Here is an 81,009-nt window from a genome sequence, read left to right as displayed (position 1 = left end):
GCGGGGGGGGGGAGAGGAGGGTGAGGGAGGGGGCAGCCGGGGAAAGGAGCCCCCGGGGGCCCCGTGGTTTGGGGGGGGGCCGGGGGTGTTTCGGGGGGGGGGCGGGGGGCGGGGCGGCGCCCCCCCCCCCGCCCCGGACGCGCTCGGACCGGTGTTCCGGCAGCTTTGTCGTGTGGTTCATCAAGGGCCCTGGTGGTCGGGTCACTTGGCGGCGGACTGGGCCGCGGACAGCGCGTCCTTGGGCGACTTGGACCCGCTGAGGGCGGACTGGACGGCCTTCCACATCTGCTCGGAGATCTTGGGGTACTTGGTGCCGAGGTCGTCACTGGTGCGGCCCTTGGCCACCTTGACCGCGTCCACCCACGGCTTCAGGTCGGCGTTCGTGGCGATCTGCTTGTCCTGGACCTCGCTGGTGGGGGCCACGTAGGACAGCGTGGTGTCGGTGGTGTAGAGGTTGTCCGTGCTGCTCAGGCAGGTCACCAGCTTCTGGGAGGTGGCATACCGGGCGGTGTCCTTCTGGACCGGGACGGTCACGAACTCGCCACCGGTCGGGGCGGCGGCGTTGCCGCCCGCGACGGCCGGAATGGGCAACACCCCATAGTCGAAGCCGGCCTTCTTGGCGCCTGCGAGCTGCCAGGTGCCGTTCTCGGCGAACGCGTAGTCGCCGCTGGCGAACTCCTGCCAGCTGGTGGTCTGGGTGTGGTTGAGGACCGAGTTGGGGGCGTATCCGTTCTTCAGCCAGTCCTTCCACAGGGTCAGCGCGGATACGGCCTGGGCTGAGTCGAGTTCGGTCAGCTTGGCGCCCGAGCCCCAGAACCAGGGCAGGAACTGGAAGCTGCCTTCCTCGGTGCCGATCGCGGAGAAGGTGATGCCCTTCCTGCCGGCCTTCTTGACCTTCTCCAGCGCCGCCGTCAGCGAGTTCCAGTCCTTGATGGAGGCGATGTCGACGCCGGCCTTCTTCAGCACCTGCTTGTTGTAGTAGAGGGCGAGGGTGTTGGCGCCGATGGGCGTGCCGTAGGTCTTGCCGCCGGTTTGGCCGGCCGCGAGCAGGTTGGGGTCCACCTTCGAGGTGTCCAGCCTGGTGTCGTCGGTCGTGGTGAGCACGCCCGCCTCGGCGAGGGTCGACACCACCGGGTTGTCGACGATGAGGACGTCCGGGGAGTTGCCCTGCTGCGCTGCCAGCAGGGTCTTGTTGCCCAGGTCGCTGGTGTCGAAGGCGGTCCGCTTGATCTTCACGCCGGCTTTGGTGCCGCACTGGTCGAGCAGCTTCGCCCAGTCCGACGTCTTGTCGAACTGCGGGTACGGGTCCCAGATGGTGTACGTGCCGCTGCCGGCGCTCTGGGTGCCGCTGCTGCCCGAGCCGGAGGAGCAGGCGGTGGCACCGGCGACCACGGCCAGGGCGGTGACGGCTGCGGCGGTCAGACGGTGCTGTCTGGAGGAGCTGTTCATTGCGAGGGTTCCTTTGTTCTGGGCATGCGGGTGCCTAGGGCGCGGGGTGAGGAGGAACGGGCACGCCGAACAGCACCGATGAGCTGTCGGACGATCGGCGGTGGGGTAGGTGCGCGGGGATCACCCCTGGGACGGGGTCAGGACGCCGCACTGGGCCCGGTGCTGGCCCGCAGGGAGATCGGCGGAACGAGGAGGTGGTGTCGGGGCGGCGCTTCGGGATGGTCGAGCCGCTCCACCAACAGGTCGACGGCGCGCCGGCCCATCTCCTCCGCCGGTACGTCGGCCGCGGTGAGCTGCGGGGTCACCGTCTCCGCCCACCGGCTGGCGACGACCCCGGTGACGGAGAAGTCGCGCGGCACATGGCGGCCCGCCTGGGCGAGCCCCCGGTACAGGCCGCCCAGCGCGGCCTCGTTCAGCGTGACCAGGGCTGTGGTGGCCGGGTCGTCGTGCAGGATCTGCTCCAGGCATGCCTGGCCTGATGCGGCGTCGTCCCCGCAGCAGTACGTCCGCACCGTCAGCCCGCGCTCGGCCGCAGCCTTGGTGAAGCCGTCCAGACCGCGGTGCGCGGACTCGTATCCGGCCCGCAGCAGCTGCTCGGGACGGTTGACGAAGGCGACCCTGCGGTGGCCGAGATCCGCCAGGTGGTGCACACAGGCCGCGGCCAGCACGGTGTGGTCCAGGCCGACCCACCAGCCTCCCTCCGGGTGGGCGGTGCGGCCGATGGCGACCGAGGGAAAGTCCAGTTCCGCCAGGTGGTCGACCCGGTCGTCCTCGAGTCTGATCTCCATCAGGATCGCGCCGTCGACGCGGCGCTCCCCCAGCAGTCGCTGGAACGAGCGGTCGCTGTCCACACCGCTCGGTGACAGCAGGACGTCGTAGTCGTAGGCCGCGGCGGCCTCCACCACACTGCCGATGAAGTCCAGTTGCATCCCCGTGTAGTGGTTGCCGGCCGGTGGGAATACCAGACCGATCGTGTTGGTCCGGCCGTTGGCAAGGGCGCGTGCGCTGGCGTTCGGGCGGTAGCCCAACTCGTCGATGACCCGCTGGATCTTCCGGCGCGTGTCGTCCGAGACCGGGCGCTTGCCGCTCAGCGCGTAGGAGACGGTGCTCCGGGAGACACCGGCCCGCCGGGCGATCTCACCGATGTTCACGGTGACTCCTTGCTCGAACCGGCTCGACACCTCCGAAGAGGGAGCGGCCGCCGGTCGTGAGGGCGTGGATGGGATGAGGGGCGAGAGCCGGTTGTCGAACCGGTTCGCGTGAAGCGAAGGTAGGAACTCCTCGAACTCCTTGTCAACACTTGAGGATTGACCTTTCCGACCCCGTATCGCGAGGCGGAGAACCTTGTGTCGGAGGGATTGCCGGTCGGCCTCCCCGGTGCTAGCTTCCCGAACCGGTTCGATGAAGCAATCCTCCGGCAGTCATGCCCATACGCCGCGCCTCCCCCGGAGCGCGGGGGAACCGACCCCGCCGTCCAGAAGACCTTCATGGCGCTGTCGCCGTGCAATCGAATCGGTTCGACGAGCGCCGCCATCGGGATCCACGTACTTGAGGAATCGGAGGACGCCATCCATGCCGTCCGCTGACAGACCCGCCCGGCGACGCCGGGCGCCGGCCGCCGTGGCCGTCGCTCTGGGCACGGGCCTGCCGGCCGCGCCGGCCGCCCCCGCCCAGGCGGCGGACCCGCCCCAGCCAGCCGCCCACTACACCTTCGACCAGGACGACCTCGCCTCCGGAAAGATCGCTGAGGGTTCCGGCAACGGGCTCACTGCGAGCCTGGTGAACGGCTCCACCGCCCAGTCCGTCGCGGGCGCGGATGGCGGCAAGGCTCTGGCCCTGCCCGGCGGGGGCCCGACTCCGATGGTGCGTACGTCCGTCTGCCTCGCGAAATTCTCGGGGACGCGCGTTCGGCACCGGCGAGCGGAGCTCGACAAGGTCAGCCGGCTGAACGACCCCAAGGACTACTTCGCCGCCTGCCGTCCAGGCTCAGGGCGCGCTGCCCAACCTGTACCGGCAGCCCCCCAGTCCGCCCGGCTCGGCGTCCCATCTCCTGAGGTACGACCGGGATCACCCGTGACGCGGCAGGCGCTCCACGAACTCCCGGAAAGCGGGGATGTCGGCTTCGCCCAGCGGGGTGCCATGGGCGAAGCCGACGGTTGTGACGAGGTCATGCGGAAGGAGCCGCAGACTTGCCGGACGCAGGTCCGGGTCCGCGGCCAAGGCATCGGGGCCCAGGGCCAGCTTTCCTCGGTTGAAGAGGGCGTCCCCGACCAGGAGGGTCCCGGTGGGTTCATGAAGCAGCACGATGTGTCCGGGCGAGTGGCCCGGGGTGTGGATGACCCGCAGCCCGTCAGAGTTCTGCACGAGGTCGCCGTCGGCCAGGTCGGCGTCCGCTTCGACCGGCTGCCAGTGGAGGGCCGGCAGCCGGTCGATGAACCGGCCCAACGCTCCGCAACGCCCCTCGGCGGGGACGCGTCCGGCCTCCAGCCAGGGCCGGTCGGCTGCGTGGATGAGGATGTGGGCGCCGGTGTGGCGGCGCAGTTCGGCGGCGCCCTGGACGTGATCGGGGTGGGCGTGGGTGAGCACGATGCGGCGGATGTCGGACGGCTTGCGGCCGAGTGCCGCAACGGTGTCGAGGAGGGCGCGGGGCGCCTTGGACCAGCCGACGTCGACCAGGGTGAATCCGTCGTCGCCGTCGACGAGGAAGGCGTTGTCGCGCTTGCTCGTGGCGATACGCACAATGCCGGGGGCGATGCGTTGGTGCATGAGTGGTGTCCTGACAGGTGGCTGGTCATGGGGTGGCGGGTCGGCGATCGGCGCGGTGGTCGGGAACGGAGCGACGGTCACCCACGCCGTGTTGCGCTCGGTGCAGGGCCTGGTCAGCCCGGTGTCGGAAGGTAGCCTTCGCGGGCGAGCCTGGGCAGGATGCCGCCGGCGGCGAGGATGTCGAGAACCATCGGCGGCAGCGCCCCGCCCTGCAGACGCAGGCCTGTTGCGGTGTTCTCGACCCAGCCCTCGGCGAAGTCGAGGCACATCGTGGCACCGTCGGTGAAGGCGGACGTGACGCCGGGCACGGTGAGGGCGGGCAGGCCGTGGTTGATGCAGTTGCGCAGGAACAGAGAGTTGAACTCTTCGGCCACCAGCGCGGCCACGCCCAGTTCCCGGAAGAGGGCGGCGACGGGCCGGGAGGATCCGAGGCCGAAGTTGCGTCCGGCGACGACGATGTCGCCAGGGGCGACCTGGTCGGTCCAGCCGGGGCGCAGCTCGTAGAAGATGTGCTTCGCGGCTTCGGGGACGGGCAGTTTCATGGCGAACGCCGGGTACATGGCGTCGGTGCTGACGCCGTCGCCGACGGCCCAGACCGCGCCGGTGAGTTGGGTGTCCATCAGTTCAGCTCCCCTCGCGGGTCGGTGATGTGGCCGGTGAGGGCGGAGGCGGCGACGGTGGCGGGGGACGCCATGTAGATCTCCGCGTCGGGGCTGCCCATGCGGCCGGTGAAGTTGCGGGTCGAGGACGTCAGACAGACCTCCCCGGGGGCGAGCAGGCCCATGTGGTACCCGAAGCAGGCGCCGCAGGTGGAGTTGGTGACCACGGCTCCGGCGTCGGCGAGGTCCTGCAGGTAGCCGGCCCGCATGGCATCGCGGTAGACCTGCTGGGAGGCAGGAGTGACCAACAGCCGTATGCCGGGGGCGACCTGGCGTCCGCGTACGATCTCGGCGGCGATGCGCAGGTCTTCGAGCTGGCCGTTGGCGCACGAGCCGATGAAGCACTGGTTGATCGGCCGTTTTTCCATCGCCGATATCGGCAGGGCGTTGTTGCTGACGGTGCCGGGGCGGGCGACGTGGGGTTCCAGGGAGGACAGGTCGATGGTGCGGACCGCGGCATAGGTGGCGTCGGGGTCGGGGTCGGCCGCCTCGTAGGTGCCGGGGGGTGCGCCGTGGTCGGCGAGGAAGTCGCGGGCGAGGTCGTCGATGGGGAAGGTGCAGAAGTCGGCGGAGATCTCGGCGCCCTGGGTGGCGATGGTGCGCCGGTCGTTCATCGGGAGGGAGGCGAGGCCGGATCCGCCGTATTCGAGGTTGTGGTTGGTGGCGTCTCCGTACGTGCCCGCGATGTGCAGGAAGATGTCCTTGCCCGAGACCGCTGCCGGTCTGGTGCCGGTGAGTTCGTAGCGGATGGTGGGCGCGGCCTGGAACCAGGTCCTGCCGGTGCACATGACGGAGTACACCTCGGCCGGGCCGAGGCCGCGAGCGGCGGTGTTGTACGCGCCCGCCGCGCAGGTGTGGGAGTCGGTGCAGGCGAGGATCTCGCCGGGGCGGGCGAGGCCGTTCTCGGCGATCACCTGGTGGCAGATGCCGTGCCGCCCGACGTCGTGGAACTTCTCGATCCCGAAGGCGCGGGCGAAGGCTCGCGCATGGGTGCCCCCTATGGCGTCATGGACGTTGGGGGCGGGCACCGCGTGGTCCATGACGACCGCGACCTTGTGCGGGTCGTTGATCTTCAGGGGCTGGACCCAGCCGGTGGCGAACTGTAGGTCGATCATGACGGTCATGTCGACGTCGCACACCACGGTCTGGCCCGGGCGGACCTCCGGGACGCCGGCTTTGCGGGCGAGGATCTTCTCGATCATGGTCATGCCCATCAGCAGACCTTCTCCTTGTGGTCGCGGTGGCGCTCGCCGATCGCGGACCAGGCGCGCAGGCCGACGAGTTCGAACAGGCCCTGCGGTCCGGGGGTGACCTCGGGCAGGGTGCCGCCGAGGCGGGTCAGGGCCTCCAGGCCGTGCAACACGTACGGCGCGAGCAGGGCGCCGGGGTGGATGGCGATGCGGTAGCCGAGGGCAGCGAGCCGCTCCGGCGCGGTGTCGGGGGTCAGCCCGCCCTGCACCATGTTGATGAGCAGGGGCGCGTCGATCGAAGCGGCGATCTTCTCGATCTCCTCGACTGATTCCGGAGCCTCGACGAAGACGACGTCCGCGCCGGCCGCGGCATACCGGCCGGCGCGCTCGATGGCGGCGTCGACGCCGAGGGGGCCGCGGGCGTCGGTGCGGGCGATGATCAGTGCGTCGGTGCGTGCCTCCAGTGCCGCGCCCAGCTTGGCGATGAAGGCGTCGGCCGGGATGAGTTCCTTGTCGGGCAGGTGGCCGCACTTCTTGGGGAATGCCTGGTCCTCGAGCTGGATGGCGGCGGCACCGGCGCGTTCGTAGGCGTGCACGGTGCGTACGACGTTCATCGGGGCGCCGTAGCCGGTGTCGGCGTCGGCTATCAACGGCACGTCGCCGAGCGCTTCGGCGGCGATGCGGGCGCGGTCGGTCATCTCGGTCTGGGTCAGCAGCCCGATGTCGGGCAGTCCGAACCCGGCGACCGCGACACCGGCGCCGGTGAAATAGGCGGCGGCGAATCCGGTGCGGGCGACGAGTGAGGCGCTCAGGCCGTCGAACACACCGGGGGCGACGGTGAGTCGGCCCTCTTCGATCAGCGTGCGCAAGCGGGCGCCCGGGGAGGATGGCATGGCGTTGTCTTCCCTTCGTGTCCTACGTGTACGGATCGAGGGCGCCGCGGACGGGGGCGGCGAGCAGGTCGATCAGGCCGTCGACGCGGTCCTGGTTCTCGAGGTCGAGTACGAGCCGCTCGATCTCGGCCGCGCGGGAGGCGTCGGTGACTTGGGTGGTCAGGGCCCGGTACTTGGCGCGGATCTCCGCGTTGGTCAGCGGGTCGTCCGGGCCGCCGTGCGGCTGGTTGAGCGCGCGGGTCAGCTCCCGGCCGTCGCGCAGGGTGAGAGTGACGCGGGTGTTGTAGCCCGGTTCGGTCCAGGCAGGGTCCTGGGGGGCGTTGTCGAGGTGGACCTCGGTGCGCTCGATCAGCTGCCACACGTCGGCGGCGTTGATGCGCTCGTCGTGGAACTGTGCGGGACCGACCTGGCCGTCCAGCAGGGCGACCGCGACGGCGTAGCCGATGTTCATCTGGGCGCCGATGGTGGTGAGGGGGCGCTCGGGCCGCCACCAGCCATGGTGGTGGATCGCCTCGGGGACATCGATGCGGATCGACTCGATGTCGTCCGTGGTGAGCGCCCGGTCGGTCGACAGGGCCAGAACGGCATCGATGGCAGGATGCAGGCCGCCCATCGCGGCGTGGATCTTCACGGTGATGCCTTCGGTGTGCCACACCTCGCCCAGGTCGCTGGCGATCTGGGAGGCATCCGGATCGTGGCCCTCGCCGAAGGTGGACAGGAATCCGCCGTACGGCCGCTCGAAGACCCTTTTGATGCCGGTGTAACCGGACTGCGCGAGCCCGGCGGCGTAGAACCCGTTGCGGGCGGCGAAGCCGTGGTGCATGCGCTTGGACATGGCCTCGTACTGGGCGGCCATCAGGCCGGCGGACTGAGTGGCCGCCAGGCCCAGTGCGTCCTCGAAGGCGGCCGGATCCAGTCCGCGCAGTGCTCCGCAGGAGGCCGCCGCGGCATGGGTGCCGAACACGGATCCCGAATGCCAGCCGCGCGAGAGCATCTGTGAACCGTGCAGCGCGAGCCCCACACGCGGGCCGGTCTCGAACCCGAGGACGGTGGCGCGCAGGAAGTCCGCCCCGGAGACATTGCCCTGCGACGCCGCGGTGGAGAGCAGGGCGGGCAGCACGAGGGACGCGCTGTGCAGCGGAGCGCGGGGGAAGTAGTCGTCGAGTTCGAAGCCCTGGATGAAGGTGCCGTTCAGTACCGCGGCCGCCGGGCCGCCGACGGAACACCCCCAGCCGATGAGCGGTGTGCTCCCGGCGCCCTCCATGGCCAGGACGGCATCAACAGCCCTGCGAGACCAAGGGAGTTGCGCGCCTATGAGGGCACAGCCCAGGCCGTCGAGGACGAGGTGGGCGGCGCGTTCCCGTACCCGGGCCGGGATGTCGTCCAGTGTCGTACTGCTCAGCCAGCGGGCCAGGCGGCCCGTGGGGCCGTCGGGGTCGGTGGGCCCTTGTGGAAAGGCGGCCTTTCCAGCAGCCGTCGGTGTCGGTGCGGACACCCCGCTCACCTCCATTGATGCACAGCAGCGGCAAGGAGTGGCCGCGCTCGACGGCCACATGCACATTAGAATTTATAACATCTAGTTTTGGCGATTGCTCGCTAGCATGTCGGTGTGGCACTGAAGCGAACCTCTCTCCCCCGCACCGCCGAGGCCGCGGCCCTGGCCGAGCTGCGCGACGCGATCGTGCGCGGCGACCTCGAACCGGGCGCCCCTATCCGGCAGAGCGCGGCCGCCGAGCAGCTGGGGCTGAGCGTCATCCCGGTCCGCGAGGCCCTCAAGACGCTCGCGAGCGAGGGCATCGTCACCTACGCGCCACAGCGCGGCTACACGGTCACCGAACTGAGACCCGACAGTGTGGACGGAATCTTCCGGGTCCGGGAGCTGCTGGAGGCCGAGGCAGAGCAGTGTGCCGCCGCCCGCCTGCGCCACGAGGACATCGCCGCGATGCGCTCCGCTCTCAGGGAGCAGCGGGCCGCCGTCGACGCGGCCGACGCGCTGGGCGTGATCAGGGCCAACCGGCGGTTCCACTTCGCCCTGCTCGACCGCTGTGACAACGAGTGGCTGCTGCGCTTCATCACCCAGTTGTGGGAAGCCCTCGAACCGCACCGCGCCCTGTCCTACCGGCGCGCGGCCGCCGACGGTGACCGCGCGCGGGCGCAGGCCATCCTCGACGAGCACGAGGGCATCGTCGACGCCTTCGACCACGGCGACGTACCGCTCGCGCTGCGCCGCCTGGCGCAGCACCGCAGCGGCGGGCAGGGCGACTTCCACCGCCTGCTCGCACCTGCCGAGCAGGGCTGACCGCCGCACCACTCCACATACCTTCCAGCGGTGCTGTATTGGTCCTCGGACCCGCCTCGGCCACAGCGGTGCTACAGGCGCATGGGAGCCACGCGCGGGCCGTTCGTGAGCCTTGCGGAAGGGTCCGCCTGGGGCGGTGCAAGGCCGGTCGGCGTGCCGATTCGGGCAGCTGACGACGCAGCGGCCACATCCCAGCCGCGCCGGCCCGGGCCGGCGGCATCAGCCACCGCCGGCGGGAGATCCCGGCGATCGAGTGGGGCAGCCCGGCTGCCGGAGCACACGCCGCCGAAAGGCGGCCAGCATCCCGAAGACATAGGCGTGGGCGAGCATACGGCCGTGTCGGGCCGCGGGCATCAGCTCGATCAAGTGCGTGTCCGCCAAGGCGGGTTCGCCCCCCGACCGAATACCGAGCAGGACCCGCAGCGCGATGAGGGATGTCGCGTCCTGAGCGGAGGCCGACACCACCGATACGACGGCGTGTCCGACGAGATCGGTCTGGAACACGCACCGTCGTCCGTAGCGGTCGGCGAGCCCCGACAAGAGCGGGGCCTGGCGAGTGCTCCCACGAAAGTGGCGCCGATCAGCAGGGCTTGAGGGGCTGGGCCGTCCGTCATGACCGCAGGCGCTCCAAGGCTCCCGGGGTGACTGGCAGGTCGGTGGTCGATCAGGGCAGGCCGGTGGCGTCCAGCCCGGAGCGCAGCAGGGCGAGCAGGTCGGCCAGCGCTGCCGGCGGATCCGGTTCGAGTATGGCGAGCGTCACTGCGTCGATGATGAATCGGGCCACTGCGCGGATCCGCAGGTCGGGAGTCTCCAGGCCACGGTCGTCCGCGAGCGCGCCCGCCAGGGTGTCCGCGTGCCGTAGCCACATCTGCTGCCAGTGGACGCGCAGTGCCGGGGTGCCGTGCACGAGGGCGAGGAACGCCTCGAACTGTTCCCGCTCGCGCGGATCCGCTGTAGGCAGTGACAGCAGGAACTCCTGCACCGCGTCGAGCACGTCACGGCCTGGAGAGCGCTGACTGACCGCGGCAACGAGGCCGGCGTCGATCTCCGGCTCCAGGTCGAAGAGCAGCGCTTCCTTGCTGCGGAAGTAGGAGAACAGGGTCGGCACCGAGACCTCGGCGGCATCGGCGATCTCCGCCACGGTGACGGCGTCGTAGCCGCGTTCGAGGAACAGCCGCAAGGCCGCGTCGGCCAGTGCCCTGCGGCAGCGGGCCTTCTTGCGCTCCCGCAGGCCGGGCGCTGAACGATTCCTTTCGGTCACACATCGAACCTAGCAGGTTCCATAGCGACGCAAAATCTTAAGTGGCTTAAAAACTTCAGTGGTTGAAGAACCGTCAGCTGCTGTGCTTCACTCGTGCCGCCGGCCGCCGAGGTCGGCCCACGGACCGGATGGGTTCCGAAGGGTGTGATCAGCCATACCCATGCGCTCACCCCCGACAGGCGGCAGTGAACAGGCCCCCGAAAGTCCCATTGGCGATGTCGTCCTCAGAATCAATGCGGTCAATAGGATGTGGGACAGAAAGGAATCGCCTGTTCAGCGTCGGTGAGTCCGAGTGACAACCGACCGCTGCACGTAAACGCCGCCTGGACACACCACCGCCCACTTTTTCGTGAGGATGTGTCATCCGGCGTCGCCGCAACGACTTTCCGGCCGGCGCCAACGCCTTGCCCTATCACCCGACTCGCGAAAGGAGTATCAGGTGCAGCGCGACGGGGATTCTCATGGGATTCGGCTTGAAACACCCACGTTCTCTTGCGATATGTGCGGCAGACCTATTCGCCGAGGCTCCGCAGATGACATCAGGGCCAGGAAAACGCGTCAGCGATACTGCTCGAACGCCTGCCGTCAGCGCGCCTACCGCCAGCGGCTCAAGGACGACGGAATCAGTGCTTCGACTGCGACCGGAACAGCCCGATTGAGCAGTTTGATCGGCCGCACCGATGAGCTGGTGGAGCTCAAGCGGCTGGTGCGTGATACGCGACTGCTGACCCTGACAGGGCCTGGGGGCGTGGGCAAGACACGCCTGGCGGTGGAGTTGGCTGCCCTTGAACAGCGCGGCGGACGCTGTGAAGTCAGCGTTGTCGAACTGGCGTCGGCGGCGACGGGGGAGCAGGCGCGGCAGCGGATCACCGAGGCGCTCGCGCGGGCCGGGGAAGCGCCTTCCCCGATGGTGGGGGCACGGAGGGGGACGGGCCCCGACCGTGATCGGCTTCTGGTGCTCGACAATTGTGAGCATGTGCTCGACGACTGCGGGCCGGCTCTCAGCGCGTTACTCCCTCGGCATCCGGGCCTGCGCGTCGTGGCCACCAGTCGCGAACCATTACGGTTGCCGGGCGAGACGGTGTACTCGGTGGGCGGTCTCTCCCTGCCGGATCCCGATGGCGGCGGCTCGCTCGCCGGCTTGCTGCGCTCCGACGCCGTCCGGCTGTTCGTCCACCGGGCGCAGGCTGTCTCCCGCGGATTCCAGCTCACCGAGGACAACGCCGTACACGTCGTCGCGTTATGCGCCGGGCTCGACGGGCTGCCGCTGGCGCTCGAGCTGGCGGCCGGTCTCATGCGGGCCTTTCCGCCGAGCGAGATTCACCATCGGCTGGACGACCGCCTTTCTCTCCTGACATGCGGATGGCGTACGGCGGATCGACGTCACCAGAGTCTTCGCTCGGCCATCGAATGGAGCTATGACCTGCTGACGCCTCAGGAGCGGTCGCTGTTCCGGTCACTGTCGCTGTTGCCGGGCGGGTTCGGGACGGATGCCGCCACGGCCGTCGCCGCGGACCATGACATACCCCCGTCGGCCGTGCCGCAACTGCTGGCCGGCCTTGAAGCCAAGTCCCTCATCGTCCCCGGTGCCGACCGGGCGGGTTCCGCCCGGTTCCGGATGTTGGAGTCGATCCGGTGTTACGGGCACGAACGGCTCCGTGCCGAGGGCGAGGAGATACGGGCCTACAACCGTCTCGTGGACTGGCTGGCGGAGCTCGCACGCCCGTTACGGGAGGCAGCGCTCACGCCTGCCAGGACCTGCCGGCGGCTGGACGAGGAACGCGACAACCTCACGTCTCTGCTGCAGTGGTTGAGCGAGGGAAGCGACCCACGCCAGCTCCTCCTCGCCGGGGCACTGGCCCTCGTGGACATCAACCGGGGGTACGCGGCGGAGTCCCTGACGATGCTGGCCGGGGCGTTGGACCGTACGGATCCGGGGGCGGGCGACCGCAGCATCGCTCTGTGCATGCAGGCGCTGCTCATCGCGTGGGAGGGGAACGCCGGCGAAGCGGTACAGCTTGCGCAGCGGGCAGTGACGCTCGAGCGCCGGCGCCCGCGGCGCCGCGATCATCTGATCTGCCGCATGCTGCTGGTGCTGAGCCTGGCCCGGACGCAACACGGCGACCAGAGCGCGAAGGCCGATCTCGAGGAGTGTTTGGAGATCAGCCACCGGGTCGGCGATCGCGTCATGACCGCGTTCTGCCTGATCCTTCTCGCCTGGCAGCTGCTTGGCGGCGGCGATACGGTCCAGGCGGTGCGGCTGGTTGACGAAGCCCTCCCGATCCTGCGGGGCGAAGCCAATCCGGTCCTGCTACGAGTGATCCTGCACACGGCCGGCGCCCTTGCCCTGGAACGGGACGACTGCGCTGCGGCGGAGGCCTACTTCGCCGAGGCGCTGGGAGACACGGACCAGGTGAGCGACGCGGCTCACCTGGGCGCAGCCGGTCCCGCGCTCTGGGGCCTGGCTGTCAGCGCGGCGCGGGGCGGTCGGTTCGAGCGGGCGCTGCGGCTGCTCGCGGCCGTCGAAAGGTACGACGTGTCCGCGGCCCTCGTACTGCCTCCCTGGTTCCGGGCGCAGGTGGAGGAGGCGGCGGCCACAGCACTGAGGGCGCTGCCCAAGGCCCGGGCCGAAGGTGCGCTTGCGGCAGGGCGTCGGCTGGGTCCACGACAGATCGTGGACTACGCACGGGACGGACGGCCGGCAACCGCGACCGGTGGGGACGACCCGCTCAGCCCGCGCGAACGGGAAGTGAGCGACCTGGTGGCTGCCGGACTCACCAATCGACAGATAGCGGCCCGGTTGTATCTGTCGGTTCGCACCGTCGAGACCCACGTCCGCAACATCCGCACCACACTCGGACTGCGTTCCCGTACCCATGTCGCCGCATGGTCCGCACGGCGGGCGCAGGCCATGCCCACACACGCCGATGGAGGGGCCGGAGCCGGGTCCGTGGTGTAACGGTGTTCGTCACGGGGGACCACGTCCGCTGATTCGCGGTTGACGAACCGGAGCCGCATCCGAGCCGCCGGGCTGAGAAGGCACGGCGGCCAGCGCCGCCAGGGGAGATGAATGACCCCTGGCGGCGCCTTTTTGTGCGCTCGTACGTCGTGCTGTTGCCGCTTTAGCTGACGCCGAGACTGCGAGGCCGCCCGATCCGCCGACGCGTGATGTCTTCCTCTACGGCCGCGAGCCGCCGTCCTGCGTCACAGGCGCCGGGGCCCGCTCGGAGGCCGCATGCCCCGTGTCCCATGCGACGGGGCGGCGAAGACGGGAGCGGAGTCCGCGTCACGTCGGCGTAACGGGGGGCATTGCCGATGCGGCGGCCCTCCAGGACGAGGAATCTTGGAGGCGCAGTTCGATCCCGTGGCGGTGACCGAAAGGAAGAGGCCCGCCTGCTGATTCGACGCCGCCCTCGTCCGTGCGATTGCGGTCGTGCAGCGGTGGTCGCGCCGGAAGCGGATCGTCCTCCCCATCCAGGCACCCTTCGAGGAGTTCTCCGTGCGTATTGTCATGTCCGTCTCACGTATGGCCGTAGCCGCCGCAGCCGTGGCGGCCGCCGCATCGACGATCGCCCTTCCCGCCGTTTCTGCCACAGCCGTGACCGCACAGCCCGTGGCGGCCTCGGCCGACTTCGTCGTGAGCCAAGCCCAGTTCCAGCACATGTTCCCGAACAAGAACCCGTTCTACACCTATGCCGGGCTGCGCAACGCGATGAACTCCTTCCCGGCTTTCGCCCACACGGGCAGCGACACGGTCAAGAAGCAGGAGGCGGCCGCCTTCCTGGCCAACGTCAGCCATGAGACCGGCGGCCTGCGGTACACAAAGGAGCAGAACCCCGCCAACTACCCGCACTACTGCGACGCGAGCCAGCCGTACGGCTGCCCGGCCGGCCAGGCGGCCTACTACGGCCGCGGACCGATGCAGCTGAGCTGGAACTTCAACTACAAGGCAGCGGGTGACGCGTTGGGCATCGACCTGCTGCACAACCCGAACCTCGTGGAGACCGACGCCACGATCTCGTGGAAGACCGCCCTGTGGTACTGGACCACTCAGTCGGGTCCCGGCTCCATGACGCCGCACAAGGCGATGGTCAGCGGTGCCGGATTCGGTGAGACGATCCGCAGCATCAACGGTGCGCTGGAGTGCAACGGCCAGAACCCCGCCGAGATGCAGGACCGGGTCAACCTCTACCGCCAGTTCACGCAGACCCTGAATGTCACCCCCGGGGACAAGCTGACCTGCTGATCGCGCTGGTGGCGGCGGATCATCACCCCCACGCCGCATCGCTCGCTGTCGCACCCACCGTGGTGCCCCGGCCGGCGGGCGACCCTCTTGGCCCCAGGAGGCCGGCACACAACCGGCCTCCCCCCGGCCTTGCTGCGGTCGCCTTCTCGCGCCCTTCAGAACCCGATCGTTGACGTCATCCGGCGAGGAATCATGCGCAGAACACCTCTGAGAATCCCCCTGCGACTTTCCCTGTCAACCCTCGTGACCGCCCTGGTCGCCGCGATCGCAGCGGCGCTGTTGGTGGCCACACCGAGTACGGGTGCGGGTGCGGTTGCTCCACGCTCCGCCGCACCGGCTGCCGCTGCGGCGATCGACCACACGGTCACGTTCGTCAACAGCACCGGCAGGAAGATCTGGATCGGCAGCGCTGTCAACGCCGACGGGTCGAAGAACTTCGACAAGCTGCCGATCCTGGAGCCCGGCCAGTCGGCGAAGGTGACCATTCCCGAGACGACGGCGCCCGGCTACTGGCGCGGAAAGTTCTTCGCGCGCATGGGATGTACCGGGACACCGGGGAGCAACTTCCACTGTGCGGTCGGGGACTGCGGCAAGTTCGCCGACCATTGCGCCAAGGACACCGGAGAACAGCCCGCCAGCCTCGCGGAGTTCAACTTCGACTCCAAGGACGCTGTCGCTCCCTGGTACGACGTGAGCTACGTGAACGCGTTCTCGGTGCCGATCACGATCGCCCCCCAGAACGTGAGCCCCGGCGGTGGCGGGTGCGACACGGTGGGCTGCGCGAACAACCTGCTGCCGAACTGCCCCGCGGGCAATCTGACGCGCTGGGCGGACGGCAAGCCGATGCTGTGCACCAATCCCAACCGGGACGCCAAGACCGCCTACAGCGACATGATCGCCTCCCATTGCCCGAAGGCCTATGGGTGGTCCCGGCAGGACCAGGAGCCGGGCAACAAGGTGATGCGGCAGTGCAGCAAGTGCAGCGGCTTCGTCGTGACCTTCCACCGCGCCTCGTGACCGCAGACCAAACGGTCCCCCTGGCCGTGCACGCGGGTTGACGAGCGGCCGGACGAAAAGGAAGAAGCCATGCGAAAAGCGCCCAACTTACGTGGTCTCGCCGTGATTCTGGCGGCTCTGACCCTGCTCGCGTTCGGCAATCATGCCGGCACGCCCACCGACGCGGTGAACGCGTCCTCCGCCACAGTGAAGAAGAAGGGCGTCAGCGCCTGGAACTTCACCGGCGTCACCAACGCGCTGGCCGACTCGAAAGCCGGTTGGTTCTACACCTGGTCCTCCGGCAAGCAGCAGATCACACCCCCGCCCGGCGTCGAATTCGTGCCCATGATCTGGGGCAAGGGCTCGGTGACCGATGCGGAACTCGGCCAGGCCGAACAGCAGGGCAAGACCCTGCTCGGGTTCAACGAACCCGATATGCCGGGGCAGGCCAACATGACTGTGCCGCAGGCGCTCGATCTGTGGCCCCGGTTGCAGTCGACCGGCATGCGGCTCGGAGCGCCCGCCGTCGCCACCGGCGCCGACGTCGCAGACGGCTGGCTCGACCGCTTCATGAAGGGCGCCGCCAGCCGTCACTACAAGGTCGACTTCATTCCCCTGCACTGGTACGGCGGGGACTTCGACGCCACGCATGCGACAGCCCAGCTGCGGAACTACCTCCAGGCCGCCTACAACCGCTACAAGAAGCCGATCTGGCTCACCGAGTACGCACTGATCGACTTCTCCACCGGCACCCCGAGGTACCCGACACAGGCGCAGCAGGCCGCGTTCGTGAAGCAGTCGACCGCCATGCTGCAAGGGCTGCCGTTCGTCGAACGGTATGCATGGTTCACCCTCTCCACCAGCCGCGGAGACGGCACCGGACTCTACAACGGTGCGACGGCGAACGAGGTGGGCGCCGCCTATCGCGCGGCCGGCTGAGAAGCAGCTCCCGACCTCCATCCGGCAACAGCCGTGCCGGTTCTCGCATGCCGCCACGGACAAGGAGCACGTCACTCCTTCCACCGATCCACCACGACCTGAAACGACTCCACATGAAACGAGGAACGAGCATGAGCAAGCGAACGCTCTACGTCCCACTGGCCACAGGAGCCGTGGCGCTGACCGCCATACTGGCGCTCTCTCCGGCGAGTTCGGCCGCACCCAGCGCCCCGCAGGCCGCAACCTGCTGGGCGACGCACTACGGTCCCATGCCCCCCGGAGCCCTCACGGCCAGCGGCGAGGTCTTCGACAACAGCAAGAACACCGCGGCGACCTCGCTGACACGCAATCCGCAACTGCCGTTCGGGACCCGCGTGAAGGTGACCAACGTCGCCAACGGCAAGTCCCTCGTCGTGCGCATCAACGACCGCGGCACCTTCCAGCAGACGCCGCAGGAACCGAAGTGCCTCGACCTGACCGACGGTGCCTTCAGCCGGCTCGGCGGCAGCCTCGACCCCGACGCCGGCCACATCGTGGTGCAGCAGAAGGTCCTGAACTGATCCCGGGCTCTCGATCCACTGCCACCAGAAGGAGAGCCTCATGACCACCATCAGGCACAAGACGGTGGTCGGACTGGCCGCACTCGCGGCCGGCCTCGGCCTCGTCTCTCTCGCCGCCCCCGCGGGGGCGGCCGCCCCCGCGGGCCCCGTCATCCACCGCTGCGACGTCAACCACATCACTCCCGCGAGCCATCTCTTCGTCCGGCTCCAGACCGGTGACGAAGGACTCTGCTTCACCGGCCAGGGCACCACGACGGACGTCCAGAACCTGACCCCGTTCGAAGCGATCAACCTCAAGCCCGCCGACGGCAAGCTCATGCAGGTGACTCTCACCTACGTCACCGCGATGGGCGAGCAGAAGGACAAGGACCTCACCCGTGAGGGCCAAGTCTTCAGGTTCCCGGGTTATGCGTTCCTCAAGAAGGTTGTCATCAAGCCCCTTTGACGGCCGACGCGGGGCTGCGTCGCCTTGCCCTTCACAGGAGAGGCGGTCGCCGGGCGCCAGCAAGCTGGTCACCTCGGCGATCGCCTCCGGCGACGCCTTGAAGGAGTGGCGGACGTTCTCCGACTTCTTGACGGTACTCGTGCAGGTCCCAGCCCGTGCCCGGCCGCCGCGTGACGAACACCGGCCCGCGCATCGGCCCCGGATCAGCCTCGGCAGCGGGCGGTCCCGGCACAGCCCTGAGGGACCCTGCTCCGCCGTGCCACGGCCGCGCGTCCGGCGACACCGTCGCGGCTGCGCGGCACACGGGGCTGACCCCTGACCGACCGGTGGCCGGGCCCCACACGGCCCGGCCACCGGTGATGCGTACGGCGCGTCTACGGGGCCATCTCGTACGCGCCGGACAGCGCCTCGACCCGCTGCCAGACCCGCTCCGTGCGTGCCTCGTCGACGACCGGCCGCCGGACCGAACCCAGCGCCCAGTCCTGCTGCGCTTCGGTCGCCGAGTCCTTGCCGTGCAGTTCGACGGCGTGCGCGGAGAAGTCCCGCACGAGGACGGCGAAGAGTTCGTCGAGCACGTCCTCGTCGAGTCCGGTCAAGGCGGCCTGCTCCAGGACGAGCTGCCCGTGCACGACGAGGGCGAAGAGCTGACCGACCGCTAGGAGGAGGTCGAGGTCGCGGCTCTGCTCCGCGTCGGGGGCGGCCGTGGCGACGAACACGCTGAGTGCGTCGGCCTGTTCGCGGAAGCGGGTCACGTTGGGCAGGTGCGCGTACGCGTCGAAGGCGGGCCGCCAGTCGTGGAAGCGCACCGCGCCGAGGCCGCGGGCCGGTCCCTGCCGGAACAGGAAGTCGTCGTCGGCCGCGTCGAGGCGGGTCGGCACGCCGGGGTACTCGACCGGGTCGAGGAGGTGGCTGCGCATGAACTTCAGGATCAGCGCCAGGTTGACGTGGACCGTGCCCTCGAGCTTCGGCAGACCGCGGATCTCCACCGCCGCCTGGCCGAAGTAGTTGTCCTTCTCGAAGCCCTTGGCCGCGATGACGTCCCACATCAGGTCGATGACCTTCTCACCCTCCGTGGTCACCTTCATCTTCGTCATCGGGTTGAAGAGCAGGTAACGGCGGTCGTCCGGGCCGGCGGAGCGGAAGTAGTCGACAGCGCGGTCGCTGAAGGCCTTCATGCCGACGAGCCTGACGTACGCGTCGGTCAACTCGCGCCGCACATGCGGGAAGCTGGTGACGGGGCGGCCGTAGAGGACGCGGTTGTGGGCGTGGGTGACAGCCTCGTACATCGCGTGCTCACAGATGCCGACCGAGGCGGTGCACAGGTTGAACTTGCCTACGTTGACGGTGTTGAGGGCGGCGTCGAAGGCGGCGCGGCCGGTGTGCAGGACGTCCTCGGCCGCTACGGGATAGTCCTCCAGGCGGAACTCGCTGACGAACTTCGAGGAGTCGACGACGTTCTTGACCAGGTGGTAGGCCGGGTGACGGCTGTCGGCGGCGAAGAAGACGTAGCCGTCGGGCCCGTCGACGTCGGTCCGGCGGCCGAAGACGGAGACGAGTCCGGCGGCGTTGCCGTTGCCGATGTAGTACTTGGAACCGGTGGCCCGGAAGCCGCCGTTGCCGTCGGGCTCGAGCAGCATGTCGGTGGAGTAGATGTCGGCGCCGTGGGCCTTCTCGGACAGGCCGAACGCGAACACCTCTCCCTGGGCGAGGAGTTCCGCGGCGCGGGAGCGGGCGGCGGCGTTGTCGCTCTGCCAGACCGGGCCGAGTCCGAGGATCGTGACCTGCCAGGCGTACCAGTAGTCCAGGCCGTAGAAGCCCAGGATCTCGTTGAGCGCGGCGATGCGGGCGGTGTCCCACCGCTTGTCCGGTTCACCCTCCCCCGCGGCGGACGACGGCGTCAGGAAGGTGGCGAACAGCTTCTCCTTCGCTGCGAAGGCGAGGAAGTCGCCGAGCCACGCACGGGTCAGGTAGTCCTCGATCAGCCGCCCCTTTCCGCGCTCCTCGAACCAGTCGACGGTGGCACGCAGCAAGCGGCGCGTCTCGGGGTCGAAGTGCGCGGGGTCGTAGGTGCGCGGGTTGAACAGCAGCTGGTCAGCCATGGTGAGGACGCCTTTCGGCTGGTGGACGGGGGGAATCGGAACTCTGTACGGCTGGACTGGCAGGATCGGGACCCGCGGAGGGTGCGGCGGCGATCAGCGGCACGGACCGAACCGGGCCAGCGTGGCAAGGACGTCGTCCAGCCAGTCGATCATCATCCGCTCGTACGCGATGCCGCCGCGCAGTACGACGTGCTGGAGCTCCCGCTCCGCGTCGAGCGGTGCCTGCGGACCGGCCGTGTCTGCCTCGGTCCCCGTGAAGTCCCGCGCCTCTCCTGCCAGATAGTGCGCCAGCCGGTCCCGGTGCGCCTGCCGGTGCCGCTCCACCTCGCGGATCAGGGCGGCAGGGTCGTCGAAGGCGGCGCCCCGGATCTTCACGGCCAGGTCGTGGCGGACACTCTCCGGCTCGATCGGATCATGCAACCAGGACGACAGCGCGGCCCGGCCGAGGTCGGCGACGCTGTATTCCTTCTTGTCCGGCCGGCCCTGCTGCGGGACGTCCCTGACGTCGACCCAACCGTCGATCTCCATGCGCTTGAGCACGCGATAGATCTGTTGGTGGGTCGCGGTCCAGAAGTAGCCGATGGACCGCTCGAAACGCCGTGCCAGCTCGTAGCCGGATCCCGGCTTCTCCAAAAGCGACACCAAAATCGCGTGTTCGAGCGCCATACCGCCGATCCTGCTATGCAACTCGTTGCATAGCAAGCCTCGCCCGCTCCGATGCGACGCGGCTCACTCGGCAACCCGGTGGTGGCTGTCAAGGACAGACGTAGGTGAAGCTCGCCTTCGCCTCCATCGGGGCCGACTGGTGCGAGATCCTCAGGCGGGCGGTCCCCCGGAAGCGACCCGAACCGCGGACCGTCCAGCGCAGGTTCACCCTGACCCGGCGCTCACCGCGGTGGGCGGTGCGGACCAGCTCGCCCGAGTCCTGGCCGCTCGCGCGCAGCCACCGGTATGTGACAGGGCCGCCGTGCCCGTCGGTGGTGACGACACCGATCAGGTCGGCCGTCTGATCGCAGTGCAACGGCCCGGCGGGGGCCTGGACCCGCACGGCGACGACCGCGGGAGCGGGGGCCGGGCGCAGCAGCAGCCAGAGCAGGACGGCGGCGATCGCGACGACGGCGGTGGTGACGATCCAGCCCCGGCGTCTGCGGCGCGAGCGTGGGGAGGTGGCTGCCGCTGCCTCGGTCCGCCATCGTGCACGCAGGGCGTCCTGATCCTCCAGGGGAACCCCGGGCCCGAACCGGAGCAGGATCTCGTCGCAGTCCTCCCCTGCCGCCACCGGAGGCGAGGTGGCACGGTTGCGCTTGCCGAGGACGGTCGCCTGGGTGTCCGGGGCGGTGGGACGGCGAGCGCGGCCGACCGTGGTGAGCTGGTCGGCGACGGCCGGTGGGTGAGGTCCGGGTGCGGGCAGGGGAACTCGCGGGTCCGGGCCCGCGGCGCTGTGGGCGCGGGCCGCCGCGGCGAGTTGGTCGGCGGTGGCTGAAGGGTGGGACGCGCGGTCGGGCGCGGTAGCAGGGTGTTCGGGGGCGGTGGGGCGGGGAGCGGGGTCAGCTGTAGTCGGCGCCGGGTGACGGTTCGTCGCTGGAGTCGGGCGGTCGGGAGCCACTGCAACGGAAGGTGCCGGTCCCTTCGGCGGCGCGAACTCCGGGGTCGACGCGGCAGTCGCCGCGCGCAGCGCCGTGCGGCGCAGGAAGTCCGCCGGAAGCGCCGCGCGCCCGCCCACCAGGACGGCCCGGGCCGCCGCCAGCCCCTCCGACTCGGCGGTGGCAGAGCAGCGGGCGACCAGGTCCGCCGCGGGGGTTCCGGGCTGCGTCCAGGCGGCGCCGAGGGTGCGGGCCAAGGCAGCCCAGGCAGCGGTGCCGACTGCCTGGCGGTCGGCGTGCGGCATGTCGCCCGACACCCGTACCGCCGCCGCGTCGCCCAGCACGGTGCCCAACTCCGCCTCGGCCAGCAGGGCGACCCCGTCCGGGGCCATCACGACGGTGTCGGGGCCGAGTGAGCCGTGGGTCAAGCCTGCTGTGTGCAGGGCGAGGAGGGTCTGGGCGGTCTCGTTGAGGATGCTGGCCACGCTGCCCGCGTCCGGGCGAGGGCCGTTGGCCGACGACAGGACGTCGGCCAGCGTGGGGGCCGGTGGCCGGGCCGTCAGCAGCCACACCTCACCGGCCTCCGCCACGAGGTCGACCGTAGCGAGCAGGCCGGGCAGCCTGAGCGTCGCCGTGGTGAGCACCGCCGCCGCCAGGCGCTCGCGCGTGCCTTCGGGCGCCAGCAGAGCGCGATCGATGCGCAGCGCGCCGAGGGTGGGCTCGCCGGACCGGGCGGGGAGCAGGGCATGCCAGGTGCCGTGCCGCGTGGTCCGTGACCAGCCGGACAGGGGGCGGCCGGCCACTGTGGTGGCTGTCGTCATGTCGATCCGTTCTCGTCGCGGCAGGGGGTGGCTCTCGGGCCCCTCGGGAGCATGGTCAGCACGGCGGTGCGTCCAGGGAGGCCGTCTGGGGACCGTTCGCTGCCGCCGGGTCGCTGATGAGCGTGACGTCCCAGGTGCCCCGGCACGGGTGGTTGGAGAAATCGGCCTCGAAGGTCAGGTCGTACCGCGTACTCCCGGACAAGGGCTGGGATTGGGAGCCGTACGGGTCGGCGGGCGTGTCGACGTAGTAGTTCGCGGTGACGGTCAGCGGACCGGTGCCCGTCGTCTCGACCGACACCGCCGCGATGAGCGTGCCCGGTTTCTGCCCGCGCTGCCAGGAGCCGATCGTGAGGGTGACCGTGCCGGGGGTGGCCACGCTCGGGGACGCGGTGGCCGGCGGCTCGGCCGCGGTCGTCTCCGTGGACGGGGTCGGCGAGGACGACGGGCTGTCCGAGGGCGTGACGGAGGGCGGTGCGTCGGCCGTGGGCGGGGCGACGGTCGGCGAGGTGGATGCGGAAGGTGAAGCGCCCGGCTTGGTGGGCGAGTCGACCGGTGACGGGTATGACGGGGTCGAACTCGCCACCGTCGTCGACGTGTCGTGCGGGCGGCCCGTCGCGTACGTCGCTCCGCCCGTGACGACCACCAGCGCGGCCACCCCACCGGTCGCCGCCTTCCATCCCCCTCGTTTCAGTCGGCCCAGCAGGGTCAGCGCACTGGCCGAGCCGTCGAGCGCGGCGGTCGTGGTGAACGGGAACAACAGGGCGAGCAGCGCGGCGAGTTCGGCAAGTCTGCGACGGCCGCGCTCCTCCCAGCCGGCGCCATAGCCTTCGGTGGCGGACCGTTCCAGGTCGGCGAGGAACGTCTCGACGTCGGGCCGGTCCGCCGGGTCCTTCGCCAGACCCGCGCGCAGCAGCACACGCACCGGCGCGGGTACGTCGTCCAGCGGGACCGGTGCGCGCAGGTGCTGCAGGCGCAGCGCGGTCACGTCGTCGCCGGGGAACGGCCGCCGGCCGGTCAGGCACTCGAAGAACACCACGGACGCCGCGTAGACGTCGGCCCCCGGACCGGCGGGCTCGCCGTTCCACTGCTCCGGCGCCATATATGCGGGCGTACCCGCGGCCTCGGTCTCCCGGCCGCTGCGCACCGCGATGCCGAAGTCGGCGAGCGCGCTGGTGCCGTCGCCGCGGACCAGGACGTTCTCCGGCTTGTAGTCGCGGTGCACCACCCCGGCCGTGTGGGCCGCGCCCAGTCCGAGCAGGGAGCCCTTGAGCAGGACGAGCGCGGCCTCGGGGCCGGTCGCCCCGTGCCGACGCAGCAGGTGGCGCAGGCTGACGCCGTCCACCGCCTCCATCACGATCGCGGCAGCCGCGCGTGCCTCGACGTACTCGTACAGCCGCACCACGCACGGGTGCCGCAGCTCGCCGAGCAGCCGGGCCTCGGCCCGGAAACGGGCCAGGAACTCCCGGTCCGCGCACAGGCGCTCGCTCAGGTACTTGATGGCGACGGGCACGCCGGTCGCGGTGTGCCGGGCGAGGACGACCCGGCCGCCTGCTCCCTCGCCGAGCGTGCGGACGGCCTCGTAGCCGGGTACGGCCCAGCCGCCGTCGGCGTGCGTGTCCTGGGTCATGCCGTCCCCTCCACCGGCGCGGGGAGCCCGGCGCCCTGCGGCACGTCCTTCGCGCCCCGCCGGCGCCGTACCCGGCGCAGCAGCCAGCGCACGGGCGCGGCCCACACCGGGAAGGCGACCAGGGCGACCACGGCCGCCTCGATCACCGTGGTCCACGGCTCGGCCAGCCGGCCTTCGAGCAGGTCGCCGATCCGGGAGCGCCAGGCCAGCAGGGCGAGGGCGAGAAAGCCGTAGGTGCCCACGACGACCGCGAGGCCGTAGGCGGCAAGCCCGGCCTGACGCAGGCCGGGCCGGTTGCCCGCGCGCAGGTCTCGCCACAGGCCCGTGCGGAAGTAGGCGCTCGCCTCCTCGCGCAGCCGTGGCACCCGCAGGGCGTCGGTCAGCGCCTGGTAACCGTCCAGCGGCATCAGCGGGTTGAAGTTGTAGAGGGTGTTCAGGTAGAGGCCGAAGGCGAGGTGGTAGAGGACGGCCGAGGCCGGTCCGGCAGGCAGCAGGACCGCGCCGCCGGCGCACCAACCGGCCAGCGCCGCCGTGGACAGCGGCCCGGACAGGGCCACCACGACCCGTGACCAGCGGGAGCCGAACCACATGTCGCTGGTGTCCACGAACGCGAACGGCATGCCCATCATCAGCAGGAACCCGCCGCGCCGGACCTTGCGGCCGTACGACTTCACGGCCAGCGCGTGCGTCAGCTCGTGGACGAGCAGCGCGGTCACGTATCCGGTGGCCAGCAGGACCGGGCCCCACACGCCCGCTCCGCCGAAGTCCAGCAGGTGGTGCCGGCCCTGCGCGGCGAAGAACGCGACGAGGCCGCCGGCGACCGACAGCCAGGCGAGCAGCACGCCGGTCCGGGTGAACAGCCGCCAGCCGATGGCCCGATAGAGCCGGGTCACCAATCGGTCGAGGCCTGGGACGGACACCTCCAGCTTGAGCAGCGCCCGGTACACGGCACTCGCCGCGCGCCGCCAGCCCTTCGGCCGCTCCTCCTCCGGCCGGCCGGGCAGGCCGCGCAGCAACCCGGCTTCCGCGAACGCGGCCAGCGCGGACTCGATGCGGGGCAGGGCGAGTTCGCCGTAGCGGTCGGCGTAGGCGAACAGCAGGTCCCGTACGGTGTTGTCACCGTCGACGGCGTGCCAGAGGAAGACCTGGCGCTCGTCCAGTTCCAGATAGCGGCCGGTGCGGGTGCTGCTGAGCACCCAGCGGGGAGCGCCGCGTTCGGTGGGGACCTGCTTGAGGGCCCAGCCGGAACGCCGTCGGGGGCGCGCGGTGAGCGGGCCGTTCGCCTCCGGGGCCTCCTCCTGTCCGGCGATGGGCAGATGGGTCAGCTGGGTGCCGACGACCATCGTGCGGGAGCCGATCCGGGCGTCGCGGGGCTGCTCGAACACCAGGCGTACGTCACCGACGGACAGCTCGGTGCCGTCGGCGAGGCCGGCCGCGCCGCCGTGCAGCTCGACACCGCCGACCGCGATGCCGTTGAAGGAGTCCAGGTCCTCGATCCGGAAACCCTCGGCGGTGCGGACGATACGGGCGTGGCGGCGCGAGACACTGCCGTCGGACAGGACGACGTCGTTGTCCTCGCCCCGGCCCAGCATGGTGACAGGTCCGGTCAACGCGACGAGCAGGGTGGGGTCGTCGAGGCCGCGCAACTGGGGCGCGGCGTACGACGTCGGTGCGGCACCCCGACGCGGGGTGCCGCAGTGCAGGCAGTACGGGAAGTCGCGCCGCACGTGGACGCGGCAGACGTGGCAGAGCATGCGGTGGCTCAGCCCGCGCCGGAACCGCTGGCGAACGTGCCTCCGTCGAAGCCTGCGTCGGCTTCCGCGGCGGGGCCGGAGTCCGGCAGGTGCGTGGCGGCGTTTCCGAGGCCGGAGGCGGGCAGGCCGCCCTGGACGATGATGTGATCACCGCTGCCACCCTCGCCCGAGGCGGGCAGGCCGCCCTGGACGATGATGCGATTACCACCGCCGGGCTCACCGATACCGCCGGGACGCCGACCGACGTTCTCCTGGCTGCCTCCGCCGTTTCCGTCGCCCCCACTGTCACCGCCGCCATGGCCACCGCCACCGCTGGGACGGTTGGTGTTCTCCGGGTCACCACCACCCTCACCACCACCGCCACCGCCACTGTCACCGCCGCCATGGCCACCGCCACCGCTGGGACGGTTGGTGTTCTCCGGGTCACCACCACCCTCACCACCGCCACCCCCACTGTCACCGCCGCCATGGCCACCGCCGCCACTGGGACGGTTGGTGTTCTCCGGGTCACCACCACCCTCACCACCACCACCCCCACTGTCACCGCCGCCATGGCCACCGCCACCGCTGGGACGATCGGTGTTCTCCGGGTCACCACCACCCTCACCACCACCGCCACCGCCACTGCCGCCGCTGTCGCCGCCACCATCGCCGCCGTCACGGTCGTAGATGCCCCCGTGACCGAAGTGACCGGCGTCACTGCCGCCTTCACCGCCTACACCGCCGAAGCCGCCGTCCCCACCGGCACCGCCGAAGCCGCCATGGCCACCGAGATCACCGACCCCACCGTCACCGAGACCGCCGTCACCGAGACCGCCGTCACCGAACCCACCATCGCCGAAGCCACCGGCGCCCAGCCCCCCGTCACCGAAGCCACCGTCGGCACCGCCGCCGAACCCGCCGAAGCCTCCCTCGGCTCCGCCGAACCCGCCGTCGCCCCCGGCGCCGAAGTCACCGAAGCCCCCTTCGGCACCCCCGCCGACCTGCCCACCGAGCCCGCCGAGGTCCGCGCCCGTACCCGCGTTCCCGTGCTCGTCAAAACCGCCGACGCCGCCGAAGCCGCCGAAATCTCCGAACTGTCCCTGATCACCGGCCGATTCGACGGGCGACCGGTCCAGCAGCGGGCCGCCGAGCAGGCTGTGGGAGCCGGTCGACGCCACGTCGACACCGCCGACGCCCTCCTGACCCGCGGCGGGATCAGGCAGCTCCGACGAGTGGCCGGCGGAGGCCGGGCCCCCAGCGTCGTGGTCGCCGGAGACCTGGTCCGCCGGAACGGCGTGGGTCGTGTGGTCGGCCGGGACGTCGTGGTGCGCCAGCGCATGCGCCGCGCTTCCGAAGAACAGGGACGACTTGGACAGCCGTGGGTCGAGAGCGGCCGGTCCCCCGTCGGTGCCGGATTCGACGCGGAGGGAGCGGAGTTCGGCGACCTGCGTGGGCGACAATCCGAGTCTTCGCGCCACCTCGTCAGTGTCGCCGTCGAGTTCGGCACGGAAGGCCGGGTCGACGGCCAGGCGGGTCAGGGCAGCACGATATGCGTCGTCGGTCATGGTTCGGTCTCCGTCGGTCTGCGGGCATTGATGCCGATCGCGGCGGAACCGAGGATCCCCCCTGGTCGGCGGCAACTGCCATTTCCGGCCATCCCCGCCGATACCTGCAGGACACGTTATAGAGGCTTGGCATGGGCAACGCAAGAGCAGCGAGCAGGGCGGTTGACGGGTGCCGGGCGCCCAGCCGCGCCGCGTACTCACCGATCAGATATGGTCATCGATCCACCGGCATGTCGACGAAATACCGAACAGCCGGAGCCTGCCCCCTGTCAGCCCTTCCTCACCGGTGAACGTCCGCCCTCATTGCCTCAAGCTGCAGCTGATCCTGTCCCAGCAGTGACCGCGACAGTGAGCAGAAGACCGCGCCGAAGCCCAGGGCGGAGAAGCCCGGGCACCCCAAGGGCCGTCACTGATCCGCAGTCGTGCCGTTTGCGTCTGACGAGTTCCTCCGCTGCGTCGGAGGTGAAGGTCGACGTCGTATCCCAGGCGCTCAGCTGGGCGAGGAGACGTCAGCGGGCCCGGGCGGCTCTCTGCGCGTCGTTACGGCAACGGAGTTGATTTCCCTCGCCGGGTCGACCGACGCCGAGCCACCCAGAGGCGGTTCAAGATCAGCACCGCTGTCCCCGCGATGGGCCAGCCTACGGAGCCGCCGTCGTGGTAGACCTTAACCCCTAGAGCCAGCAAGATTGCGCCGGCTGTCAGGCCCATCAGGTCGTGGAGGATATCCATCCGTCTCGCGATCTTCGAAAGGTTGACCACGGCTTGATCGTGACAGGGAGCATGCTCGCTGCCAAGGGCGAATTCCCTGGTACTCGCGCGCTTGGGCATCCAGTTGCAGTTGCTGAGCGAGCCAGGGAAGGGCCTGGGGCAGTTCGCGGTTCCAGGTGGCGAAGTTGTGGCCGGCGGACGGCAGGATGATCGACGCGGTCCGCAGCGGTGGCTGGGCGGCAGCAAGGAAGTCCTGGGTGGCCTGGTAGTTGTCCTCACCATGGCGACTGCTGGTGACCAGCACGGAGACCTGCGGCACCGGGAGATGCTTCAGCCGCCAGATGAGGTCGTTTTCAGGCTCCAGTTTCGCGTTGCCTCCGAAGAGGTCGCCGGTGGTGACGTCGACTTCGGGCTTGTAGTAGCCGGAGAGTGACACTGCGGACGAGTAGACACTGGGGTGGCGCAGGGCGAACTTCAGTGCGCAGTACCAACGCCGTGCTCAAGCTCCAGTCGAGCGCCACCACGCCCGGCCTGGACGTGCACGCCCTCAACGCGGTCTGGGCTACGACCGGCACGGGAAGCGAACTGGACGCCGTCACCGCTCCGGAAGCCAAGTGACGGCCACCGCGCCGTGGTCGGTCGATGTCACCGGCCTGGTCGCAGGCTGGGCAGACGGGGCGAACGCCAACAACGGCCTGGTCTCTTCTTCAACTGGGGCGGCAAGGGTGCCTGGGACCACGCGGGCGTCATCACCAAAATGGCCAACGGTAAGGCATACGTGAGCGCGCACACCGGCGCCCGTCTGAACAAGCCCCTCGACTACTACATCGCCACATCGAAGGGCACGTGGGCGGACATCTTCCACGTCGTTCCGGGGTGGTACTGATGACCAAGTCCTCCAGGAAGCGCCTGTGGGCGGCGGCGGTGGGAGTGGCCGTCCTGGGAGCGGCCGCCGTCACCTGGTGGCTGCTGCGCGACCCCACCCCCTACTCCCTGCGCAAGACACCGGCGGTGAAGGTCACCGTCCACGCCGTGAAATCGGAGTACCCCGACGCCAAGCAGGTCGCCGGCGACGTCGATCTGCTCGTCAAGGTGTACGTCCAGCGCCTCAAGGCCGGTGACGCCACCGACCTGGCTCGCATCGGCGCCCCCTGGTACACCGGCCGGGAACAGGCCGCGCAGAAGCTGATCACCCGGTACGGCGCACACGCCGACGAACCCGTCGAGGCAATCGTTCAGGACCCCGTGGTTCCCTACCTCGCCAAAGTCGAGCTCCGCTTCGGCGATGGGCAGCGACAGACGGTGGACCTCAGCCGCGACCACGATCACGTGTGGTGGCTGCAACTAGGGGAGGGCGATCCCGTGGCCCCGTAGGCACCGGATTCGCCTACGAGAGTGCGACCAGCCGCCTGCGACCTCCTCGCGGGCGGCTGCTCGTCGCAGGACAAGCTGTGCTCCTCGCAGCGATCGGCTTCGGACAGCACCTGCACGCGGACACACTGCACGCGACACTGACCGACTGCCTCATGGCCGACGAGGAGAGCCTGCCGCCCACGGACCCGTTCCCCACCTGGGACACCTACGGTATCGAAGACACCTGCGCGCATGAGCATCCCGAACTCGTGGCGGGCCCCTGAGGACCCCGGGCCGGGCGGCGAACACAGCCACGGCGTCGCCCGGCCCGGTATGGACACCAAGAGCTCCGGATAAATGCGTTGGGCTGACCGGCCCCCGCTGATAGCGTCTGGGCGGCCGTGAGAGAACGCGAGGAGGTGAGACCCATGAAGGCTGTGTCCATGTGGGTGCTCCCCCATGTCGTCACGGTGGGCGATTGACGTAGGTGTCGCCGGGAGCGCCTCGAACAAGGCACTTCTGAGAGGCAACACCTATGAACTTTGTGCATTCCACTCCGGGCACGGACAACCATCCGGTTGTGGTCACGCGGGTCTCGGACACGCAGTGGCACGCTGTGGAGGACGACCTGACGGTCGGCCGCGGCATCGCTTCGCGTCGGCCCGACGGGCGGCTCTTCGTCAGCATCGACGCGTGGCACGGCGCGGTCTTCGACCGCATCGCAGACGCGATGCTCGCGGACCTGCCGACACCGCTGTACACCGTCGTCGACGAGGCCGACCACGACTCGAGGTCCGCCTGGCAGCGGGCCGGCTTCGCCACCGCACGCCGCGAGTGGGGATATCTCGTGCCCACCGACCCGCAGATCACCGGGCTCGGCTCGGTACGACCCCCGTCCGGCGTGACGATCGTGCCCGCCGGTGAGGCGGAGGAGGGCCCTCTGCGCGCCCTGGACCGCCTCATCCGCGACGAGATCGAGGCCACCGTCGGATGGCAGACGATGCCGGCCGAGGTGCTGCCCCGCCCCGCGGGGACCACCGTACTCGACCCGTCGAAGTACGCGGTGGCAAGGCACGTGGACGAGTACGTGGGACTGGTCCGGGTGGGGCCGCTGACCCGGCAGCCTCGGATCGGGCTGATCGCCGTCCGGGCCGATCGGCACCGCCGCGGCATCGCCCGGGCGCTGCTGGCCCACGCGCTCGGTTCCTTGCACCGCTCCGGGACCGCTTCGGCATGGGCCGAGGTGAACGAGTCCAACGCGGCGGCGACCGCCCTGTTCGAGAGCATCGGTGCCCGGCGCGCGGCCAGCACCCTGGAGCTCGTCCGCCGCTGACGCTCCGACGCATCGCACCGAGCGGCCGCTTCCTACTGAATTCGCCGTCACAGAACGGGAGAAGTGAGAGACCATGACAAAGGCAGCAGGGGGCGTAGAAGCCGAAGGCACCGTCATCGAGTGCCTGCGCAACGCCACCTTCACAGTGGAACTCCAGAACGGGCACACGGTGCTCGCCCACATCAGCGGGAAGATCCGGAAGAACCGCATCAAGATCCTCCCGTACGACCGAGTGCTCGTGGAACTCAGCCCCTACGACCTCACCCGCGGCCGGATCCGCTACCGATACAGGGCGTAACGGAAGGTGCGGAGCGCCATCTCGCGTGCGTTCTTGATGGCCTGTGCTATCTGCCGCTGCTGCTGACGCGTCACGTGGGTCACCCGACGGCTGCGGATCTTTCCGCGGTCGGAGATGAACTTCCGCAGCAAGTGGGTGTCCTTGTAGTCGATGTAGGTGATGCCGGCGGCGTCCAGCGGGTTGGTGCGCTGACGCTTGGCAGTCTGACGCCGGATGCTTGTGCGTCGGGTCATGGTGAGGTCGGTCCTCTCTTTCAGGTCACGGGGGTCGAGCAAGTCATCGAACACATGCGGGAGTTGCTTCCAGCGGTCCCTGCCGGCCGCGTACTCGTCGTCGGTGAGCAGGCACGAGTCGAGCAGGGCCGACAGGCCGTCGCGGTCCAGGCCGGGTGAGGTGAAGGTGAGGTACTGGCAGCGGTCGCCGTGTTCGGGGTGCCAGTCCACGGAGGCGCGAGGCGGCGCTCGGCGGGCACCATCTCCCAGGCGGCGTCGGGCAGAGCTGCCAGCCAGGGCCCGGCCGACTCCACGCACAGCGCGCCGCCGGCGGCGTCCCAGGACAGCAGTGTGTCGGGGCGGTCCGCCAGCCAGAACCTCCCGCGGCTGCGCGCGGCGGCGCGGGTGAGGTCCTCAAGCGTCGCGTGCAGGCGCTGCGGATGGAAGGGCCGTTCGCGCCGCCGGACGAAGGTGCTCACGCCGTGCCCGTCGCGCGACTGCGGCAGCAGCGCGCACGCCGGATGCACACGGGCGGTGGCCGCTGTCACGTCGAAGCCCGCCGACAGCGCTGCCCCCAGGGCACCGTCGCTCTCCACCCGTACGCTTCGTGCGCCTGGTGTGAGCTGGGCGAGCAGCGCGTGGTCGGTGTCGTCGGCGACCTCGTCGCAAGAATCGTCGTCGCCGAGGGCGATCACCGTGGGGTACTCCAGCTGCTGGGCGAAGGGGTGGGTACGGCCCCGGGCCCCGCACGCGGACGGCTTCCGCGTGCGGGACCCCGGGACCGTACGGAAGATCAGCTGGTCGTCAGGGCGGTGTCGTCCACGACGAAGCTGGTCTGCAGCGAGGAGTCCTCCACGCCGTTGAACTTCAGGGTGACCGTCTGGCCCGCCAGCGAGGACAGGTCGAAGGTCTTCTGCGCGTACCCGGAGTTGTGGTTGAGGTTCGAGTACGTCGCCAGGGTGGTCGAACCGGCGGTCACCGTCAGCTTGTCGTACTGGGTGCTGGTGGTGGTCTCCGAGGTGTCGATGTGCAGGTAGAAGGTGAGCGTGGCCTTGCAGCCGGCCGGGATCGTCACCGACTGGGACAGCGTGTCGGTGTGCGACGAGCCGTAGCCGTCGAGCCAGGCGTAGTACGAGCCGCCGTGGGCCGCCTCACCGGTGTCGTTGACGATCACACCGCTGGTGGCACTCCAGCCGGTGTTGCCCGACTCGAAGCCCGGGTTGGCCAGCAACTGGGAGGACGTGCAACCGCCACCACCGGAACCGACGGTCCAGGTGAAGGACGTCGAGCCGGAGGCGCCGGTGGAGTCCTTCGCGGTGACCGTGACCTGGTAGGTGCCGGCGGTGGAGGCCGTACCGGAGATCAGGCCGGTGGAGCTGTTGATGGACAGGCCGGTCGGCAGGCCGCTCGCGCTGTAGGTGAGGGAGGCGCCGCCGCTGTCGGTGGCCTTGATCTGCAGGCTGACCGAGCTTCCGGTGGTGGTCGACTGGCTGCCGGGGTTGGTGACGGTCACTGTGTTGCCACCGGTGGAGCCGGAGGTGAAGGCGGCGGTGCCGTTCGGGGTGCCCCAGCCGGTCGGGCCGTCGTAGCCGGTGCCCGCGGTGCAGAAGTACGACGGGGAGCAGCTGCCGTTGTTGCCGCTGGTGACGTCGTACAGGTTGCCGGTGTGCTGGTAGGGGTACTTCGCCGGGTAGTCGCTCGCGCCCGGGGTGCCCGCGAGGGCGTAGACGGAGGCGACGATCGGCGAGCTGGCGCTGGTGCCGCCGTAGACCGCCCAGCCGGTGCCGCCGTAGGTGTCGTAGACCGCCACACCGGTGGCCGGGTCCGCGACCGCGGAGACGTCGGCCTCCATGCGCTTGGCGCAGCCGGAGTCGGTCTGCCAGCTCGGCTTCGGGTCGTACGCCGAGCAGCCGGAGCCGGTGCCCTCGGTGGAGTTGGTGTGCCACACCGACTCGCTCCAGCCGCGGGAGTTGGAGGCGGTGGTCAGCGCGGTGCCGCCGACGGCCGTCACGTACTGGGAGGTGGCCGGGTACTCGGCGCCGTAGGCGGAGTCACCCGAGGAGACGGTGATCGCGACACCCGGGTGCTTGAAGTACGAGGTGTCGTCGCCGGTCTGCGAGGAGGACTCGGAGCCGCCCCAGCTGTTGGAGACGAACTTGGCGCCGAGTGCCACGGCCTCGTTCTCGGCGGCGCCGAGGTCGGCCATGCTCGCGGAGTTGGCCTCGACCAGGATGATGCTGCAGTTCGGGCAGACGGCGCTGACCATGTCGATGTCGAGCATCTCTTCACCGGCCCAGCCGCTGTCGTTGGTCGGCAGCGAGGTGGTGGAGCCGGTCTGGCTGACCTGCTTGAAGCAGCCGTTGGCCTTGGTGCAGGACGACAGACCGTAGGTGGAGCGGTACGTGGCCAGGTCCGACTCGGCGTTGGGGTCGTTGTAGGCGTCCACGATGCCGACCGTCATGCCCGAACCGGCTGCGGTGGGCAGGTTGTAGGCGCTGTGCAGGTTGGCCGGGGAAAGGCCGGAGGGCGCGGCAGCGGCAACCGCCGAGGCGAGCCGCTGCTTGATGTCGGTACGGCGCTGGGCGAAACAGGACGCATGACCTGGCTCGGCGGTGGCGCACAGGTGCTGGGTCGGCACCTTCTGGCCGGCCTTGCCGGTCGAGTGGTAGGTCTGCCGCTCGGGGGCGGTCAGTGCCTTGTTGTTCTGCGTGACCTTGGAGGTCTGAGGGTGGGTCGCGGCAGGCTGGGCGCCGGCCGTCGGTGCGGCGGTGAATCCGGCGACGGTGAGGGCGAGGGCGGGGAAGGCGACGGCGACGAGTCTTCGCAGACTCCGTCCCCGCCCGCTCGGGTGTGACTCACGCATGGGGTACTGCCTCCGGTTGACGTGGGGATTCGCACTGGATGGGCAGGCCCGTGATTGCGCGTAGCGGCGGTGGAACCGCGCAGTCAGGAGCATGACACTCACAGCACCCTGCCGGGTGAGCGTGACATGACAGGGTGTGGGGGGAACGTAGACCGGAACAGGTCCTACCGGGCAGTACCGGGCCGAATTCTTTGCTTCTCCATAGAATGCGGTTGGCCCCCTCATGGGGGCCGGCGCGTGCTGATCAGCCTGGCCTCCCTTCCGGGACCGCACAGCAACCGCAAGCGCTCCCCACACCGTTGTCCAGCGTCTGCGGCACCCTCGACGAGCCCAATGACGTCAGCCGGCCGCGCACCGCCGCGCCGCCTCTGGCCACCTGCGTTGGGAACACACCGCAAGGGCTCTCCAGCCCCGAGACTGAACGGATCTACGGCCCGACCACGCCCCTTCGCGCCCTGCCGCACACCCGCAGAGGAGCCGTGCTCCTCCCATGGCGACGGGAGTTTCGCGGCACCCACTCCGGGGGCGGCGCGGAAAATGCGGCCGGTGAAGAGGTTCATGATCCAGGCATGGTGAGCAGAACGCTCGATCTTCTGGCGATGCTCGGGCTGAGTCCACGCCACAGCCATTCCCGTACTCTTCCTCAGAGCCGCCGCGCAGGACCGGCTCCGGAGGGGGCACGGACAACCGCGAGGGAGACGGCATGGGAACCGCTGACCGGCAGAGCGCCGGAGACTGGAACCGGGCCGGCGGCCCGCCCCGACCCAGAGGTGGTCGCACGAGCGAGTACGGCCACGACTACGGGTACGGGAATGTCCCTGAGTCGATACCTCACCCCGGCTACGGACCCGATGCCGACGCGGGCCACCTCCCCCTCTCTCAGGCGATAGGCCACGGGCACGCACCAGCGACCGCCGCCGAACATGGCTCCGGTCACAGCCCCGAAGCGGGAGCCGGCGGTCACGGACACAGCCACAGCCACGGGCCCGCGGCGCCGGTCTCCCGGCACCTGCGCAAGGTCATCGCGGCGATCCTGATCCCCTTCACCGCCGCGGTCGTGGTGGGGCTCGTCGTGCTGTGGCCGGGCGGAGCCCCGCCGCACAAACACACCGGTGTCGGCTTCGACCAGCAAACCCAGCAGGCGACGGTCACCAAGGTCCTCGAGGTGAGCTGCAAGTCGGTGAACGCCTCCAGCGAGACCCCGACCGGCGACACCTCCACCGCCGAGGGCAACTCGGCACAGCAGGAGGCGAACGGCACCTGCCACAAGGCCACGATCCGGGTCGACACCGGCAAGGACAAGGGACGCACCTTCACCGAGATCGTGCAGCCCGACCAGGCACGACAGCTCCACCAGGGCGAGAAGGTCGTCACTGCCTACGAACCCTCCGCGCCCAAGGACCTCCAGTACTCGGTCACCGACGTCAATCGCCGCTTCCCCATGGGCCTGCTGGCCGGCATCTTCGCACTCGCCGTCGTGGTCGTGGGCCGGCTGCGCGGCGTGATGGCGCTCGTCGCGCTGGCCATCAGCTTCCTGGTGCTGAACTTCTTCGTCCTGCCGGCCGTCCTGCAGGGCTCGAACCCGCTGCTCGTGGCGGTGGTCGGCTCGAGCGCCATCATGCTGATCGCCCTGTACATGTGCCACGGCCTGTCGGCCCGCACGTCGGTGGCGGTGCTCGGCACCTTGCTCTCGCTGGCGCTGATCGGCATCCTGGGCTCGGCGTTCATCGGCTGGGCCGCCCTCACCGGCAACACGGACGACAGCACCGGCCTGATCCACGGCCTGTATCCGAAGCTCGACATGAGCGGTCTGCTGCTCGCCGGCGTCATCATCGGCTCCCTCGGCGTTCTCGATGACGTCACCGTGACCCAGACATCGGCCGTCTGGGAACTGCACGACGCCAACCCCACGATGGGCTGGCGCGGACTGTACCGGGCAGGCATTCGAATCGGCCGCGACCACATCGCCTCCGTCGTCAACACCCTCGTCCTCGCCTACGCGGGAGCCGCGCTGCCGCTGCTGCTCCTCTTCTCCATCGCGGAGAGCGGCGTGGACACGGTCGCCAACAGCGAGCTGGTGGCCGAGGAGATCGTGCGCACGCTGGTGGGCTCGATCGGTCTGGTCGCCTCCGTGCCGGTCACCACGCTCCTGGCCGCCCTGGTCGTCTCGGCAGATCGGCCCGGTCCGCAGACGGGCACGACTACAGCAGGCGCGCCGGCTACCGGCCGAGCGCCTGCCAGCCGGGGCGGGCGTCGGCGGAAGCGTTAAGAGTGAACTCCCCAAGGGGCGCCTATCGACTGCGCTTCTCCGGTCTCTGCCCTCGAATCCACGACAGATTCACGCATCACGACGCACTCCAAGTGCGCGGTCATCGGAAAGATGTCGACTTGAGCAGGGTATACAAAAGCCCAGGTCAGGCCCGGTTCTTCGGCCTGCTGTCCCACTCGCGGGCGCCCGGAGCGTCAAACGAGCGTCACGGCCGGCGGTCATTTCTCCGGACGTCATAACGGAGTCATGCCTTCGACTCCCCGCAACCGTCACGGCACCGATGGACCTCTCCGGCTCGCCGGCGGCGTCTGCCGGAGTCGCTGAGCGAGTCGCACAGCCCGAGTGTGACGGCCACAGGGTGCGATCAGTGAGCGCATGCGATGGGCTGTTCGGACCAGATGGTCTTGTGGTTCTGGCCATGGCGGCAGCCCCAGCGCTCGGCGAGTTGGGCGACGAGGAACAGGCCGCGTCCGCCCTCGTCAGTGGTGCGAGCGCGGCGCAGGCGGGGTTGGGCGCTGTTGGAGTCGGTGACCTCACAGACCAGGACGTGGTGGCGGATCAGTCGCAGCTCGGCCGGCGGACGACCGTAGCGGATCGCGTTGGTGACCAGTTCGCTGACGATGAGTTCGGTGGCGAAGAGGAGGTCGTCCAAGCCCCACGCGGTGAGTTGGCGGGTCGCCCATGCCCGAGCGTCCGAGACGGCAGCCGGATCAGCCGGTATCTGCCAGCGAGCGGTGTCCTTGGCCGGTACGGCGCGGGTACGTGCCAGCAGCAGTGTCGCGTCGTCACGCGGTGCTTCGTCCACCAGCTGGTCGAGGAGGGCCCTGCCGGTCTCGTCCAGAGCGCGGTCCGGGCGGCAGGAGGTGGCGAGCGCACCGGTCAGCCGCTGGAGCCCGTCGCCGGCGTCGTGCGCGCCCCGGTGGACCAGGCCGTCGGTGTAGAGCGCGAGGACGCTGCCCGGTTCGAGGTCGATCGTGGTTGTCTCGTACGGCATGCCGCAGACGGCAAGGGGTGGCCCCGGCAGAATGTCGACGGCTTCGGCACGCCCGTCGGGCCGCAGAAGCACGGGCGGCGGGTGCCCGGCACTGGCCATGGCGCAGCGTCGTGTGACCGGGTCGTACACCGCGTACAGGCAGGTGGCGCCCATGACGTCGTGGTCGCCAGGCGGTGCTTCCGCCGCGAGGCGCTGGACCAGGTCGGCGATCCGCGTGAGCAACTCGTCCGGCTCCAGTTCGAGGTCGGCGAGGGTCTGGATGGCGGCGCGCAGACGGCCCATGGTGGCACTGGCGGGTATGCCGTGGCCGATCACGTCTCCGGCGACGAGGGCCAGGCGGAGAGCGGGCAGGGGTATGGCGTCGTACCAGTCGCCGCTGGTGCCGCCCCCACGGCCTGTGGGCAGGTAGGTGCCGGCGGTCTCGGCTGCCGGCGTGTCGGTCGTGGCCGGCGGAAGAAGTCTCTGCTGCAGGGCCATGGCCGCTCTGTGCTCGCGCGTGTAGCGGCGGGCGTTGTCGATGGCGAGTGCTCCGCGTGAGGCGATCTGCCTCATGAGATCGACCTCGTCCTCGGTGAACGGTTCGGATGGGCCGGTGCGCCAGACCACGATCGCGCCGAGGGTGAGGCCGCGGGCGTGCAGCGGTGCCACCATCACCGCGTGGGTGTCGTGCGGGAGGAGTTGCTCGGCCGGCTGTGGGCCGCCGATCAGGGTGATGAAGTCGTCCCGGCCGTAGACGACCGTCTCGCCGTGCTGGAAGCGGCGCAAAAGGGGGTGGTCGGACAGGGGTGGGACGAGGTTGCCGCGCTGGATGCCGGGCGGCCAGACCGCGGTGGCCGGCGCCAGGGCCGCGTTGCGCAGATGCGGATCTCCGCCACCCAGCCGCTCTGCGGGTTCGCCACCGTCGAAGACGGCGTCCGCAAGGTCGACTGCTGCGAGATCACCGAAGGTGGGTACAAGGGCGTCCGCGAGATCCTGGGCGGTCCGCACGGCATCCAGGGAGCTCCCCACCCGCTCGGCGACCGCGTGGGCAAGATCCAGCTGTCGGCGGGCACGCAGTTGGTCGGTGTCGTCTATGTACAGGGCTGCGACTCCTGCGGGGCGTCCTCGCGCGTCCTCCAGTCGGAAGGCGGACAGCGACAGCGCGTGTCGCCGCGCCGGATGGTGTCGCCAGCTCACTCGCTGGTGCCTGTGGATCACCGGGACGCCCGTCTCGAGCACCTGCCGCAGTACCCCTTCGATGGTCTCGGCGTCCTCGGCGCACAGCACGTCGCTCAGTCGGGCGCTGGGCTGTATGGGACGGCCGTCGGGAGTGTCCGGCACGGCGTTCGTCTGCACGGTGGTGAGATGCGTGTCGTGCAGGGCGATCGTGATCCGGTTCTGCGCGGTCAGTGCGCGCAGGAGGGCTGCGCCGTGCCGGTGGTCGGCGACGTGCGGAGTGGGGGCTGCGAGCACGAGGAAGTCCGCCGAGCCGCTCACCCGTGTGGTCCGGAATGTGACGTCGATCGTGTTGCCGCACTGGTGACGCAGTCGTACCCGGCCGGTCGTCGGCACTTGTGCGTCCCTGCGCGAGTCGTGCGGGAGGTCGGCCACGAGCTCCCGCACGGGGCGGCCGTGGACCTCGTCGGCGCAGAACCCGGTCAGGTCCTGTGCTGTGCCGGTCCACCCCACCACCGTGCCCCGATCGTCGAGCACTGCCGCGGCCAGACCGTCGAAGGCGGGCGGCCGACCGCCGGGGTCGGCACCGAAGACGCTCGTCGCACCTCGAAAGGCGCCTGCCGGGTCGGCGTTTTCAACATCCGATGGGTCCATGTCTCTGGCTTTCGTTACGAGGTTCCGCGACTACGGCAGATGGGGATCCTGTGGCGGCTGTCGGCGCTCAGCGGGCACCTGTTGGGGATGGCAGGTCCTGTTCGGCCCAGACGACCTTGCCGTCTGTTACGGAGCGGGAACCGCATCTGCGCGACAGCCGACCGACCAGGTGAAGGCCGCGGCCGTGCTCGTCGAGATTGCCGGGATGGCGGGGGCGTGGCCGACCGGTGTTGGTGTCGGAGACTTCGCAGGTAAGCACCCGGTGCTGGATGAGCCGTAGGCGGATCGGGCCGTCGCCGTGGCGGATCGCATTGGTGACCAGTTCACTGACGAGCGACTCCACGGCCGTCACCAGCGGCTCCAGACCCCATTCACGGAGTTGACGGGCGGCCAGACGCCGGGCCGTCGGGACGGTGACGAGTTCGTTCGGCAGATCCCAGGACGCGACTTGGGCGGGTGGCAGGGCGCGCGTCCGCGCAAGGAGCAGGGTGACGTCGTCGGCCGGTGCCTGCGCCGACAAGGTCTCCATCGCCCGTGAGCACAGGTCCTCCAGGGCGGCACCGGGCTGTGCCAGGGCGGCGCCCAGACGCCGCAGGCCGGCGTCGATGTCCTCGCCGCGGGACTCCACCAGGCCGTCGGAGTAGAGGGCGAGCACGCTTCCTTCGGGCAGTTCCAGTTCCGCGGACTCGAAAGGCACCAGGCCGAGACCGAGGCCGAGCGGTGCTTCGGCCGGCAGGTCGGGGATGGTGACCCCGCCCTGTGCGTCGACGACCAGGGGCGGCGGATGCCCGGCCCGTGCCAGCGTGCACCGTCGGGAGACCGGGTCGTAGACGGCGTACAGACAGGTGGCACCGACGACCGCTGGAACCCGGTCGGTGTCGTCGGCGTCCTCGTCGTTCAGTCGCCGGACCGTGTCGTCGAGGTGCGCCAGCAGTTCGTCCGGGGGCAGGTCGAGGTCCGCAAGCGTGCGCACGGCGGTGCGCAACCTGCCCATGGTCGCCGCGGCGTTGATGCCGTGTCCCACCACATCGCCGACGACCAGGGCCACCCGTGCGCCGGACAGCTCGACCACATCGAACCAGTCGCCCCCCACACCGTGGTCCATGTCGGCGGGCACATAGCGCGAGGCGACCTCGACGGCAGCACCGCCCTGCACCCGGTGAGGGAGCAGGTCGCGTTGCAGCGTGAGAGCGGCGGTGCGCTCGCGCGCGTACTGGAGCGCGTTTTCCAAACAGAGCGCGGCCCTGGTGACCAGCTCCTCGGCGAGGAGCAGGTCGTCCTCCTGGAACGGCGGCTGTTCCGTGGAACGGCCGAACAGCGCCAGTCCCAGCACGCAGCGCCGGGCGCGGATGGGTACGACCATCAAGGAGTGGACGCCGCTGTCGCGTACCTTCTGCGCACGCGTCGGATCGTGGTCGACCCAGGGGCCGGCATGAGTGTCCAGCACCGGTTCCAAGTGAGACCTGCCCCTGCGCAGGACGGCGGCGAACGACGAGGTCGGGGGGACGTGGATCACCTCTTCACGCACCGCTGGCATCTCCAGGACACCCTGGTCGACGGAGGCCACCCCGGCACGGCGCAACACAGGGCCGCGTCCGCTCGTCGTGCCGATCCGTGCGGCGGGCTCGAGTCCGAACGGAACCGACTCCACCAGGTCGACGACGGCGTGGTCGGCCAGCAGGGGCACGGTGAGCTCTGCCAGTTCCTGGGCGGTCTGCATCACGTCGAGGGTGCTGCCGATGTGCGTGCTGGCCTCGCTGAGGATGGCGAGGCGCTCGCGCGCCCGCTTGTTTCCGGTGACGTCCACGGTCATGGAGCACACGCCCAACGGGGTGCCGTCCGCGCCCTGGAGACAGAAGAAGGAGGCGGAGAACGCATGCTCACGGGGCCGGTCCGCAGGCGGCCACGCACGGTACTCGTGCACCGTCGTCGTGCCGCTCTCCAGCACCTGTCGCATCACGACCTTGAGCGCTTCGGCCTCGACGGCGGGCAGTGAGTCTTTCAGACCGCGCCCGAAGCGTCGGTGACGAGGCACGCCGTCGTGCCGCTCCATGGCGTCGTTCACCCAGACACAGCGCAGCTGCGCGTCATAAACGACGATGCCGATCGGGGCTCGGGCAAGGAGCGACTCCCGCACCGGTCCCCCGGTCGCCCCCGAGGACAGGGAACCTATGTCCGTCACGGACGCCAGCCACCGGGTGTCGTCGCCCTGTCCCCGTAGCAGCGAGACCCGCAGCGTCATCCTGAGCGTGTGGCCGTCGCGGTGGCCTATCGCGACGGTGCCGGACCAGCCGCCCCGCGCACGGCACTGCTCGGAGAACGCCGCAGCCTTCCGGGCGTCCTCGGGAGGCGGCAGCACGTGTGCGGCGGACCGGCCCACCACCTCCCCGGCCGCATAACCGACGAGCTGCTGAGCGGCGTGCGTCCACCCCACGACGATGCCTTCGGCGTCGATCATCGCTATCGCGGCATCGGGCACCTCGGGGAGGCTCACCGGCTCGGCGAGGAGGGTGTGGTCGGTGTTGGTCATCGCGGTCCGTCCCATCGGTGCGGAAGTAGGAGCATCGGCCTGTGGTACGGCGGCCCTGTGTGCAGCGGTGGTGAACGGCGATGTCCCGGTGAGCGGCACACGGTGCGGTATGTGTCATATCAGAGCAATTCGCACTTTCTGATGAAATCATCAGATGTAATGCCTTGGACGTCAAGACCCTCATAGGTGATCGAAAAGTCAGATGCTGGGGCTCCAGGTCACGGCTTCGCAGGTGAACGGACGGGTAGCGGGTTCCGCCGAGCATGCTCGGTGGGTGGGAGCGGCTCCCCAAGGTTCAGACCACCCGCCGGATGGCGGCCCACCCTGGCGATCGCTCGGCAGGCTGGGCGCCGGGACGATGCCGGGGAACCCATACCCGCAGCGCCCGAGGACTGATGCGGCACCGCACGGGAGTCGGCAGGCTGACGGCTTCGCCGTCCAGCCCGGCGGGGAGGACCGGGGCGTCGGCGTACACGACGACGTCGTCGGGCGTGGCGAGACGACTGAGGCCGTGCGGTTGCCCGCTGCGCAGCCTCGTGGCCGTCTCGGCGGGCGTCTCCGCCCTGGCGGCCAGTACTCCCAGGAGGCCGGAGTCGAGGTGCGCCCGCCTGCCGAGCCCGACCGGGTCGTCGAACTGGTAGGGATTGTTGCTCACCAGCACGGCATCCGGCCCGTCAACGGTGAGCAGCCCGGTGCGGACCACCAGCTCCGGGCCCTCGTGCCGGGCCAGGAATTCCGGAAGGATGCGCACTGCCGTGCCAAGCTTGTCGTCCCGATAAGCCGGGTCCTGCACCAGGGCGGCATAAGCACCGAACGAGACGTTGTTGACGAACGCCCGCTCGCCTGCGTATCCCAGATCCACGCGCAGCTCGACGCCGTCCCTGAGGGCCTCCAGCGCGGCCGAAGGGTCCTCACGGTCCAGGCCGAGATCCATGGCGAAGTGGTTGCGGGTACCCGCCGGAATGACCACGAAGGGCAGGCCGCTCTCCGCGGCCACCTCGGCGACAAGCGCCTGTGTACCGTCTCCGCCCGCCACGCCCAGCAGATCCGCACCGTCGTCCACCGCACGTCGGGCGACGGTCGCCAGGTCCCGGAGCAGGGAATGATCGATCAGGAACACCTGGGCTCCGAGCGTGCGGGCGCGTTCCGCGATCCGGAACCGGCTCGCTTTCCCTCCCCCCGAACGCGGATTCACGATCAGACAGGGCCGCCGCGCGCCGGTCGTCGGCCGCGGCGCGTTCTCGGTCACGGCGCGTACCCGAAAGCCGCATGCATCAGCCGGGCGCACCTCACTGGCGACAGCAGGTCTGCCGCGATCACGCCCGCAGCTGACGGCTCCGTCCCCCACCGGGCCGACAGTCCGACGATTGCGCCTGCGGCCACCGCCACCATGACACTCCTTCGACGGTTACGGCCTTATGGCATCAGCTTGCAGCTCGGCCTGGTGATCCGCACCTGGGATCGGCGGTGCCCCGAACGCCTTCACCACCGCCGAGCCGACGCCGTCTCCCCAACCTGCGTGCCCGGGGTCGGACTGGCGCACCAACAGCATCTCCTTACCCGTGGTGCGCTTTTCGTCCACGGCGTACGGATGAGAGTCCGGCCGGGGCCTTCTCCAGCGCCAGCCGAACAAGGCGGGAACGCCCAGGACGTGTCAGAGGGGATCAAGTGCGACAGAGCAGGGAAGTATCGCCCACCGGGCGAAGAGGTCTCCTCGTTTTCCCGTGACCGGGGCTGGGCACCCGATGCCCATGGCGAAGCGTCCGGTTCCGGTGCGAACCATCCTCGCCACCATCGGCCTGGTGCTCGCCACCTACGTCGTACTCGAGCTGGTGGTCCAGGCTAGCCGGGTCCTGATCTGGGCGGTCATCGCGTTGTTCCTGGCCGTCTCACTTCATCCGGCGGTCGAAGCCCTGCAGCGACGGGCGCCGCGGTGCCGACGGTCGGTGGCCACCTTGCTGGTCTTCCTGGCTGCGGCCGCGGCCGTCGGCGCGGTGATCGCCCTGTTCGTCATCCCCCTGGCCCAGGAGGGAAGCCGGTTCGCCGGTCGCCTACCCGCGATGATCAGGGACGCCCAGGCCGGCCGCGGGCCAGTCGGCAACCTGCTGGAACGGACGCACGCTCTGCAGTATGTCCAGCACCATCAGGCGCAGATCCATGCGTTCGCCACCGGACTGAGCACGCCCGTCGCGAAGTTCCTCCGCGGTGCAGCGAGCACCGCGGCAGGCGCTCTCACCATTTTCGTGCTGGCCTATCTGATGGTGCTGGAGGGCCCCAAGGCCATAGACCGGTCCCTGGCCCTCGTGGACGAGGCGCCCGCGGCCCGCATACGCCGCGTCGGAGCCGCGTGCGCCCGTACCGTCAACGGCTATCTGACCGGGAACTTGCTGATCAGCGTCATCTGCGGGCTTTTGACCTACGTCGTGCTGCTGGTTTCCGGAGTGCCGTTCGCCGGCCTGCTGGCCCTCTTCGTCGCCGTGACCGACCTCATTCCCCTGGTGGGAGCCACCATAGGAGCTGTCGTCGCCTCCGCAGTGGCGTTCGTCCACTCCCTGCCGGCCGGCATCGGGGCCATCATCTTCTTCATCGTCTATCAGCAGGCCGAAAACCACCTCCTGCAACCGGTCATCCTGTCTCGGACGGTGAAACTCAACCCCCTCACCGTGCTGCTGGCCACCCTGATCGCCGCCGAAGTCGCCGGGATCCTCGGTGCCCTGCTGGCAATTCCCGTCACCGGCATCATCCAGGTCGTCCTCGGTGACATCTGGGCTCACCGCGGCGGTCGGCCACTGGGGCTGCCGACACGGGCAGACAACAGCCCCGAGACGGCCGACCGGTCCGACGCCCCCGGCTGACGGCCCCGTGGAATCCGGCCGCCACAAGCGCAGCGAGGAGTTCGCCCGGGTCGACGGCTGCGCCTTTCCTCGTCAGGCGAAAGATCGTTGACCGGCCGGTCGGGGTTGCAGGGCACAGCTTGAACGGACGGACCTGGCAGACAGCGAGGACCCGGGGTGAGAGCGGGTTGTTGATCGCCCTCGCCCGGTCAGTGTTCGAGCGGGACCTGGACGTCGGACTGACCGAACACCTCGGCTGCCGCCTGCGTCGCCATCACAGCCGCGCCGAGATGCGCGTGAAGGACCGCCCGCCGGCCGACGGCCCGCGGAGGTGGCGCGATGTCGCCGCTCGCCGGCGTCCGGTCGATCCGACTCCGCCGGTCAGTGCTGGGCGCGCGGACGTGCGTGGAACAGGGGGCGCCGCTGGGGGGCCGTGCCGGCAGCCAGCTGCCCGATCTCGACGCGTGTCCTGATGGCGCGGACCACTTCGGTCAGGCCGACGACGATGGCCATGACGCCCACTACCAGCGTGAGTGTCGCGATGGAGGCGAACGGCATGACGATCATCACGATGCCGGCCATGGTACCGATGATCCCGAAGGCCACGTGCCAGCCGCGCGCCGGCATGGTCTGATCGGAGGCCGCCGCGACCGTCTCCAAGGTGCCCCGAAGCAGCCAGCTGAAGCCGATCCACAGGGCGAGCAGAAAGACCGACTCGAGGGGGCCCCGGAAGCAGACCAGTCCCAACAGGACGGAGGCCGCGCCGGTGATGAAGTGCAGGACGCGAAGGTGCCGGGGGACGTGGGTGCCGAAGGCGGCGGCGAGTTGGAAGGCACCGGTGGCCAGCAGGTAGACGCCGAAGAGCACGCCGACGACGCGCAGCGTCTCGCCCGGCCAGACCAGGGCGATGACGCCCAGGGCGATGGTGGCGAGGCCCATGGTGAGCAGGATCTGCCAGCCCACGTTCGCCAGGGCGGCCATGCCTTCGGCCGCAGGGCCCTCTCGTGGTTCGGTGCCACGTGGCGGAACGGAACCGGGGGAATCGGAAGGAGATGTCATGGCACCTACCTCCTTTTGTGAGCAGCGTGGTCACGTCACTACATGTCCATCGTCACCCGATCAGCCTCATGTCGCTCGGCGGCAAGGGCAGGGGACCGTGGCGCATGAGGTGTTCCGGGCAAGCTCCTCCGTCCTGCGGGAGCCGGGGGGTGTTTCCACCGGACCGCCCGATGCCGGCGGTCAGGCACAGTCGTGGTGTCCCGTTCGGGTTGACGACGGCATTCACACGTGAGGGGTGATGACGGCGCGTCCCTGGATCCTGCCGTCGTGGAGGAGCTGATAAGCCTCGTTGGCGCGTTGCAGGGGAAAGTGCTCGACCAGCATCTTGATCTTGTCCTGCTGGGCGAGCGTGATCACATCCATCAGTTCGGTGAGGGAGCCCCAGTAGGGCGAGGCGACCGAGCACTCGTGCGGCGGGCTGGAGAAGTCGACGGGCAGGGCTCCGCCGCCGAGTCCGACAATGGTCAGGTGCCCGAGCACCCTGGCCACCCGGGCAGCCATTCGCAGGGTCGCGTCCGTGCCCACCATGTCCAGCACGAGCTGAGCGCCCTGCTGCTCCGTCATGTCCCTGATGCGCGCGACCGCCTCGTCGCCCGAGAGCAGAGCCTCCTCGGCGCCCAGGCGCTGGGCGGTCTCCAGCTTGCCGGCGTCGGTGTCCACGGCGACGACGGTTGTCGCCGCGCTGAGCGCGCGCAGAATCTGGATGGTCATCTGGCCCAGACCACCGGCCCCGATCACGACCGCGGTCGAGCCCGGTCCCAGCAGGTGCAGTGACCGCTTCACAGCGTGATAGCTGGTCAGTCCGGCGTCGCTGAGCGGGGCGGCCTGGCGGGGATCGAGGGTGCCGAGCGGAATCAGGTAGCGCGCCGCCGGGACCAGCAGGTACTCGGCCATGCCGCCGTCGTGTCCACCGCGCAGGCCCGGTCCCTCACCCGCGCACTTCTGGCAGTAGTTTTCCCTGCCCTCACGGCAGTTGGCGCACCCTCCGCAGCCCCAGGCGCCGTAGACGATCACAGGGTCCCCGCGCGCGAACCCAGTGACGCCCGGTCCCAGCCGCTCCACCCACCCGGCGTTCTCGTGCCCGAGCGTGAAGGGCGGATTCGTGAAGCCGGGCAGCGGTCCGGGTGCCTGCATGATGTGCAGATCGGAGTGACAGGCACCGGCACCTGCGACCTTCACCAGGACCTGGCCCGCGCCGGGCTCGGGCACCGGCACCTCGCGCAGTTCGGGCGGCTGCCGCCAACCGACGAGTTGAAAAGCCCGCATAGCGATCCTTCACGCGCACACTGGTCAGTCGCGGATGCCGTCGATGTCGACCAGGACGTGTCGCGGGCCGCGGAATATCTGGTTGTGCCGGTACGGCGGCGGGTCTTCGACGAGCCGGGGGTTCTGCACCCGGCGGACGAACTCGCCGACCGCAATCTGGACCTCGAGTCGCGCGAGCGGGGCGCCGAAGCAGAAGTGGATGCCCTGGCTGAATCCGAGGTGCTGGTTGTCGGGGCGTTCGAGGTCGAGTTCGTCGGGGTCGGTGAACCGTTCCGGGTCGCGGTTGGCCGAGCCATACGCCAGGAAGATCGGCGCTCCCTTGGGGATGGTGGTGCCGGCGATGTCGATGTCCTCCACGGCGGAGCGGGTGTGCCAGAACTGCACCGACGACTCGAAGCGCAGCAGCTCCTCCACCGCGGGCACGATCAGCTCCGGACGGCGGCGCAGCTCCTCCAGCGCTTCGGGGTGCCTCAGCAGCGTGAGCACGCTGTGGGCGATCAGGTTGACGGTGGTTTCGTGTCCCGCGAAGATCAGGAGCAGGGCGTTGCTGGCGAGCACGCCCTTGGACATCCGTCCCTCCGTGCCGTCCTCGTTCACCATGGCCGAAAGCATGCCCGGGCCGGGCTGGTCGGCGTACCGGTCGAGCAGGTCGGCTGCGAACTGCCCGAAGTCCTGCACGGCCCGCCGTCCGCCGGCCAGCCGGCTCCGGATCTCTTCGGACGCGGCCTCGGGGCCGAAGTCCAGGGCGTCCAGGGCGGTCTCGATCCAGTGGTGGAAGCGTGGCTCGTCCTCCAGCGGCACGCCCAGGACCTTGCAGATCACCGTCACCGGCAGGGGGTAGGCGAAGTCGTCGACGGCGTCCATCCGGTTCTTGCCCTTCATGCCGTCCAGGAGCCCGGCCACGATGCGATGGATCTCGGGCTCCAGGTCGGAGATGGCGTGAGGTGAATGGGGCGGGCCGGCGAAGTGCGGCATCATCGTCCGGCGGTCCCTATCGTGCTCGGGGGGATCCTGGGTGATGATGTTCGGCTCCAAGGAGATGACCGCCTCCGTGATCGGCTCGGCCTCCGCCTCCGCCGCTCCCTCGGCCGGGGTGGCGGCCGGAACGGGGCACTTGCGTGGATCCGAGCTGACCCGGGGGTCGTGGAGCAGCGTGACGATCTCCCGGTAGGTGCTGACGACATAGGTTCCGTCCGGCTGCCGCGCCACCGGTGTCTTGCGCAGTTCCTCGTAGAAGGGGTACGGGTTGGCGCGGTTGGCGTAGCGCAGCGCCTGCTGCCAGGGGGTTTCCTCGGCCACGAGGCTCCCCTCCTTTTTCCTGTCGGTGCTGTCCGCTTGCACGCTCGGCCCGGCGGGCCGGGTCAGTGGCGCCGGGGCCGGAACTCGGCCGTCCGCTCGCTCGGGGCATGGCCGGTCAGGACGACGTCGGGGACCGCCGTCGGGACCCTGGGGTCCGGGAACTCGGCCGGCATCGGCTTCATGTCGGGCGGCTGGTCCCAGCCCGGCGGCGGAGGCGGGAATGGACCTGATTGCTCGATCAGCTTCCTGTAGTACTCGAGCCACTTGCCGTGATCGAAGGTGACGGCCGCGACGATGCGGCCTCGGTGGCCGTAGGCGGCGGCGAAACGGCGCTCCTCGACGGACCCCTGGGTGAAGACGATCTCGTCGGCGAAGGGCGGTACCCCGACGGACTTGATGTTCACGCCGAACTGGCCGGACCAGAAGCCGGGCAGCAGCAGATGCGGACGATAGTGGGGCTCCAGGTTCACCATGTTGTGAGCCGCGACCTCGGCGCCGAAAACGGCGTTGTCCCAGTGCTCCATCGCCAGGAACTGGTACTCGTACAGCACATGCGGCGCACGCGCCACGTCACCTGCCACGTAGATGCTGTCGGTGACCACACCGTTGATGTCGAAGGCGCGGCCACCGGCATCGCACCCGACACCCCAGAAACCGGCCGCCAGCCCCGAGCCCTCCAGCCATTCCACGTTCCGGACCGACCCCAGCGAGGCCACCACCACATCGGCGTCGATAGTGGTGCCGTCGGACAGGTGCGCCCGCCGCACATGCCCTTCGGAGTCGCCCTCCAGCGACGACACGCCCAGCCCGCAGCGCAGGTCCACCCCGTGATCACGCTGCATCTGCGCGGCGATCTCCCCGATCACCCCGCCCAGCGCGCCGACCAGCGGCGCCGAACCCCGCTCGACGACGGTCACCGGGATGTCGAGTTCCCGGCAGACAGAAGCCACTTCGGACCCGATGAACCCGGCGCCGATGACCAGGACCCGCGACGGCGGCTCGGCCAGCGCCTTCTGCAACTGCTCCGCATCGTCACGCGAACGAATCGTGTGGACACCGTGCAGTGCGGCCTCGGCCGGGTTGGGCCACTGCCGCGCGCGGGTGCCCGTGGCGATCAGCAACCGGTCGTACGGAACCTGCTCCCCGTCGGCCAGGGACACCTGCTTGGTCACGCGGTCCAGCCCGACGGCGGCCACCCCGAGCCTCCAGTCCGCATCCACTTCTCGCATGCGGGGCAGCTTCGTGTGGTCGGCCGGCACCCAGCCCTTGAGCACCTGCTTGGACAGCGGCGGACGGTCGTAGGGCTCGTACGCCTCGTCCCCGATGATGGTCAGGGAACCGGTGAAGCCTTCCTCGCGCAGGGTCTCCGCGGCCCGCAGCCCGGCCAGGGAAGCACCCACGATGACGATCCGGCCGCCGGCCCGGAACTCCCGCACCAGCTCCGCGACCGTTGCCCGCAGAGTCATGGCGTCTCGCCCCGCTTCGCGCCGTCCAAGCGGTCGATCACGATCGCCTGCACCGGGCACGCCGCAGCAGCTCGCTCGACCTGCAGGCGCCGCTCGTCGTCGGGGTTCGGCTCATAGGTGAGCGCCTCCTGGCCGTTCAGCCTGAAGACCTCGTGCGCCAGATACACGCATTGCGCGTATCCCTGGCACCGATTCAGGTCCACGACGATCCGCATGGGCAGACTCCTTCCGCTCTGCCTCCGCCCCACGGCGACCATCGACCCGGTCATGCAGCCTCGATCATGAAGCCCTGGGCCGGTTTCTCAAGCCTCCCGTCAGGGCGACGGGGCCGGATGCCCCATCCGTCGTCGCCGCTTCCTTCACGGTGACGCTTGTCGGCTGTGAGCGTGGGCGTAACCAGACGGGGGCGCTGCATCGACGGTGTCGGCATCAGAGGGTCCCCGGTCGTCACGCCCTAAAAAAAATACTCGTCCCGCCTTCCGGCGATCGCAAACCCGCCTCTGCGGCGTACTGGATGCATCCGTGACTTCGAGACCTCACTCCGCGGGCTACGGCGATCTCCGGGCCGGTGAAGCCACCGATCACCAGGACACACCGCCGCGGCCAAGGCGAGGAAGGCCGGCGTGCCGAGGGGTCGGCAACGGGCAGCTCGCCCTGAAGAGCGACATCTGTTGGCGCTGGTGCAAGCCGGTCAACGGTTACCTTCGTCACTTCGACATTTCCATACGACGTATGGTAACAATGAAAGCGCGCTTCCATACGACGTATGGAACTGCTCGCTCGGACCGCACCGGGCGTCATACATCGCCTGGCAGAACCGCCGTTGGCGCAGATCACCCCTCGGGAAGGAAAGATCATGAACAAGCTCGCCAAGCGCATCGCCCTCACTGTCTCCTCCGTCGCGGTCGCGGGTGCCGCCGTCCTCGGTGCCGGTGGCACTGCTTCGGCCGCGCCCCTTGCGTCCGCGCACGCCCAGCACCCGACCGACGGGGCCGTGACCGCTGACTACAGCTGGGACCACGGTGTCGGCTACCTGCTCGAGCGGGGCTACTCCTGCGACGAGACCCGCGGCTGGCACCAGGACCGCCACGGCAGCGATTCGACCCGGCACGACTGCGACGGGCGCTACTACCGCAATGGCCACTTCTACCGCTGGGAGGGCGAGGGACACGGCTGGACGTCCGACAGGCCCCACCGCCACGACGGAATCCGCTGCGAGCACGACGGCTGGGGCAGGCACGACCACGACCTGAGCCGCGACGACCGGTGAGACGGGTATCCGCCATGAACGCAAGCAGTTCCCCTCGGCCCTGTCCCTGCCCGCGGCGGGGACCCGTCCGGCGGCCGGGGGGCAGCGTCCCCGACCGCCGGCCGAGTGAGTGCAACGCACTCACCATGCGGTGCGCCGGTGCCGTCCGGCGCCCGCGCCCTGCTGTACCGCCTGCGCCCGCGCTGCCTCTTCGCCACCGGCCGGTGTGAGGCACCGCCGAGCCCTACCCAGGAGCGCAAGCCGATGAAGAAGTCCTTGAAGGCCGTAGAACGGCGGGTGGCCGTGCAGCTGGTCGTCTCGCACGCCTACTCATTGCCCCTCTGCGTACGTCTGCGCTACGAGCCCGCTGATCCCTATGTCGTCCGTGCCGCCTTCTTCGCCGACTGCGACGAGCCGGCCGAATGGATCCTGGGGCGGGATCTTCTGGCTGACGGTCTGAAGGGTTGCGCAGGCCACGCGGACGTCCGGATCTGGTCGGCCACAGGGCGGGGTGACGAGTCGATCTACATCGCCCTCGGGTCTGCCGCAGGCACCGCCTTGCTCGAGGTCCCCGTGCAGGACATCTCGTCCTTCCTTCAGGACACCCAAGCTCTGGTGCCACGGGGTACCGAGTCCGGACTCATCGACTGGGATGCCGAACTGGCACACCTCCTCCCCCAAGGCTGACCGCCTACCATCCATGCTCAGAAGTAAAGGAACCAGTGTCATGTCCCAGTACCAGCTTCGCGTCTACACCCTGCACAGCTCCGACGCGCTCGCCGCTTACGAGAAGATCTGGGCCCAGCACATTCCCGGTATGGCCAAGCACCGGATCACCACCCACGGCGTCTGGACGGTGCCCGCGGCCCCCGGAAGCGACACTCCCCGGCTGTACGCCCTCGTTTCCTACAAGGACGCCGATGACGTGCAGGAGCGGCTGGAGGCATACCTGTCGAGTCCTGAATTCCGCGCGGACATGGAGGGCTTCGACATCAGCCAGATCGTCGGCCTCGACGAGACCCTCCTGGCTCCCACCGTGGACTCACCCTTGCGCTGACGGTCCGCCTGCGACGAGTGACGCGGCCAGAAGGACCGGTATCCGGCGGCCCTGCGATGGTGGTTCCGGTGTCGTCGATGGCGCACCCAGCAGTGGTGGCCCTTGCCGGCATCGATACCGACCCACAAGCAGGGCACCTGTGTGGTCATGTGCGTCTCCTCGGACTCGGACAGCGTGCCGTTCCGGCCCAAGGACGGCTCTGCCCTGCGTGACCGGGCCCCGGCAACCACGACCCGCGTCGAGGTGGGGACCGTGACGAGTCGGTTCACCACAACCACGACCGGTACAGCGTCGATCGCTGAGACCAAGGGCACCCTCTGTCCGGCAACCACCGTTGGCCACATCTCCGTAATGGCCCCGGCCGGCAGTAGTGGCCTCGCCTGCTCCCGTCGGCCGGGTGCCCTTGCGACGGCGCGAAGAACTGCTCCTGCGGGTGTCCTCGTGCCGACCGCCACCGGTCCTCGCAGTAACCGCTTCTCTGTGCAGCCCCTTTGAATCCGACGACAGCCCTTCCGATGGCCCTCCCCGGATGACTCGAAACACCAGGAGTAAGACCCGATGAAGTCATTGAGAACTGTGATCCAGGGGCTACCTGTGAAGCTTGTCGGCGTGCATGCGACGTCCTTGCCCATGATCATGAATCTGCGGTACGAGCCGAGTGATCCCTATGTGGTCCATGCCGCATTCACCACCGATGTCGACAGCGACGAGCCGGTGGAATGGATCATAGGGCGCGATTTGCTGATCGACGGCCTGGAGGGCCCCGTCGGCGAGGGAGACGTTCGCATATGGCCCACCGGCGAGGAGGGCTGCCGCGACTTGTACATCCTTCTCAACCCGCCGTCCGGTACGGCCCTGCTCAAGGCCCCAGCGCAGGAATTCAAGGCGTTCCTGCAGGAAACGGAGGCAGTGGTGCCCCGGGGGGCCGAGTTCGGCCACAGCGACTTCGACCGCTTGCTGGCGCACTTCCTCGCCAAAGGGTGAGTCCTGGCATGGTGCGACCTGAGGCAGGCACACGGACGTCTCGATCCTCGCCCGCTGCCCAGCACTCGACCGCACCGCCGAATACGTCCGCGCCTTCGCTGAGTTGATGAACAACCGCCAAGGCCGGCACCTCGACCAGTGGATCGATGCCGTCCAAGCCGACGATCTACCCGTCCTGCACGGCTTCGCCACCGGCCTCGGCCAGGACCTCGACGCCGTGGTTGCCGGGCTGAGCCTGCGCTACAGCTCCGGCGCCGTCGAAGGCCACAACAACAAGATCAAGATGTTGAAGCGGCAGATGTTCGGCCGGGCCAACTTCGACCTGCTCCGCAAGCGGGTCCTCCTGGCGGCGCGAGGCCGTTCATGATCGCGGTTGTGGTGACCCTGCGTGGCCCTGGCACGGAAAGTGATCCAAGAACCCCTCGGAAGGGCCGGGCCGGGTCACGCTCAACCGAGGGGAGTACTTCAAGACCAACCGGTGCCAGAAGTGGAAGAGGGTCGGCTGACCGGCCACTGGTATCGCCTTCGACCCCGAGCGCCAGGAGGCCGTCCAGTCCCGGCGAGGACGACCGGGGGCGTGGCAGACGTCAGCAGAACCAGCCGTCCTGGGCCCAGCCGTGGCGGTTGATGTCGCCGTAGGCGAAGCCGTACGCCCAGCCGCTCTGCTTGCTCTCCACCAGGAAGGTCTGGCCCTTGTAGAGCGTGCCCATCCAGGCGCCGCCCGGGTCGGTGCGGACGTACAGGTCACTGGCGCACACGGTCTCCCGGACACCCACGGTGCCGTTCGAGTACGCGATGGCGGGCCCGGCGCCGATCAATACCGCGGCGCTCACCGCGGCGACGACGGCGGCCGCACGGCCGGCACGGAGTGCGGGCATCGGCTTTCCCTTCCCTGTCGTTGCGGGGGACACGGGGCTGTCACGGCTCACCAGGAGTCGTAGCCGCCGATGCACTCGATGCGCACGTAGCCCCAGTCGTTGGGACCGTAGTCGAAGGTGGCGGCCCAGCCGTTGTAGACAGGGTGCACGCCCTGGGTGTGGCCGACCTTGTTGCCGTAGGTGAGGGTGCGCAGATAGCCGGTGGGGCCCGAGGCGCTGTCGTAGTCGGCCTAGAAGCTGGCAGTCCGGCACACGATGACCGCGTGCTGCGGCGGGACGTCGGCCCTGGCAGCGGACTGCTGCAGGGCGACCGCGGTGACCACGGTGGCCGCCATGGTGAGGGCCTTGGCACGGAACTTCAAGATTCGTCAACTCCTCTGAAGAGCGGGGCGGGTCGACGCGTGTGGGCGGAGGGAGGTCACACGACGCCGCTCTCCCACCACCAGGAACCGGAGCCGTAGGAGGGGTACTGGACGCGGCTGTCCACGTGCTGCCAGGAGTGGGTGTAGGCCTCGAGCCCGGAGAATCCGCAGGTCTCAGCGATCCTGTATACCTGGAGGGTGGTGTGTCCGGAGACGACGATGTCCGCGGCGACGCCGTAGACGTGCATGCTGTTGGACGCGCCGCCCACCGAGGCGTTGTAGGAGACGCTGCGGAAACCGGAGTTGATCGTGATCGCGCTGTTGCCGGCCTTCTTGCGTACGGCCTCGAGCTTGTACATCAGCCGACGCACGTTCTCCTTGACCTCGGCGGCGCCCACCTGCCCGCCGCTGAAGCCGGACCCGTCATGGGAGTAGAACTCGCTCCAGTCGAAGTGCGCGGTGGAACCGTCGCTGCTTTCGAGACTGTTGAGCACGCTCTGGGTCTGCGGGCCGACGACGCCGTCCGCCGTGAGACCGTACGCGGACTGGAACCGCCTGACCGCGTTGTAGGTGGCCGCACCGAAGGCACCGTCCCAGGCGACGTAGGTCTGCTGCGCGCTGGATGCGGCCCAGCCGCCGACGCGGATCTGCAACTCCTTCACATCGGAGCCGCTGTCGCCCTGCTGAAGAGTGCGGGTCCATCCGTAGGCCGAGGCGCGGGAGGCCGACCCGAGGCTTACGGTCGCCGCCGTACCGAGCGCGACCGTCAGGCCCAGCGCGCCGCGGAGCACGGTACGCCGGTCCAGGCCTCGGCCGGAGTCTGCTGCAGTGTTCATGAGCCCTCTCTTCGGTGTGCCCGTCAGGACCGGTAGGCGTTGCGGGTGTAGGTGAGGCTGAGCGGAGCGGTGTTGGCGAAGTACTGCGAGATCAGGTACGCGGGGTCAGGCGCGATCGAGCCGTCCTGCAGATCGCTGCCGTCGTCCCCGTCGTCCCAGGCCCAGGGCGTGTGCGCGGCGTTGTCCTCACCGTTGTCGCCCGCGAACGTCCCCCAGGAGGCGTAGGGCGGGTTGGCGGAACGGCGCACCCACAGGCCGCGTGTGACCGCCGCCTTCCGGGCGGCGGTCACGTGCGTCGTCAACGCTCGGGAGAGGGAGGAGGACCTAGTACACGCTGACGCCGTACGCGCTCAGCGCCTCGGTCACCGGCTGGAAGAAGGTCGTACCGCCGGAGGTGCAGTCGCCGCTGCCGCCGGAAGTCAGACCGATCGCCTTGGTGCCGTCGAACAGCGAACCGCCGGAGTCGCCGGGCTCGGCGCAGACGTTGGTCTGGATGAGGCCGTAGACGACGTCGCCGCCGCCGTAGTTGACCGTGGCGTTGAGGGCTTGGACGGTCCCGCCGTGCACGCCAGTGGTGGAACCGCTGCGCTTGACCGACTCGCCGACGTAGGCGTTGGCGGCGGACGTGATGTCCTGGCTGGTGCCGTTGTAGAGGTTGACGGTGCCGGGGTGGCTGACGCCGGTGTTGTCGTAGCGGACGATGCCGTAGTCGTTGGTGGGGAAGCTGGAGTCGATGGTCGGACCGACGTAGGTGCTCAGGCCGGAGTTGGTGTACCAGTTCGGGTAACCGTCGGTGCAGTGACCGGCGGTCAGGAAGTAGTAGGCACCGCTGCTGCTCCGGACGTTGAAACCGACGGAGCAGCGCCAGCCGGCGTCGGCGTAGATGGCGGTGCCGCCGTTGAGCAGCTTCCTGAAGGTGCCGCTGACTCGTTTGACGGTGACCGCGTCGCCGTAGGAGGCGGTGGCGGACATGAGCTCGGCGAGCTCGGCGCGCGAGACGTTGCTGTCGGCGCTCACCACGAGTTTGTTGCTCCTGGGGTCGACGGCCCAGGCGGTGCCGGGGATGTCGGCAGCCTTGGTGGCGGCGCCCGCCTTGGCCAGCTGCGCTGAGCTGTGGGTGACGAGCCTCGGCACGGCACCGGCCTCGCGGACGGCCTCCGCGGCCTTCCGCGTGGTGACGTTGACCACCACGGACTTGGTCTCGGCATCGTAGTACGAGCCGGCCGTCGAGGTGGTGCCGAGGGTCTTGGTGAGCTTGGCCGCGGCCCCGGGCGAGGCCTTGGCCGAGGGGGCGGCCTGGGCGGTGGGCGTGGTGAGCGACACCGCGAGGAGCCCGGACGCCAAGGCGATCAGCCCGGAGCGTCTGGCGGCGCGGGGAGTCTTGACCTTCACTCGTTCCTCCTGGGTGGGGACAAGGGGACACCCGTCAGGGCGGCACAAGAGCCCTCGCGAACAGCGTGTCCCTGACAAGTTCCGGACGGGAGTATTCCGTGCCCCGCGGTCGGCGAACAAGAAGCCGGAGGCAGAATTTACGCGCGTAACACGTTGGTACGTACCTGCCGGTCAAAGCGGCAAATGAACTGCTCCACCAGTAATTGAGGCACAGTCAGGAAACCGTCGGAGAGCTGCGCCGCGTACACGGCGAGTCCGAGGAACTGGCTCTCGGTGGCCTGTGGCGGCGACGACCGGGGTCAGGGGCGGGCCACGTACCGTGTGCTCGTTTTCGGTCGTTGGCGTCGACTGTCGAATGCGCAGCCGGCCCCCGCAGGCCATCGCGGCGCTCTGATCTCACGCCTTTTCGAAGTCCACCGACAGAAGTCTGGCCGCCGTTTGTCCGCTTCGCGCTCGCCCCGCAAGCCCGCTGGTGGACGACGGCCGAGTTGCCTACACCGTCCAGGCGAGCAGAGCATCGGCAAACATGGTCGGCGAAGCGCTGCGGAAGGAAGGCGTAACCCGCTGCGAAGAGTTGAAGGGCGGAGACCTTGTCGGACGGATGGCCTGGCTTGCTTCGCGGCCGCAAGCCGCTACACCTAGGACCAACCTCGCAAAGCGGCGTCCACGACGGCGTTCACGGTGTCGCGTCCCAGGTGGTTTCCGACGAAGAAGCGCTCGAAGAACAGCGGCCTGGCGGTGGCCATGGCGAATGTCTCGGGGGTGACGTCGGGCCGGAGCTGGCCGCGCTCGACGGCTGCGGTAACCGCGGGACGCAGGGCCTCGGCGATCTGGTTCAGCAGTGACTCCCGGAGGCGGCGCATACCTTCGTCGTGCCGTGAGCCCCCGAGGACCGCGGCAAGGACGGCCCCCGATTGCTCGTCGTCCCAACGCTCGGCGAGCACGTTCAGACGGTAAACGAGCTCCGCTCGCGGATCGTTGCCCGAAGCGGCCCGAAGCTCCTCGGGTACCGGAGGGAGAGGGGGCATGCCGGCCTCCAGCGCGGCCAGGCGGAGGTCGAGAAGGCTCGGCCAGTGCCGGTAGACGGTTGCCCTGCCGACGCCGGCACGAGTCGCAACCGTTTGATGTGTCACGGCCTCCAGCCCACCTTCCGTGAGCAACGCGGTGGCCGCCGCGACCATGGCCTCACGACTGCGCAAGAGACGCGGATCTGTTCGATCTTCCACCTGGTACACCTTCCGCTGATAGAACCCGAGTCGCTGCCCCTATGGGGCATCCATTGGGCAAGGGAGGAGAGCCGCAAAGACCCTGTTCGCCCCCCCTCGAAGGTGGGTGGCCCTCAAAGCACTGCTTGTCCCGCTACATGTGCACGACGGATGCAGCGTTCTCGTTCTGCTGGGGCACGCCACGGCGGTACAGCAGCACGGTCACCACCAGACCCACCATTCACGATGGTGCCGTCGAGGACACCCATCAGCATCGACAGGGAAATGACCAACAGAATCCACCAGCGACGCCGGTGCGACAGGTCGGGCACATTCTCAGGTGTGGTCTCGGCGCCGCAAGCAGCGACGGTGGCGTTCTGGGACATGGGGGGCAGCCCTCCGGACAGCGGATGGGGGATGGAGACCAGGAACAAGCCGACGAGCATGGTCATTTCACGGTGCAGCGTCGGCATACGGCTGCCGTGTAGAGGCTGGGTGTGGAACCACTCCGCCGGGCGGTCTCACCCGACGTGACGGGGGGCTCCCGTGTGTCGCAGCCTGGGATCGCCCGACCGCGGGCGCGCCTCAGGCGCCAGTGCCTGGGGCACAGCGTCTCAGGCTGACTGGCTCAATGGCCGGCGCGCCCGACCGTCCGGATCGCCGGCGAGCCGGCTTTCCAGGCCCGTGATCAGCGTGTCCATCACGAGGCGGAACATGTGGTCCTGGTCAGGGCCTTCAGGGGCCGCACTCGTAGAGCCAGGGTGTGCGTCCGCGGCCCCGTCTTCGTCGGCTTCAGGGCCGTAGGGCTTGAGGGTCGACCACTGGTGGAGTGCGCCGTTGAGTTCGGCGGCGAGGACACCGACGACGACGGCGGCGATCAGCGCGGCGATCTCCGGGGCCTTCGACCGCGGTACCCCGGCGGCCGCCACGATCGCGGTGAGCGCGGTCCAGAACGGGTCGTCGGGCTGGATGAAGTCCGGCTGGTGGCTGAACGAGTAGGCCATCAGCTTGGGGTGACGGTGTGCCAGCGTCCGGAAGTCCGTTGCGAGCAGACGGATCCGCTCCTGCCAGGGAGCGTCCTCAAGCGTCACGGTGCGGAACTGGGCGCCGACCATTCTCGTCACGCCGCGCAGCACGGCTTCCTTGTTCGGCACGTGGTGGTACAGCGACATCGGGTTCGCGTCGAGCTCGGTGGCGAGTTTGCGCATGGTGAGCGCCTCGACGCCGTCCTCGTCGATGAGCCGCAGGGCGGCGGCGTAGATCCCGGCCTCCGTCAGAGGCACGTCTCTCTTCCTCGTTCCCCGCGGGGGACGTCTCACCTTCTTTTCCATACCTCGTACGGTACCAGTTCCGTACACGGTATGGAAATGAGCTTCACCACAGCCCCACCTGGGCTCCCGGGGTTGCACTCCACTTTCCGTACCGCGTATGGTTCCAATTCCATACGGTGTATGTTTCCGTACGGCACGGCATCGACCTGCGCAGCGCGCCCTTGCCCATCCCCTCCACCCCCTCCGCAGAGGAGCAAGACATGACCACGCACTCCGCGAACGACCTTCGCCCCATCCGGTCCCCGCGCGGGATCCCCTTGCTCGGCCACACGCCGCAGATCCCTGACACCAACCCGGTGGAGTACTTCGGTGAGCTGTCCAAGCGGTTCCCCGAGGGCATCTACGGCATGGACATCGCAGGCATCGAGCAGGTCTTCGTCTACGACCCTGACCTGGTGGCCGAGGTCTGCGACGAGACGCGGTTCTTCAAGCAGATCGACAAGACGCCGCTGAGCCATGTGCGGGACTACACGGGGGCGGGCCTGTTCACGGCCCACCAGCACGAAGAGGAATGGGCCATGGCCCACCGGATCCTGCTGCCGGCCTTCAGCCAGCGGGCCATGAAGACCTACTTCGGTCAGATGCTGGAGATCGCCCAGAACCTCGTCGGCAAGTGGGAGAGCCGGGAGGGTCAGCCGGTCGCCATCACCGACGACTACACCCGGCTCACCCTGGACACCATCGTCCTGTCCGGCTTCGGCTACCGGTTCAAGTCCTTCGACAAGGAGGAACTGCACCCCTTCCTCAACTCGCTGCTGGAGGCGCTGATCGAGTCGATGCGGCGCTCCCAGGAGCTGCCGATGATGACCAAGCTCCGCAAGGCGGACGACAGGAAGTACCGCCAGAACATCCAGCTGATGCGCGACCTGGTCGAGAGCGTGATCAAGGAGCGCCGCGAGGGGAAGGGCACCGGTGAGGAGGACCTGCTCGGCCTGATGCTGGAGGCCACCGACCCTGAGACCGGCAAGCTGCTGGCGGACGACAACGTCCGCGACCAGGTGGTGACCTTCCTGATCGCCGGTCACGAGACCACCAGTGGTCTGCTGTCGTTCGCCACCTACTCGCTGATGCGCAACCCGCACGTGCTGGCGCAGGCGTACGCCGAGGTGGACCGCCTGCTGCCCGGTGACACGGTCCCGGACTACGACACGATCATGCAGCTCGACGTGATCCCGCGGATCCTGGAGGAGACCCTGCGCCTGTGGGCTCCCATCCCGCTGATCGCCAAGGCGCCCATCGACGACACCGTCATCGGCGACCGGTACGAGCTGAAGAAGGGAACCAGGGCCAACATCCTCATGGGCGCGCTGCACTCCCACCCCAAGGCGTGGGACCGGCCGGAAGAGTTCGACATCGACCGGTGGCTGCCGGAGAACCGGGCCCAGCAGCACCCGCACGCCTACAAGCCGTTCGGCAACGGTGTGCGTGCCTGCATCGGCCGGCAGTTCGCGCTCACCGAGGCCCGCCTGGCCCTGGCGCTGGTGCTGCAGAAGTTCAGGTTCTCCGACACCACCGACTACAAGATGGACGTCCGCGAGGCGCTGACGCGCAAGCCCGGCGACTTCCAGTTGGTCGTCCGCCGTCGTCAGGAGCACGAGCGGACCGTCTTCGGCGCCGCGGACCTGCAGACCGGCGACACGCAGGCGCAGGCAGCGGTCAGCGGTGTCGGTGTGAACCTGACCGTCGCCTACGGCTCCAGCCTGGGCTCCTGCGAGGACCTGGCCCGCACCATCGCCGACCGCAGCGAGCGCTCCGGCTTCGGCACCACCCTCGTCAGCCTGGACGAGCTGGGCGACAACCTGCCCACCGAGGGACTGCTCGCCGTCGTCGCCGCCAGCTACAACGGCAAGGCCCCCGACAACGCCCAGCGCTTCGACGACCTGCTCGCCGCCGGACTGCCCGAGGGCTCACTGTCCAACGTGCGGTACGCGCTGCTGGGCGCCGGCAACACCCAATGGGTGGCCACCTACCAGGCATTCCCCAAGCGGATCGAGGAAGGTCTGCTGGCCGCCGGCGCCACCCCCATCGTCGAGCGCGGCATCGCGGACGCCGCCGGTGACTTCGACGGCATGGCCACGCGGTGGATGAACACCCTGTGGGCCACTCTGGCCGAGGAGTACGCCGCCGACATCTCCCAGGCGAGCGGCCCCCGCTACCAGGTCCAGCTGCTCACCGAGTCCGACGTGCGCCCCGCCATCGTCTCCGAGCAGGCGTACCCGCTCACCGTGGTCGCCAACGAGGAGCTCGTGGCCGACGCAACCGGACTGTGGGACTTCAGCATCGAGCCGCCGCGCCCGTCCGCGAAGTCCATCACCTTCGAGCTGCCCGAGGGCGTCACCTACGACACCGGCAACCACCTGGCCGTCTTCGCCAAGAACGAACTCGCCCTGGTGGAGCGGGCACTGAGGCGGCTCGGCGTCGACTACGACCAGGTGCTCCGGCTCGACCAGCCGGCCGGTGGCCGCACCCACCTGCCGGTCGGCACCCCGGTCACCGCCGGCATCCTGCTCACCGAGTTCCTGGAGCTGCAGGACGTGGCCACCCGCTCCCAGATCCAGACGCTCGCCGAGTACACCGAGTGCCCGTGGACCCGGCCGCAGCTCCAGGCGTACACCGCAGAAACGGAGGAGGCCGAGGAGCGCTACCAGAAGGAGATCCTCGGCAAGCGCATCTCCGTCCTGGGCCTGCTGGAGCGCTTCCCGGCCGTCGAGCTGCCGCTGGCGGTTTTCCTGGAGATGATGGGCCCCATCCGCCCGCGCTTCTACTCCATCTCCTCCGCCCCGTCCGCCAACCCGCGCCATGTGCGCCTGACCGTCGGCCTGCTGGAGGGCCCGGCCCTGTCCGGCGACGGCCAGTACCGCGGCACCTGCTCCTCCTACATCGCCGGCCTCGAGCCCGCAGACGTCGTCTACGGCTACGTCCGCGTGCCCTCCCCGACGTTCGCCCCGCCCGCCGACCCCGCCACGCCGCTGATCCTGATCGGCCCCGGCACCGGCATCGCGCCGCTGCGCGGCTTCCTGGAGGAGCGGGCGACACAGCACGCGAACGGCACCCAGGTGGGCCTGTCCCAGGTATTCGTCGGCTGCCGCCACCCGGAGCACGACTACTTCTACAAGCAGGAGATGCAGGACTGGGAGCAGGCCGGGATCGCGCAGATCCACACCGCCTTCTCCGCGGTGACCGGCCACCCAGCCCGGTTCGTGCAGAACGCCATCGCCCATGCCACCGACACGGTGTGGCAGGCCATCGAGGACGGCGCGTACATCTACGTCTGCGGTGACGGCCGTCGCATGGCCCCCGCCGTCCGCGAGGCCCTCGCCGCCATCCACCGCCAGAAGACCGGCAGCGACGACGAGAGGGCCCAGCAGTGGCTCGCCCAGCTCGAAGCGGACGAGCGCTACCAGCAGGACGTCTTCGCCTGACCGTCGCACGCCGTCAAGGCGCGCTGACCCCCAGCCGCCGGGAGGCGTGCGGACGTCCTGCCTCCCCCGCACGCCTCCCGGCCCCACCAGCCATCAGACACCCCATGGCACCCATGGCCCGAACCACCGGGCCGTGCCGCTCACAGAAAGCAGATCACCATGGACACCATGCTCGCCGGACGCTTCCACCTGGACAGCAAGAAGTTCGCCGTGGAAGAGGTCCCGATCCCCGTGCCGGGCCCGGGCGAGGTCCTCATCGAGGTCAAGGCCGCCGGCGTCTGCCTCTCCGACGTCCACCTGCTCGACGGCTCCCTCGTCCCGCTGTTCGCCACCTCCGACACCATCACCGTCGGCCACGAGGTCTCCGGTGTCATCCACACGCTCGGCCCCGACCTCAAGCGCGGCCTGCCCGTCGGCGCCCGCGTCACCCTGGAGGCCGGCAAGACCTGCGGCAAGTGCGCCGGATGCGTGCGCCACCGCCCCTGCACCCAGATGCTCACCGCCGGCATCGACTACGACGGCGGCTGGGCCGAGTACGTGATCGCCCGCGAGGACACCCTCATCCCCATCCCCGACAGCCTCCCCTTCGACCAGGCCGCGATCATCCCCGACGCGGTCTCCACCCCCTACGCCGCCGTCGTCGCCACCGCGGGCGTCCGTGCCGCCCAGTCCGTCGGCGTCTGGGGTGTGGGCGGAGTCGGCGCGCACAACGTACGCCTCGCCCGCCTGGTCGGCGCCGCCCCGATCATCGCCGTCGACCCGCTGCCCAGCGCTCGCGAGCGTGCCCTGGCCTTCGGCGCGGACCTCGCGCTCGACCCGGCAGCCCCCGACTTCGCCGACCAGGTCCGCGCAGCCACCGGCGGACGCGGCCTCGACTTCGCCTTCGACTGCGCCGGCGTCCCCGCCGTCCGCGACCAGGCCGCCTCCGTGCTCGGCCTGGGCGGCTCCCTGATCCTGGTGGGCATCACACCCCGGCCGCTGACCATCACCGAGGGCCTGACCTTCAACTACCTGCAGAAGCAGGTGCGCGGCCACTACGGCGGCTTCCCCGAGTCCGTCTCCGAGCTGGTGCAGCTGACCGCGGCCGGCCGCCTCGACCTGGCCCCCTCCATCACCGACCACATCCCGCTCGTCGAGGCCGCCGACGCGGTCCACCGACTGGAGAACAAGATCGGCGACCCGATCCGCCTCATCCTCGTCCCCTGACGCCCGTCAGCAGGACGACAAGCCACCCTGGGCAGGGGTGAGTGGGCGCCGGTGCGTGAGGGAGCACCGGCGCCCGCGGCTTTCCGGCCACCGTGGAGAGGAAGAACCATGCAGACGACCGACACCTCGGGCCGTACTCCGCAGCGCAGGGATGCTCACTCCAATCGTGTACGCATCCTCGCGGCCGCCCGGCAGAAACTGCGGGAGCACCCTGACGCGAGTCTCGACAGCATCGCCCAGGCCGCCGGCGTCGCCCGGCGCACCGTCTACGGACACTTCCCCAGCCGGCAGGCGCTGATCGCCGACCTGGCGCGCGAAGCGGGCCGAGCGCTGCAGCGGGCGTTCACCGGGGACCGTACCCAGGATGCCGATCCGCTCGAGGCGATGGCGCGGATGGTCCTGGCGGGATGGGCGGTCGGCGACCAGTACCGCATGCTCATCGCCTTGGGGCGCCGCCATCTGGGCGACGAGGCGATGCGCGCCACCCTGGCACCGGCCCGCGAGGAGGCCGTAGCGACCCTAGGACGTGGTCAGCGCGAAGGCGTGTTCGCGGACCACCTGCCGGCGCCCGTCCTCGCCCGAGCCCTGGAAGCACTGATGCTGGCCCTCGCCGAGGAGAACGCCGCGTGCACATGGGCGGACCCCACGGGTGAGGCCGCGGCGACCGCGTTCCTCGTCGCCGCCGGCGTGGCACCGCAGGTGGCTGCGCTCCGGGTTCAGACGGCTGTCAGACGAGGCCGGGCAGGGGGCGCCGGGTGACCGCATGGGCCTCGTCCGCGGGGATACCGAGCATGCGCAGGACCATCTCGGCCAGGTCGGAGGCGGCCTCGTCGCCGTCGAGGTCCGGGCGGTCCAGCCGGAGAGCCACGAGGGACAGCAGGGTGCCGCCCAGTGCGGACAGGGCGGTGGTCGCGTTGCCGCAGGTGAAGCGGCCCGAGGCGATGCCGATCTCCAGGTCGCGCAAGGCGCGCGGGGAGAGGCCGGTGTCGGAGTGGATGTGGGACAGGCCGCGGTCGCGCAGGATCCGCAGGAGTTCGGGGTGGGAGTCGGCCATCTGGGCGGTGAGCCGGAAACCGGCCGCGACCAGCTCGGCGGGGTCGTCGATGCCTTCCACGCGCGCGTCGATGACCTGCCCGAACTCCTCCAGGGCGTCCGTCACCGCCGCGTCGAACAGCTCCGTCTTCGACTCGAAGTGGTTGTAGAAGGACCCGAAGCCGACATCGGCGCGCTCGGCGATGGCCTGGATGCTCGCGCTCGTGTCCCCGGTTTCCGCGAGGATCTGCCGGGCCGCGCGGACGAGCGCCTGGCGGGTCTCGGCACGGCGTCGCTCGAAGCGGTTCTTGGGCGGGGCTGACGTCGGCATGCGGCCAGTGTAACCGTCGCAACGATGACGCTGCCATTACTGATGAGATCCTCAATTATTTGGGCTGCACCTATTGACGACGAGAAACGCCAGAGTTGATGATTTCCTCATTACGGCAGTGTTGCTTGGAGGACACCATGTCCCACATCCCCGTTAACAAGGGCGGTCCTCTGACGCCCCACCAAGACCTCCACAGTGAGCAGGGCGCCCTGCGCGGAGAGCACCCCGGACGAGCCCGGAATCCCGTGATCAAGGTGGCGGACCTGGCCTGGCTGGAGTTCGAGAAGCCCGACCTGGACCGGGCCGAGGTGTTCGCCCGCGACTTCGGCTTCGCGATCGCCGCGCGCACCGATCACGAGCTGTGGCTGCGCGGCACGTTCGCGGGCTCGCCCTGCATGGTCATCCGGCGTGGGCGGGCGTCCCGCTTCCTCGGGCCGGCGTTCCGCGCGGCCGAGCGGGCCGATGTCGACCGGCTGGCCGCCGCCGTCGGACACACCGTCCGGGACATCGACGTCCCCGGCGGCGGCCGGTCGGTCGCCCTGTTCGATCCCTCGGGACTCCCGGTGCGGGTGGTGCACTGCGCCGAACCGCTGCCCGCGCTGCCCGGGCAGCAGCCGCTGATCCTCAACACCGGCATCGAAGGCCGTCGTACGAACACCACCCAGCGCCCGCCCCGTGAGCCGTCCCGCATCCAGCGCCTCGGGCATGTGGTGCTGGAGACGCGGACGTTCACCCGCACCCTGGACTGGTACCTGGACACCCTTGGCATGATCGTGTCCGACTTCCTGTTCCTGGACGGACAGCGCCAGCGCGGGCCGACCATGGCGTTCATCCGCTGCGACCAGGGCAGCCTGCCCGTTGACCACCACACCCTCGCCCTGCACCTCGGGCCGGGCACCGGCTACGTCCACTCCGCCTACCAGGTCACCGACCTCGACGCGATCGCCGCCGGCGGCGAGTACCTCGCCGAGCGCGGATACAAGCGCAGCTGGGGAATCGGCCGACACATCCAGGGCAGCCAGCTCTTCGACTACTGGCGCGACCCCGACCACTTCATGCTGGAGCACTTCGCCGACGGCGACCTGTTCTCCTGCGACCTCGAACCCGGATGGGCACCGATGTCGGCGAGCGGCCTGGCCCAGTGGGGCCCGCCCGTCACCCGCGACTTCCTGGGCACCAACCCCTCCCCCGCCAAGCTCCGCGAGGTCATGACGGCCCTGCGCGACGACAACGAACTCGACCCCGCACGCCTGCTGGGCCTGATGAAAGCGATGAGCTCATGAGCACCAACGTGCTGCGCACCCCCGACGGCTGGTGGGCCGTCCGAAACGAGCGCGCCGTCCGCATCGAGACCAAGGCGGTCACCACCGCCGAACTGCTCGCCGACCGGGCCGCCGTCCGGGAGGCCGCCGCCTCCGGCGAGCGCGGCACACCCGTCGCCGACCTGGTGGCACTGCCCCCGGTCACCACCCCCTGCAGGGTGGTCGCCCAGATGGTCAACTACCGCAGCCACGCCAAGGATTCCGGGTTCACCGGCGACATCCCGCCCACCTTCTTCCGCAAGGCGTCCGGCTCGGTCAGCGGCCCGCACGACACGATCGTCCGCCCGGCACACGTGAACTTCCTCGACTACGAAGTCGAACTCGGCCTCGTCATGGGCGCGACGCTCCCGGTGGGCACGGTTGTGGAGGAGCAGGACCTTCCTTCGTGCGTCGCCGGGCTCGTCCTCACCAACGACGTCAGCGCCCGCGACGTCCAGCTGACCAAGACCCAGTTCTACGAGAGCAAGTCCTACCCGACCTTCACCCCGACGGGGCCGTACCTGGCCCTGCTGGAGCCGGAGGACTTCGACCGTCTGATCGACCTGCGACTGCGGCTGTCGGTGAACGGCGTAACGCGTCAGGACCGCACCCTGGCCGACATGATCGTGCGGCCCGCGCAGGCGCTCACCCTGCTCGCCCGTTTCCAGACCCTCGACCCGGGCGACCTGCTGCTGACCGGTACGCCCGGCGGCACGGCCCTGAAGGCTCCGCCCAAGCCGGTCGAGAAGATCGCCGCGCTGCTGCCGCCTGCGCTGAAGTGGAAGGCGTTCTTCAACGGCCAGGCCAAGAACCCCCGGTATCTGCGCGACGGTGACCTCGTCACCGCCTCGATCGCCACCCCCGACGGGCGGATCGACCTGGGCGAGCAGCGGACCGCTGTGGCGGACGCGACGTGAGCGCCGCATCCCGGAGACCGGTAGTCATCATCGGCGCGGGACCCGTAGGAGTCACGGCCGCGCTCCTGCTCGCCCGGCACGGAGTGCCCAGCCTGCTCCTCGAACGCCACCGGGACATCTACCCCCTGCCGCGCGCCGTCGTCGTGGACGACGAGGTTCGCCGGATCCTGCAGAGTGTCGGCGTCCACGAGGAGTTCGCCACCCTCGCCAGGCCGGCGCCCGGGTTGCGGCTGCTGGACGCTCGGCGCCGCGTGATCGCCGAGTTCCCGCGGTCCCTGCACGGGCACCACGGCTTCCCGCAGACCAGCATGTTCGACCAGCCGGAGCTGGAACGGCTGCTGCGCGACGCCCTGGCTCGTCGCCCCGAGTGCGAGCTGTGGGGCGGGGTGGAGGTCATGTCCGTCAGCCAGGACACCGACGGAACGGCTCCGGTCCGGGTCACCTTCCGCCGCGACGGCAGCGACGAGGACGAGCACGTGTGGGCCGACGCCGTCCTCGGCTGCGACGGCGCGGGCAGCATCACCCGCGACGCCATCGGCGCCGTGTGGGAGGACCTGCATTTCGAGGAGAGCTGGCGGGTCATCGACGTGCGCACCAGCCTCCCGGTGCGCACCTGGGAAGGCGCCGAGCAGATCTGCTGTCCCACCCGCCCGGCCACCTTCATGCGAGTCGGCGAGGACCGCTACCGCTGGGAGTTCCGGCTGGCCGAGGGCGAGTCCTTGGACGGCCCGGAAGGGCTGGAGCAGTTGCGCGAGCTGGTCGCCCCCTGGGTCGACCTGCCGTCCGCTGCCCACGGGGACGTGGGCGACGACTTCGAGGTGATCCGGCAGGCGCAGTACACCTTCCGGGCCCGCCTCGCCGACCGGTGGCGCCAGGGACGCGTGTTCCTGCTGGGCGACGCGGCCCACCTCACCCCGCCCTTCATCGGGCAGGGCCTGTGCGCGGGCCTGCGCGACGCCCGCAACCTCACCTGGAAACTCGCCCGCGTCCTTCAGCAGGGCGCAGACAACCGACTGCTGGACACCTACCAGCAGGAGCGCAAGCCGCACGCCCGCCACGTGATCCGTGTCGCGGTCGCCGTCGGCTGGGCCATGACTGGCGGACAGGACCGCGGTGCGGCCATCCGCCGAGCTGTGGTGGGCGCGGCCTGCCGCATCCCCGGCGTGACCGCGGCGGTGAGCCGCGACCTCAGCCCCGCCCTGGCCGCCAATCCGCTGGTACGACGCCGCCCCCGGCTGACCGGCCGCTCACTGGCCGGCACCTTCTGCCCGCAACCCTGGGTGATCGTCGACGGCAGGCGAGAGCGCCTCGACGACATCCTCGGGGACTCCTTCACCGTGCTGACCGCCCTGCCGCCCACGGCACGGATGACGGGCGTGGCCACGGCCCTGGGCGCATCCGTGATCCATGTCGGCGACCTGGACGACGACGGCACGCTGAGCGCCTGGCTGGCGCGCGGCCGGGCGGACGCCGTCCTGCTGCGCCCCGACCGCGTCGTGATGGACACCGTCCCCGCCGGCACCGGCGACTTCACCGACGCCGCCGCCTGGGCTCCCCTGCTGCACACGGCCCGCCGCCCCGCCGAAGCCCGGCCCGCACCCTGACGAGGAACACCACACCATGGCCACCCCGCACTCCACGCCCTGTCCGGAGCCCTTCCTGCCGCCCGACCCCCAAGCGGCCGCTGGCAGCCGCATCGCGGACTTTGCCCGCTGGGCCGCCCGACACCAGGGCGCCGAAGGGATTCCGGACCCGACCGACTACCAGGCCCTGCACCACTGGTCCGTCACGGACCTGGAAGGATTCTGGGCCGCGGTGTGGGAGTACTTCGACATCGACGCCACCACTCCGTACGAGCGGGTGCTGGCCGAGGAAGCCATGCCCGGCGCACGCTGGTTCCCCGGCGCCACCCTCAACTACGCCCACCACGCACTGCGCAACCTGCACCCGGACGCCCCCGCGATCACCGCACTGGACGAGACCGGAGCCGCCTACGAGATCACGGGCCGGCAGCTGCGCGCCCAGGTCGCCTCCGTCGCGGCCACCCTGCGCGACCTCGGCGTCGGACACGGCGACAGGGTTGTCGGCTACCTGCCCAACAGCCCCCACGCCGTCATCGCCTTCCTCGCCACAGCCAGCCTGGGCGCGGTGTGGTCGGTGTGCGGCCAGGACTACGCACCCAAGGCCGCCGCCGACCGCTTCGCCCAGCTCGAACCCACGGTGCTCATCACGGCGGACGGCTACCTCTTCAACGGCACCGCGCACGACCGCCGCGCAGCCTCCCTCGACCTGGCCGCCGCCCTGCCCACGCTCAAGGCCACGATTCTCGTGGACCACCTGAGCCTTGCGTGGCCCGCGACCCGGGTCGCGAGGCTGACGGTTCCCTGGGAGGACGCGGCCGGCCGCACCGAGTACCTCGCCATCACCCCGGTTCCGTTCGACCACCCGCTGTGGATCGTCTTCTCCTCCGGCACCACCGGGCTACCCAAAGGCATCGTCCACGGCCACGGAGGCGTCCTGCTGGAACACCTCAAGATCCTCGGCCTGCACTGCGACCTGGGCGTCGGAGACCGCTTGCTGTGGTACACCACCACCCACTGGATGATGTGGAACCTGGTCGTCTCCACCCTGCTGACCGGCGCCGCCACCTGCACCTACGACGGCAGCCCCGCGCCGGTGGCGCGCCCGGACGTCCTGTGGGAGCTGGCGGCCCGCCACAAGGTCACCGTCTTCGGCACCAGTCCCCAGTACCTGCTGGCTATGGCCAAGCTCGGCGTCGACCCCGCCGTGCACGACCTTTCGGCGATCCGCGTCATCGGCTGCACCGGCTCCGCCCTGCCGGCCTCCGCCTACCCCTGGGTCCGCGACCGCGTCGGCGCAGGCGTCCAGTTGGCCTCCACCAGCGGCGGCACGGACGTCGTCTCCGGCTTCGCCGGCAGCGCCCCCACCACCCCGGTGTGGGCGGGTGAACTGTCGGCTCCCAACCTCGGCGTGGCGCTCGCGGCGTACGACGGCGCGGGACGGCCGGTCGTCGACCAGGTCGGCGAACTGGTCGTCACCCGGCCCATGCCGTCCATGCCGCTGTACTTCTGGAACGACCCCGACGGCAGCCGCTACCGCGACGCCTACTTCACCGCCTACCCGGGCGTGTGGCGGCACGGCGACTGGATCACGCTCACCGGTCACGGCTCGGTGATCGTCCACGGCCGCTCCGACGCCACCCTCAACCGCAACGGCGTACGGCTGGGCAGCGCCGACATCCACGACATCGTCGAACACCTCCCCGAGATCGCCGAGGCCCTCGTCATCGGTGCGGAGGAACCCGACGGCGGCTACTGGATGCCGCTCTTCGTGGTCCTCGCCGACGGGGTCGGTCTGGACGAGTCCCTGTGCGAGAAGATCCGCGACGCGATCCGCACCGGCGCCTCACCCCGCCACGTCCCCGACGAGATCCTCGCCGTGCCGGCCATCCCGCACACGAAGACCGGCAAGAAGCTCGAGGTCCCGGTCAAGCGCCTCCTCCAGGGCGCCCCCGCCGAGCAGGTCCTCAACCCCTCCGCGGTCGACAACCCCGACCTGATCGGCTACTTCGCCGGCCTGGGCGCCGAACGCCGCCAGGCCCGCCGCCCGCACACCCCTGAAGGCGCCTCGTGATCCTCTCCGCCTCGCTGACCTGTCTCATCGCGTTGATCTTCGCCCTGCTGGGCGCGGCCAAGATCCTGGCCCTGGGTCCGATGCCCGAGCTGGCCGCCCACGCCGGCTTCACCACCGCGGCCTACCGGGTCATCGGCACGCTGGAGCTGGCGGGCGCCATCGGCGTGGCCCTCGGCCCGGTCGTACCGCTGTGCGGCGGCCTGGCCGGTATCGGGCTGCTGATGCTGCTCGCCGGTGCCGTGACCACGCACGTACGCAGGGGCGACGGGCTGACCAAACTCCTCCCCGCGGTGACATGCGCTGCTTTGGTCGCCTGGTATCTCGTACTCCTCGCCGGCCTCTGACCCGTTCCGGGGGACTGTCGGCCTCCACTCGTCCTGTTAGCGAGCCCACGGCGGGGCTGGCAGACTGAATCTGTGGTTCCGCTGATGGTCGCGGCGGATCAGATCGCGTCCTCATCGCTTACCGGCGCCAGTGTGGTATCAGTCTGCGCACTGCTCTTCACCGTCGCGTCGTTCTGGTGGCTCAACGCCCGACAGGGACGCCTGAAGGCGTGGGAACCTCATGCCTTCGCGGCGATCGTCCACGGTTCCACGGCACGCCTACGACTGCCGCTCGTCCTGCACAACACCGGTCCCAAACCGATCGTCGTGCAGGACCTCATCCTGACCTTCCCCGATGAGCCCGCCTCTCATCTGCCACTCCTGTGGGTGTCCTCCCCGTCCCGGCTCCAACCGGGGCCGGACGAGGAGGCGAAGCTGCCCGCCGGATTCGTCGTGCCCGGCAGAGAAGCGCAACAACTCTTCCTCGAGTTCGAGGCACCGTTTTCCGGATTCCTCCCGGAGGCCCGTGACTACAAGGCCCAGCTACAAGTTCGGGTCGGCCACCGCAAGGGTTGGCGCCCCCTGCTGACGTTCATTTTGAGGGCCGCCAACATCATCGATCCAGGTCGCTACACCGTCTACAACAACGCACCGGTCGAGCTGACGAAGGAAGATCAGAGAAGAGCGGATGCCGCACTCCTTGAGTTGTTGCAAGAGCAAGGGGACGACTCCGCGCCGGGCGGCAGGAGACCGCGGCGTTCTTCCCAAGACGACGGCGACGCCGACACGAGCCGCTGACGCAGCACCTGCCGGCCGAGCACCGCTCCTGCTGCGATCAGGAGATCACGGTTCCTGCGGTCACGCCGACAGGTCGGCCCGCGGGAGGAGCGCCCGGAACAACGCCCGGCAGCCCTGCGACAGCTGGGACGGTTGGCGCAGCAGATTGAATGCCTCCGCTCAGTTCGGCGACAGCGTCCCTGCTTTGGGTGCTGCAGAGCATTCGCCAGCCACTGCTGGGAAGTGGCGAGGTCCTGCATCCGGGAGCCGATGGATGCACGGACCAGGTGGCACGGGTGAGGAGGGTCGCGGCGGTCAGCCCGGTGGGCGCGGCACCGATGAACACGACGGGTACATCTCAGGGGTGGTGGTGGCGGTCACTTGCTCAGGGCTTTCATCAGGCCCAGCAGCCGGGCGCGGTCGATCTCGTTGTCCTCGCGCAATGCGGAGATCGCCTGCAGGAACGCCCCCGGCGAGGGGGTGGTGCCGAGGAAGTCCCGGGTGGCGGGCGGGCCCCACTGGGCCAGGCCGGAAGCGGACATGGCGGCCCAGCCGGGTTCCAGTGTGTTGTCGAAGACATCGCCGTCGGCGTAGTGCTCCAGCATGAAGCGGTCGGGGTCTCGCCAGTAGTCGAAGATCTGGCTGCCCTGGATGTGCCGGCCGATGCCCCAGGAGTGGTGGTAGCCGCGTTCGCGCAGGTACTCGCCTCCGGCGGCCAGCGTGTCGAGGTCGGCGACCTGGTAGGCGGAGTGGACGTAGCCCGTGTCGGGGCCGAGGTGCATGGCCAGGGTGTGGTGGTCGGCGGGTTCGCTGCCGCGGTCGCAGCGGATGAAGGCCATGGTGGGGCCGCGGTCGCGCTGCCCGTCCAGGTAGAGGAAGTCGCTGACGATCAGGCCGAGGTGCTGCAGGTACCAGTCCAGGGCGCGCCGGAAAACCCGGGTGGAGAGGACGACGTGGCCCAGGCGCTGCACCTGGGAGGGTTTGCGAGGCGGGCGCTGGGTGGCGTTGATGCGGCCGGCCGCGGTGGTGGTGCCCGTGTTGAGGACCAGGGGCTGTTGCAGCGGCTGTGCGGGCTGCTCGGTGACGCCGTGGACGACGCGGACCGGGATGCCAGAGGGATCGAGCAGGTCGACCGCGCTGCCACCGCCGTGCTCGGTGAGGGGGCGGACCTTGTGGCCGGTGGCGCTCGCCAGCCGGTCGAGGTCGGCGGCGTCGGCGGCCTGGAAGGCGGGGCCGATGAACCGGGAGGAGGGGCCGCGGCGGATGATCAGGCAGTGGGTGCCGGCCAGGGCGCCGCGGAGATAGAGGGCGTCGTCGGTGCGGGCGGCGGTGGTCAGGCCGAAGTCGTGGGCGAAGGTCTCGGCGCGGTCCAGGTCGGGCTTGGTGAACTCGAGCCAGGCCAGGTCGACCACCTTGATGACGGGCTGGACCGCGCGGCCGGGGTGCTCCCCGCGCAGGGCGCCCTGTTCGCTGTGCAGGCCCTGGTGGGCGTCGGCCGTGGGGGCGGGTGTGGGTGTCGGGTCGTTCATGGCGGGTCCCTTCGGGCGGCTCTCCCACGACGGCGGTGTGCGGCACTGTCGCGAGACACAAGTAAGGGGTGGAAGGGGGGGCGGGGTGGCCCCGCCGACCGTGTCAGCTTGGTCGGCGGAGCGGGTGGCACCAGTGGTGGCGGATTCGCCTACCGGGCCAGCAGGGTGTCCAGCGCGGTGGTCAGTTCGGCGACCGCGTCGGTGGCCGCACCGTGGGTGCGCCAGCCGATGAAGCGGTCCGGGCGTACCAGGACGGCGCCTTGCGGGGTGTGCCCGCGGGCGGTGGTCCAGGTGGAGCGCAGGTCGCGGTAGTCGCCGTCGAGGTGGCCGACACGGATGGCGTCGAGCGGCAGCCCGCTGGTGGTGGCGATCTTCTCGGCGGCCTCGCACCAAGCCTGGCCGTCCTCCCCGGCGATCAGCAGCAAGCGGCCGGGGCGCACCAGGCGGGCCAGGGCCACGCGATGGCCGTCCAGGTCCTCAAGCCAGGCGTGGGGCAGCGGGTGTCCGGGTCGGGCGGCGGGCTGGTAGATGCGGACCGGGTCCGGGTTCTCGGGTGCGGGAGTGCCGTCGGGGACGACGGCCGCGGACTCGTACGTGTAGCCGAACTCGACGCCCAGTTCGTTGAACTCCATGGACTGGGCGGTCACGGCCGCCAGGAACGTGCGGCGGAAGTCGGTGTCGGCGGGGTCCTCGCTCCACAGGCGGCGGGCCTGCCGCCAGTTCTCCTCCTCGCCGGCCTCGGGTCCGCCGCCGAAGAGGGCGTTGATGGCGATGTGGTTCATGGCGTTCTCCAGCGAGCGCTGGACGTTGGTGGCGTCCGCCGGTCGCCGCTCGGCCTCGTAGGTGTCCAGCAGGGCGTCGCCGGCATGGCCCTTCAGCACGGCGGCGAGCTTCCAGGTGAGGTTCTGGACGTCGTGCATGGCGGAGGTGAGGCCGAGGCCGCCGGTTGGCGGATGCCGGTGGGCGGCGTCGCCGGCGATCAGGACGCGGCCGGCGCGGTAGCGGTCGGCGACCACGCCCTCCAGGGTCCAGCGGGAGATCATGTGGACCGTCACGTCCTCCTCGCTCAGGCCCAGCCCCGTGCGCAGGTCGGCCAGTACGGACTCGTCGTCCAGCGCGCGGCCGTCATCGGGCCCGTAGTTGAGGTGGAAGACCCACTCCTCGGACTCGGGACCCCAGTGCTTGGGGCCCATGGGCACGAGAACACCGGGGATGCCGAGGTCGGGCAGCCACAGCCAGCGGATCAGCACGTCAGGGTCGGTCGCCACCTGGGACAGGTCGGCGGAGATGTGGAAGGAGACTACGCGGGCGAGGTTGCGCACGCCCTCCTGGACGATGCCCACGGCGGGGCCGACGGTGCGGCCGCCGTCGCAGCCCAGCAGGTAGCGGGCCCGCACCCGGTAGGTCTCGCCCGTCTCGCGGTCGGTGACGGCGGCGGTGACGCCCTCGTCGTCCTGGGCGAGTGCGGTCAGCTCGTGGTGGAAGCGGACCCGGCCTGTGGCGAGTGCCTCGGCGCGGGTGCGCAGGACCGGCTCCAGTCGGATCTGGGGCAGGTTGGCCTGTCGCTCGGGGCTGGCCGCGAGCCACTCCGGAGAGTGCCCGCCGGCTCCCCAAGCCTCCATCCTGGCGACCCTGCGGCCGTAGTCTTCGTGGTCGCCTGCCAGGCCGACGTACCAGGCGGTGTGGGACATCTGCTCGGCCGGGGTGGAGGCGGCGTAGATGGTGTCGGCCACGCCGGCGTCGCGCATGATCTCCATGGCGCGCTGGTTGAGGACGTGGGCCTTGGGCAGGACGGAGGTGCTGGGCCAGGCGGTGACCAGCAGGGACTCGATGCCCATGCGGCTGAGCAGCATGGAGGCGGTGAGCCCCGCACCGCCTCCGCCGACGATGAGGACGGGGACGTCTATGTCGTTCATGGGTACTCCATGGGGTGTCACGGCTCGGGGCCATGGGGTGGGGACGGCTCAGGAGCGGCGGGGGAAGAGCGCCCGGTCGATTGATCGAGGCGGGGTGTCCGCGGATTGAGCGGGCGGCGGCGCACGGATGCGAAAGGCTGGTCGTTCCGAGAGGCGCCCGCTCGCTGCGGGCGGACCTCGGCAGCCCGGACGGCACGGAAGGGACGCCGGAAACAGTGGTGTCGATTCAGAGGCCGCACCCGGCCTCGGCGGCCAAGGCGGTGAGATGCGGTGGGTGCCGTCCGAGCCGTGCGAAGGGCGGCCTGCGGAGGCGGGCTGGGTATGAACGCTGTGCTAGGCCAGCCACCGCGTGGAGGCGCAGGGCGGCAGATGCTGGCGGACGTCGATGCGGCTCATCGTGATGCTCCTCGGAGCCCAGGCGGCGGTGATGCTAGCTGCCGACCAGCGCGACGAGATGGGCTCCGGCCAAGGCACCCGCGATGACGGCCGGCAGGCAGCGGGCCGCCGGATCGCCGCTGCGCAGGTGGACGACGACGGCGCCGGCCATGAGCAAGGGCAGGCCGATAGATGCGGCAGCACCGAGCGCAGTGATCCGCAGGCCGAGCAGCAGACCGGCCGCTGCCGCCACCTCCAGAGCGCCCAGCAGGCGGTAGTGGGTGGTGGTCATGCCGACGTGGGCCGCGGCCTTGCGCATCGCGGGTACTGCCGCGAGCTTGGCCGACCCGAGCAGAAGGAAGATCCCGGCGAGGAGGACGGCGAGAATGATGGCGGTGGTGCTCATGGGGTTTCTCTCTCAAGTGGCTTGCTGGGGGCGTACTGCCAGTGCAGGACGTACCGGTCGAGGGCCGCGGTGACCTTGCTCCGTACCGCCTCGTCGGCAAGGGCGGGCACCGTGACGCGGACACCGCCGTCGTGCGGCCGGCACAGGATGCGCTCCGGGGCGCAGTCCGCGCCCTGGGCGACCAGTTCCGTGTGGACTGCGCGGCGGGTGGCGTCCAGGCGAAGGCCGAGCTTGTAGGGCTTGCCGATGGCGGTCAGCGGGATGGCGTCGATCACGCGCACCTCGCGCGGGGCGGCGGCGCGCTCGGGGACCCGTTCGGTGACCCAGGTGAGCAGTTCGGCGGGATCGGTCTGGGCGCCGGGGGCGAGGGTGACGTAGGCGACGGGCACCTCGCCGGCGTGCGGGTCGGGACGGCCGACCGCCGCGGCGGCGGTGACCTCGGGGTGGGCGAGGAGTACGTCCTCGATGCCGGCGGGATCGATGTTGTGGCCCCCGCGGATGATCAGGTCCTTGGCGCGGCCGGCGAGATGGATGAAGCCGTCGGCGTCGATGCGGGCCAGGTCGCCCGTGTCCAGCCAGCCGTCGCGGATCTTCCCGGCGCTCTCCAGGCGAAGCCCGTGGGCGGTGTGCTCGGCGACGTACCCGGCGAAGAGGACCGGGCCGCTGACGGCGAGCGTTCCGGTGGCCCCCGGCGGCAGGTCGTGCCACTCGCCGGTGTCCGGGTCGATCCGCACCGTCTTGACCTGCTGGTAGGGCAGGCGCCTGCCGACACTGCCGGGGCGGGTGTGACTGGGCAGGCCGAGGGCTGAGGCGCAGGTCGCCTCGGTGAGCCCGTAGCCCTCGCACAGCGGGATGCCGGTGTGCTCCTCGAAGGACTCCCGTACGGCGGGCGGCAGCGGGGAGGCGCCGACGGCGGCGAACCGCATGCTGGAGATGTCCGCGTCGACGGGGACATGGGCGAGGACGGAGTACACGGTGGGCACGCCGGACATGGCGGCGATGCGGTAGTGCCCCACCAGCTTCCAGAACACCGGATACAGCTCGGGATCGCGGTAGCCCAGCGGCCCGGCCCACACCACTCCCCGGCCGCGCAGCAGCGGGCCGAGCAGGGTGACGATCAGGGCGTTGACGTGGAACAACGGCAGCGCCGCGAACATCACCGAGTCCTCATCGAGAGGAATGCTCGCGGCCACCATCCAGGCGTCGACGACCTCGTTGGCGTGCGTGTGCGCGGCAAGCTTGGGAGCGCCGGTGGTGCCGCCGGTGTGGAAGTAGGCGGCCAGGTCGTCGGCGGTCGGGGGCTCGATGTCCACCAGCCGGTCGGCGGGATGGGCCGCGGCAAGCTCCGTGAGGTAGCCGACGCGTACGCCCTCGATGGGGTCCAGAGCGGGCGCGGGGCCGTCAGCCAGGGTGGGGGCCAGCGCCAGCAGCGCGTCCAGCCGCAAGGCCGCGGCGACCTGCCGGGCCGTGGCCCACACCTGTGCATCCAGCTGCGGACCGGCGGCGATGAGCACCCGCGCACCGCCGCGCCGCAGCAACTGCTCGACGTGCTCGGACGCCAGGCCCGGGTTCACCGGGGCGGCGACGCCCGCTGCCTGCGCGGCCAGCAGCGCGCCGGGAAGCTCCGCGGTGTTCGGCGCGAGCAGGCCCACCGCGGCGCGGCGGGTGACGCCGAGCGCGCGCAGCAGGTTGGCGGTGCGGTGCACCTGGTCGCGCAGCTGCGCGAAGGTCACGGTGGCGGGGCGCGGGAAGCGCGCGGCGTCGGGCAGCACCGTCAGGGCCGGGCGGTCCGGCCACAGGCGGGCGGCGCGCAGCACGGTGTCGTAGGTGGTGGCGGGCAGGCCGCGCTCGTGCAGCGGTACGGCCTCGATGGCAGGCAGCTCCGCGATGCTGTCGGGGGCGGGCCACAGCAGGTCGGTGGGTGTCAGTGTCACCGGTGCGCCTTTGCAGGGTGAGGGATGAGGGTCAAGTGGCCGGCCCGGTACGGGGATGCCGGGCCGGCCGGTCCCGGGCGGGGGTCCCGGGAGCCGTCAGCGGGCGCGCACCACCGTGCGCTGCTCGCCGAGATCGAGTGCGCCGTCGTCGGTCGCGATACGGGCCGTGACGACGTCGCCGTCCTTGAGGTAGTCGGGGTTCGCCTGCTGGCGGGCGAAGAACTTTTGCCAGCGCTTGTGCGGGGGCAGCAGGGCGGCAAGCGTGGTCAGGAGCTTGCCCGGAGACTTCAGGGCGGTGCCGCCTGGGGTTCCGGTGAGCAGGACGTCACCGGGCTGCAGGTTCTGGAAGCGGGCGAGCAGACTGAGGGCGTGGGCGGGCCGGACGATCATGTCCGTGGTGGTGCGGTCCTGGCGGGTGGCCCCGTTGACCTTCAGCGTGAGCCGCAGGTCCGGCAGGCGGGCCAGGTCGTCGGCGTCCACGAGGAGCAGCCGGGGGCCCAGCGGAGTGAAGGAGGGGTACGACTTGGACTCGTAGAACTGCGTCTTGGGCAGCTGCAAGTCACGCGCGCTGACGTCGTCCGCAACGACCAGCGCGGCGACATACTCGGCCAGCGTGGCATCGGTAACCTCGGTGCCGACCGGCAAATCGGCGCCCATCACCAGCCCGAGCTCCACCTCGTAGTCCAGGAAACGCACGTGCTGTGGACGCCCGATGTCCTGGTAGGGCCCGCTGACGGACCCGGACGCCTTGCGGAAGAACGCGGGCGGAACGGTGTCCGGGTCGAACCCGGAGTCCACCGCGTGGGATCGGTAGTTGACCATCTGCGCCACCACCCGGCAGGGCGTGGTGACAGGCGACAGCAGCTCGGTTTCTCCAACCGAAACCCCGGCGGCGGGGTCAACCGCGGCGTGGGAAGCCGCCTGCTGCACGGCGGAACGGTCGGCGAGCAGGCCGGCGGTGGTGTCCGCATCGGTGTCGACGCGGTGCAGCCGTCCTGTGCCGCTCTCCACCCACCAGCCATCTGTGGTGCGGACGACCTGGATACTCATCGGCTCTCCTGAGTCCTGGACAGGCACCGACCGGAACGCTCCCGCGAGCAGCTCCAGTCAGCAGTGATGAGAGAATCAGTCCAGATGACGACCCCGTCAACAGCAGTCAGTCGTGATGAAACAATCAGAGCTGATGCGTCTGATCATGGTGGAGAGATGGGTATCGATCGACAGGGCAGGGCCAACACACCCAGCCACACGCCCAACCGCGTGGACCGACGCAAGGCGCGCACCCGTGCCGCGCTGATCGCCGCCGCGCAGCGGTTCCTCGCCGATCAGGGGCGGACCGACGTGAGCATCCAGGAGATCACCGAGGCGGCAGACGTCGGCTTCGGCTCGTTCTACAACCACTTCACCAGCAAGGACGAACTGTTCGACGCGGCCGTCGCCCTCACCCTGGAGGAACACGGCGCACTCCTGGAATCCGTCGTGGGAGACCTGAAGGACCCCGCGGAGATCTTCGCCGCCAGCGTCCGCCTGACCGGCCGGCTGCAGCGCACCCACACACAGATCGCCAGGATCCTCGTCCGTACGGGCATGTCCTATCTGACCTCCGACAGCGGATTGGCTCCGCAGGCGATGCGGGATCTGCGGGCCGCCGCCGACACCGGACGGCTGGACATCGACGACCCGCGCACTTCTGTGGCCATGGTCGGTGGCGCCCTGCTCGGAGTGCTCCACCTACTGGAGACCCGCCCGGACCTCGATGCCGCGCATGTTTCCGACCAGCTGGCCCTCCGCCTGCTGCGCATGTTCGGCATGACGCGCGCCGAAGCACAGGAGATCGCCACTCGGCCCCTGCCATCGCTGCCCCGGACCTGACAATGGTGAGCAAGATCGGCGACGCATGAGACACGTTACCCATGTCCGCGAATGTGACGCTCAGGGGGCGCGGCGGATCCCCGACGGATCTCGGCGTAGAGGACGGTTTTACCTGCCCGGGAGGCGCTGCCCCGGGCGACGACTTTTCCGTCCACCAGCACCTCGATCGAGCCCGTCTAAAACTGACGATCATCGTTGACACCTGGGCCTCCGATCACTACGGAGATCCACATGCCGAAGTCCACCCCCACCACCTGGTCGCTTGACCGTGAGGCCAAGCGGCGCCTGGCCGTCATCCGTCACGTCGAAGAGGTCACCGGGAACGTCGCGATGTCCTGCCGGTACTTCGGGATCAGCCGGCAGGCGTACTACACCTGGTACCGCCGCTACCAGGCCGAGGGCGTCGAGGGCCTGCGGACCCGCTCCAAGGCCCCGAAGACGTCCCCGAACGCGACGCACGTCGAGGTGGCCGGGAAGATCCATCTGCGGCAGAACTACCACTTCGACCCCGAGAAGATCGGATCCTCAACCGCCTGGACATGGGCCGCCTGCCGGCCTCCCAGCGCTACAAGCGCCACGACCGCCGATGGAAGCGCTACGAGAAGCAACTGCCCGGCCACCGCATCCAGATCGACGTCAAGTTCATCGAGCCGCTCGCCTCGATGCCCCAAGGCCGCCGCGGCGGCCGCAACAAGTACTTCCAGTTCACCGCGATCGACGACTGCACCAGCCTGCGCGTCCTGCGGATCCACCCGACGCTGAACCAGAACACCGCCATCCAGTTCCTCGACTACGTACTGCAGCGCCTACCGTTCCAGGTCGAGGTCATCCAGACCGACAACGGCGCCGAGTTCCAGTCCGCCTTCCACTGGCACGCGCTCGACAAGGGCATCGCCCACACCTACATCAAGCCCCGCACACCGCGGCTGAACGGGAAAGTCGAACGCTCCCACCGCATCGACGCCGAGGAGTTCTACCGGCTCCTGGACGGCGTCATCATCGACGACGCCGAGGTCTTCAACGACAAGCTGCGCGAGTGGGAGGACTACTACAACTACCATCGCCCCCACGGCGGCCTCGGCGGCCAGACACCCTACGAACGCCTCAAGCAGAAGACCACGGCCCAGGCGTAATCGGTGATCGTCAGTGGCACAAGCAGCTGAACCCCGCTGTCGGATCCCAGCTGTCGGATCCCAGCTGTCGAGTCTCAGTTGATGGTTGACGGGTTGGCGTCGGGTGATGCTTGACGTCTGCCCTAGACGATCTTTCGGCGGTTGTGTTCGCCGGACTTGC

At 69.9% G+C, this 81,009-nt stretch carries 68 protein-coding genes and 3 pseudogenes; 30 read left to right on the top strand and 41 right to left on the bottom strand.

Annotated features, from left to right (window positions below; genetic code table 11):
• Window positions 1-201 precede the first annotated feature (201 nt).
• From ACZ418_RS41710 to ACZ418_RS41680, 7 genes are all read right to left on the bottom strand, one after another.
• Window positions 202-1,449 (bottom strand): sugar ABC transporter substrate-binding protein, encoded by a 1,248-nt coding sequence (locus ACZ418_RS41710; protein WP_468373784.1) that lies wholly within the window; start codon window positions 1,447-1,449, stop codon window positions 202-204.
• 137 nt (window positions 1,450-1,586) lie between these two features.
• Window positions 1,587-2,600: a LacI family DNA-binding transcriptional regulator gene (locus ACZ418_RS41705; RefSeq protein WP_468373782.1), complete on the bottom strand. Its 1,014-nt coding sequence runs from the start codon at window positions 2,598-2,600 to the stop codon at window positions 1,587-1,589.
• A gap of 916 nt (window positions 2,601-3,516) precedes the next feature.
• On the bottom strand, window positions 3,517-4,215 hold the full coding sequence (locus ACZ418_RS41700; protein ID WP_468373780.1) for an MBL fold metallo-hydrolase: 699 nt from the start codon (window positions 4,213-4,215) through the stop codon (window positions 3,517-3,519).
• A 113-nt stretch (window positions 4,216-4,328) separates the two neighbouring features.
• Window positions 4,329-4,835: a LeuD/DmdB family oxidoreductase small subunit gene (locus ACZ418_RS41695; protein WP_468373779.1), complete on the bottom strand. Its 507-nt coding sequence runs from the start codon at window positions 4,833-4,835 to the stop codon at window positions 4,329-4,331.
• Complete coding sequence (locus tag ACZ418_RS41690; RefSeq protein WP_468373776.1) at window positions 4,835-6,088, bottom strand: 3-isopropylmalate dehydratase large subunit; 1,254 nt, start codon at window positions 6,086-6,088, stop codon at window positions 4,835-4,837. The genes ACZ418_RS41695 and ACZ418_RS41690 overlap by 1 nt, the downstream gene beginning before the upstream one ends.
• The gene (locus tag ACZ418_RS41685; protein WP_468373774.1) at window positions 6,088-6,957 is read right to left on the bottom strand and encodes an isocitrate lyase/PEP mutase family protein; all 870 of its coding nucleotides are present in this window, start codon (window positions 6,955-6,957) and stop codon (window positions 6,088-6,090) included. The genes ACZ418_RS41690 and ACZ418_RS41685 overlap by 1 nt, the downstream gene beginning before the upstream one ends.
• A 22-nt stretch (window positions 6,958-6,979) precedes the next feature.
• Entirely contained in the window at window positions 6,980-8,452 is a 1,473-nt protein-coding gene (locus ACZ418_RS41680; RefSeq protein WP_468373771.1) for an MmgE/PrpD family protein, read from the bottom strand.
• Between the two features lie 114 nt (window positions 8,453-8,566).
• On the opposite strand from ACZ418_RS41680, the gene ACZ418_RS41675 reads away from it, so the two are divergent.
• Window positions 8,567-9,256 carry a GntR family transcriptional regulator gene (locus tag ACZ418_RS41675; protein ID WP_468373768.1) on the top strand — a complete coding sequence of 230 codons (690 nt, stop codon included), beginning with the start codon at window positions 8,567-8,569 and terminating at the stop codon, window positions 9,254-9,256.
• Between the two features lie 219 nt (window positions 9,257-9,475).
• On the opposite strand, the gene ACZ418_RS41670 is transcribed toward ACZ418_RS41675, so the two are convergent.
• The gene (locus ACZ418_RS41670; protein ID WP_468373766.1) at window positions 9,476-9,760 is read right to left on the bottom strand and encodes a hypothetical protein; all 285 of its coding nucleotides are present in this window, start codon (window positions 9,758-9,760) and stop codon (window positions 9,476-9,478) included.
• A 160-nt stretch (window positions 9,761-9,920) separates the two neighbouring features.
• A complete protein-coding gene (locus tag ACZ418_RS41665) occupies window positions 9,921-10,517 on the bottom strand; it encodes a TetR/AcrR family transcriptional regulator (RefSeq protein ID WP_468373764.1) in 597 nt (198 codons plus the stop codon).
• 655 nt (window positions 10,518-11,172) lie between these two features.
• Here ACZ418_RS41665 and ACZ418_RS41660 point away from each other — a divergent pair.
• From ACZ418_RS41660 to ACZ418_RS41635, 6 genes are all read left to right on the top strand, one after another.
• Window positions 11,173-13,476 carry an ATP-binding protein gene (locus tag ACZ418_RS41660; RefSeq protein WP_468373761.1) on the top strand — a complete coding sequence of 768 codons (2,304 nt, stop codon included), beginning with the start codon at window positions 11,173-11,175 and terminating at the stop codon, window positions 13,474-13,476.
• A gap of 552 nt (window positions 13,477-14,028) precedes the next feature.
• The gene (locus ACZ418_RS41655; RefSeq protein ID WP_468373790.1) at window positions 14,029-14,763 is read left to right on the top strand and encodes a chitinase; all 735 of its coding nucleotides are present in this window, start codon (window positions 14,029-14,031) and stop codon (window positions 14,761-14,763) included.
• Window positions 14,764-15,006: 243 nt separating this feature from the next.
• A complete protein-coding gene (locus ACZ418_RS41650) occupies window positions 15,007-15,780 on the top strand; it encodes a thaumatin family protein (protein WP_468373758.1) in 774 nt (257 codons plus the stop codon).
• Window positions 15,781-15,849: 69 nt separating this feature from the next.
• Window positions 15,850-16,698 (top strand): glycoside hydrolase family protein, encoded by an 849-nt coding sequence (locus ACZ418_RS41645; RefSeq protein WP_468373755.1) that lies wholly within the window; start codon window positions 15,850-15,852, stop codon window positions 16,696-16,698.
• A 131-nt stretch (window positions 16,699-16,829) separates the two neighbouring features.
• Window positions 16,830-17,258 carry a septal ring lytic transglycosylase RlpA family protein gene (locus ACZ418_RS41640; RefSeq protein WP_468373752.1) on the top strand — a complete coding sequence of 143 codons (429 nt, stop codon included), beginning with the start codon at window positions 16,830-16,832 and terminating at the stop codon, window positions 17,256-17,258.
• 40 nt (window positions 17,259-17,298) lie between these two features.
• The gene (locus ACZ418_RS41635) at window positions 17,299-17,703 is read left to right on the top strand and encodes a hypothetical protein (RefSeq protein ID WP_468373750.1); all 405 of its coding nucleotides are present in this window, start codon (window positions 17,299-17,301) and stop codon (window positions 17,701-17,703) included.
• Between the two features lie 374 nt (window positions 17,704-18,077).
• Here the strand turns inward: ACZ418_RS41635 and ACZ418_RS41630 are convergent, their stop codons facing one another.
• The 7 genes from ACZ418_RS41630 to ACZ418_RS41600 all read right to left on the bottom strand — a co-directional run bounded on the left by ACZ418_RS41630 (window position 18,078) and on the right by ACZ418_RS41600 (window position 28,278).
• A complete protein-coding gene (locus ACZ418_RS41630) occupies window positions 18,078-19,802 on the bottom strand; it encodes an acyl-CoA dehydrogenase family protein (RefSeq protein WP_468373747.1) in 1,725 nt (574 codons plus the stop codon).
• Window positions 19,803-19,895: 93 nt separating this feature from the next.
• Complete coding sequence (locus tag ACZ418_RS41625) at window positions 19,896-20,468, bottom strand: PadR family transcriptional regulator (RefSeq protein ID WP_468373744.1); 573 nt, start codon at window positions 20,466-20,468, stop codon at window positions 19,896-19,898.
• An 88-nt stretch (window positions 20,469-20,556) separates the two neighbouring features.
• Window positions 20,557-22,206, bottom strand: a complete 1,650-nt coding sequence (locus ACZ418_RS41620) for a protein kinase family protein (RefSeq protein WP_468373741.1) — start codon at window positions 22,204-22,206, stop codon at window positions 20,557-20,559.
• Window positions 22,207-22,261: 55 nt separating this feature from the next.
• Entirely contained in the window at window positions 22,262-23,833 is a 1,572-nt protein-coding gene (locus ACZ418_RS41615) for a serine/threonine-protein kinase (RefSeq protein WP_468373739.1), read from the bottom strand.
• A complete protein-coding gene (locus ACZ418_RS41610; RefSeq protein ID WP_468373737.1) occupies window positions 23,830-25,587 on the bottom strand; it encodes an FHA domain-containing protein in 1,758 nt (585 codons plus the stop codon). Before ACZ418_RS41610 ends, ACZ418_RS41615 begins: the two co-directional genes overlap by 4 nt.
• 8 nt (window positions 25,588-25,595) lie before the next feature.
• Window positions 25,596-27,134: a hypothetical protein gene (locus ACZ418_RS41605; RefSeq protein WP_468373734.1), complete on the bottom strand. Its 1,539-nt coding sequence runs from the start codon at window positions 27,132-27,134 to the stop codon at window positions 25,596-25,598.
• A gap of 664 nt (window positions 27,135-27,798) precedes the next feature.
• On the bottom strand, window positions 27,799-28,278 hold the full coding sequence (locus tag ACZ418_RS41600) for an alpha/beta hydrolase (RefSeq protein ID WP_468373731.1): 480 nt from the start codon (window positions 28,276-28,278) through the stop codon (window positions 27,799-27,801).
• Window positions 28,279-28,319: 41 nt separating this feature from the next.
• Here ACZ418_RS41600 and ACZ418_RS41595 point away from each other — a divergent pair, with 41 nt between their 5' ends.
• The 5 genes from ACZ418_RS41595 to infA all read left to right on the top strand — a co-directional run bounded on the left by ACZ418_RS41595 (window position 28,320) and on the right by infA (window position 30,826).
• Window positions 28,320-28,460 carry a hypothetical protein gene (locus tag ACZ418_RS41595; protein ID WP_468373728.1) on the top strand — a complete coding sequence of 47 codons (141 nt, stop codon included), beginning with the start codon at window positions 28,320-28,322 and terminating at the stop codon, window positions 28,458-28,460.
• A 267-nt stretch (window positions 28,461-28,727) separates the two neighbouring features.
• The gene (locus ACZ418_RS41590; protein ID WP_468373725.1) at window positions 28,728-29,216 is read left to right on the top strand and encodes a hypothetical protein; all 489 of its coding nucleotides are present in this window, start codon (window positions 28,728-28,730) and stop codon (window positions 29,214-29,216) included.
• 77 nt (window positions 29,217-29,293) lie between these two features.
• Window positions 29,294-29,479, top strand: coding sequence for a hypothetical protein (locus ACZ418_RS41585; protein ID WP_468373722.1), 186 nt, complete (start codon window positions 29,294-29,296; stop codon window positions 29,477-29,479).
• A 251-nt stretch (window positions 29,480-29,730) separates the two neighbouring features.
• Window positions 29,731-30,528 (top strand): GNAT family N-acetyltransferase, encoded by a 798-nt coding sequence (locus ACZ418_RS41580; RefSeq protein WP_468373719.1) that lies wholly within the window; start codon window positions 29,731-29,733, stop codon window positions 30,526-30,528.
• Window positions 30,529-30,601: 73 nt separating this feature from the next.
• Window positions 30,602-30,826: a translation initiation factor IF-1 gene (gene infA, locus ACZ418_RS41575; RefSeq protein WP_468373717.1), complete on the top strand. Its 225-nt coding sequence runs from the start codon at window positions 30,602-30,604 to the stop codon at window positions 30,824-30,826.
• Here the strand turns inward: infA and rpsR are convergent.
• The 3 genes and pseudogenes from rpsR to ACZ418_RS41560 form a co-directional block, all read right to left on the bottom strand.
• On the bottom strand, window positions 30,808-31,059 hold the full coding sequence (gene rpsR / locus ACZ418_RS41570) for a 30S ribosomal protein S18 (protein ID WP_468373787.1): 252 nt from the start codon (window positions 31,057-31,059) through the stop codon (window positions 30,808-30,810). The genes infA and rpsR overlap by 19 nt on opposite strands.
• Before the next feature lie 30 nt (window positions 31,060-31,089).
• A pseudogene (locus ACZ418_RS41565) lies at window positions 31,090-31,760 on the bottom strand (GTP-binding protein); the annotation flags it as partial.
• A gap of 71 nt (window positions 31,761-31,831) precedes the next feature.
• Window positions 31,832-33,901, bottom strand: a complete 2,070-nt coding sequence (locus ACZ418_RS41560; RefSeq protein WP_468373714.1) for a putative Ig domain-containing protein — start codon at window positions 33,899-33,901, stop codon at window positions 31,832-31,834.
• Between the two features lie 703 nt (window positions 33,902-34,604).
• Between ACZ418_RS41560 and ACZ418_RS41555 the strand changes: the two genes are divergently transcribed.
• Complete coding sequence (locus ACZ418_RS41555) at window positions 34,605-36,170, top strand: YibE/F family protein (protein ID WP_468373711.1); 1,566 nt, start codon at window positions 34,605-34,607, stop codon at window positions 36,168-36,170.
• 364 nt (window positions 36,171-36,534) lie between these two features.
• Here ACZ418_RS41555 and ACZ418_RS41550 read toward each other — a convergent pair whose 3' ends face one another.
• The 3 genes from ACZ418_RS41550 to ACZ418_RS41540 form a co-directional block, all read right to left on the bottom strand.
• Entirely contained in the window at window positions 36,535-38,973 is a 2,439-nt protein-coding gene (locus tag ACZ418_RS41550; RefSeq protein WP_468373708.1) for a SpoIIE family protein phosphatase, read from the bottom strand.
• A gap of 67 nt (window positions 38,974-39,040) precedes the next feature.
• Window positions 39,041-41,503, bottom strand: a complete 2,463-nt coding sequence (locus ACZ418_RS41545) for a SpoIIE family protein phosphatase (RefSeq protein ID WP_468373706.1) — start codon at window positions 41,501-41,503, stop codon at window positions 39,041-39,043.
• Between the two features lie 295 nt (window positions 41,504-41,798).
• A complete protein-coding gene (locus ACZ418_RS41540) occupies window positions 41,799-42,752 on the bottom strand; it encodes a diacylglycerol/lipid kinase family protein (protein ID WP_468373704.1) in 954 nt (317 codons plus the stop codon).
• A 502-nt stretch (window positions 42,753-43,254) separates the two neighbouring features.
• Here ACZ418_RS41540 and ACZ418_RS41535 point away from each other — a divergent pair.
• Window positions 43,255-44,358, top strand: a complete 1,104-nt coding sequence (locus ACZ418_RS41535) for an AI-2E family transporter (protein ID WP_468373702.1) — start codon at window positions 43,255-43,257, stop codon at window positions 44,356-44,358.
• 360 nt (window positions 44,359-44,718) lie between these two features.
• Here the strand turns inward: ACZ418_RS41535 and ACZ418_RS41530 are convergent, their stop codons facing one another.
• The 5 genes from ACZ418_RS41530 to ACZ418_RS41510 all read right to left on the bottom strand — a co-directional run bounded on the left by ACZ418_RS41530 (window position 44,719) and on the right by ACZ418_RS41510 (window position 49,642).
• Window positions 44,719-45,396, bottom strand: a complete 678-nt coding sequence (locus tag ACZ418_RS41530) for an HdeD family acid-resistance protein (RefSeq protein WP_468373700.1) — start codon at window positions 45,394-45,396, stop codon at window positions 44,719-44,721.
• A gap of 222 nt (window positions 45,397-45,618) precedes the next feature.
• Entirely contained in the window at window positions 45,619-46,662 is a 1,044-nt protein-coding gene (locus ACZ418_RS41525; RefSeq protein ID WP_468373697.1) for an NAD(P)-dependent alcohol dehydrogenase, read from the bottom strand.
• A gap of 24 nt (window positions 46,663-46,686) precedes the next feature.
• On the bottom strand, window positions 46,687-47,961 hold the full coding sequence (locus tag ACZ418_RS41520) for a cytochrome P450 (protein ID WP_468373695.1): 1,275 nt from the start codon (window positions 47,959-47,961) through the stop codon (window positions 46,687-46,689).
• 62 nt (window positions 47,962-48,023) lie between these two features.
• Window positions 48,024-49,427: an NAD(P)/FAD-dependent oxidoreductase gene (locus tag ACZ418_RS41515; RefSeq protein ID WP_468373692.1), complete on the bottom strand. Its 1,404-nt coding sequence runs from the start codon at window positions 49,425-49,427 to the stop codon at window positions 48,024-48,026.
• Complete coding sequence (locus ACZ418_RS41510; RefSeq protein WP_145880723.1) at window positions 49,424-49,642, bottom strand: ferredoxin; 219 nt, start codon at window positions 49,640-49,642, stop codon at window positions 49,424-49,426. Before ACZ418_RS41510 ends, ACZ418_RS41515 begins: the two co-directional genes overlap by 4 nt.
• A 641-nt stretch (window positions 49,643-50,283) precedes the next feature.
• On the opposite strand from ACZ418_RS41510, the gene ACZ418_RS41505 reads away from it, so the two are divergent.
• The 5 genes and pseudogenes from ACZ418_RS41505 to ACZ418_RS41485 form a co-directional block, all read left to right on the top strand.
• Entirely contained in the window at window positions 50,284-50,697 is a 414-nt protein-coding gene (locus ACZ418_RS41505; protein WP_468373688.1) for a hypothetical protein, read from the top strand.
• Window positions 50,698-50,940: 243 nt separating this feature from the next.
• On the top strand, window positions 50,941-51,363 hold the full coding sequence (locus tag ACZ418_RS41500; RefSeq protein WP_468373686.1) for an SsgA family sporulation/cell division regulator: 423 nt from the start codon (window positions 50,941-50,943) through the stop codon (window positions 51,361-51,363).
• A 40-nt stretch (window positions 51,364-51,403) separates the two neighbouring features.
• The gene (locus ACZ418_RS41495; RefSeq protein ID WP_468373684.1) at window positions 51,404-51,733 is read left to right on the top strand and encodes an NIPSNAP family protein; all 330 of its coding nucleotides are present in this window, start codon (window positions 51,404-51,406) and stop codon (window positions 51,731-51,733) included.
• A gap of 594 nt (window positions 51,734-52,327) precedes the next feature.
• On the top strand, window positions 52,328-52,717 hold the full coding sequence (locus ACZ418_RS41490) for an SsgA family sporulation/cell division regulator (RefSeq protein WP_468373682.1): 390 nt from the start codon (window positions 52,328-52,330) through the stop codon (window positions 52,715-52,717).
• A gap of 43 nt (window positions 52,718-52,760) precedes the next feature.
• Window positions 52,761-53,084, top strand: a pseudogene (locus ACZ418_RS41485) (ISL3 family transposase); the annotation flags it as partial.
• A 220-nt stretch (window positions 53,085-53,304) separates the two neighbouring features.
• On the opposite strand, the gene ACZ418_RS41480 reads toward ACZ418_RS41485, so the two are convergent.
• From ACZ418_RS41480 to ACZ418_RS41445, 8 genes are all read right to left on the bottom strand, one after another.
• A complete protein-coding gene (locus tag ACZ418_RS41480) occupies window positions 53,305-53,595 on the bottom strand; it encodes a hypothetical protein (RefSeq protein ID WP_468373680.1) in 291 nt (96 codons plus the stop codon).
• A 230-nt stretch (window positions 53,596-53,825) separates the two neighbouring features.
• Window positions 53,826-53,957 (bottom strand): hypothetical protein, encoded by a 132-nt coding sequence (locus ACZ418_RS41475; protein WP_468373678.1) that lies wholly within the window; start codon window positions 53,955-53,957, stop codon window positions 53,826-53,828.
• Between the two features lie 56 nt (window positions 53,958-54,013).
• A complete protein-coding gene (locus ACZ418_RS41470) occupies window positions 54,014-54,793 on the bottom strand; it encodes a D-Ala-D-Ala carboxypeptidase family metallohydrolase (protein WP_468373675.1) in 780 nt (259 codons plus the stop codon).
• Window positions 54,794-54,816: 23 nt separating this feature from the next.
• Window positions 54,817-55,095 (bottom strand): hypothetical protein, encoded by a 279-nt coding sequence (locus tag ACZ418_RS41465; RefSeq protein ID WP_468373672.1) that lies wholly within the window; start codon window positions 55,093-55,095, stop codon window positions 54,817-54,819.
• Between the two features lie 22 nt (window positions 55,096-55,117).
• Window positions 55,118-56,185, bottom strand: a complete 1,068-nt coding sequence (locus ACZ418_RS41460; protein ID WP_468373669.1) for a S1 family peptidase — start codon at window positions 56,183-56,185, stop codon at window positions 55,118-55,120.
• Window positions 56,186-56,823: 638 nt separating this feature from the next.
• Window positions 56,824-57,420 (bottom strand): TetR/AcrR family transcriptional regulator, encoded by a 597-nt coding sequence (locus ACZ418_RS41455; RefSeq protein ID WP_468373666.1) that lies wholly within the window; start codon window positions 57,418-57,420, stop codon window positions 56,824-56,826.
• Window positions 57,421-57,524: 104 nt separating this feature from the next.
• Window positions 57,525-57,863 (bottom strand): hypothetical protein, encoded by a 339-nt coding sequence (locus ACZ418_RS41450; RefSeq protein WP_468373664.1) that lies wholly within the window; start codon window positions 57,861-57,863, stop codon window positions 57,525-57,527.
• Between the two features lie 141 nt (window positions 57,864-58,004).
• Window positions 58,005-58,673 carry a TetR/AcrR family transcriptional regulator gene (locus ACZ418_RS41445; protein ID WP_468373661.1) on the bottom strand — a complete coding sequence of 223 codons (669 nt, stop codon included), beginning with the start codon at window positions 58,671-58,673 and terminating at the stop codon, window positions 58,005-58,007.
• Between the two features lie 248 nt (window positions 58,674-58,921).
• Here ACZ418_RS41445 and ACZ418_RS41440 point away from each other — a divergent pair, with 248 nt between their 5' ends.
• The 3 genes from ACZ418_RS41440 (at window position 58,922) to ACZ418_RS41430 (ending at window position 64,108) form a co-directional block, all read left to right on the top strand.
• Complete coding sequence (locus ACZ418_RS41440) at window positions 58,922-62,143, top strand: bifunctional cytochrome P450/NADPH--P450 reductase (RefSeq protein ID WP_468373658.1); 3,222 nt, start codon at window positions 58,922-58,924, stop codon at window positions 62,141-62,143.
• A gap of 159 nt (window positions 62,144-62,302) precedes the next feature.
• Window positions 62,303-63,349, top strand: a complete 1,047-nt coding sequence (locus ACZ418_RS41435; protein ID WP_468373656.1) for a zinc-binding dehydrogenase — start codon at window positions 62,303-62,305, stop codon at window positions 63,347-63,349.
• Window positions 63,350-63,457: 108 nt separating this feature from the next.
• Window positions 63,458-64,108 (top strand): TetR/AcrR family transcriptional regulator, encoded by a 651-nt coding sequence (locus ACZ418_RS41430; RefSeq protein WP_468373654.1) that lies wholly within the window; start codon window positions 63,458-63,460, stop codon window positions 64,106-64,108.
• Here ACZ418_RS41430 and ACZ418_RS41425 read toward each other — a convergent pair.
• Window positions 64,077-64,712, bottom strand: coding sequence for a TetR/AcrR family transcriptional regulator (locus ACZ418_RS41425; protein ID WP_468373652.1), 636 nt, complete (start codon window positions 64,710-64,712; stop codon window positions 64,077-64,079). The two genes, ACZ418_RS41430 and ACZ418_RS41425, sit on opposite strands and share 32 nt — an antisense overlap.
• Before the next feature lie 137 nt (window positions 64,713-64,849).
• Here ACZ418_RS41425 and ACZ418_RS41420 point away from each other — a divergent pair, with 137 nt between their 5' ends.
• The 6 genes from ACZ418_RS41420 (at window position 64,850) to ACZ418_RS41395 (ending at window position 71,705) form a co-directional block, all read left to right on the top strand.
• Window positions 64,850-65,995, top strand: coding sequence for a VOC family protein (locus ACZ418_RS41420; protein WP_468373649.1), 1,146 nt, complete (start codon window positions 64,850-64,852; stop codon window positions 65,993-65,995).
• On the top strand, window positions 65,992-66,930 hold the full coding sequence (locus tag ACZ418_RS41415; protein ID WP_468373647.1) for a fumarylacetoacetate hydrolase family protein: 939 nt from the start codon (window positions 65,992-65,994) through the stop codon (window positions 66,928-66,930). The genes ACZ418_RS41420 and ACZ418_RS41415 overlap by 4 nt, the downstream gene beginning before the upstream one ends.
• Window positions 66,927-68,534 carry a bifunctional 3-(3-hydroxy-phenyl)propionate/3-hydroxycinnamic acid hydroxylase MhpA gene (gene mhpA, locus ACZ418_RS41410; RefSeq protein ID WP_468373644.1) on the top strand — a complete coding sequence of 536 codons (1,608 nt, stop codon included), beginning with the start codon at window positions 66,927-66,929 and terminating at the stop codon, window positions 68,532-68,534. The genes ACZ418_RS41415 and mhpA overlap by 4 nt, the downstream gene beginning before the upstream one ends.
• Before the next feature lie 16 nt (window positions 68,535-68,550).
• Complete coding sequence (locus ACZ418_RS41405) at window positions 68,551-70,584, top strand: acetoacetate--CoA ligase (protein WP_468373641.1); 2,034 nt, start codon at window positions 68,551-68,553, stop codon at window positions 70,582-70,584.
• Window positions 70,581-70,928 (top strand): DoxX family protein, encoded by a 348-nt coding sequence (locus ACZ418_RS41400; RefSeq protein ID WP_468373639.1) that lies wholly within the window; start codon window positions 70,581-70,583, stop codon window positions 70,926-70,928. Before ACZ418_RS41405 ends, ACZ418_RS41400 begins: the two co-directional genes overlap by 4 nt.
• Before the next feature lie 72 nt (window positions 70,929-71,000).
• The gene (locus ACZ418_RS41395) at window positions 71,001-71,705 is read left to right on the top strand and encodes a hypothetical protein (protein WP_468373636.1); all 705 of its coding nucleotides are present in this window, start codon (window positions 71,001-71,003) and stop codon (window positions 71,703-71,705) included.
• Window positions 71,706-72,061: 356 nt separating this feature from the next.
• Here the strand turns inward: ACZ418_RS41395 and ACZ418_RS41390 are convergent, their stop codons facing one another.
• The 5 genes from ACZ418_RS41390 to ACZ418_RS41370 all read right to left on the bottom strand — a co-directional run bounded on the left by ACZ418_RS41390 (window position 72,062) and on the right by ACZ418_RS41370 (window position 78,894).
• Window positions 72,062-73,213 carry a VOC family protein gene (locus ACZ418_RS41390; protein WP_468373633.1) on the bottom strand — a complete coding sequence of 384 codons (1,152 nt, stop codon included), beginning with the start codon at window positions 73,211-73,213 and terminating at the stop codon, window positions 72,062-72,064.
• A gap of 149 nt (window positions 73,214-73,362) precedes the next feature.
• Entirely contained in the window at window positions 73,363-75,129 is a 1,767-nt protein-coding gene (locus ACZ418_RS41385; protein WP_468373630.1) for an FAD-dependent monooxygenase, read from the bottom strand.
• Window positions 75,130-75,559: 430 nt separating this feature from the next.
• Window positions 75,560-75,910 carry a DoxX family protein gene (locus ACZ418_RS41380; protein ID WP_468373628.1) on the bottom strand — a complete coding sequence of 117 codons (351 nt, stop codon included), beginning with the start codon at window positions 75,908-75,910 and terminating at the stop codon, window positions 75,560-75,562.
• A complete protein-coding gene (locus ACZ418_RS41375) occupies window positions 75,907-77,844 on the bottom strand; it encodes an acyl-CoA synthetase (RefSeq protein ID WP_468373625.1) in 1,938 nt (645 codons plus the stop codon). Before ACZ418_RS41375 ends, ACZ418_RS41380 begins: the two co-directional genes overlap by 4 nt.
• A gap of 96 nt (window positions 77,845-77,940) precedes the next feature.
• Window positions 77,941-78,894, bottom strand: coding sequence for a fumarylacetoacetate hydrolase family protein (locus ACZ418_RS41370; RefSeq protein WP_453133197.1), 954 nt, complete (start codon window positions 78,892-78,894; stop codon window positions 77,941-77,943).
• Between the two features lie 156 nt (window positions 78,895-79,050).
• Here ACZ418_RS41370 and ACZ418_RS41365 point away from each other — a divergent pair, with 156 nt between their 5' ends.
• Both ACZ418_RS41365 and ACZ418_RS41360 read left to right on the top strand, forming a co-directional pair.
• A complete protein-coding gene (locus tag ACZ418_RS41365; protein ID WP_468373622.1) occupies window positions 79,051-79,716 on the top strand; it encodes a TetR/AcrR family transcriptional regulator in 666 nt (221 codons plus the stop codon).
• Window positions 79,717-79,947: 231 nt separating this feature from the next.
• Window positions 79,948-80,849: pseudogene (locus tag ACZ418_RS41360) on the top strand (integrase core domain-containing protein).
• The last annotated feature ends 160 nt before the right edge of the window (window positions 80,850-81,009 follow it).

It is taken from the genome of Streptomyces sp. NPDC030820, from assembly GCF_055572075.1.
Note: the sequence above shows the minus strand (reverse complement) of the source record. Positions and strands in the feature narration are given on the sequence as shown.

Coding starts and splice junctions, on each gene's coding strand:
- ACZ418_RS41710 (WP_468373784.1), bottom strand. CDS start 1,449: ATGAACAGCTCCTCCAGACAGCACCGTCTGACCGCCGCAGCCGTCACC.
- ACZ418_RS41700 (WP_468373780.1), bottom strand. CDS start 4,215: ATGCACCAACGCATCGCCCCCGGCATTGTGCGTATCGCCACGAGCAAG.
- ACZ418_RS41695 (WP_468373779.1), bottom strand. CDS start 4,835: ATGGACACCCAACTCACCGGCGCGGTCTGGGCCGTCGGCGACGGCGTC.
- ACZ418_RS41690 (WP_468373776.1), bottom strand. CDS start 6,088: ATGGGCATGACCATGATCGAGAAGATCCTCGCCCGCAAAGCCGGCGTC.
- ACZ418_RS41685 (WP_468373774.1), bottom strand. CDS start 6,957: ATGCCATCCTCCCCGGGCGCCCGCTTGCGCACGCTGATCGAAGAGGGC.
- ACZ418_RS41655 (WP_468373790.1), top strand. CDS start 14,029: ATGTCCGTCTCACGTATGGCCGTAGCCGCCGCAGCCGTGGCGGCCGCC.
- ACZ418_RS41645 (WP_468373755.1), top strand. CDS start 15,850: ATGCGAAAAGCGCCCAACTTACGTGGTCTCGCCGTGATTCTGGCGGCT.
- ACZ418_RS41640 (WP_468373752.1), top strand. CDS start 16,830: ATGAGCAAGCGAACGCTCTACGTCCCACTGGCCACAGGAGCCGTGGCG.
- ACZ418_RS41635 (WP_468373750.1), top strand. CDS start 17,299: ATGACCACCATCAGGCACAAGACGGTGGTCGGACTGGCCGCACTCGCG.
- ACZ418_RS41630 (WP_468373747.1), bottom strand. CDS start 19,802: ATGGCTGACCAGCTGCTGTTCAACCCGCGCACCTACGACCCCGCGCAC.
- ACZ418_RS41625 (WP_468373744.1), bottom strand. CDS start 20,468: ATGGCGCTCGAACACGCGATTTTGGTGTCGCTTTTGGAGAAGCCGGGA.
- ACZ418_RS41620 (WP_468373741.1), bottom strand. CDS start 22,206: ATGACGACAGCCACCACAGTGGCCGGCCGCCCCCTGTCCGGCTGGTCA.
- ACZ418_RS41615 (WP_468373739.1), bottom strand. CDS start 23,833: ATGACCCAGGACACGCACGCCGACGGCGGCTGGGCCGTACCCGGCTAC.
- ACZ418_RS41610 (WP_468373737.1), bottom strand. CDS start 25,587: ATGCTCTGCCACGTCTGCCGCGTCCACGTGCGGCGCGACTTCCCGTAC.
- ACZ418_RS41605 (WP_468373734.1), bottom strand. CDS start 27,134: ATGACCGACGACGCATATCGTGCTGCCCTGACCCGCCTGGCCGTCGAC.
- ACZ418_RS41590 (WP_468373725.1), top strand. CDS start 28,728: ATGACCAAGTCCTCCAGGAAGCGCCTGTGGGCGGCGGCGGTGGGAGTG.
- ACZ418_RS41580 (WP_468373719.1), top strand. CDS start 29,731: ATGAACTTTGTGCATTCCACTCCGGGCACGGACAACCATCCGGTTGTG.
- infA (WP_468373717.1), top strand. CDS start 30,602: ATGACAAAGGCAGCAGGGGGCGTAGAAGCCGAAGGCACCGTCATCGAG.
- rpsR (WP_468373787.1), bottom strand. CDS start 31,059: ATGACCCGACGCACAAGCATCCGGCGTCAGACTGCCAAGCGTCAGCGC.
- ACZ418_RS41560 (WP_468373714.1), bottom strand. CDS start 33,901: ATGCGTGAGTCACACCCGAGCGGGCGGGGACGGAGTCTGCGAAGACTC.
- ACZ418_RS41555 (WP_468373711.1), top strand. CDS start 34,605: ATGGGAACCGCTGACCGGCAGAGCGCCGGAGACTGGAACCGGGCCGGC.
- ACZ418_RS41550 (WP_468373708.1), bottom strand. CDS start 38,973: ATGGACCCATCGGATGTTGAAAACGCCGACCCGGCAGGCGCCTTTCGA.
- ACZ418_RS41545 (WP_468373706.1), bottom strand. CDS start 41,503: ATGACCAACACCGACCACACCCTCCTCGCCGAGCCGGTGAGCCTCCCC.
- ACZ418_RS41535 (WP_468373702.1), top strand. CDS start 43,255: ATGGCGAAGCGTCCGGTTCCGGTGCGAACCATCCTCGCCACCATCGGC.
- ACZ418_RS41530 (WP_468373700.1), bottom strand. CDS start 45,396: ATGACATCTCCTTCCGATTCCCCCGGTTCCGTTCCGCCACGTGGCACC.
- ACZ418_RS41525 (WP_468373697.1), bottom strand. CDS start 46,662: ATGCGGGCTTTTCAACTCGTCGGTTGGCGGCAGCCGCCCGAACTGCGC.
- ACZ418_RS41515 (WP_468373692.1), bottom strand. CDS start 49,427: ATGACTCTGCGGGCAACGGTCGCGGAGCTGGTGCGGGAGTTCCGGGCC.
- ACZ418_RS41510 (WP_145880723.1), bottom strand. CDS start 49,642: ATGCGGATCGTCGTGGACCTGAATCGGTGCCAGGGATACGCGCAATGC.
- ACZ418_RS41505 (WP_468373688.1), top strand. CDS start 50,284: ATGAACAAGCTCGCCAAGCGCATCGCCCTCACTGTCTCCTCCGTCGCG.
- ACZ418_RS41500 (WP_468373686.1), top strand. CDS start 50,941: ATGAAGAAGTCCTTGAAGGCCGTAGAACGGCGGGTGGCCGTGCAGCTG.
- ACZ418_RS41495 (WP_468373684.1), top strand. CDS start 51,404: ATGTCCCAGTACCAGCTTCGCGTCTACACCCTGCACAGCTCCGACGCG.
- ACZ418_RS41480 (WP_468373680.1), bottom strand. CDS start 53,595: ATGCCCGCACTCCGTGCCGGCCGTGCGGCCGCCGTCGTCGCCGCGGTG.
- ACZ418_RS41470 (WP_468373675.1), bottom strand. CDS start 54,793: ATGAACACTGCAGCAGACTCCGGCCGAGGCCTGGACCGGCGTACCGTG.
- ACZ418_RS41450 (WP_468373664.1), bottom strand. CDS start 57,863: ATGCCGACGCTGCACCGTGAAATGACCATGCTCGTCGGCTTGTTCCTG.
- ACZ418_RS41440 (WP_468373658.1), top strand. CDS start 58,922: ATGACCACGCACTCCGCGAACGACCTTCGCCCCATCCGGTCCCCGCGC.
- ACZ418_RS41435 (WP_468373656.1), top strand. CDS start 62,303: ATGGACACCATGCTCGCCGGACGCTTCCACCTGGACAGCAAGAAGTTC.
- ACZ418_RS41430 (WP_468373654.1), top strand. CDS start 63,458: ATGCAGACGACCGACACCTCGGGCCGTACTCCGCAGCGCAGGGATGCT.
- ACZ418_RS41425 (WP_468373652.1), bottom strand. CDS start 64,712: ATGCCGACGTCAGCCCCGCCCAAGAACCGCTTCGAGCGACGCCGTGCC.
- ACZ418_RS41420 (WP_468373649.1), top strand. CDS start 64,850: ATGTCCCACATCCCCGTTAACAAGGGCGGTCCTCTGACGCCCCACCAA.
- ACZ418_RS41415 (WP_468373647.1), top strand. CDS start 65,992: ATGAGCACCAACGTGCTGCGCACCCCCGACGGCTGGTGGGCCGTCCGA.
- ACZ418_RS41405 (WP_468373641.1), top strand. CDS start 68,551: ATGGCCACCCCGCACTCCACGCCCTGTCCGGAGCCCTTCCTGCCGCCC.
- ACZ418_RS41390 (WP_468373633.1), bottom strand. CDS start 73,213: ATGAACGACCCGACACCCACACCCGCCCCCACGGCCGACGCCCACCAG.
- ACZ418_RS41385 (WP_468373630.1), bottom strand. CDS start 75,129: ATGAACGACATAGACGTCCCCGTCCTCATCGTCGGCGGAGGCGGTGCG.
- ACZ418_RS41380 (WP_468373628.1), bottom strand. CDS start 75,910: ATGAGCACCACCGCCATCATTCTCGCCGTCCTCCTCGCCGGGATCTTC.
- ACZ418_RS41370 (WP_453133197.1), bottom strand. CDS start 78,894: ATGAGTATCCAGGTCGTCCGCACCACAGATGGCTGGTGGGTGGAGAGC.
- ACZ418_RS41365 (WP_468373622.1), top strand. CDS start 79,051: ATGGGTATCGATCGACAGGGCAGGGCCAACACACCCAGCCACACGCCC.